This window comes from Mycobacterium sp. NPDC050041 (assembly GCF_049541695.1).
Taxonomy (GTDB): Bacteria; Actinomycetota; Actinomycetes; order Mycobacteriales; family Mycobacteriaceae; genus Mycobacterium.
This window is the reverse complement of the sequence record NZ_JBMVDG010000004.1, coordinates 342233-457575: the sequence shown is the minus strand read 5'-3', so window position 1 is coordinate 457575 and position 115343 is coordinate 342233. Positions and strand designations below refer to the sequence as shown.

General features: G+C 69.1%; 95 protein-coding genes, 5 tRNA genes and 2 pseudogenes (1 of these 102 cut by a window edge). 60 read left to right on the top strand and 42 right to left on the bottom strand.

Translation table 11 applies throughout. The annotated features are described in order from the left end of the window. Window positions 1-100: 100 nt before the first annotated feature. A complete protein-coding gene (locus ACPCHZ_RS16420; protein WP_423485687.1) occupies window positions 101-847 on the top strand; it encodes a MerR family transcriptional regulator in 747 nt (248 codons plus the stop codon). A 15-nt stretch (window positions 848-862) separates the two neighbouring features. On the opposite strand, the gene ACPCHZ_RS16415 is transcribed toward ACPCHZ_RS16420, so the two are convergent. Beyond that, window positions 863-2044, bottom strand: coding sequence for an ABC transporter substrate-binding protein (locus ACPCHZ_RS16415; RefSeq protein ID WP_423485686.1), 1182 nt, complete (start codon window positions 2042-2044; stop codon window positions 863-865). A 102-nt stretch (window positions 2045-2146) separates the two neighbouring features. Here ACPCHZ_RS16415 and ACPCHZ_RS16410 point away from each other — a divergent pair. The 5 genes and pseudogenes from ACPCHZ_RS16410 to ACPCHZ_RS16390 form a co-directional block, all read left to right on the top strand. Continuing rightward, window positions 2147-2333: pseudogene (locus ACPCHZ_RS16410) on the top strand (hypothetical protein); the annotation flags it as partial. Window positions 2334-2463: 130 nt separating this feature from the next. Then, window positions 2464-2577, top strand: a pseudogene (locus tag ACPCHZ_RS16405) (hypothetical protein); the annotation flags it as partial. Window positions 2578-3070: 493 nt separating this feature from the next. Further along, window positions 3071-12286 carry a fatty acid synthase subunit beta domain-containing protein gene (locus tag ACPCHZ_RS16400; RefSeq protein ID WP_423485685.1) on the top strand — a complete coding sequence of 3072 codons (9216 nt, stop codon included), beginning with the start codon at window positions 3071-3073 and terminating at the stop codon, window positions 12284-12286. Between the two features lie 60 nt (window positions 12287-12346). Then, window positions 12347-12742 (top strand): holo-ACP synthase, encoded by a 396-nt coding sequence (locus tag ACPCHZ_RS16395; RefSeq protein WP_264015503.1) that lies wholly within the window; start codon window positions 12347-12349, stop codon window positions 12740-12742. 35 nt (window positions 12743-12777) lie between these two features. Beyond that, complete coding sequence (locus ACPCHZ_RS16390; RefSeq protein ID WP_423485684.1) at window positions 12778-14124, top strand: dipeptidase; 1347 nt, start codon at window positions 12778-12780, stop codon at window positions 14122-14124. Here ACPCHZ_RS16390 and bcp read toward each other — a convergent pair. Further along, a complete protein-coding gene (gene bcp, locus ACPCHZ_RS16385; protein ID WP_423485683.1) occupies window positions 14121-14594 on the bottom strand; it encodes a thioredoxin-dependent thiol peroxidase in 474 nt (157 codons plus the stop codon). The two genes, ACPCHZ_RS16390 and bcp, sit on opposite strands and share 4 nt — an antisense overlap. 95 nt (window positions 14595-14689) lie before the next feature. Here bcp and ACPCHZ_RS16380 point away from each other — a divergent pair, with 95 nt between their 5' ends. Further along, entirely contained in the window at window positions 14690-14914 is a 225-nt protein-coding gene (locus tag ACPCHZ_RS16380) for a DUF3618 domain-containing protein (protein ID WP_423485682.1), read from the top strand. An 8-nt stretch (window positions 14915-14922) separates the two neighbouring features. Here the strand turns inward: ACPCHZ_RS16380 and ACPCHZ_RS16375 are convergent, their stop codons facing one another. Together ACPCHZ_RS16375 and ACPCHZ_RS16370 are read right to left on the bottom strand one after the other, a co-directional pair. After that, window positions 14923-15087, bottom strand: a complete 165-nt coding sequence (locus tag ACPCHZ_RS16375; protein ID WP_423485681.1) for a hypothetical protein — start codon at window positions 15085-15087, stop codon at window positions 14923-14925. Window positions 15088-15467: 380 nt separating this feature from the next. After that, window positions 15468-15540 (bottom strand) — tRNA-Lys (locus ACPCHZ_RS16370). Window positions 15541-15696: 156 nt separating this feature from the next. Between ACPCHZ_RS16370 and ACPCHZ_RS16365 the strand changes: the two genes are divergently transcribed. Both ACPCHZ_RS16365 and ACPCHZ_RS16360 read left to right on the top strand, forming a co-directional pair. Beyond that, window positions 15697-16917, top strand: coding sequence for a L,D-transpeptidase (locus ACPCHZ_RS16365; protein ID WP_423485680.1), 1221 nt, complete (start codon window positions 15697-15699; stop codon window positions 16915-16917). 111 nt (window positions 16918-17028) lie between these two features. Continuing rightward, window positions 17029-19278 carry a fused MFS/spermidine synthase gene (locus ACPCHZ_RS16360; RefSeq protein WP_423485679.1) on the top strand — a complete coding sequence of 750 codons (2250 nt, stop codon included), beginning with the start codon at window positions 17029-17031 and terminating at the stop codon, window positions 19276-19278. Window positions 19279-19298: 20 nt separating this feature from the next. On the opposite strand, the gene ACPCHZ_RS16355 is transcribed toward ACPCHZ_RS16360, so the two are convergent. Together ACPCHZ_RS16355 and orn are read right to left on the bottom strand one after the other, a co-directional pair. Further along, window positions 19299-19371, bottom strand: a tRNA-His gene (locus tag ACPCHZ_RS16355). Window positions 19372-19423: 52 nt separating this feature from the next. Further along, entirely contained in the window at window positions 19424-20071 is a 648-nt protein-coding gene (gene orn, locus ACPCHZ_RS16350; protein WP_423485678.1) for an oligoribonuclease, read from the bottom strand. An 82-nt stretch (window positions 20072-20153) separates the two neighbouring features. Here orn and ACPCHZ_RS16345 point away from each other — a divergent pair, with 82 nt between their 5' ends. Next, window positions 20154-21743, top strand: coding sequence for a helicase HerA-like domain-containing protein (locus ACPCHZ_RS16345; protein ID WP_423485677.1), 1590 nt, complete (start codon window positions 20154-20156; stop codon window positions 21741-21743). Between the two features lie 47 nt (window positions 21744-21790). Here ACPCHZ_RS16345 and cmrA read toward each other — a convergent pair whose 3' ends face one another. Beyond that, window positions 21791-22597, bottom strand: a complete 807-nt coding sequence (cmrA, locus tag ACPCHZ_RS16340) for a mycolate reductase (RefSeq protein ID WP_423485676.1) — start codon at window positions 22595-22597, stop codon at window positions 21791-21793. 86 nt (window positions 22598-22683) lie between these two features. On the opposite strand from cmrA, the gene ACPCHZ_RS16335 reads away from it, so the two are divergent. Next, window positions 22684-24003, top strand: coding sequence for an MFS transporter (locus ACPCHZ_RS16335; protein ID WP_423485675.1), 1320 nt, complete (start codon window positions 22684-22686; stop codon window positions 24001-24003). Here ACPCHZ_RS16335 and ACPCHZ_RS16330 read toward each other — a convergent pair. After that, window positions 24000-24737 (bottom strand): MmpS family transport accessory protein, encoded by a 738-nt coding sequence (locus ACPCHZ_RS16330; protein ID WP_423485674.1) that lies wholly within the window; start codon window positions 24735-24737, stop codon window positions 24000-24002. The two genes, ACPCHZ_RS16335 and ACPCHZ_RS16330, sit on opposite strands and share 4 nt — an antisense overlap. Before the next feature lie 87 nt (window positions 24738-24824). Between ACPCHZ_RS16330 and ACPCHZ_RS16325 the strand changes: the two genes are divergently transcribed. The 3 genes from ACPCHZ_RS16325 (at window position 24825) to ACPCHZ_RS16315 (ending at window position 27223) form a co-directional block, all read left to right on the top strand. Then, a complete protein-coding gene (locus tag ACPCHZ_RS16325; RefSeq protein WP_423485673.1) occupies window positions 24825-26717 on the top strand; it encodes an alpha/beta hydrolase family protein in 1893 nt (630 codons plus the stop codon). 90 nt (window positions 26718-26807) lie between these two features. Next, complete coding sequence (locus ACPCHZ_RS16320) at window positions 26808-27071, top strand: hypothetical protein (RefSeq protein ID WP_264015490.1); 264 nt, start codon at window positions 26808-26810, stop codon at window positions 27069-27071. Beyond that, window positions 27068-27223: a DUF6131 family protein gene (locus ACPCHZ_RS16315; RefSeq protein WP_364984667.1), complete on the top strand. Its 156-nt coding sequence runs from the start codon at window positions 27068-27070 to the stop codon at window positions 27221-27223. Before ACPCHZ_RS16320 ends, ACPCHZ_RS16315 begins: the two co-directional genes overlap by 4 nt. A 12-nt stretch (window positions 27224-27235) precedes the next feature. Here ACPCHZ_RS16315 and ACPCHZ_RS16310 read toward each other — a convergent pair whose 3' ends face one another. Then, complete coding sequence (locus tag ACPCHZ_RS16310; RefSeq protein WP_423485672.1) at window positions 27236-27853, bottom strand: TetR/AcrR family transcriptional regulator; 618 nt, start codon at window positions 27851-27853, stop codon at window positions 27236-27238. 95 nt (window positions 27854-27948) lie between these two features. On the opposite strand from ACPCHZ_RS16310, the gene ACPCHZ_RS16305 reads away from it, so the two are divergent. The 8 genes from ACPCHZ_RS16305 (at window position 27949) to ACPCHZ_RS16270 (ending at window position 37465) form a co-directional block, all read left to right on the top strand. Next, window positions 27949-29553, top strand: coding sequence for a carboxyl transferase domain-containing protein (locus tag ACPCHZ_RS16305; protein ID WP_423485671.1), 1605 nt, complete (start codon window positions 27949-27951; stop codon window positions 29551-29553). An 8-nt stretch (window positions 29554-29561) separates the two neighbouring features. After that, entirely contained in the window at window positions 29562-31544 is a 1983-nt protein-coding gene (locus tag ACPCHZ_RS16300) for a biotin carboxylase N-terminal domain-containing protein (RefSeq protein ID WP_423485670.1), read from the top strand. Between the two features lie 2 nt (window positions 31545-31546). Continuing rightward, window positions 31547-32710, top strand: a complete 1164-nt coding sequence (locus tag ACPCHZ_RS16295; RefSeq protein WP_423485669.1) for an acyl-CoA dehydrogenase family protein — start codon at window positions 31547-31549, stop codon at window positions 32708-32710. Beyond that, window positions 32707-33198: a MaoC family dehydratase gene (locus ACPCHZ_RS16290; protein ID WP_264015484.1), complete on the top strand. Its 492-nt coding sequence runs from the start codon at window positions 32707-32709 to the stop codon at window positions 33196-33198. The genes ACPCHZ_RS16295 and ACPCHZ_RS16290 overlap by 4 nt, the downstream gene beginning before the upstream one ends. Continuing rightward, on the top strand, window positions 33198-34007 hold the full coding sequence (locus ACPCHZ_RS16285; RefSeq protein ID WP_423485668.1) for an HpcH/HpaI aldolase/citrate lyase family protein: 810 nt from the start codon (window positions 33198-33200) through the stop codon (window positions 34005-34007). The genes ACPCHZ_RS16290 and ACPCHZ_RS16285 overlap by 1 nt, the downstream gene beginning before the upstream one ends. Window positions 34008-34186: 179 nt before the next feature. Continuing rightward, window positions 34187-35254, top strand: a complete 1068-nt coding sequence (pdhA, locus tag ACPCHZ_RS16280; protein ID WP_423485667.1) for a pyruvate dehydrogenase (acetyl-transferring) E1 component subunit alpha — start codon at window positions 34187-34189, stop codon at window positions 35252-35254. Between the two features lies 1 nt (window position 35255). Next, a complete protein-coding gene (locus ACPCHZ_RS16275) occupies window positions 35256-36314 on the top strand; it encodes an alpha-ketoacid dehydrogenase subunit beta (RefSeq protein WP_423485666.1) in 1059 nt (352 codons plus the stop codon). Continuing rightward, entirely contained in the window at window positions 36311-37465 is a 1155-nt protein-coding gene (locus ACPCHZ_RS16270; protein WP_423485665.1) for a dihydrolipoamide acetyltransferase family protein, read from the top strand. The genes ACPCHZ_RS16275 and ACPCHZ_RS16270 overlap by 4 nt, the downstream gene beginning before the upstream one ends. Before the next feature lie 11 nt (window positions 37466-37476). Here ACPCHZ_RS16270 and ACPCHZ_RS16265 read toward each other — a convergent pair whose 3' ends face one another. Continuing rightward, on the bottom strand, window positions 37477-38229 hold the full coding sequence (locus tag ACPCHZ_RS16265; RefSeq protein ID WP_423485664.1) for an enoyl-CoA hydratase: 753 nt from the start codon (window positions 38227-38229) through the stop codon (window positions 37477-37479). A gap of 81 nt (window positions 38230-38310) precedes the next feature. Here ACPCHZ_RS16265 and ACPCHZ_RS16260 point away from each other — a divergent pair, with 81 nt between their 5' ends. Together ACPCHZ_RS16260 and ACPCHZ_RS16255 are read left to right on the top strand one after the other, a co-directional pair. After that, window positions 38311-38718 (top strand): DUF732 domain-containing protein, encoded by a 408-nt coding sequence (locus tag ACPCHZ_RS16260; protein ID WP_264015479.1) that lies wholly within the window; start codon window positions 38311-38313, stop codon window positions 38716-38718. Between the two features lie 21 nt (window positions 38719-38739). Beyond that, window positions 38740-39198: a DUF5078 domain-containing protein gene (locus tag ACPCHZ_RS16255; RefSeq protein WP_423485663.1), complete on the top strand. Its 459-nt coding sequence runs from the start codon at window positions 38740-38742 to the stop codon at window positions 39196-39198. Window positions 39199-39360: 162 nt separating this feature from the next. Here the strand turns inward: ACPCHZ_RS16255 and ACPCHZ_RS16250 are convergent, their stop codons facing one another. From ACPCHZ_RS16250 to ACPCHZ_RS16235, 4 genes are all read right to left on the bottom strand, one after another. Beyond that, window positions 39361-42246 (bottom strand): RND family transporter, encoded by a 2886-nt coding sequence (locus tag ACPCHZ_RS16250; RefSeq protein ID WP_423485662.1) that lies wholly within the window; start codon window positions 42244-42246, stop codon window positions 39361-39363. Continuing rightward, window positions 42243-42662 (bottom strand): MmpS family protein, encoded by a 420-nt coding sequence (locus ACPCHZ_RS16245; protein WP_423485735.1) that lies wholly within the window; start codon window positions 42660-42662, stop codon window positions 42243-42245. Before ACPCHZ_RS16245 ends, ACPCHZ_RS16250 begins: the two co-directional genes overlap by 4 nt. 411 nt (window positions 42663-43073) lie before the next feature. Then, window positions 43074-45059 carry a molybdopterin-containing oxidoreductase family protein gene (locus tag ACPCHZ_RS16240; protein ID WP_423485661.1) on the bottom strand — a complete coding sequence of 662 codons (1986 nt, stop codon included), beginning with the start codon at window positions 45057-45059 and terminating at the stop codon, window positions 43074-43076. 106 nt (window positions 45060-45165) lie between these two features. After that, window positions 45166-45242 (bottom strand) — tRNA-Arg (locus ACPCHZ_RS16235). 125 nt (window positions 45243-45367) lie between these two features. On the opposite strand from ACPCHZ_RS16235, the gene ACPCHZ_RS16230 reads away from it, so the two are divergent. The 9 genes from ACPCHZ_RS16230 (at window position 45368) to ACPCHZ_RS16190 (ending at window position 61393) form a co-directional block, all read left to right on the top strand. Next, window positions 45368-46846, top strand: a complete 1479-nt coding sequence (locus ACPCHZ_RS16230) for a wax ester/triacylglycerol synthase family O-acyltransferase (RefSeq protein ID WP_423485660.1) — start codon at window positions 45368-45370, stop codon at window positions 46844-46846. Window positions 46847-46908: 62 nt separating this feature from the next. Continuing rightward, complete coding sequence (locus ACPCHZ_RS16225; protein ID WP_423485734.1) at window positions 46909-48561, top strand: HAD-IB family hydrolase; 1653 nt, start codon at window positions 46909-46911, stop codon at window positions 48559-48561. Next, a complete protein-coding gene (locus ACPCHZ_RS16220; protein WP_423485659.1) occupies window positions 48558-50891 on the top strand; it encodes a glycerol-3-phosphate 1-O-acyltransferase in 2334 nt (777 codons plus the stop codon). The genes ACPCHZ_RS16225 and ACPCHZ_RS16220 overlap by 4 nt, the downstream gene beginning before the upstream one ends. Window positions 50892-50937: 46 nt before the next feature. Beyond that, window positions 50938-52932 carry a cytochrome c oxidase assembly protein gene (locus ACPCHZ_RS16215; RefSeq protein ID WP_423485658.1) on the top strand — a complete coding sequence of 665 codons (1995 nt, stop codon included), beginning with the start codon at window positions 50938-50940 and terminating at the stop codon, window positions 52930-52932. Between the two features lie 158 nt (window positions 52933-53090). Then, the gene (gene ssb / locus ACPCHZ_RS16210) at window positions 53091-53591 is read left to right on the top strand and encodes a single-stranded DNA-binding protein (RefSeq protein ID WP_423485657.1); all 501 of its coding nucleotides are present in this window, start codon (window positions 53091-53093) and stop codon (window positions 53589-53591) included. A gap of 66 nt (window positions 53592-53657) precedes the next feature. After that, window positions 53658-55331: an energy-dependent translational throttle protein EttA gene (gene ettA, locus ACPCHZ_RS16205; RefSeq protein ID WP_423485656.1), complete on the top strand. Its 1674-nt coding sequence runs from the start codon at window positions 53658-53660 to the stop codon at window positions 55329-55331. A gap of 133 nt (window positions 55332-55464) precedes the next feature. Beyond that, window positions 55465-60324 (top strand): NAD-glutamate dehydrogenase, encoded by a 4860-nt coding sequence (locus tag ACPCHZ_RS16200; protein WP_423485655.1) that lies wholly within the window; start codon window positions 55465-55467, stop codon window positions 60322-60324. Further along, a complete protein-coding gene (locus tag ACPCHZ_RS16195; protein ID WP_364984707.1) occupies window positions 60321-60737 on the top strand; it encodes an acyl-CoA thioesterase in 417 nt (138 codons plus the stop codon). The genes ACPCHZ_RS16200 and ACPCHZ_RS16195 overlap by 4 nt, the downstream gene beginning before the upstream one ends. Beyond that, window positions 60734-61393 (top strand): hypothetical protein, encoded by a 660-nt coding sequence (locus tag ACPCHZ_RS16190; RefSeq protein ID WP_423485654.1) that lies wholly within the window; start codon window positions 60734-60736, stop codon window positions 61391-61393. Before ACPCHZ_RS16195 ends, ACPCHZ_RS16190 begins: the two co-directional genes overlap by 4 nt. Before the next feature lie 18 nt (window positions 61394-61411). Here the strand turns inward: ACPCHZ_RS16190 and ACPCHZ_RS16185 are convergent, their stop codons facing one another. Continuing rightward, window positions 61412-62995 carry a glycoside hydrolase family 13 protein gene (locus ACPCHZ_RS16185; protein ID WP_423485653.1) on the bottom strand — a complete coding sequence of 528 codons (1584 nt, stop codon included), beginning with the start codon at window positions 62993-62995 and terminating at the stop codon, window positions 61412-61414. A gap of 34 nt (window positions 62996-63029) precedes the next feature. Continuing rightward, entirely contained in the window at window positions 63030-63425 is a 396-nt protein-coding gene (locus tag ACPCHZ_RS16180; RefSeq protein ID WP_423485652.1) for a globin, read from the bottom strand. Between the two features lie 140 nt (window positions 63426-63565). Here ACPCHZ_RS16180 and ACPCHZ_RS16175 point away from each other — a divergent pair, with 140 nt between their 5' ends. From ACPCHZ_RS16175 to ACPCHZ_RS16160, 4 genes are all read left to right on the top strand, one after another. After that, the gene (locus tag ACPCHZ_RS16175; protein WP_423485651.1) at window positions 63566-64222 is read left to right on the top strand and encodes an HNH endonuclease; all 657 of its coding nucleotides are present in this window, start codon (window positions 63566-63568) and stop codon (window positions 64220-64222) included. A 40-nt stretch (window positions 64223-64262) separates the two neighbouring features. Next, entirely contained in the window at window positions 64263-64478 is a 216-nt protein-coding gene (locus tag ACPCHZ_RS16170) for a hypothetical protein (protein ID WP_364984836.1), read from the top strand. Continuing rightward, window positions 64465-64938, top strand: a complete 474-nt coding sequence (locus tag ACPCHZ_RS16165) for a DUF5130 domain-containing protein (protein WP_423485650.1) — start codon at window positions 64465-64467, stop codon at window positions 64936-64938. Before ACPCHZ_RS16170 ends, ACPCHZ_RS16165 begins: the two co-directional genes overlap by 14 nt. 151 nt (window positions 64939-65089) lie before the next feature. Next, the gene (locus ACPCHZ_RS16160) at window positions 65090-65899 is read left to right on the top strand and encodes a DUF1206 domain-containing protein (RefSeq protein WP_423485649.1); all 810 of its coding nucleotides are present in this window, start codon (window positions 65090-65092) and stop codon (window positions 65897-65899) included. A gap of 2 nt (window positions 65900-65901) precedes the next feature. Here ACPCHZ_RS16160 and pepN read toward each other — a convergent pair whose 3' ends face one another. Further along, the gene (gene pepN, locus ACPCHZ_RS16155) at window positions 65902-68487 is read right to left on the bottom strand and encodes an aminopeptidase N (protein ID WP_423485648.1); all 2586 of its coding nucleotides are present in this window, start codon (window positions 68485-68487) and stop codon (window positions 65902-65904) included. A 73-nt stretch (window positions 68488-68560) separates the two neighbouring features. After that, window positions 68561-68932, bottom strand: coding sequence for a DUF732 domain-containing protein (locus ACPCHZ_RS16150; protein ID WP_423485647.1), 372 nt, complete (start codon window positions 68930-68932; stop codon window positions 68561-68563). 235 nt (window positions 68933-69167) lie between these two features. Between ACPCHZ_RS16150 and ACPCHZ_RS16145 the strand changes: the two genes are divergently transcribed. Then, window positions 69168-69776 carry a DsbA family protein gene (locus ACPCHZ_RS16145; protein ID WP_423485646.1) on the top strand — a complete coding sequence of 203 codons (609 nt, stop codon included), beginning with the start codon at window positions 69168-69170 and terminating at the stop codon, window positions 69774-69776. 3 nt (window positions 69777-69779) lie between these two features. Here ACPCHZ_RS16145 and ACPCHZ_RS16140 read toward each other — a convergent pair whose 3' ends face one another. Continuing rightward, window positions 69780-70268, bottom strand: coding sequence for a glycine-rich domain-containing protein (locus tag ACPCHZ_RS16140; RefSeq protein ID WP_423485645.1), 489 nt, complete (start codon window positions 70266-70268; stop codon window positions 69780-69782). Between the two features lie 160 nt (window positions 70269-70428). Here ACPCHZ_RS16140 and ACPCHZ_RS16135 point away from each other — a divergent pair, with 160 nt between their 5' ends. Genes ACPCHZ_RS16135 through ACPCHZ_RS16110 form a run of 6 tightly spaced genes read left to right on the top strand, consistent with a single transcriptional unit; the run spans window position 70429 to window position 76291 of the window. Beyond that, window positions 70429-71841 (top strand): purine-cytosine permease family protein, encoded by a 1413-nt coding sequence (locus ACPCHZ_RS16135; protein WP_423485644.1) that lies wholly within the window; start codon window positions 70429-70431, stop codon window positions 71839-71841. Beyond that, window positions 71838-72287 carry a nucleoside deaminase gene (locus ACPCHZ_RS16130; protein ID WP_423485643.1) on the top strand — a complete coding sequence of 150 codons (450 nt, stop codon included), beginning with the start codon at window positions 71838-71840 and terminating at the stop codon, window positions 72285-72287. Before ACPCHZ_RS16135 ends, ACPCHZ_RS16130 begins: the two co-directional genes overlap by 4 nt. Further along, the gene (locus ACPCHZ_RS16125; protein ID WP_423485642.1) at window positions 72284-73243 is read left to right on the top strand and encodes an isopenicillin N synthase family dioxygenase; all 960 of its coding nucleotides are present in this window, start codon (window positions 72284-72286) and stop codon (window positions 73241-73243) included. Before ACPCHZ_RS16130 ends, ACPCHZ_RS16125 begins: the two co-directional genes overlap by 4 nt. Before the next feature lie 26 nt (window positions 73244-73269). Beyond that, entirely contained in the window at window positions 73270-73749 is a 480-nt protein-coding gene (locus ACPCHZ_RS16120) for a ribose-5-phosphate isomerase (RefSeq protein WP_423485641.1), read from the top strand. Window positions 73750-73751: 2 nt separating this feature from the next. Then, the gene (locus ACPCHZ_RS16115) at window positions 73752-74558 is read left to right on the top strand and encodes an Fpg/Nei family DNA glycosylase (protein WP_423485640.1); all 807 of its coding nucleotides are present in this window, start codon (window positions 73752-73754) and stop codon (window positions 74556-74558) included. Between the two features lie 44 nt (window positions 74559-74602). Then, complete coding sequence (locus ACPCHZ_RS16110; protein ID WP_423485639.1) at window positions 74603-76291, top strand: cation:proton antiporter; 1689 nt, start codon at window positions 74603-74605, stop codon at window positions 76289-76291. 10 nt (window positions 76292-76301) lie between these two features. Here the strand turns inward: ACPCHZ_RS16110 and ACPCHZ_RS16105 are convergent, their stop codons facing one another. Both ACPCHZ_RS16105 and ACPCHZ_RS16100 read right to left on the bottom strand, forming a co-directional pair. Then, a complete protein-coding gene (locus ACPCHZ_RS16105) occupies window positions 76302-77066 on the bottom strand; it encodes a DUF1542 domain-containing protein (protein ID WP_364984743.1) in 765 nt (254 codons plus the stop codon). Between the two features lie 46 nt (window positions 77067-77112). After that, window positions 77113-78297 carry a serine hydrolase domain-containing protein gene (locus ACPCHZ_RS16100; protein ID WP_423485638.1) on the bottom strand — a complete coding sequence of 395 codons (1185 nt, stop codon included), beginning with the start codon at window positions 78295-78297 and terminating at the stop codon, window positions 77113-77115. A 200-nt stretch (window positions 78298-78497) separates the two neighbouring features. Here ACPCHZ_RS16100 and ACPCHZ_RS16095 point away from each other — a divergent pair, with 200 nt between their 5' ends. Continuing rightward, window positions 78498-78845 carry a hypothetical protein gene (locus ACPCHZ_RS16095; protein ID WP_423485637.1) on the top strand — a complete coding sequence of 116 codons (348 nt, stop codon included), beginning with the start codon at window positions 78498-78500 and terminating at the stop codon, window positions 78843-78845. 112 nt (window positions 78846-78957) lie between these two features. Then, the gene (locus ACPCHZ_RS16090; RefSeq protein WP_423485636.1) at window positions 78958-79338 is read left to right on the top strand and encodes a hypothetical protein; all 381 of its coding nucleotides are present in this window, start codon (window positions 78958-78960) and stop codon (window positions 79336-79338) included. Window positions 79339-79401: 63 nt separating this feature from the next. Here the strand turns inward: ACPCHZ_RS16090 and ACPCHZ_RS16085 are convergent. Beyond that, a tRNA-Gly gene (locus ACPCHZ_RS16085) sits at window positions 79402-79475 on the bottom strand. Window positions 79476-79610: 135 nt separating this feature from the next. On the opposite strand from ACPCHZ_RS16085, the gene ACPCHZ_RS16080 reads away from it, so the two are divergent. The 6 genes from ACPCHZ_RS16080 (at window position 79611) to ACPCHZ_RS16055 (ending at window position 85119) form a co-directional block, all read left to right on the top strand. Next, a tRNA-Pro gene (locus tag ACPCHZ_RS16080) sits at window positions 79611-79684 on the top strand. 39 nt (window positions 79685-79723) lie between these two features. Beyond that, a complete protein-coding gene (gene tig, locus ACPCHZ_RS16075) occupies window positions 79724-81148 on the top strand; it encodes a trigger factor (protein ID WP_423485635.1) in 1425 nt (474 codons plus the stop codon). A 154-nt stretch (window positions 81149-81302) separates the two neighbouring features. Beyond that, window positions 81303-81899, top strand: a complete 597-nt coding sequence (locus tag ACPCHZ_RS16070) for an ATP-dependent Clp protease proteolytic subunit (RefSeq protein WP_264015442.1) — start codon at window positions 81303-81305, stop codon at window positions 81897-81899. Next, the gene (locus ACPCHZ_RS16065) at window positions 81899-82546 is read left to right on the top strand and encodes an ATP-dependent Clp protease proteolytic subunit (RefSeq protein ID WP_364984753.1); all 648 of its coding nucleotides are present in this window, start codon (window positions 81899-81901) and stop codon (window positions 82544-82546) included. The genes ACPCHZ_RS16070 and ACPCHZ_RS16065 overlap by 1 nt, the downstream gene beginning before the upstream one ends. Window positions 82547-82878: 332 nt before the next feature. Beyond that, a complete protein-coding gene (gene clpX / locus ACPCHZ_RS16060; RefSeq protein WP_364984756.1) occupies window positions 82879-84159 on the top strand; it encodes an ATP-dependent Clp protease ATP-binding subunit ClpX in 1281 nt (426 codons plus the stop codon). 54 nt (window positions 84160-84213) lie between these two features. Further along, a complete protein-coding gene (locus ACPCHZ_RS16055; RefSeq protein WP_423485634.1) occupies window positions 84214-85119 on the top strand; it encodes an SAM-dependent methyltransferase in 906 nt (301 codons plus the stop codon). Between the two features lie 53 nt (window positions 85120-85172). Here the strand turns inward: ACPCHZ_RS16055 and ACPCHZ_RS16050 are convergent, their stop codons facing one another. The 6 genes from ACPCHZ_RS16050 to ACPCHZ_RS16025 form a co-directional block, all read right to left on the bottom strand. After that, window positions 85173-85577 (bottom strand): hypothetical protein, encoded by a 405-nt coding sequence (locus ACPCHZ_RS16050; protein WP_423485633.1) that lies wholly within the window; start codon window positions 85575-85577, stop codon window positions 85173-85175. Between the two features lie 45 nt (window positions 85578-85622). Continuing rightward, complete coding sequence (locus ACPCHZ_RS16045) at window positions 85623-86939, bottom strand: glycosyltransferase (RefSeq protein ID WP_423485632.1); 1317 nt, start codon at window positions 86937-86939, stop codon at window positions 85623-85625. Window positions 86940-87004: 65 nt separating this feature from the next. Then, the gene (locus ACPCHZ_RS16040; RefSeq protein ID WP_423485631.1) at window positions 87005-87460 is read right to left on the bottom strand and encodes a DUF5994 family protein; all 456 of its coding nucleotides are present in this window, start codon (window positions 87458-87460) and stop codon (window positions 87005-87007) included. 98 nt (window positions 87461-87558) lie between these two features. Continuing rightward, the gene (locus tag ACPCHZ_RS16035) at window positions 87559-88791 is read right to left on the bottom strand and encodes a fatty acid desaturase family protein (RefSeq protein WP_364984766.1); all 1233 of its coding nucleotides are present in this window, start codon (window positions 88789-88791) and stop codon (window positions 87559-87561) included. Window positions 88792-89019: 228 nt separating this feature from the next. Continuing rightward, window positions 89020-89844: a formate dehydrogenase accessory sulfurtransferase FdhD gene (gene fdhD, locus ACPCHZ_RS16030; RefSeq protein WP_423485630.1), complete on the bottom strand. Its 825-nt coding sequence runs from the start codon at window positions 89842-89844 to the stop codon at window positions 89020-89022. Continuing rightward, entirely contained in the window at window positions 89832-92201 is a 2370-nt protein-coding gene (locus ACPCHZ_RS16025) for an FdhF/YdeP family oxidoreductase (RefSeq protein ID WP_423485629.1), read from the bottom strand. Before ACPCHZ_RS16025 ends, fdhD begins: the two co-directional genes overlap by 13 nt. Window positions 92202-92390: 189 nt before the next feature. Here ACPCHZ_RS16025 and ACPCHZ_RS16020 point away from each other — a divergent pair, with 189 nt between their 5' ends. Further along, window positions 92391-94565, top strand: coding sequence for a glutamine synthetase III (locus ACPCHZ_RS16020; RefSeq protein WP_423485628.1), 2175 nt, complete (start codon window positions 92391-92393; stop codon window positions 94563-94565). 94 nt (window positions 94566-94659) lie between these two features. On the opposite strand, the gene ACPCHZ_RS16015 is transcribed toward ACPCHZ_RS16020, so the two are convergent. Beyond that, window positions 94660-95748, bottom strand: coding sequence for a YncE family protein (locus ACPCHZ_RS16015; RefSeq protein WP_423485627.1), 1089 nt, complete (start codon window positions 95746-95748; stop codon window positions 94660-94662). A gap of 140 nt (window positions 95749-95888) precedes the next feature. Between ACPCHZ_RS16015 and ACPCHZ_RS16010 the strand changes: the two genes are divergently transcribed. Further along, complete coding sequence (locus ACPCHZ_RS16010) at window positions 95889-97448, top strand: Na+/H+ antiporter (protein ID WP_423485626.1); 1560 nt, start codon at window positions 95889-95891, stop codon at window positions 97446-97448. 63 nt (window positions 97449-97511) lie between these two features. Here ACPCHZ_RS16010 and ACPCHZ_RS16005 read toward each other — a convergent pair whose 3' ends face one another. The 8 genes from ACPCHZ_RS16005 to iolC are packed head-to-tail and all read right to left on the bottom strand — an operon-like array spanning window position 97512 to window position 106528. Continuing rightward, the gene (locus ACPCHZ_RS16005) at window positions 97512-99017 is read right to left on the bottom strand and encodes a CoA-acylating methylmalonate-semialdehyde dehydrogenase (RefSeq protein ID WP_423485625.1); all 1506 of its coding nucleotides are present in this window, start codon (window positions 99015-99017) and stop codon (window positions 97512-97514) included. Beyond that, a complete protein-coding gene (locus ACPCHZ_RS16000; RefSeq protein WP_423485624.1) occupies window positions 99014-99895 on the bottom strand; it encodes a sugar phosphate isomerase/epimerase family protein in 882 nt (293 codons plus the stop codon). Before ACPCHZ_RS16000 ends, ACPCHZ_RS16005 begins: the two co-directional genes overlap by 4 nt. A 1-nt stretch (window position 99896) precedes the next feature. Next, a complete protein-coding gene (locus ACPCHZ_RS15995) occupies window positions 99897-100928 on the bottom strand; it encodes a Gfo/Idh/MocA family protein (protein ID WP_423485623.1) in 1032 nt (343 codons plus the stop codon). A 12-nt stretch (window positions 100929-100940) separates the two neighbouring features. Further along, entirely contained in the window at window positions 100941-101852 is a 912-nt protein-coding gene (locus tag ACPCHZ_RS15990; protein ID WP_364984784.1) for a sugar phosphate isomerase/epimerase family protein, read from the bottom strand. A gap of 20 nt (window positions 101853-101872) precedes the next feature. Beyond that, the gene (gene iolD / locus ACPCHZ_RS15985) at window positions 101873-103816 is read right to left on the bottom strand and encodes a 3D-(3,5/4)-trihydroxycyclohexane-1,2-dione acylhydrolase (decyclizing) (protein ID WP_423485622.1); all 1944 of its coding nucleotides are present in this window, start codon (window positions 103814-103816) and stop codon (window positions 101873-101875) included. A gap of 3 nt (window positions 103817-103819) precedes the next feature. Then, window positions 103820-104689: a 5-deoxy-glucuronate isomerase gene (gene iolB, locus ACPCHZ_RS15980; protein ID WP_423485621.1), complete on the bottom strand. Its 870-nt coding sequence runs from the start codon at window positions 104687-104689 to the stop codon at window positions 103820-103822. Window positions 104690-104691: 2 nt separating this feature from the next. After that, a complete protein-coding gene (locus ACPCHZ_RS15975) occupies window positions 104692-105564 on the bottom strand; it encodes a Cgl0159 family (beta/alpha)8-fold protein (protein ID WP_423485620.1) in 873 nt (290 codons plus the stop codon). Continuing rightward, on the bottom strand, window positions 105557-106528 hold the full coding sequence (iolC, locus tag ACPCHZ_RS15970; protein WP_423485619.1) for a 5-dehydro-2-deoxygluconokinase: 972 nt from the start codon (window positions 106526-106528) through the stop codon (window positions 105557-105559). The genes ACPCHZ_RS15975 and iolC overlap by 8 nt, the downstream gene beginning before the upstream one ends. A gap of 154 nt (window positions 106529-106682) precedes the next feature. Between iolC and ACPCHZ_RS15965 the strand changes: the two genes are divergently transcribed. From ACPCHZ_RS15965 to ACPCHZ_RS15950, 4 genes are all read left to right on the top strand, one after another. Further along, window positions 106683-107414, top strand: a complete 732-nt coding sequence (locus ACPCHZ_RS15965; protein WP_423485618.1) for a GntR family transcriptional regulator — start codon at window positions 106683-106685, stop codon at window positions 107412-107414. 194 nt (window positions 107415-107608) lie between these two features. Beyond that, on the top strand, window positions 107609-108598 hold the full coding sequence (locus ACPCHZ_RS15960) for a substrate-binding domain-containing protein (protein WP_423485617.1): 990 nt from the start codon (window positions 107609-107611) through the stop codon (window positions 108596-108598). Between the two features lie 17 nt (window positions 108599-108615). Further along, window positions 108616-109674: an ABC transporter permease gene (locus ACPCHZ_RS15955; protein WP_364984800.1), complete on the top strand. Its 1059-nt coding sequence runs from the start codon at window positions 108616-108618 to the stop codon at window positions 109672-109674. A gap of 4 nt (window positions 109675-109678) precedes the next feature. Beyond that, window positions 109679-110500: an ATP-binding cassette domain-containing protein gene (locus tag ACPCHZ_RS15950; RefSeq protein WP_423485616.1), complete on the top strand. Its 822-nt coding sequence runs from the start codon at window positions 109679-109681 to the stop codon at window positions 110498-110500. Window positions 110501-110576: 76 nt separating this feature from the next. Here the strand turns inward: ACPCHZ_RS15950 and ACPCHZ_RS15945 are convergent, their stop codons facing one another. Next, on the bottom strand, window positions 110577-110948 hold the full coding sequence (locus ACPCHZ_RS15945; RefSeq protein WP_423485615.1) for a MerR family transcriptional regulator: 372 nt from the start codon (window positions 110946-110948) through the stop codon (window positions 110577-110579). A 40-nt stretch (window positions 110949-110988) separates the two neighbouring features. On the opposite strand from ACPCHZ_RS15945, the gene ACPCHZ_RS15940 reads away from it, so the two are divergent. Beyond that, window positions 110989-111873, top strand: a complete 885-nt coding sequence (locus ACPCHZ_RS15940; RefSeq protein WP_423485614.1) for a polysaccharide deacetylase family protein — start codon at window positions 110989-110991, stop codon at window positions 111871-111873. A 90-nt stretch (window positions 111874-111963) separates the two neighbouring features. Continuing rightward, window positions 111964-112149, top strand: coding sequence for a hypothetical protein (locus ACPCHZ_RS15935; RefSeq protein ID WP_423485613.1), 186 nt, complete (start codon window positions 111964-111966; stop codon window positions 112147-112149). Here the strand turns inward: ACPCHZ_RS15935 and ACPCHZ_RS15930 are convergent. The 4 genes in view from ACPCHZ_RS15930 to ACPCHZ_RS15915 are tightly spaced (each overlapping or abutting the next) and all read right to left on the bottom strand, a layout consistent with a single transcriptional unit that may run on beyond the window. Beyond that, window positions 112146-113108 carry a Gfo/Idh/MocA family protein gene (locus tag ACPCHZ_RS15930; protein ID WP_423485612.1) on the bottom strand — a complete coding sequence of 321 codons (963 nt, stop codon included), beginning with the start codon at window positions 113106-113108 and terminating at the stop codon, window positions 112146-112148. The two genes, ACPCHZ_RS15935 and ACPCHZ_RS15930, sit on opposite strands and share 4 nt — an antisense overlap. After that, the gene (locus ACPCHZ_RS15925) at window positions 113105-113992 is read right to left on the bottom strand and encodes a sugar phosphate isomerase/epimerase family protein (protein ID WP_423485611.1); all 888 of its coding nucleotides are present in this window, start codon (window positions 113990-113992) and stop codon (window positions 113105-113107) included. The genes ACPCHZ_RS15930 and ACPCHZ_RS15925 overlap by 4 nt, the downstream gene beginning before the upstream one ends. Beyond that, on the bottom strand, window positions 113989-114996 hold the full coding sequence (locus tag ACPCHZ_RS15920) for a Gfo/Idh/MocA family protein (protein ID WP_423485610.1): 1008 nt from the start codon (window positions 114994-114996) through the stop codon (window positions 113989-113991). Before ACPCHZ_RS15920 ends, ACPCHZ_RS15925 begins: the two co-directional genes overlap by 4 nt. Next, a protein-coding gene (locus ACPCHZ_RS15915; protein WP_423485609.1) for a phytanoyl-CoA dioxygenase family protein crosses the window boundary here: on the bottom strand, window positions 114993-115343 show its end. The gene runs 813 nt beyond the window's last position; 351 of the gene's 1164 nt are visible here — the last part of the coding sequence; its start codon lies beyond the right edge, outside the window; it ends in the stop codon at window positions 114993-114995. Before ACPCHZ_RS15915 ends, ACPCHZ_RS15920 begins: the two co-directional genes overlap by 4 nt.

The following is a 115343-nucleotide window of genomic DNA, read 5'->3' as shown; positions in this document are numbered from 1 at the left end:
CTGGGTTCGCTCAGATCGCACGTCCCGGGTACAGTGTCCGCATGACGAACCGCGACGCCGGCGCTCGCCTGCGGCATGGGTTGCAGGAGAGTGCGGCGCGTTGAGCGAGTACCGGCTCGAGGAGCTCGCTGACCTGTCGGGGGTGAGCGCCCGCAACATCCGCGCGTACCGGGAGCGGGGGTTGCTGGACCCGCCACGCCGGTCCGGCCGCTCGGCGTTGTACGGCGACTCCCATCTCGCGCAACTGGACACCATCAACCAGCTCCTGCGGCGGGGGTTCAACTCCGCTCACATCGCCGAGTTCTTCGCCGGCATGCGCGACGGCGCGGATCTCGCCGACATCCTCGGACTGCAGCGCGCCGTGCCTGCGGCGCGGAACACCGACGTCCCGGCGGCGCCTGCACCGCCCACCGCGCGGTCGGAGGGGCCGCTCGACATCAGCGTGGGATCCGACGAGGCGCGACGACTGGTCGAGCTGGGCCTGGCCCGCCGGGTCGACGGCGCCGTGGCGCTCACCGACCCCGTGCTCGGTGAGATCGTCGCCCGTGCGGCCGACCAGATGCTGTACATCCGCGCACTGCTACGGATCGTCGAGTCGACGCGACAGGACATCGATGCGCTGGCCGCCGCCGTCGTCACCGCGCTGGAGGAGTGCCTCACCGCGCGGTTCGGACCCGAGCACCTGCCCAGGCCGGACCAGCTCCCGGAATTCAGGCAGATCGTCCGCGACTACCGGGAGTTGGCCACCAGGCTGGTGGTCGGCCATCTCGACACGGTGCTGCACCGTCGGGTGGTGTCCTCGGCGCCGGGCGCCCTGCTCAACGGGCAGTGGCCGCCGCACGGCTGAGCGGCGCGCGCCGGATCAGCGTTTGATGCGCTGCCACCGCTGCACCCACTCGTCGTAGGTGGTGCAGTCGTCGCCGCTGCCGTCCACGCAGTCCTTCTGCGGAGTCGTCCAGTAGTGGATCTTCGCGGCGAACTGCTCGTCGGTGGCGCGATACAGATCGCAGAAGTCGTATGTGGTGGTGTGATCGCAAGCGAGGGTCTGCGCGGGCGCCTCTCCGAAGTGTTCGGCGGCCTCGGCGTTGACCTCCGGTGAGGCTATCCAGTTCATCCACTTGTACATGCAGTTCGGGTGCGCGGCCTTCGACGAGATCATCCAGGTGTCCGACCAGCCGGTCGAGCCCTCCTTGGGCAGCACGGTGTTGACCTGGACCCGGTTGTCGGCGCCGATGGTGTTGGCGATCACCTGCCAGGTGGTGCCGATCACGGCGGCGCCCGACTCGAAGGCCTGCACCTCGGCGGTGTAGTCCGACCAGTACAACCCGACGTTCTCGCTCTGCGTCTCGAGCAACTCGGTGGCGGCGTCGAGTTGGGCGACGGTCAGGGAGTACGGATCGCCGATACCCAGTTCGGGTCTCGCCTTGGACAGGTAGAGCGCCGCGTCGGCGATGTAGATGGGGGAGTCGTACACGGCCACCCGCCCCCGGTATTCCGCCGCGTCGTCGAACACCGCCGCCCACGAGTTCGGCGCGTCCCGCACGACGCCGATGTTGTACATCAGCAGGTTCGCGCCCCAGCCGTGCGGGATGCCGTACATCCGGCCGTCGACGGAGTTCCACGGCTGGTCCTTGAGGAACGGCGAAATGGTGTCGTAGTGGGGCACCAGCGCAGTGTTGACCGGTGCCACGTCCCCGGCGTAGATCAGCCGCAGTGTGGCGTCCCCCGACGCCGACAGGCCGTCGTAGCGGCCGGTTCGCATGAGGTCGACCATCTCGTCGGAGGTGTGTCCGATCGTGACGGTGGTGCGGCAGCCGGTCTGCTGCTCGAACGCGGTGACCCAGTCGACCGCGCTGTCGCTGGTGCCGTCCTCGGCGTAACCGGCCCAGGCAATGAGGTCGAGTTCGCCTTCACCCTCCCCGATGGCGGACAACGGTTCCAGATCGGGCACCCGCTGACCGTCGGCGGGGTCCGGGGATGAGCCCGAGCAGGCGATCAGCAGTGCCGCGCACGCCGTCAGGGCCAACCCGGCGCGCAGGAGCATGGGTTCATGGTAGGAAACCGGCGCGCGGTATCGCAGGCCACTCGCCGCACGGCCGAGCGGGGGTTTCCGGAGGTAGCGCCCGATTCGCCCAGCAACCCCACTCTGCTGGCGGCGGCCGGCGCGGCGCCGATGGGCGGCCTGCTCGACTTCGCGGCCGGAATGATCCGCGCGGCCGACATCCGCGCCGCCGGGGCACTCGGAGCCATCCGGTATGGGTCCGGCCGCAGGCCCGGCGGCGCGTTGATGCTTGGCAGGCCGATCCAGTTGCCAGAGGCTCGCGACCTGCACCGGAGCGAGGTGACGATGGACTCGTGCCACCGGTTCGGCAAGCAGGACACCCACCTTCGGGCCGGTACAAACAGCAGGTCGGACCGTTTCTGCGGGGCGGGGAGCGGTGCGCGACCGTCAGTGCGTCGGCGGCTGCGCGACTGCACCGGGTCGGAATGGACAGGCGTCAGGTCGGCGGCGTCGGAGTGGACGTCAACCGCACACGCGTGCCGCAATTGGGTCGGTGGGCCTGGAAACCTTACTGACTAGTAATATTTCCAGCAAACTTCGGCGAAGCCCTGCGATGCGCGGGTGGACACTCGGCGGGCGAGTGTCGACCCGTTCGCCGCGAGCGCGACGTCGCCGACAGCCCGAAATTCTTAGATAACGATTAGATAACAATGCTGCTTTGAACAGCGCAGTTGTAGCTACTCGACCGTAACCACCTGCATGCAGGACGTTTGTCCCGCTTGTCGTCGCACCGCGAAGCGCGCCGTGTTATCTGGCCGTGGGTTACTCGGGCGTAGAACTCGCCAGTAACCAATTCCGGGCCGGAATTACCCCCTCCTCTTATGCCACTCTTAGTGGGGTTGGACCGCCCGGACACGGGCGGCCGCCAACGCGGATTCGACGCCGAATCTTCCGCCGGCCCGACGCAGGGGAGCGCAGCCGGCGAGCCGACCACAGTCGGTCACGACCGCCAGTTCGACGAGCGAGACGACAAGCGCGCAGGCAGCGCGCCGAGGGAGATAACAAGACGTGACGATCCACGAGCACGACCGGATGCCCACCGACCGCAGCGGCGACGTCGAGGCCACCAGATCCGCGCATGCGCTCGTCGACCGCCTCAACGCCGGTGAGCCGTATGCAGTGGCCTTCGGCGGCCAGGGCAGCGCATGGCTCGACACCCTCGAGGAGCTGGTCTCCTCCGCGGGCATCGAAGGCGAACTCGCGACACTCGCGGGCGAGGCCGAACTGCTTCTCGAACCCGTCGCGAAGGAACTCGTCGTCGTCCGGCCGATCGGCTTCGAGCCGCTGGCCTGGGTGCGTGCGCTGGCCTCCGACGAGCCGCTGCCCACCCCCAAGCAACTGACGTCGGCCGCGGTCTCCGTGCCGGGCGTGCTGCTCACCCAGATCGCCGCTGTGCGCGCGCTGGCTCGCCAGGGCATGGATCTCTACGCCACCCCGCCGGTCGCCGTCGCAGGCCACTCGCAGGGCGTGCTCGCCGTGGAGGCGCTCGCCGCCCGCGGCGCCAAGGACGTCGAGCTGCTCGCGCTGGCCCAGCTGATCGGTGCGGCCGGCACGCTCGTCGCGCGGCGGCGTGGCATCACCGTCCTCGGTGACCGCCCGCCCATGGTGTCGGTCACCAACGCCGATCCCGAGCGCATCTACGAACTGATCGAGGAGTTCGCCCAGGACGTTCGCACCGTGCTGCCCCCGGTGCTGTCGATCCGCAACGGCCGCCGCTCCGTCGTCATCACCGGCACCCCCGAGCAGCTGTCCCGCTTCGAGCTGTACTGCGCCCAGATCTCGGAGAAGGAAGAGGCCGAGCGCAAGAACAAGATCCGCGGCGGCGCCGTGTTCGCGCCGTCATTCGACCCTGTGCAGGTCGAGGTGGGCTTCCACACGCCGCGGCTGTCCGACGGCGTCGACATCGTCGGCCGCTGGGCCGAGGCCGTCGGGATCGACGTCGAACTCGCCCGCGCCATGACCGAGGCCATCCTCGTCACCCAGGTCGACTGGGTCGACGAGATCACCGACCTGCACGAGGCCGGCGCCCGCTGGATCCTCGACCTCGGGCCCGGCGACATCCTGACCCGGCTGACGGCCCCGGTGATCCGCGGTCTCGGCATCGGCATCGTGCCCGCCGCCACCCGGGGCGGGCAGCGCAACCTGTTCACCGTCGGCGCGGTGCCCGAAGTGGCCCGCCCGTGGTCGAGCTACGCGCCGACGACCGTGCGCCTGCCGGACGGCTCGGTCAAGCTGTCGACGAAGTTCACCCGGCTGACCGGCCGCTCGCCGATCCTGCTCGCGGGCATGACGCCCACCACCGTCGACGCCAAGATCGTCGCCGCCGCCGCCAATGCCGGCCACTGGGCCGAGCTGGCCGGCGGTGGACAGGTCACCGAGCAGATCTTCAACGACCGCATCACCGAACTCACCGGGCTGCTCGAGCCGGGTCGCTCCGTGCAGTTCAACTCGCTGTTCCTCGACCCGTACCTGTGGAAGTTGCAGGTCGGTGGCAAGCGTCTGGTGCAGAAGGCGCGTCAGGCGGGTGCGCCGATCGACGGCCTCGTCGTCACCGCGGGCATCCCGGAGCTCGAAGAGGCCGTCGATCTGATCGACGAGCTCAACTCCATCGGGATCGGCCACGTCGTGTTCAAGCCCGGCACCGTCGAGCAGATCCGCTCGGTCATCCGCATCGCCGCCGAGGTGCCCACCAAGCCGGTGATCGTGCACATCGAGGGCGGCCGCGCCGGCGGCCACCACTCCTGGGAGGACCTCGACGACCTGCTGCTGGCGACCTACTCGGAGCTGCGGTCGCGGTCCAACATCACCATCTGCGTCGGCGGTGGCATCGGCACGCCCGAGCAGGCCGCCGAGTACCTGTCCGGGCGCTGGTCGGAGTCCTTCGGCTTCCCGGCCATGCCGGTCGACGGCATCCTGGTCGGCACCGCGGCGATGGCCACCCTCGAGGCCACCACCAGCCCCCAGGTCAAGCAGATGCTGGTCGAGACCCGCGGCACCGAGACATGGGTGGGCGCCGGAAAAGCCCAGGGCGGCATGGCCTCCGGGCGCAGCCAGCTCGGCGCCGACATCCACGAGATCGACAACGCCGCATCACGCTGCGGACGCCTGCTCGACGACGTCGCCGGCGACGCCGACGCCGTCGCCGAGCGGCGCGACGAGATCATCGCGGCGATGGCCGTCACCGCCAAGCCCTACTTCGGTGACGTCGGCGAGATGACCTACCTGCAGTGGCTGCAGCGCTATGTCGAGCTGGCCATCGGGGACGGCAGCAGCAACGCCGACTCGAAGAGTCCGGACTCGCCGTGGCTGGACATCACCTGGCGGGACCGCTTCGAGCAGATGCTGCAGCGCGCCGAGGCACGGCTGCACACCGTCGACTCCGGCGAGATCCCGACGCTGTTCCCCGAAGGCCGCCTGCTCGAGGAGCCCGAGGCGGCGATCGCCGCCCTCGTGCGGCGCTACCCGGATGCCGAGACGGTGCAGTTGCACCCGGCCGACGTGCCGTTCTTCGTCCAGCTGTGCAAGACGCTCGGCAAGCCGGTGAACTTCGTGCCGGTGATCGACAAGGACGTCCGCCGGTGGTGGCGCAGCGACTCGCTGTGGCAGGCCCACGACGCCCGCTACTCCGCCGACCAGGTGTGCATCATCCCCGGCACCGCCGCCGTCGCCGGCATCACCCGCGTCGACGAGCCCGTCGGCGATCTGCTCGACCGCTTCGAGCGGGCCGCCGTCGACCAGGCGGTCGCCCGCAACGGAGACCCGGCGCCGGCGCTGTCTCGCCGCCAGGGCCGTGCCGACGTCACCGGTCCGCTCGCCGCGCTGCTCGACGCGCCCGACGTGCTGTGGGCCGGCCGCACCGCGACCAACCCGGTGCACCGCATCGCCGAGCCGACGGACTGGCAGGTGCGCGACAACCAGACCATCGCCACCCACGCCTCCACCGGTGCGCGCATCACCGTCGCCGACGACGAGCACGTCGTCCTGAGTGTGCCGCTGTCGGGCACCTGGATCGAGATCCGTTTCACACTGACCGATGTCGTCCGCAGCGGGGGAGCGCCGCTGGTGTCCACCGACGACGCCGCCACCGCGATGCGTGCGGTGCTCGCCATCGCCGCGGGCGTCGACGGCCCCGATGCCCTGCCGCCGGTGTCCGGCGGTTCGGCGACGGTCACCGTGGGATGGGACCCCGAGAAGGTGGCCGACCACACCGGTGTGACCGCCACGTTCGGCGCACCGCTGGCGCCCACCCTGACGGTGGTCCCGGACGCACTCGTCGGCCGGTGCTGGCCCGCCGTGTTCGCCGCCATCGGCGACGCGGCCACCGACTCGGGTTTCCCGGTCGTCGAGGGTCTGCTGAGCCTGGTGCATCTCGACCACGCCGCCCGGCTCGAGGCGCCGCTGCCCACCGAGGTCGCCGAACTCACAGTCACCGCAACCGCTTCGGTGGCCACCGACACCGAGGTGGGCCGGGTCGTCCCGGTCGCCGTGACGGTGACGACCGCCGACGGCGCCGTAGTGGCCACGCTCGAGGAGCGATTCGCCATCCGCGGCCGCGTCGGCGCGGCCGAACTGACCGACCCGGTTCAGGCGGGCGGAGCCGTCTCCGGCAACGCCACCGACACCCCGCGCCGCCGCCGCCGCGACGTCAGCGTCGGCGCCCCGGTGGACATGCGGCCGTTCGCCGTCGTGTCCGGCGACCACAATCCCATCCACACCGACCGCGCCGCGGCCCTGCTGGCCGGCCTGGAATCGCCCATCGTGCACGGGATGTGGCTGTCCGCAGCCGCGCAGCACGTCGTCACCGCGACGGACGGCAAGGCCGTTCCGCCGGCCCGCCTCATCGGCTGGACCGCACGGTTCCTCGGCATGGTGCTGCCCGGTGACGAGATCGAGTTCCGGGTCGACCGCGTCGGGATCGACGTCGGCGCAGAGGTTCTCGAGGTCACCGCCAAGGTCGACAACAACCTGGTGATGTCGGCGACCGCACGGCTGGCCGCGCCGAAGACCGTCTACGCCTTCCCCGGCCAGGGCATCCAGCACAAGGGCATGGGCATGGAGGTCCGTGCCCGGTCCAAGGCGGCCCGCAAGGTGTGGGACTCCGCGGACAAGTTCACCCGCGAGACGCTCGGCTTCTCGGTGCTGCACGTGGTGCGCGACAACCCGACCAGTCTCGTCGCCTCCGGCGTGCACTACCAGCATCCCGAGGGCGTGCTCTACCTGACGCAGTTCACCCAGGTCGCGATGGCGACCGTGGCGGCCGCCCAGGTCGCCGAGATGCGCGAGCAGGGTGCGTTCGTCGAGGGCGCGATCGCCTGCGGGCATTCCGTCGGCGAGTACACCGCCCTGGCGTGCGTCTCCGGCGTCTACGAACTCGAGGCGCTGCTGGAGGTGGTGTTCCACCGCGGCAGCAAGATGCACGACATCGTGCCGCGTGACGACCTCGGCCGGTCCAACTACCGGCTGGCCGCGATCCGGCCGTCGCAGATCGACCTCGACGACGCCGACGTCACGGCGTTCGTCGACGGGATCGCCGAGCGCACCGGTGAATTCCTGCAGATCGTGAACTACAACCTGCGCGGATCGCAGTACGCCATCGCCGGCACCGTGCGTGGCCTCGAGGTGCTCGAGGAAGAGGTCGAGCGGCGTCGCGAGATCAGCGGCGGCAAGCGGTCCTTCATCCTCGTGCCGGGTATCGACGTGCCGTTCCACTCGTCGGTGCTGCGGGTCGGTGTCGCCGATTTCCGCCGCTCGCTGGAGCGCGTGATGCCGCGCGACGCCGATCCCGAGCTGCTGATCGGTAAGTACATCCCCAACCTGGTGCCCCGGCCGTTCACGCTGGACCGGGATTTCATCCAGGAGATCCGCGACCTGGTGCCCGCCGAGCCGCTCGACGAGATCCTCGCCGACTATGACACGTGGCTCAACGAGAAGCCGCGGGAACTGTGCCGCAAGATCGTGATCGAGCTGCTGGCGTGGCAGTTCGCCAGCCCGGTGCGGTGGATCGAGACGCAGGACCTGCTGTTCATCGAGGAGGCCGCGGGTGGACTCGGCGTCGAGCGGTTCGTCGAGCTCGGCGTGAAGTCCGCGCCGACCGTGGCGGGCCTGGCGACCAACACGCTGAAGCTGCCCGAGTACTCGCACAGCACGGTGGAGGTGCTCAACTCCGAGCGCGACGCCGCGGTGCTGTTCGCCAACGACACCGATCCGGAGCCTGAGCCCGAGCTCGACGATGCCCCGGCCGGACCCGCCGACGAGGCACCGGCGGCGGCAGCTGCGCCCGCGCAGGCCGCCCCGGCGGCGCCGTCGGGCGGTCCCCGTCCCGACGACCTGACGTTCGACGCCGCAGACGCGACGGTCGCGCTGATCGCGCTGTCGGCCAAGATGCGCCTCGACCAGATCGAGGGGCTGGACTCCATCGAGTCGATCACCGACGGTGCGTCGTCGCGGCGCAACCAGCTGCTGGTCGACCTCGGGTCGGAGCTCAACCTCGGCGCGATCGACGGTGCGGCCGAGGCCGACCTCGCCGCGCTGAAGGGTCAGGTCACCAAGCTGGCTCGCACCTACAAGCCGTTCGGCCCGGTGCTCTCGGATGCGATCAACGACCAGTTGCGCACCGTGCTCGGCCCGTCGGGCAAGCGCCCGGCCTACATCGCCGAGCGGGTGAAGAAGACCTGGGAACTCGGCGACGGCTGGGTCAAGCACGTGACCGTCGAGGTGGCGATGGGGACCCGTGAGGGCAGCAGCGTGCGCGGCGGCGGGCTGGGCAACCTGCACGAGGGTGCGCTCGCCGACGTCGCGTCGGTCGACAAGGTCGTCGACGGCGCCGTGACGGCGGTGGCCGCGCGCAAGGGTGTCTCCGTGACACTTCCGTCTGCCGGCGGAGCCGCAGGCGGCGTGGTGGATTCGGCCGCACTCGGCGAGTTCGCCGAACAGGTCACCGGTCGCGACGGCGTGCTGGCCTCGGCCGCCCGCCTGGTCCTCGACCAGCTGGGCCTCGACAGGCCGGTCACCGCACCCGAGACCACGAGCGACGCGGAACTGATCGACCTGGTCACCACCGAGCTCGGCTCCGACTGGCCGCGGCTGGTCGCACCGGTCTTCGACGGTCGCAAGGCTGTCGTGTTCGACGACCGCTGGGCCAGCGCCCGTGAGGATCTGGTGAAGATCTGGCTGGCCGAGGAGGACGACGTCGACGCCGACTGGCCGCGACTGGCCGAGCGGTTCGAGGGCGCCGGCCACGTGGTGGCCACCCAGGCCAACTGGTGGCAGGGCAAGGCGCTGGCCGCGGGCCGCAACGTGCACGCGTCGCTGTTCGGCCGGATCGCCGCCGGTGCGGAGAACCCGGGCCGCGGCCGCTACAGCGACGAGGTCGCGGTGGTGACGGGCGCGTCGAAGGGCTCGATCGCCGCATCGGTGGCCGCGCAGCTGCTCGAGGGCGGGGCGACGGTGATCGCCACCACCTCGCGTCTCGACGACGCCCGGCTGGAGTTCTACAAGACGCTCTACCGCGACAGTGCGCGCTTCGGCGCGACGCTGTGGGTGGTGCCGGCGAACATGGCCTCCTACAACGACATCGACGCACTGGTGTCGTGGGTCGGCTCGGAGCAGACCGAGAGCCTGGGGCCGCAGTCGATCCACCTCAAGGACGCCCAGACGCCGACGCTGCTGTTCCCGTTCGCCGCTCCGAAGGTGGCCGGCGACATGTCCGAGGCCGGTTCGCGCTCCGAGATGGAGATGAAGGTGCTGCTGTGGGCCGTGCAGCGGCTCATCGCAGGACTGTCGGGCATCGGCGCGGAACGTGACATCGCGTCGCGGCTGCACGTGGTGCTGCCCGGCTCACCGAACCGCGGCATGTTCGGCGGTGACGGCGCCTACGGTGAGGCCAAGTCCGCGCTCGATGCGCTGGTGACCCGCTGGAAGGCCGAATCATCCTGGGCGCAGCGGGTTTCGCTGGCGCACGCGCTGATCGGCTGGACCAAGGGCACCGGCCTGATGGGTCACAACGACGCGATCGTGGGTGCTGTCGAGGAAGCCGGTGTCACCACCTACACCACCGCCGAGATGGCCTCGATGCTGTTGGCGCTCTGCGACATCGACGCGAAGGTGTCCGCGGCCCGCGAGCCGATCGAGGTCGACCTCACCGGCGGCCTCGGCGACGTCGAGCTCGACATGGCGGCGCTGGCGGCCAAGGCGCGCGAGGAGATGACCACCGAGACGCTGCCGGAGGACGGGCCCACGCCGGGCACCATCGCCGCGCTGCCCGCCCCGCCGCGGCTGGACGGCCCGGCGCCGGCTCCCGAGTGGGCCGACCTCGACGTCGACCCCGCGGACCTCGTGGTGATCGTCGGCGGCGCCGAACTCGGGCCCTACGGTTCGTCGCGGACCCGCTTCGAGATGGAGGTCGACAACGAACTGTCGGCCGCAGGCGTTCTCGAGCTGGCGTGGACGACCGGCCTGATCACCTGGGAGGACGACCCGAAGCCGGGCTGGTACGACGCCGCATCCGGTGACCTGGTCCCCGAAGAGGAGCTCGTCGAGCGCTATCACGACGCCGTCGTGGAGCGTTGCGGCATCCGGGAATTCGTCGACGACGGCGCGATCGATCCCGATCACGCCTCGCCGCTGCTGGTGAGCGTGTTCCTGGACAAGGACTTCTCGTTCGTGGTGTCGTCGGAGGACGAGGCCCGCGCGTTCGTGGAGTTCGATCCCGAGCACACCGTCGTGCGCCCGGTTCCGGACTCGGCCGACTGGCAGGTGATCCGCAAGGCGGGTACCGAGATCCGGGTGCCGCGCAAGACCAAGCTGTCCCGCACGGTCGGCGCGCAGATCCCCACCGGCTTCGATCCCACGGTGTGGGGCGTCACGCCCGACATGGCCAACTCGATCGACCGGGTGGCGCTGTGGAACATCGTCGCCACCGTCGATGCGTTCCTGTCGGCGGGCTTCAGCCCGACCGAACTGATGCGCTGGGTGCACCCCAGCCTGGTCGCCAGCACGCAGGGCACCGGCATGGGCGGCATGACGTCGATGCAGACCATGTACCACGGCAACCTGCTCGGCCGGAACAAGCCGAACGACATCCTGCAGGAGGTGCTGCCCAACGTCGTGGCCGCGCACGTCGTGCAGTCCTACATCGGCTCCTACGGCGCGATGATCCACCCGGTCGGCGCCTGCGCCACCGCGGCGGTGTCGGTCGAGGAGGGCGTCGACAAGATCCGGCTCGGCAAGGCCGAACTGGTGGTCGCGGGCGGCTTCGACGACCTGACGCTCGAGGCGATCATCGGCTTCGGTGACATGGCGGCCACCGCCGACACCCAGATGATGCGCGCCAAGGGGATCAGCGATTCGAAGTTCTCGCGTGCCAACGACCGGCGCAGGCTCGGCTTCGTCGAGGCCCAGGGCGGCGGCACGATCCTGCTGGCCCGCGGTGACCTCGCGGTCAAGATGGGTCTGCCGGTGCTGGCGGTCGTCGGCTACGCGCAGAGCTTCGCCGACGGTGTGCACACCTCGATCCCGGCACCGGGACTGGGCGCGCTCGGCGCCGGTCGCGGCGGCAGGGACTCGGTGCTGGCACGCTCGCTGGCCAAGCTGGGCGTCGGCGCCGACGACATCGCGGTGATCTACAAGCACGACACCTCGACGCTGGCCAACGACCCCAACGAGACCGAACTGCATGAGCGGCTCGCGGACTCGATGGGCCGGTCGGCCGGGGCGCCGCTGTTCATCGTCAGTCAGAAGACGCTGACCGGTCACGCCAAGGGCGGTGCCGCGGTGTTCCAGATGATGGGCCTGTGCCAGGTCCTGCGCGACGGGGTCATCCCGCCGAACCGCAGCCTGGACTGTGTCGACGACGAGATGGCCACCTCCGGGCACTTCGTCTGGCCGCGCGAGACCCTGCGGCTGGGGGAGAGGTTCCCGCTCAAGGCCGGCCTGGTGACCAGCCTGGGCTTCGGACACGTGTCCGGGCTCATCGCGCTGGTCCACCCGCAGGCGTTCCTCGCCTCGCTCGATCCCGAGCAGCGCGAGGACTACCGCCGGCGCGCCGACCAGCGCACGCTCGCGGGTCGTCGCCGGCTGGCGTCGGCCATCGCCGGCGGTCGCCCGATGTACGAGCGACCGGCGGACCGGCGCTTCGGCCACGACGGGTCGGAGAAGCGGCAGGAGGCGGCGATGCTGCTCGACGCGGCGTCGAGGCTCGGCGACGGCGACGTGTACGGCCGATGAGCGCTTGCGCGGAGAGCAACCAGCACCGATGAGCGCATCGGCTTGGGCTAGGGTGCCTGCGTGGCGATAGTGGGTGTGGGCATCGACCTGGTCTCCATCCCGGAGTTCGCCGAACAGGTCGACCGCCCGGGCACGGTGTTCTCCGAGACGTTCACGCCGGGGGAGCGCCGGGACGCCGCGGACAAGAGTTCGTCGGCGGCCCGGCACCTCGCGGCCCGGTGGGCGGCCAAGGAGGCCGTGATCAAGGCGTGGTCGGGCTCGCGGTTCTCCAAGCGGCCCGCGCTGCCCGAGGGGATCCACCGCGACATCGAGGTGGTGACGGACATGTGGGGCCGGCCGAAGGTGCGGCTGTCCGGTGACATCGCCAAGCATCTGCAGGATGTGACGATCCACGTCTCGCTGACCCACGAGGCCGACACGGCCGCCGCGGTGGCGATCCTGGAATCCGCCGACTGACGCTTTCCCGCGAGGGTGCCACTAGCCTCGTCGCCATGAGTGATGTGGTCGAACGCGTCCGCGACGTGCTGCCCTCGGTCCGTGCGGATCTGGAGGATCTGGTGCGCATCGAGTCGGTGTGGGCCGACCCGGCGCGACGCGGCGAGGTGCAGCGCAGCGCGCAAGCGGTGGCGGACCTGCTCGGCGCGGCCGGCTTCGACGACATCCGCATCGTCGCCGAGGGCGGGGCGCCCGCGGTGATCGCCCGCCACCCGGCGCCGCCGGGAGCGCCGACGGTGCTGCTCTACGCCCATCACGACGTCCAACCCGAGGGCGACCACTCGCAGTGGGGCACAGCGCCATTCGAGCCCACCGAACGCGACGGGCGGCTGTACGGCCGCGGCACCGCCGACGACAAGGCCGGCATCGCGACACATCTGGCCGCCTTCCGGGCCCACGGCGGCACCCCGCCGGTCGGGGTGACGGTGTTCGTGGAGGGCGAGGAGGAGTCCGGGTCGCCGTCGCTGGGCGCACTTCTCGAGGCGCACAAGGATCTGCTGGCGGCCGACGTCATCGTGATCGCCGACTCGGACAACTGGAGCACCGAGATTCCTGCGCTGACGGTGTCACTGCGCGGGCTGGCCGACTGCGTGGTCGAGGTCGCCACCCTGGAACACGGCCTGCACTCGGGACTGTGGGGCGGCGTGGTGCCGGACGCGTTGTCGGTGCTGGTGCGCCTGCTGGCGAGCCTGCACGACGACGAGGGCAACGTGGCGGTCGACGGCCTGCACGTCGGCAGTGCCGCCGACGTGGACCGAGGCGCCGACTGGGTGCGCACCGAGACCGGCCTGCTCGACGGCGTCGCCGAGATCGGTTCCGGCTCAGTGGTGCAGCGGTTGTGGGCCAAGCCCGCGATCACGGTGATCGGCATCGACACCACGCCGATCGACAAGGCCTCGAACACCCTGATCCCGCGGGCGCGGGCCAAGGTCAGCATGCGGGTCGCCCCCGGCGGCGACGCCCGCGCCCACCTCGACGCGCTGACCCGCCACCTCGAGCAGCACGTCCCGTGGGGCGCGCGCGTCGCGGTCACGCCCGGCGACATCGGGCAGCCCTACGCCATCGACGCCACGGGTCCGGTCTACGAGGCGGCGCGGGCCGCATTCCGGCAGGCGTGGGGCACCGAACCGGTGGACATGGGAATGGGCGGCTCGATCCCATTCATCGCCGAGTTCGCCGCGGCGTTCCCGGCGGCGGCGATCCTGGTCACCGGCGTCGAGGATCCGGGGACCCAGGCGCACAGCGTCAACGAGAGCCTGCACCTCGGTGTGCTCGAACGGGCGGCCACCGCCGAGGCGCTGCTGCTGGCGAAACTGGGCGAGAGCGCCGCGACCGGCAGCTAGACCGACAGGTCGCGCCGCAGCTTGGCGACGTGCCCGGTGGCCCGGACGTTGTACTGGGCCTCGGCGATTTCGCCCTTCTCGTCGACGACGAAGGTCGAGCGGATGACGCCCTGAACGGTCTTGCCGTACATCGTCTTCTCCCCGAAGGCGCCCCACGCGGTGAGCACCTCTTTGTCGGGATCGGACAGCAGCGGGAACGTCAGGCCCTCCTGGTCCCGGAACTTCGCCAGCTTGGCCGGCTTGTCCGGCGAGATGCCCACCACGTCGAGGCCGGCGCCGTTGAGTTCAGTGAGGCTGTCGCGGAAGTCGCACGCCTGCTTGGTGCAACCCGGGGTCGACGCGGCCGGGTAGAAGTATACGATGACCTTGCGGCCCTTGTAGTCCGACAGCGCGACGGTGTTGCCGTCGGCGTCGGGCAGGCTGAACGACGGCGCCGCGTCGCCGACCTCGAGACGAGGAGTCTGTGGCATGCGTCTGGGTAACCCTTCTGTCGGCCGGTGCCCACCGATGGACACCGGCTGATCTAGGGTAGTGCGGCAGAGCAGCGACCGAGGTGGAGGCAGACGTGGCGGACCGAGATCCCGACACCATCAAGCAGGACATCGACCAGGCCCGCGATCAGTTGGCCGCCACGGTGGACTCGCTCGCCGAACGTGCGAATCCACAGCGCGTCGCCAACGACGTCAAGGCCGGTGTGATCCGTTTCGTGAAGAAGCCCGCGGTGGCGGCGTCGCTCGCGGGCGTGGGCGTGGTGGTCGTGCTGGTGATCGTGCGCAGGTCGAGGCGCTGACGCGCTGATCAGCGGCGTCGGCCGGACAGCAGCCAGTCGGCGATCGAGAAGCGCGGCGGGTTGGCGTGCCGGCCCAGTCTGCTGCAGCTGTGCACGTACAGCGGCGCAGCTACCTCGTCGTGCTGCGACGAGGCAGGTGTGCCCGTCGCTCGGGGTGCGCCTGCAGTGGACATCAGCTAAGCCTTTGGATTCGTCGGTTGCCGCTGACCGGACCGCGTCACGAAGTGGTCAGCTAACACGATGGTAGCAGCAGGTTCAGTGGCAAGGGTCGTTTGACTGCGAAAATGTGACTCGTCTGACGCTGCCCGCAACTGTTTACCCGCAGTGGACATACCGTCGGTATATACCTGCTGAGTGAACTGCAGCACATCCGAAGCCCTCGGAGCCGGGTAACCGTTGACAAATTATCGCAAACGTCAACCGCAAAGCGGCCAGGCGTGACCTGCGCAGAGCGGATTCGGCCGCGCTCGAGCGTGCGGACACAGGTGGCTGACGCAAGGGGAGGAAGGGCAGTGCGGGCTGGAACGCCCGCACCGCGCCGGAGGAGAAAGAGTGCGCCGTCAGGGTTTCGAACCCCGGACCCGCTGATTAAGAGTCAGCTGCTCTACCAACTGAGCTAACGGCGCGCGACAGCGAGAGTAACAGTTCGGGTGGCGGGGTACGAAATCCATTCGGGACCTGAGGGACGGCTCAGCGCGAATGGGCCGTTGTCCGACTTTGCCCTTAGACTATTGCCAATAAAGTCGTCGTTCCCGACCGTAGGTCGTGAGGTGGAGGAGAGAATGAGGCAGGTCCGCGCCGTAACCGGTCCGCGTAAGAACCGGGTCTGGTGGCTGGCGATCGCCCTGATCCCTGTGCTCGCGCTGGGCCTGAGCGGCTGCGGTGGCGACACAGCGCCGGAGCAGCCCCAGGTCATCTCCGAGAAGGGCACCCCGTTCGGCGATCTGCTGATGCCGAAGCTGACGGCGTCGGTCACCGACGGCGCGGTGGGCGTGGCCGTCGACAGCCCGGTGACGGTCAATGCCGAGGGTGGTGTGCTCGGGGCGGTCAACATGACCAACGAGGACGGCGAGCCGGTGGCCGGAAAGCTCAGTCCGGATGGGCTGTCGTGGGCGACCACCGAGCCGCTGGGCTACAACAAGCGTTACTCGCTCAGCGCGGAGTCGCTGGGTCTGGGCGGCGTCACCAGCAGGCAGATGAGCTTCGAGACGCACTCGCCGGAGAACCTCACCATGCCGTACGTGCTGCCCAACGACGGCGAGGTCGTCGGCGTCGGCCAGCCCATCGCGGTGCGGTTCGACGAGAACATCCCCAACCGGCTCGCGGCACAGCGCGCGATCAGCGTGCAGACCACGCCGCCGGTGGAGGGCGCGTTCTACTGGTTGAGCAACCGCGAAGTCCGTTGGCGCCCAGCGCAGTACTGGAAGCCCGGCACCACCGTGGACGTGTCCGTCAACACCTACGGGGTTGACCTGGGTGACGGGTTGTTCGGCCAGGAGAACGTCAAGACCAAGTTCACCATCGGCGACGAGGTCGTCGCGACCGCCGACGACAACAACAAGACGCTGACCGTCCGCCGCAACGGCGAGGTGATCAAGACCATGCCGATCTCGATGGGCAAGAACAGCACGCCGACCAACAACGGCACCTACATCATCGGCGACCGGTACTCCCACCTGGTGATGGATTCGTCGACCTACGGTGTGCCCGCCAACTCCCCGAACGGGTACCGCACCGAGGTCGACTGGGCCACGCAGATGTCCTACAGCGGCATCTACGTGCACGGGGCGCCGTGGTCGGTGGGCAGTCAGGGCTACAGCAACGTCAGCCACGGCTGCCTCAACGTCAGCACGTCCAACGCCCGGTGGTTCTACGACAACACCAAGCGCGGCGACATCGTCGAGGTGGTCAACACCGTCGGCTCCGTCCTGCCCGGCACGGACGGACTCGGCGACTGGAACATTCCGTGGAGCCAGTGGAAGGCCGGCAACGCCGCCATCTGACCCGTGACGCGACGACGAGGGCTGCTCTGCATGCCCGCGAGAAGCTGGGAGCGTTCGATGTCGGCAGGACCGTCACGAGCTGTGCGGCGTTGACCGCGCGCAGGGCCGCACATGGCTGAACAGTCGGTGGTGACCCCGCCGGCGAACCCCGCGGTGGCCGCCCCGCGGGCGAACCTGGCGGTGATCTGCGCCATCTTCTTCTGCTCGGGTGTCCCCGCGCTGATCTACCAACTCGTCTGGCAACGCTCGCTGTTCACCATCTACGGCATCAACGTCGAGAGCGTCACGGTGGTGGTCACGGCGTTCATGCTCGGGTTGGGCCTCGGCAGCTTCGCGGGCGGGCGGCTGTCTCGGCTGCGCCTGCCGCTGCTGGGGGTGTTCGCGACCATCGAGATCGGCATCGGCGCCTTCGGGTTCTTCTCGCTGGGCCTGTTCCACACCGTGGGCGAGTTGACCCTTCAGATGAGCGCGCCGCTGACCGCGCTGTTCACGTTCCTGCTCGTCCTGATCCCCACGCTGTTGATGGGTGCCACGCTGCCGCTGTTGACGGCGCACCTGGTGAAGCACTCGGGAAACGTCGGGCGCAGCGTCGGGCTGCTGTACTTCGTCAACACGCTCGGCAGCGCGTTCGCCTGCTTCATCGTCGCCGCCTTCCTGATGCGCCTGCTGGGGCAGCAGGGCGCTGTGACGCTTGCCTGCGGCATCAATGTCGTCGTCGGTGTCGGCGCCCTCATCGCGCAGGCGAGATCACCGAAGGTGGACGTCGAGCGCGGTCCGCGGCTCACACAGTTCAACACCCGCGGTTTCTGGTTCGCGCTGCTGCTGTCGGCGCTCTGCGGCTACATCGCGCTGAGCTACGAGATCCTGTGGTACCGCGTGTATTCGTTCGCCTCCGGCGGCGTCGCGCAGGCCTTCGCATTACTGCTGGGCAGCTATCTGCTGGGCATCGCGCTCGGCGCGCTGGTCAGCCGGCGCTTCTGCCGTGAGCCTGCCGCCGGTGAGCAGGTGGCCTCGCTCTCCGGGTTCGTGCTGTTCGCCAACCTCGCCAGCTTCCTGCTGGTGCCCGCGGCGGCGCTGATCACCAGCACGCTGCACTGGGGGGCGTCGCTGCCGCTGGTGGCCGTCGCGGCAGGCCTGCTGGGCGCGATCTTCCCGCTGATCTGCCACATCGCCATCGCGCCGGACGCCCGCGCGGGCGAGGGGCTGAGCTACCTGTACCTCGCCAACATCGGCGGGTCGGCGCTGGGCAGCCTGATCACCGGCTTCGTGCTGATGGACCACTGGACCCTCGGCGGCATCTCGCTCTTTCTCGCCCTGCTCGGTGTCGCGCTGTCGCTCGTGCTGCTGCTGGCCGCCAGACGCCGCACGCCCGAGCGGAAGGTGTTGATCACGCGCGCCGCGGCCATCGCCCTGACGGGCGTCGTCATCGTCTTCGTTCAGCCGTCGCTGTTCGGGGGTGTCTATGAGCGGCTCTACTTCAAGAAAGACTATGCGGGACAGCGCTTTGCGCACCTGGCGGAGAACAAGAGCGGCGTGGTCAGCGTCACGCAGGACGGCGAGATCCAGGGCGGCGGCGTCTACGACGGCGATTTCTCCACCGATCTGGTGGACGACCGCAACCTGATCGTCCGTGCCTACGCTCTGAGCCTGCTGCACGAAGCACCCCGCGACGTGCTGATGATCGGGCTCTCGTCCGGTTCCTGGGCGCAGGTGATCGCGAACAATCCACAGGTGGAGAGTCTGACCGTGGTCGAGATCAACCCGGCCTACCTGAACGTGATGTCGAACTACCCCGGCGAGGCCGGCGTGCTGAAGAACCCCAAGGTCACCACCGTCATCGACGACGGAAGGCGCTGGCTCGCCCGCAATCCCGACCGCAAGTTCGATTTCATCGTGCAGAACACCAGCTTCAATTGGCGCGCACACGCCACCGACCTGCTGTCGAAGGAGTACCTCGACCTCGTCCGCGGGCACCTCAATCCGGGCGGGGTGTCGTTCTACAACACCACCGGCTCGCCCGCGGCGCAGCGCACCGGAGCGCTCGAATATCCGAACGCATTGCGCTTCATCAACTTCATGGCCGTCAGCGATTCTCCGATCGCGATGGACCGCCGCCGCTGGGAGCGCATCCTGCGCGAGTACCGCATCGAAGGCAGGCCCGTGTTCGACCTCTCCGACGCGAAGCAGCAGGCGCGCCTGGAGGAGGTGCTGGCCCTGGCCGATTCGCTCTCGGCGGGCTACGGGGCGGACAAACCGACCGGCATGAATATGGAAACTCGAGACGGGGTCCTCGCTCGCACCGAGGGTGCGCCCACGATCACCGACGACAACATGGTCACCGAATGGGGCGGCTCGCGCTGAGCCGGCCGGCATCTCTTCGGGGTGGCTGACGGGACTCGAACCCGCGACATCCAGGATCACAACCTGGTGCTCTACCAACTGAACTACAGCCACCATCGCCGCTGTGCCCATCGGAAACCCGAGGGCATTCGCGGCGTCGTCGATACTAGCCGCTCGATGCCTCGTCGGCCGAATCGTTATCGGTCGCGTCGGTGGACGGCGGACCCAGCTCGGCGGCGATGCCGGCGATGTCGCTGGTCGACGGGCCCGGCGGCGCGACGAACGCCGTGCGGCGGTAGTAGCGCAGCTCGCGGATCGACTCGTGGATGTCGGCCAGCGCCCGGTGCGCCAGGCCCTTCTCCGGCTGGCCGAAGTAGATCCGCGGGTACCAGCGGCGGCACAGCTCCTTGATGGAGCTGACGTCGATCATCCGGTAGTGCAGGTATTCGTCGAGCTCGGGCATGTCGCGCGCGATGAAGCCGCGGTCGGTGGCGATGGAGTTGCCGCACAGCGGTGCGGTCTTGGCCTGCTTGACGTGTCCGCGGATGTAGTCGAGCACCATGCGCTCGGCGGTGGCCAGGTCGACGGTGGACGCCCGCACCTCCTCGGTGAGGCCCGACCGTTTGTGCATCTGGGCGACGACGTCGACCATCGAGTCGAGCGATTCGTCGGGGGCGTGGATCACCACGTCGAGCCCGCCGCCGAGGATGTTCAGATCTGCGTCGGTGACCAGCACCGCGATCTCGATGAGCCGGTCCGACCTCAGGTTCAGTCCGGTCATCTCGCAGTCGATCCACACCAGTTCTTCGCGCACAGCGCTCCACAGTATTCGCACCCCCGCCGGACCGGCGGCCATACCCGTCGGGACCGTGATCTTGGCAAGTACTGTGTGGCCCATGTCGACCGAGTCGGGCGCCACCCCAGCCCAGCAGATCGCCGCCGGTTATGCCGTCGAGGGTCAGGCGCTGGAGCTGGGCACCGTGGTCGTCGACGGCGTCGCCGACGCCACCGCCCAGGTGCGCATTCCGCTCGCCACGGTGAACCGGCACGGTCTGGTTGCGGGCGCCACCGGCACCGGCAAGACCAAGTCGCTGCAGGTGCTCGCCGAGCAACTCTCCGCCGCCGGGGTGCCGGTGCTGATGGCCGACGTCAAGGGCGATCTGTCCGGGATGTCGCGGCCGGGGGAGGCCGGCGAGAAGACCACGGAGCGGGCCCGCGACACCGGCGACGCGTGGACGCCGACCGCCTACCCGGTCGAATTCCTGTCCCTCGGCACGTCGGGCGTCGGGGTGCCGGTGCGGGCCACGATCTCGAGCTTCGGGCCCATCCTGTTGTCGAAGGTGCTCGGACTCAACCCGACTCAGGAATCAACGCTCGGACTGATCTTCCACTGGGCCGACCAGCAGGGCCTGCCGCTGCTGGATCTGAAGGATCTGCGCTCGGTGATCCAGTTCCTCACCAGCGACGAGGGCAAGCCGCAGCTCAAGGCGCTCGGCGCGGTGTCGACCACCACCGCCGGGGTGATCCTGCGCGCGCTGGTCAACCTGGAGGCCGAGGGCGCCGACACCTTCTTCGGTGAGCCGGAGCTGGAGCCGGCGGACCTGCTGCGCGTCGACGCGTCCGGGCGCGGCATCGTCACGTTGCTGGAGTTGGGCGCCCAGGCCGCCCGCCCGGTGATGTTCTCCACGTTCCTGATGTGGGTGCTCGCCGACCTGTTCACCTCGCTGCCCGAGGTCGGCGACATCGACAAGCCGAAGCTGGTGTTCTTCTTCGACGAGGCGCACCTGCTGTTCGACGACGCGTCCAAGGCGTTCCTGGGCCAGGTCGAGCAGACGGTGAAGCTGATCCGGTCCAAGGGCGTCGGGGTTTTCTTCTGCACCCAGCTGCCCACCGACGTCCCCAACGAGGTGCTGTCCCAGCTCGGGGCACGCATCCAGCACGCACTGCGCGCGTTCACGCCCGACGACGAGAAGGCGCTGAACAAGACCGTCCGCACCTACCCGAAAACCGATGTCTACGACCTGAAGTCGGCGCTGACTTCGCTCGGCATCGGTGAGGCGGTCGTCACCGTGCTCTCCGAGCGGGGCGTGCCTACGCCGGTGGCGTGGACACGCATGCGGGCGCCGCGATCACTGATGGACACCATCGGCACCGAGGCGATCAGCGCCGCCGCGAAGGCCAGCCCGCTGCAGGCGGAGTACGGCCAGACCATCGATCGCGATTCGGCCTACGAGCGGCTCGCCGCCAAGCTGGCGCCGCCGCCCGACGTGACCCCGCCCGCGCCGCGCGCAGATCTGCCGCCGGTGCCGACGCAGGTGGAGGTGCCGCCGATGCCCGCACCCGCCGCCCCGGAGGAACCCGGCTTCTTCGAGAAGATGTCCGACAGTCCGGCGTTCAAGAGCGCGATGCGTTCGGCGGGCACGGTGATCGGCCGCGAGATCACCCGCAGCATCTTCGGCACCGGCCGCCGCCGACGCCGCCGCTGAGGGATTTCGGCGTGATTCGCTCAGCGCGCGTTGTCACGCCGAAATCGCTACTCCCCGCCGAGCTTTTTGTAGACGGCGCCGACGATCGGCGTCACGATCGACCGCGGGGCGTAGCCGCTGGCCACCGACATCGCCTTGGACGTGACGCCGGGGACCACCCGCATCTTGTTGCGCTCCAGGCCGTCCAGCGACAGCTTGGCCGTGTACTCGGTGGAGATCCACAGGAAGTCCGGGATCAGCTTCTCCACCAGCGACTGCTCGTCGGTGTCCGGCAGCGTCTCGCGCACCGGTCCCGGCGCCAGCACCGTGACGTGCACGCCGTCGCGCTTGAGTTCACCGCGCAGCGACTCGCTGAACGTGTTGACGAATGCCTTGCTCGCCGCATAGGTGGCGTTGTTGGGGATCGGTGAGTTCCCTGCGGCCGAGCCGGAGATCAGGATGCCGCCTGCGCGTCGCGCCACCATGCCGGGCACCACGGCGAGCACCAGGTCGTGCACGCCGAGGATGTTCAGCTGCACCTGGGCCTTCTCGTCGGCCGGATCGAGCTTCGAGAGCGGACCGAAGGTCGCGGTGCCCGCGTTGGCGCACAGGATCGAGATGTCGCGCCCGGCGAGTTCGTCGCACAGCTCGGTGCGGGCGGTCGGGTCGGCCAGGTCGACGGCCCTGACCTCGACGGTGACGCCGTAGCGTGTGGTCAACCGGTCGGCCAGCGCCGCGAGCACCTCGCCGCGGCGGGCGGTGATGATCAGGTGGTGTCCGCGGGCGGCCAGTTCGGTGGCCAGGGCTTCGCCGATGTTCTGAGAGGCGCCGGTGACGACCGCGCGGGATTCGGGGCGGGGAGCGGGAATCGGCATGGGCGGGACTATATCGCGGGCCTGACCGCGGCTCTCCGGCCTGCTCTGGCGGCCGCCGACGACGGCTGCCACTAGGGTGGGCGGCGATGAGCGTGTCGTCGCGTCCGCCCGCATCACCCGAGCGGACCCCGCCGCGGTCGGGTGTCGTCGCATGGGCGCTGTGGGACTGCGGCGCCACCGGGATGAACGCCATCGTCATCACCTTCGTGTTCTCGGTGTACCTCACCGGACAGGTCGGCGAGGGCCTGGCCGGGCCGACCACGCCGGCGGGCTGGCTCGGCAACGCGTTGACCGTGTCCGGCCTGCTCGTCGCGTTGCTCGCACCGGCGACGGGGATCTGGGTCGACGCCGCGCACCGCAGGCGGCCGATGCTGATCGTGCTGACCGGCGTCGCGGTGACGTCGACTGCCTCGATGAGTCTGATCCGCGACGACCCCCGCTACCTGTGGCCGGGGTTGGTGTTGCTGGCCTTCACGGCGGCCTGCAGCGATCTGGCGACGGTGCCCTACAACGCGATGCTGCGGAACCTGTCGACACCGGAGAGTTCGGGGCGTATTTCCGGCTTCGGTGCTGCGGCAGGTTATTTCGGCAGTGTCGGACTGCTGCTCATCGTCTACCTCGGGCTGGTGCAGGGCGACGGCCCCACCCGTGGATTCTTCGGCATCACCGCCGCCGACGGCTGGCCGGTCCGCGCGGCCATGCTGCTCACCGCGGCCTGGTTCGTCCTGTTCGCGATACCGCTACTGCTCAAGCGTGGGGTCGAGGCCCCGGTCGACGCGCTGCCGCGGGTCGGCTTCCTCGGCGCCTACCGCAAGCTGTGGGCGGAGCTCAAGGACCAGTGGCGGCGCGACCACAACATCGTCTACTACCTGGTCGCCAGCGCGATCTTCCGGGACGGCCTGACCGGGGTCTTCCAGTTCGGCGCCGTGCTGGGCGGCGCGGTCTACGGCGTGTCCCAGGCCGACCTGCTGCTGTTCGGCGTGTGCGCCTGCGTGGTCGCCGCACTCGGCGCGGTGCTCGGCGGCCTGCTCGACGACCGGGTGGGCTCCAAACCCGTCATCGTCGGATCGCTGGCGTCGATGGTGGTGGTGTCGACCGTGCTGATCACCCTCGACGGCGCCACCGCGTTCTGGATCTGCGGGCTGCTGCTGTGCCTGTTCGTCGGGCCGACCCAGTCCTCGGCGCGCACCCAGATGCTGCGCATCACCGAGGAAGGCAAGGAAGGCGTGGCGTTCGGGCTCTACACGACCACAGGGCGGGCGGCGTCGCCGCTGGCGCCGTGGTTCTTCGCCTCGGCCATCGCGCTGTTCGGCACCGACCGCGCCGGGATGGGTGGGCTGGCCGCCGTGCTGGCTCTCGGCCTGATCGCGATGCTGTTCGTCCGTGTGCCGAAGCGCGCGCGCTAGCCCAGTCCCGCGCAGATGGTCAGGCCGGCGCCGGTGCGCTCCTCGGTGGTCGCCCCGTTGATCGAGACGGTGCAGGACACCTGGTTGCCCAGGTTGATGATGCTGATGCGGGCCGCGCTCTGCGCCGGTGCGGGCAGATCGACCTGCTTGCTCCACGGCAGCGCGACGTTGAACTCGGTCTGCGGGAGCCCGCCGCTGTCGGTGTAGGTGATGCTGATCGCCCGGCCTTCGCCGGAGACGTCGTAGGTGACGGTCTCGGTCTGCCCGGACGCCGTCGTCGTCGGTGTCGGCGCCGAGCTGGTGGGCAGCGGGAGGACCGGTGTGGGGCTCGGCGAGGTGGCCGTGGTGGTGCGGGGCGTGGTGGTGCGGGGCGTGCTGCTGGCGGTGGGCTCGGGCATCGCCGGCGCCGGTGCGACCACCGTCTGCTGGCGGGAACTGTTCGAGATGACCAGCGCGATCACCAGCCCGACGACCACCAGTACGGCGGCCGCGGCCACCCACCAGAGCCACTGCGGCGACTTCGGTCCACCGGGCGGCGCTTCGGCCGGTTCGTGCCCGCCGTACTGGCCGGCGGCGTACGGATCGGAGGGGTCGTACCCGTAGGCCGGGTACTGCGGCAGCCGTTGGGTGGGGGCGGGCCCGGTCGGTGGCGGGTAATTGCCGTACGGCGGCTGGTTGGCGTACGCGGGGTCGTGATAGCCCGGCTCCTCGCCGTCGCGACGCGATCCGGTCATGCCCACCTCATGGTCGCAGGGTACCCGCGTAAGCCGGTCTGGCGGCGGCTCGGTTCCGGGGGGAGGCCGACCCCGCAGCCGGACACGATGGACAATCGAGGCGTGAGACGGCAGGTGCGGGCGAACTACGGCGCGTCACTGTCGCCGGACGCGACGGCATTCGCCCACCTCGTCGACGACGGTGGCTTCCCACGGGCGGTGCAGCGGTTCCTCCGGGGCTGGCGCGCGAGTTCGTCGCGTGACGTGGAACTGCCGGTCGAGGGTCCGGTCACCCGGGTCATGCACTCAGCGGACGGACACTGGCTGGCGTGCCAGGTCGCACCGGACGGCAGTGACCGCTTCCAGATATGGGTGGTGACAAACGATCCCGACGACCGCGACGCCCGCCGGATCGACAGCTGGCCGCACGGTCATCCCGAGGGCAGTGCCGAGCTGATCGGCTGGGACGGCACGCAGGTCGCGGCGATCCTCACCGGCGAGGACGGGGTGGGCAGTTCGTGTCTGATCGACCCGGCCGACGGCAGCACGGTGGTGCTGGACCGGCGCACCGCGGGCCGGCTGGTCGACGCCTGGGCCGGGGCGGCGCTCGTGCGCGTCGGCCCGCGCGGCTACCGGGACCTGATCCTGCTGCGGGGACTCACCGAGTTCGCGCTGCTGCCCTACGATCCCGGCTCGACCACCGACCTCGGCTTCATCCTCGACGACCACACGCCGCGACGTTTGCGCGCCGGCGCCACGGGCGAGTCGTTCGAGCTGTACCACCCCGCGAAGACCTACGGACTGAACAGCACCGAGGGCTTCGTGCGGGCACTGATCCGCAGCGACAACGGGGCATCGCACGCCCGGCTCATCGAGGTCACCAGTACCGCCGACGGGATGTCGTACCACGTGGTCGCCGAGAAGCCGGGATTCGACCTCGACGAGTTCGTCGTCAGCGACGACCTGTCGACCGTCGCGCTGCTGTGGAACAAGTACGGTTGCAGCGAGTTACAGATCCTCGAGTACGCGGACAACACGCTCAGCCCGCCGATACCGCTGCCCGGTCTGGTGGCCACGGAGCTCACCATCAGCGCGGGCGGCTCGATGGTGGCGATGACGGTGGAGAGTCCGTCGCTGCCGCCGACCATCGAACTGGTGGACCCGCGCACCCGCGAATGGGAACGGGTGCACCGCGAGCCGAGCCGCGGACCCTTGACCGCGGATCCGACACTGGAATTCATCACCGCACGCGATGGGCTGGAGTTCAGCGGCTGGCTGTACCGGCCGCCTGCCCCGGTGGAACCGATCGGCGCGATGATCTTTTTGCACGGCGGACCCGAGGGCCAGTCGCGGCCGGGGTACAACGAGTTCTATCCGCCGCTGCTGGAGGCCGGCATCACCGTGTTCACCCCCAACGTCCGCGGTTCGGGTGGGGGCGGTCGGGCCTTCATGCACGCCGACGACAAGGAGCTGCGGTTCGCGGCCATCGACGACGTGGCCGACTGCGTGCACTTCCTCATCGACCGCGAGGCCGTGTCGGCCGACCGGATCGCCTGCTGCGGGTGGTCCTACGGCGGATACCTGACTCAGGCGGCGTTGGCATTCCACCCCGAGCTGTTCGCGGCGGGCATCAGCATCTGCGGGATGAGCGATCTCAACACCTGGTACCGCACCACGGAGCCGTGGATCGCCACCGCCGCCTATCCGAAGTACGGCCATCCGATCGGTGACCGCGAGCTGCTCGAACGGTTGTCGCCGCTGCTGAGAGTGCACGCGCTGACCGCTCCGCTACTGCTCGTACACGGTACGAACGACACCAACGTGCCACCGAGCGAATCGCAGCAAATGTTCGAGGCGTTGCGATCGCTGGATCGCACGGTCGAGCTGCTGGCGTTCGACGACGACGGCCACGAGATCGTCAAGCGGGAGAACCGTGCGGTGCTGGTCAACGCGATGCGCCAGTGGCTCATGAAGGCGTTCGCCGCCACCGCCATCGGATGAGCCCTGGTCGCTGCGGCGAGGTTTGGAGAATTTGTCGGTTGGGTAAAACCGTGCTGCGCCACTAGGGCGCGAAAGGGATGGAGGCACGGCATGAGGGGCCTACTCGGCTTGATTGTGCTCATCTGGTTGCTGATCGGCGTCTTCGCTGCCTATCAGCGCGATTATTTCAAGACAGGCGACGCGAACTGCGCAACCGCAGCCAACATCGCCCTCACGGTGGTGGCGGGACCGCTCAACTACTTCGGCGTGAATCCGAAGGCTGACTGCAACGTCAATGTTCCGGAACCAAGCGCAAGTGACCTGCCCGAACCCTCCGGGCAGACAATCGAATACAAGATTGGAGTGTTGGCATGATCGTCCTCGGAATCATCCTGGCCTTGCTGGGATACTTCATCAACATCTCGATACTGCTGTACATCGGCGTCGTGCTGATCGTCATCGGTGTCGTCCTGTGGATCCTGGGCGCCACCGGACGCGCGGTGGGTGGCCGAAAAGTCTGGTATTAGCTCCTAACCACCTCAGCGACCGGCCGAGGTCAGCGCAGCGACCGTCATCTTCTTCAAGACGGACCGCGAGCTGGCCTCGGCCGCTCTCGTCGTCGAGGGCTTAACGCTGTGCGGCGTCGAGTTCAGCAGCCCGAACGCGGCGTGCGCCATCAGCCGGGCGTCGGCCTCGCCCACCGTGTCGTCCAACCGGCGCAGCACCGACACCCAGATCTCCACGTACTGCCGTTGCGCCTTGCGCACCTGTCGCTTGGCGGGTTCGGGAAGATGGCCGAGGTCACGGTCCTGGATCCGGATCAGGTCGGACTCGCCGAGGGCGAAGTCCAGATGGAAGTCGATGAGCCCCTCGAGTGCGGTCGCCGCGTCGTCGGTGTCCGCGACCACCTCGGCCGCCCCGGCCAGCAGTCGGGTGCTGATGCCGACCAGCAGTTCGACCAGCATCGCCTCCTTGTTGGGGAAGTGCCGGTAGATGGCGGGCCCGCTCACTCCCACCGCCGCGCCGATGTCCTCCAACCGCACGGCGAGATAGCCCTTTTCGGCCACCAGTCGCTCGGCCGCGGCGATGAGCTGACTACGGCGGTCGGATTTCGCCCGACTGCGGCGGGTGCCGTCCTGCGGCGCCGGAGCGGTCACACTGCGGCTCCTCGATTTCGGCGGTGGACATCTCGGTTAATCGCCACTAACATACCATGAGTTAGTCCTCATTAACTCAAAAGACGGGTGCTGCGATGACGCCGCGGTCATCACACCGCGAGGATCACCTCGCCCTGGTGGCGCAGTTGCGCGACAAGCTGGCCACCGCCGCGCTCGGCGGTCCCGCCAAGGCCCGGGAGCGCCACGTCGGGCGGGGCAAGCTGTTGCCGCGAGACCGGGTGGACGGCCTGCTCGATCCGGGCAGCCCGTTCCTCGAAATGGCACCGCTGGCCGCCGACGGCATGTACGACGACGAGTGTCCCGGCGCCGGGATGATCGCCGGCATCGGCCGGATCTCCGGGCGCGAGTGCATGATCGTGGCCAACGACGCGACGGTCAAGGGCGGCACCTACTACCCGGTGACGGTGAAGAAGCACCTGCGCGCGCAGGAGATCGCCGGCCAGAACCGGCTGCCGTGCATCTACCTCGTCGACTCCGGCGGCGCCTTCCTGCCCCGCCAGGACGAGGTGTTCCCCGACCGGGACCACTTCGGTCGCATCTTCTACAACCAGGCCACCCTGTCCGCGCGCGGTATCGCGCAGATCGCGGCGGTGCTCGGATCCTGCACCGCGGGCGGGGCGTACGTGCCCGCGATGAGTGATGAAGCCGTCATCGTGCGCAACCAGGGCACCATCTTCCTCGGCGGCCCGCCGCTGGTGAAGGCGGCAACCGGGGAAGTGGTGACCGCCGAGGATCTCGGCGGCGGCGACCTGCACTCCAAGACCTCCGGCGTCACCGACCATCTCGCCCACGACGACCGCGACGCCCTGCGCATCGTGCGGCGCATCGTCGCGACCCTCGGCCCGCGGACCACGCCGCCCTGGGACGTGGCGCCGACGGTCGACGCGACAGCCGATCAGACCGAGCTCTACGACGTGGTCCCCGTCGACGCCCGGGTGCCCTACGACGTGCACGAGGTGATCACCCGGATCGTCGACGGGCCTTCCCCCGGCGCTTCGCTTGCCCAAGGTGGCGAATTCTCGGAATTCAAGGCCGAATACGGCACGACGCTGGTGACCGGCTTCGCCCGGATCCACGGCCATCCGGTGGGCATCGTCGCCAACAACGGGGTGCTGTTCGGCGAATCCGCGCTCAAGGGGGCGCATTTCATCGAGCTGTGCGACAAGCGCAGCACGCCGCTGCTGTTCCTGCAGAACATCGCCGGATTCATGGTCGGCCGTGACTACGAGGCGGGCGGCATCGCGAAGCACGGCGCGAAGATGGTGACGGCGGTGGCCTGTGCGCGGGTGCCGAAACTGACGGTGGTGATCGGCGGCTCCTACGGTGCGGGCAACTACTCGATGTGCGGCCGGGCGTACTCGCCGCGATTCCTCTGGATGTGGCCGAACGCCAGGATCTCGGTGATGGGCGGCGAGCAGGCCGCGTCGGTGCTCGCGACGGTGCGGGCCGATGCGCGCGAGGCGGCGGGGGATCCGTGGCCTGCCGAGGAGCAGGAGGCGTTCAAGGCGCCGATCCGCGACCAGTACGAACAGCAGGGCAATCCCTATTACTCGACGGCGCGGCTGTGGGACGACGGGGTCATCGATCCCGCCGACACCAGAACCGTGCTCGGACTGGCGCTCTCGGTGGTCGGACAGGCCCCGCTGGAGCCGGTCTCCTACGGCGTGTTCCGGATGTGACGGGCGATATGACGACTCTCTTCGACACCGTGCTGGTCGCGAACCGCGGTGAGATCGCCGTGCGCGTCATCGGCACGCTGCGTGCGCTCGGCATCCGGTCGGTCGCGGTCTACAGCACCGCCGACGCAGGCGCGCGCCATGTCGCCGCGGCGGACGTCGCCGTGCACATCGGCCCCGCGCCGGCGCGGCAGAGCTATCTCGACATTGCCGCGGTGGTCGATGCGGCGCGGCGCACCGGTGCCCAGGCCGTCCATCCCGGATACGGATTCCTCTCGGAGAACGCAGAATTCGCTGCCGCGCTGCACGAGGCGGGCATCGCGTTCATCGGTCCGCCCGTGGGTGCGATCCGCACCATGGGCGACAAGATCGCCGCGAAGGCCGCGGTGTCGGCCTTCGGTGTCCCGGTGGTGCCGGGGGTGTCGCGCCCGGGACTGACCGACGACGACCTGATCGCCGGCGCGGTCGACATGGGCTACCCGGTACTGGTGAAGCCGTCGGCCGGTGGTGGTGGCAAGGGCATGCGGGTGGTGCACGAGGCCGCCGGCCTGCCCGAAGCGCTCGTCTCGGCCCGTCGGGAGGCCGCTGCGGCGTTCGGCGACGACACCCTGTTCCTGGAGCGGTTCGTGCTCAACCCGCGCCACATCGAGGTACAGGTGCTGGCCGACGGGCACGGCGCCGTCGTCCACCTCGGGGAACGCGAGTGCAGCCTGCAGCGCCGCCACCAGAAGGTGATCGAGGAGGCGCCGTCGCCGCTGCTCGACGCCGCCACCCGGGACCGGATCGGCGCCGCCGCCTGCGACACCGCGCGCAGCGTCGACTACGCAGGCGCGGGCACCGTGGAGTTCATCGTGTCGGCGGACAAGCCCGACGAGTTCTTCTTCATGGAGATGAACACCCGTCTGCAGGTGGAGCATCCGGTCACCGAACTGGTCACCGGCATCGACCTGGTCGAGCAGCAGCTGCGGGTCGCCGCGGGGCACCCGCTCACGCTCGCGCAGTCCGACATCGTGCTGCGCGGCCACGCGATCGAGGCGCGGGTGTACGCGGAGGACCCGGTCAACGGCTTCCTGCCCACCGGCGGGACGGTTCTGGACGTCGCCGAGCCCAGCGGCCCCGGCATCCGGGTGGACTCCGGTATCCGCGCCGGATCGGTGGTCGGCAGCGATTACGACCCGATGCTGGCCAAGGTCATCGGACACGGTGACGACCGGGCGGCGGCCCTGCGCACCCTCGACCGTGCGCTCGCGGGCACCGCCGTTCTGGGCGTCACCACGAACATCGAGTTCCTGCGCTTCCTGCTGGCCGATCCCGACGTGGCGGCCGGCCGCCTCGACACCGGACTGCTCGACCGCCGGACACCGGATTTCGTGCCGGTGCCGATCGGCGACGACCAGCTGATCGCGGCCGCCGCCGTCGTGTGGCTGCGCGGGTGGCCGGCCCGCGGTGGCGACCTGTGGGCGGTACCCACCGGGTGGCGGCTGGGAGAGGCGGCGCCGACGACCGTGCGTCTGCACGCCGGCCACCGCACCGATCACGTCCACATCACCGGCGAACCCGGCAGTGCGGTGGTCGCGATCGAGGACGGTCCGGCGCGGTCGCTCACCGCGGCGCTCGACCGCGACCGGCTCGTCGTCACCGTCGACGGCCTGCGCGCCGAGTACGTGGTGTCCGCAGCCGACGGCCGCATCTGGCTGGCCGGCGCGGGGCGCATCGCCGTCGTCGACGAGGTGGCCGAGGCGCCCGTGCGGCCCGACGAGGCCCACAGCGGCGACGCCGAACTGACCAGTCCGATGCCGGGATCGGTGGTGGCGGTGGGGGTTTCCGATGGGTCGGCCGTGCAGGCCGGTGCCGTGGTGGTCACCGTCGAGGCGATGAAGATGGAACACGCGCTGACCTCCCCGGTCGACGGCGCGGTCGAACTGCTTGTCGCCGTGGGCGACCAGGTCAAGGTGGGTCAGCTGCTGGCCCGTATCACCGCGGAGGAGAACTGATCATGGGTGACTTCCTGTCGACGGGCACACTGCCCGACCACTACGAGCAACTGGCCAAGACGGTGCGCGACTTCGCGCAGGGGGTGGTCGCGCCCGTCGCCGCCAAACACGACGAGGAGCACTCGTTCCCGTACGAGGTCGTCGCCGGGATGGCCGACATGGGTCTGTTCGGCCTGCCGTTCCCCGAGGAGTACGGCGGCATGGGCGGTGACTACTTCGCGCTCTGCCTCGCACTGGAGGAGCTCGGCAAGATCGACCAGAGCGTGGCGATCACCCTGGAGGCCGGCGTGTCGCTCGGCGCGATGCCGGTGTACCGATTCGGCACCGAGGAGCAGAAGCAGGAGTGGTTGCCGCTGCTGGCCAGCGGAAAGGCGCTCGGCGCCTTCGGGCTGACCGAGGCGGGCGGCGGCTCCGACGCGGGCGCCACCAGGACCACCGCCAAGCTCGACGACGGGCACTGGGTCATCAACGGCTCCAAGCAGTTCATCACCAACTCCGGCACCGACATCACCAAGCTGGTGACCGTGACCGCCGTGACCGGTCAGCGCGAGGGTGGCAAGAAGGAGATCTCGGCGATCCTGGTGCCGGTGCCCACCGAGGGGTTCACCGCCGAACCGGCGTACAACAAGGTCGGCTGGAACGCCTCGGACACCCACCCGCTGAGCTTCGACGACGTCCGCGTCCCGCAGGAGAACCTGTTGGGCGAACAGGGCCGTGGATACGCCAACTTCCTGCGCATCCTCGACGAGGGCCGGATCGCGATCGCGGCGCTGTCGGTCGGCGCCGCCCAGGGCTGCGTCGACGAATGCGTCAGGTACGCCAAGGAGCGTCAGGCCTTCGGCGCGGCGATCGGGACCTATCAGGCGATCGCGTTCAAGATCGCCCGGATGGAGGCACGGGCGCACGCCGCCCGCGCGGCCTACTACGACGCGGCCGCGCTGATGTTGTCCGGCAAGCCGTTCAAGAAGGCCGCGGCCGTCGCCAAGCTCGTCTCCAGTGAGGCCGCGATGGACAACGCCCGCGACGCCACCCAGGTGTTCGGCGGGTACGGCTACATGAACGAATACCCGGTGGCGCGGCACTACCGCGACAGCAAGATCCTCGAGATCGGCGAGGGTACGACCGAAGTGCAGCTGATGCTGATCGCGCGGGAGGCGGGTCTGTGAGCGAGGCGAAGCGCGTGGTGGTCCAACGAGGACTGTGGTTCGAGGAATTCGAGACCGGCGTGCTCTACCAGCACCGTCCCGGCCGCACCATCACCGAGGCCGACAACGTGCTGTTCACCACGCTGACGATGAACACCCAGGCGTTGCACCTCGACGCCGCGTTCTCCGACGCACTCCCGCCGTTCAACCAGCGGCTGGTGAACTCGATGTTCACCCTCTCCACGCTCGTCGGTCTCTCGGTGGCCCAGCTGACGCAGGGCACCATCGTGGGCAACCTCGGATTCGGCGAGGTGGCGTTCCCGAAACCGCTGTTCCACGGTGACACGCTCTACGCCGAGACCGAGGTGACCGACAAGCGCGAGTCGAAGAGCCGCCCGGGGGAGGGCATCGTCACCTTCTCCCACGTCGCGCGCAACCAGCACGGCGACGTGGTGGCCACCGCCTCGCGCAAGACCATGGTGCGCAAGCGTCCCGAGGCAGACGCCTGATGGCGCTGGGAAGCAACGGCCCGGGCTGGCTGTTCTGCCCCGCCGACCGGCCCGAGCGCTTCGAGAAGGCCGCCGCCGCAGCCGATGTGGTGATCCTCGATCTGGAGGACGGTGTCGGCGCCCGGGATCGCGAGGCGGCGCGCACGGCGCTGCTCGAGACCCGCCTCGACCCGGACCGGACCGTGGTGCGGGTTAACCCGGTGGCCACACCGGACCATGCGCTCGACATGACGGCCTTGGCGCAGACGGACTATTCCACGATCATGCTCGCCAAGACCGAGTCCGCCGACCAGGTCCGCTCACTCGCGCCGTTCGACGTCATCGTGCTCGTCGAGACCCCGCTCGGCGCACTGGCCGTCACCGAGACCGCGCGCGTCGACAACGCCTACGCCGTCATGTGGGGTGCCGAGGACCTGTTCGCCGTGACCGGCGGGACGTCCAACCGGTGGCCCGACGGCAGCTACCGCGACGTGGCCCGGCATGTGCGGTCGCAGAGCTTGCTCGCCGCCAAGGCGTGGGGCCGGATCGCGTTGGACTCGGTGTACCTCGACATCAAGGACCTCGACGGGTTGCGGGCCGAGAGCGATGACGCCGTCGCGGTCGGGTTCGACGCCAAGGTCGCGATCCACCCGAGCCAGGTCGCGGTCATCCGGGCGGCCTACGCGCCCACCGAGGAGCAGGTCGACTGGGCGAGGCGCGTCCTGGACACTGCGCGCGGCGAACGGGGGGTGTTCCAGTTCGAGGGTCAGATGGTCGACATGCCCGTGCTGCGGCGCGCCGAACGCATCGTCGCGCAGGCCCCGCGGTGACGCGCGCATACTGGTAAGTGCCCCGATACGGAGCGAGCAGTGCGCATCGTCGCACCGGCGCCACACCCTGGCCGCCGGCCGACAGGCCTCACACCCGAGGCCCTGCGCTGACCGCCTTCGTACCGAGCACCTCAGTCGCCTGACGGCGCGACCCGCCGCCAGTGACCCCAGGAGGCGGTATGGCCGGGTTCGTCGAACCGATTCGACTGGTGGCGCCCGACGGCGCCCCCACCGACGAGGCCCGATACCGAAGAGACCTCCCGCCCGAAACTCTGGCCTGGCTCTACGAGTCGATGGTCGTCACCCGCGAGGTCGACACCGAACTCGTCAACCTGCAGCGCCAGGGGGAGCTCGCACTCTTCGCCTCCTGCCGCGGCCAGGAGGCGGCGCAGGTCGGCGCCGTGGCGTGTCTGCGCAAGACCGACTGGCTCTTCCCGCAGTACCGCGAACTCGGCGCCTTCCTCGTCCGCGGCATCCCGCCGGGCGACGTCGCGGCGGTGTGGCGCGGCCGCTGGCACGGCGGCCTGGGCTTCACCAGCAGGTGCTGCGCGCCGATCGCCATCCCCATCGGCACCCAGGGCCTGCACGCGGTCGGGGCGGCGATGGCCGCGCAGCGGCTCGGCGAGGACTCGGTGACGGTCGCGTTCCTCGGCGACGGCGCCACCTCCACCGGTGACGCGCACGAGGCGCTCAACCTCGCCGCGGTGTTCGGTGCGCCCGTCGTGTTCTTCGTCCAGAACAACCAGTGGGCGATCTCGGTGCCGGAGCGACGACAGCACGCCGCGCCGTCGCTCGCACACCGCGCCGAGGGCTACGGCATGCCCGCGGTGCGGGTGGACGGCAACGACGTGCTGGCCTGCTTTGCGGTGACGGCCGAAGCCGCGCGGAGGGCACGCGAGGGCGGCGGGCCGACGTTCGTCGAGGCGCTCACCTACCGGATGGGTCCGCACACCACCTCCGACGACCCGCGGCGCTACCGCACCGACGGCGAGGTCGACGCCTGGCGGGCACGCGACCCCGTCGACCGCTACCGGCGCCACCTGCAGCGCACCGGGGTGTGGAGCGACCGGCTGGACGAGCGGGTGGCGCACCGGTCGCAGCGCCTGCGGGCCGAACTCCGGAAGTCGGTGCTCGGCACACCGGACATGGACGTCGCCGAGGTTTTCGACACCGTCTATCACGACATCACGCCCGACCTGGTGCGCCAGCGCGACGCGTTGACCGCCGAACTGGCGAAGGAGGGATGAGATGACCCAGACCATCGAACGGCCCGCGGCGAACGGCGGTGACGACGTTTCGCGGCCGATGCTGAGCACCGTCCGCACCGACACCGAATCGACCATGGCCCGGGCGGTCAACCGCGCGCTGCACGACGCGCTGGCCGCCGACGACCGGGTGCTGGTGTTCGGCGAGGACGTCGCCACCCTCGGCGGCGTGTTCCGGGTGACCGAGGGGCTGGCAGAGACCTTCGGCGACCAGCGGTGTTTCGACACCCCGCTGGCCGAGTCGGCCATCATCGGCATCGCCGTCGGGCTGGCCATCCGCGGGTTCGTTCCGGTACCGGAGATCCAGTTCGACGGGTTCGCGGCGCCGGCGTTCGACCAGATCGTCAGCCATCTGGCCAAGTATCGCATGCGCACGCACGGCGAGGTGGACATGCCGGTCACCGTGCGGATCCCGTCCTTCGGCGGAATCGGTGCGGTGGAACACCATTCGGAGTCCACCGAGAGCTACTGGCTGCACACCGCGGGGCTGAAGGTGGTGGTGCCCGCCACCCCGTCCGACGCGTACTGGCTGCTGCGCCATGCCATCGCCAGCCCGGATCCGGTGATCTACCTCGAGCCCAAACGCCGCTACTGGGAACGCGGACCGGTGGACACCACGGTGCCGGGGCCACCGATCGGCAAGGCCGTGATCCGCAGGCCCGGAGCCGATGTGACCGTGGTGACCTACGGGTCCCTGGTGGCGACGGCCGTCCGCGCCGCCGACATCGCCGCGGACCGCTTCGGCTGGGACCTCGAGGTCGTCGACCTGCGGTCGCTCAACCCGCTCGACTTCGACACCGTGGCGGAGTCGGTGCGCCGGACCGGCCGTGCCGTCGTCATGCACGAGGGCCCCCGCACGCTGGGCTTCGGCGCCGAACTGGCGGCGCGCATCCAGGAGGACCTGTTCTACGACCTGGAGGCGCCGGTGCTGCGGGCCACCGGCTTCGACACCCCCTATCCACCCGCGCGGCTGGAGAAGTTGTGGCTGCCCGGGCCGGACCGGTTGCTCGACTGCGTCGAGAAGGCGATGACGCGGCCATGAGCGCCACCGTCCGCGAGTTCGCGGTGCCGGATCTGGGGGAGGGGCTCGCCGACGCCACTGTCACCGCGTGGCACGTCGCCGTCGGCGATGACGTCGAACTCAACCAGACGCTGTGCACGGTCGAGACCAACAAGGCCGAGGTCGAGATCCCGAGTCCGTACGCGGGCCGCATCGTAGAGCTCGGCGGCGCCGCGGGGGACACGCTCGACGTCGGGGCGCCGCTGGTGCGGATCGAGACCGCCGAGGCGCCTGCCCGCACCGCCGTGCTGGTGGGTTACGGCGCCGACGGCTCGATGGACGGCAGCAGGCGGCGGGCCCGCGCCAAACCGCCCGTGCGCAAACTGGCGGCCGACCTGGACGTCGATCTCACCGCCGTCGAACCGTCGGGGCCCAACCGGATCGTCACCCGCGCCGACGTTCTCGGGGCGGTCGGGACGCCGAGCGAGTCGGCAGGTGAGGCGGCGCAGCCGGAGGTCGACGCGGTGCGCGGGGTACAGCTGGAGATGGCGCGCCGGATGGCGGTGTCCCGCCGGGAGATCCCCGACGCCCATGCCTCGGTGCAGGTCGACGGCACCCGGCTGCTCGCGCTGCGCGACCGGCTGGGTGTGGAGTCGGTCACGCCGTTCGTGCTGACCCTGCGGCTGCTGGTCGTCGCGCTGCGTCACCACCCGTTGCTCAACGCCACCTGGATGGACACCGTCGACGGGCCCCGCATCCACCGGCATTCCGCCGTGCACCTCGGAGTGGGTGTCGCGGCGCCGCGCGGGCTGCTGGTTCCCGTGGTGGCCGATGCGCAGGCCAGGACCACCCGCGAACTCGCGGCGGAGGTCACCCGGCTGATCTATGGCGCGCGGGCCGGGACGCTGACACCGGCCGAACTGCAGGGCTCCACCTTCACGGTCTCGAACTTCGGCGCGCTCGGCCTCGACGAGGGCGTGCCCGTCATCAACCACCCGGAGGCGGCGATCCTCGGGATCGGCTCGCTGAAGCCGCGCGCCGTCGTGGTCGACGACGAGGTGGTGGCCCGCCCGACGATGACGCTCACGTGCGCGTTCGACCATCGGGTGGCCGACGGCGCCGAGGTGGCGGCGTTCCTGCGGGAACTGCGCGACCTCGTCGAGTCGCCGGACCTGGCGCTCGCGGACCTGTAGGACGGGTCCGGTCAGCGGCGCTTGGCCGCGGCCAGCCGGGCGGCGAACTCGGGTGACTCGATGGACGTGGCCTGCGGGCCGATCTCCACGTCGACGGCCAACCGGTGCTGGTCGCTGTCGACGGCGCCGGGGTTGGCGGTGGCCCGCATCGAGGCCTTCGTGGCGATGACGACGTCGCGGGGCGCCGATGCCGGACCCGCGGCGAGGGCCCTGGCCGCCGCGACCGGATCGTCGGCGACCTCCAGCGCCAGCCCGTGGCGCACCGCGGACTCGGCGTCGAAGCGCATACCGAACAGCAGCGCCGCCCGGGCGGCCTGCGGTCCGACGGCACGGTTGAGCATCCAGGTGGCGCCGCCGCCCGGGTGGATACCGAGTTTCTGGAACCGGGGGTCGAACAGCGCCGCAGGTCCGGCGATGCGGACGTCGGCGGCCAGCGCCAGGTTGAGCCCCGCGCCGACGGCCGCGCCGTTGACGGCGGCGATCGTGGGCAGAGTGCAGTCGGCGACGGCGAGGAAGCCGTCGTAGATGCGGCGCAACCCGTCCTCGGTGGCCTCGCCGAGCGCGGTAAGGTCGGCGCCCGCGCAGAACGCCTTGCCCGCGCCGGTGACGATCACGGCGTGGACGTCGTCGTCGGCCTCGGCCGCGTCGACGGCCCGGCGCAGGCCGGCGGACATCTCGAAGGTCACCGCATTGCGGCGATCTGGATCGTTGACGGTGATCAGGGCGATGTGGTCGGCGACGTCGACCAGGACCGGGTTGGACACGGCTGTGAGCCTAGTTCGCACCCGGTATTTGCCATTCTCGAGTGGCTGCGTCGACCGGCAGGAGCAATGTAGTATCCACCCATGAAGTTAGCGGGACTCACCAAGGGACTGACCACCGCGGTCGCAGGTGCGGCGATCGCCGTTGGCCTGGCTGCGCCCGCGATGGCGCAGCCCGAACCGGACACCGCATTCGCCAAGCGCCTTCAGGCCTACGGCATTTACGGTCAGAAGGACTACAACGCCTGGATCGCCAAGATCGCCTGCAAGCGGCTGAATCGCGGCGTCGACAAGGACGCCGTGCAGTCCGCGAAGTTCGTTTTCGACCAGTTGCAGAGGGGCAGCACGACCGAGCAGTCGTGGCAGTTCCTCGGCGAGGCCATTCCCGTGTACTGCCCGAACCAGATGGTGGCCCTGCAACGGGTCGCCAACCCGGCGGCTCCGGCACCGGCACCGGTGCCGGCAGGCCCCCCGCTGCCGGCCGAGCGCTGACGTCAGGAAGGTAAGACAGACATGCGTAAGAGCATTCGCTCCATGGTCCACTCCGGGATGGTGGCCGTGGCCGCCGCCGGCCTGCTGACGGTCGCACCCGGCGTCGCCTCCGCGGACGCCACCGACGACTACCCGATCCCGAACCGGATCCTGCGGACGCCGTGCACGGCCGAGCAGATCCTGGCCGCCGCCCGCGACGTCGAACCCGTGTACTACGAGCGCTACATGATCGATTACAACAACAAGTCGCCCGAGGTGCATCGCGCGGTCCAGGACCGCATCCACTGGTTCTTCTCGATGGACTACAAGGGCCGTCGCCAGTACTCCGAGGACACCGTGACCAACGCGTTCTACGAGCAGCTGCACTGGAACTGGCCGAACTGGGCGAAGATCTTCTTCAACAACAAGGGTGTCGCCGCGCACACCACGGACATCTGCATGAACTACCCGCCGAACGACATGTCCGTCTGGGTCTGGTAGCAACCAAGCCGCTCATCGAGATCCGCCCGGCCGTACGGCCGGGCGGATTCTTTTTGCGCTCAGTGCAGCCGGGCCCGCCGCGCCCCTTACGCCGCAGTCATATGCGCCACAACGAGAACCGCCCGGTCGGATCGACCGGGCGGATCTCGTTTCGGGTGTCGCTCAGACGGACGTGAAGTTCTGCGGCGACTGCGGCCACGCCGCCGGGACCGGCCGCTGCCGGACCCGCTGCGGCCACCAGAACCACGGACCGAGCAGGGCGGCGATCGACGGCATCATCAGCGACCGCACGATCAGCGTGTCGAACAGCAGACCCAGTCCGATCGTCGTGCCCACCTGACCGATCACCGTCAGCTCGCTGACCGCCATCGATATCATCGTGAACGCGAACACCAGGCCGGCCGAGGTCACCACCGAGCCGGTGCCGCCCATCGATCTGATGATGCCGGTGTGCAGTCCGGCGTGGATCTCCTCCTTGAACCGCGACACCAGCAGCAGGTTGTAGTCGGCGCCGACGGCGAGCAGGATGATCACCGCCATCGCCATCACCATCCAGTGCAGTTCGATGCCGAGCAGGTGCTGCCAGATGAGCACCGACAGGCCGAACGAGGCGCCGAGCGACAACACCACCGTGCCCACGATCACCGCGGAGGCCACCACGCTGCGGGTGATGATCAACATGATGATGAAGATCAGTGCCAGCGCGGCGATCCCGGCGATCAGCAGGTCGAAGTTGCTGCCGTCCTGCATGTCCTTGAACGTCGCCGCGGTGCCGCCGAGGTAGATCGTCGAGCCCTCGAGCGGGGTGCCCTTGACGGCTTCCTTGGCTGCCAGCTTGATGGCGTCGATGCGCTTGATGCCCTCCGGGGACATCGGATCGCCCTCGTGGGAGATGATGAAGCGCACCGATTTGCCGTCCGGCGAGATGAACTGCTCCATGCCGCGCTTGAAGTCCTCGTTGTCGAAGATCTCCGGCGGCAGGTAGAACGAGTCGTCGTTCATCGACGCGTCGAAGGCCTCGCCCATGGAGTTGGACTCGTCCTGCATCGCGGCCATCTGATCCTGCATGCCCTTCTGGGAGGCATACATGGTCAGCATCATCGTCTTCATCGTCTTCATGGTCTCGATCATCTCGGGCATCATCGTGACCAGTTGCGGCATAAGGGAATCCAGCCGTTCCATGTCCGGCATGAGCGCCTTGATGTCGTCGGTCATCACGTTGATGCCGTCAAGGGTGTCGAAGACCGAGCGCAGCGCCCAGCACACCGGGATGTTGAAGCACTTGGGTTCCCAGTAGAAGTAGTTGCGGATCGGCCGGAAGAAGTCGTCGAAATCGGCGATGTGATCGCGCAATTCCTCGATGTCGACGACCATGCCCTTCATCTTGGTGACCATGCTGTGCGTGGTGTCGGCCATCTGCGCGGTGAGGTTCTGCATCCGTGTCATCGTGTCGATGGTGGATTGCATCTCGTCGGCCTGCTTGAGCATGTCGGCCATCCGGTCCTGCAGATACTTCTGGTTCATCTGCTGGGTGGTGCCCTGCATGCTGATCTGGAACGGGATCGACGTGTGCTCGATCGGCTTGCCGTCCGGCCTGGTGATGGCCTGCACTCGCGCCACGCCGGGCACCCGGAAGATGGCCTTCGAGATCTTGTCGATCACCAGGAAGTCCGCCGAGTTACGCAGGTCGTGGTCGCTGGAGATCATCATCAGCTCGGGATTCATCCGGGCCTGGTCGAAGTGCCGGTCGGCGGCCGCGTACCCTTCGTTGGCCGGCAGGTCGGCGGGCAGGTAGTGCCGGTCGTTGTAGTTGGTCCGGTACCCGGGAAGTGTGAGCAGGCCGATCAGCGCGAGTGCGACGGTGCCGATCAGGATGGGACCCGGCCACCGCACCACTGCCGCACCGACCTTGCGCCAACCACGGGTCCGCAGTGCGCGTTTCGGCTCCAGCGCACCGAACTTGCTGGCCACCACGACGATCGCCGAACCCAGTGTGAGCGAGGCCAGCACCGCGACGACCATGCCGATCGCCAGCGGGACGCCCAGGGTCTGGAAGTAAGGCAGCCGGGTGAAGCTCAGGCAGAAGGTGGCGCCGGCGATCGTCAGACCGGAGCCGAGCACGACGTGCGCCGTGCCCTTGAACATCGTGTAGTACGCGGTCACCTTGTCCTCGCCGACACTTCGCGCCTCCTGATATCGGCCTATCAGGAAGATGGCGTAGTCGGTGGAGGCGGCGATCGCGAGTGTGACGAGGAGGTTCGTCGCGAACGTGGAGAGTCCGATGATCTCGTAGTAGCCGAGGAAGGCCACCACGCCGCGCGACGCCGCGAGCGAGAGCACGACCATCACCAGCACGAGGATCAGCGTCATGATCGAGCGGTAGACGAGCAGCAGCATGACGATGATGACCGTGAATGTGACGGCCTCGATCAACCGCATGCTGCGGTCGCCGGCGATGTGCTGGTCGGCCGCGAGCGCGGCCGGGCCGGTCATGTAGGCCTTGACGCCGTCCGGCGGCGGAATGCTGTTGACGATCGCCTGGACCGCGTCCACCGACTCGTTGGCCAGTGACTCGCCCTGGTTACCCGCCAGCTTCAGCTGGACGTAGGCGGCCTTGCCGTCGCTGCTCTGCGCGCCGGTGGCGGTGAGCGGGTCGCTCCAGAAGTCCTGCACGGACTGGACGTGGGCGGGATCGGCCTCGAGCTTGTCGATGAGCTGGTCGTAGTACGCGTGTGCGTCGTCGCCGAGTGGGTTCTCGCCCTCCAGGACGATCATCACCTGACTGTCGGAGTCGCCTTCCTCGAAGACCTTGCCCACCTGCTGCATCGAGATCATCGACGGGGCGTCGTCCGGGCTCATCGACACCGCGCGCAGCTGCCCGACCTCTTCGAGCTGCGGGACGACGACGTTGACGACGGCGATCACGGCGATCCAGCCGAGGATGATGGGCACCGCGAGGGCGCGGATCATCCGCGGGATGAACGGCTTCGAAGGGTGTCGGGCGGGCGGGAAAGCGTCGGTGGGCGCGTCGTAGGTGGGTGCGCTCATGCCGATTTCACGTAGCAGAAGGTCTGGGCGTTCACGCCGCTGGAAGTCCTCTCGTCTTTCACGACGTCATCGACGATGACTCGGCAGGAGATGAAGTCGCCGTCGCCCTGGGCGACGATGTTGGGAGCCGCCGACGGAGCGGTCGTCTCCAGGGTCAGGCTCCAGGGCAGCGCTGCCCCGTCCACCCGCTGGTGCTTGGCATCCAGGTCCAGGTAGTTGATGTCGGCGTAGCTGCCGTTGCCGGAAATCTCGTACCGGACGACCTTCGGGTCGAAGGGTTCCGGGTCGTCGGCGAACACCTTGGGTGTCACCGTCACGCCTTCGGCGCCGAAGAATCCCCGGATGCGGTGCACGGTGAATCCGGCCACCACCACGACGGTCAGGATGAGCAGCGGGATCCAGATCTTCTTGAAGATGTCGACGGCGGTCGGCCGCCGCTTGGTCGGCTTCTGGCGCGACGGCGGCGCAGGCACGTTCGCCGGCTTCCGCCCGACCGGCGGCTGGCTCACCTGTCCGGGACCGTCATAGGTGACGTTGTCCGTCCGAGACATGGTGACCCCTTACATTTCGACCCGATGAACGACGCCAGGCAAACAGTCGTCGAGACACAGATTAGCCTATTTAACTTGTCGTCCAGAAAACAGACGTGCCCGGCTACTGTGCGGTAGCTCACGAGACCCTGCGAGTGTGATGTGGCTCACACTTCGCACCCGGTCGATCGCCTGGTGACGTGTCCGATGAGCCTGTATCCGCACGCTGAACGGTGGGTGCAGATTACACCGGGACGGTGGCTGCGACCGGGCTACGTCCCGGGGGCGCTTTGCTGGTCAGGCGGGATGGAGGCTGACGGCAATGCCCGAATAACGCACCATTCCGGTGACCCGGTCGATGTCGTCTTTACTGGTCAGTCGATTGACGTTGCAGTCGTGGTGACCGTGCGGGATCGACACCACCCCGGACCGGACCGAGTCGTCGACCTTCGCAATGCCGGTGACCTCCCCGTTCGCGCTGCGCACGGTGACGCGTTCACCGCTCACCACGCCCGCGGCGGCTCCGTCGACGGGATGAAAGATGATCTCCGCGGGTTCGCCCAGGAAGTCGAGTTGCCCGTTGAGCTTCTTGCGCTGCCGGCGCGGGACCATCATCAGGGCGGGCGGCGGCTCGAGGGCCGCCAGCTGCGCGACGAGGATCGGCGGAGCCAGCCGCCAGCCGCCCATCCGGTCGATGTGCCGGTCCACCCACGCCGCGGGCAGCTCGCGCGGCGCCTCCGCCCAACCGTGCGCGACCACCTCGTCGAAGGGCGTCCGGCCGCCGGCCAGCAGGACGGCGAGGACATCGTCGTCGGTGCTGGTGTCCGGATCGGCCAGCGTGCCGACGTCGTAGCCCAGGCGTCGCGCAAGATCGGCGAACACCCACCACATCGAGCGCCGCTCGCCGACCGGGTCGACGACAGCGTGGGTGTGCTGGACGGACACCCGCGAGCTCAGGATGTCGTGCAGGGTGATGTCGGGCCGTTCGAGCGGGTCCTTGGTCGGCAGGACGTGCGTGGCCAACCGCGTCGTCTCGTTGTCGATGATCTCGGTGGTGGCGAACACCTCGAGACTCTGCAGTGCGGGGATGAGCTTCCCGGTCTCGGGGAAGCTGGTGACCAGGCTGCCGCCCACGTTGATCAGCGCACGGATGTTGCCCGCCTCGATCTCGTCGGGCAGCACCGCACAGGGCCATTCGTTGATGAACGCCTGCGCCTCGGGCCGGCTGCGCGGACCCGGTCCGAACGATCCCTCGATCGGGGTGATCGGCAGCAGATCACCGAAAGCCTCCAGCTGATAGGCGAACCCGGGGTGGAACCACGTCCCGCCCGGGCGGTTCATCGCGCCGGTCAGGATCATCAGCACCCACGCAAGCCACTGGGTGACGTTGGCGCGCTCGGCGGTCATCGTCACGCCGGTCCCGGTTTCGATCGCGACGCATCTGGCGCTGCGGACCGCCGCAGCGAGCCGGGTCAGATCGGCCTGCGCGACGTCGGCGTACATCGCCGTGTGCTCCAGGGTGAACGGTTCCACCGCGGCGGTGAGCTCGTCGAGCCCCTGCACGGGGACATCGGGTTTCACGCCGTCGCGCAGGATTTCGCGCACCAGGTGGGCCAGCACCGCATGGTCGGTGCTCGGGCGCGGCGCCAGGTGGCCGGTGGCCAGCCGGGCGGTCTCGGTGCGCCGTGGGTCGATCACCCACACCTGCCCGCGCGCGGCGATGTCGCGCACCGTGCCCGTCGGGTTGGGCATCGAGATGGCGTGGCCGTGGGACACCACCGGGTTGGCCCCGACGAGCAGCAGGAAGTCGGTGGTGTCGAGATCCGTCCGTCCGGACAGTCCCATGAAGCCGCCGACCAGGTCCGACACCAGCGGCTTGGCGGTGCCGTCGATCGTCAGCGGGCTGAATTTCGCCGGGGTGCCGATCGCCGCGTGCAGCGCTTCGGCCATCCGGAACCCGGCGCTCTCCATGGTGCTGAAGTAGAAGCTGACCGACTCGGGGCCGTGCTCGTCGATGATGGCGCGCAGCCGGGTGGCCAAGTCGTCGAGACAGCTGTCCCAGCTGGTGTCCTGCTGTTCGCCGTCGACCCGGGTGCGGGGCCGTTCGAGGCGGTCGGGATGGTGGTGCAGCAACGGCAGAGCGCGCCCCTTGGCGCAGGTGTAGCCGCGGGAGAACGGATGGTCCTTGTCGCCGCGGACGCGGAGTACCTCGTCACCGTCGACGTCGACCAGGATGCCGCAGACGGAGGTGCAGACCCGGCAGAAACTGCGGACCGTGTGCATGTCGGGAAACGTACTCTCGCCTGGCGGGAAGAGATGTGCGTTTCAAGAGAACGGCTACGCAAAAATGAGAACGCGGTTTCCGCGACGGCAACGACTCACATGCCTCTGGCGCCCCCGGCAGGAATCGAACCTGCGACCTAGGGATTAGAAGGCCCTTGCTCTATCCAACTGAGCTACGGAGGCAGCGTCGCTGAGTGTATCCCGGGCGGGCCTGCGCACCCCCTGTGACAGCTATTGAAACGCCGCCCCCCGCACGGGGACGCGGACTAGCGTGGTCGTGAGCAATCGGGCCATGAGGGGGACACAGCGTGCCAACGAGCGACGTGCCGGAGTCGGACGCGGCGGGGCTGCCGGAGGAACTCAGCCCGTTCGATCAGATCCTGCACCGCGGCGAGGCCAATCCCCGCACCCGCTCAGGGATCCTGACTGTGGAGATCCTGGACACCACCCCGGAGTGGGACCGGTTCCGCACCCGCTTCGAGTACGCCTCCCGGAAGGTGTTGAGGCTGCGCCAGAAGGTCGTCACCCCGACCCTGCCGACCGCGGCCCCGCGCTGGGTCGTCGACCCCGACTTCAACCTCGACTTCCACGTGCGCCGGGTGCGGATACCCGACCCGGGCACCATGCGCCAGCTGATCGACCTCGCCGAGATCGCCCTGCAGTCACCGTTGGACATCTCCCGACCGCTGTGGACGGCCACCCTGGTGGAGGGATTGGAGGGCGGTCGCGCCGCGACGATGCTGCACTTCAGTCACGCGGTGACCGACGGTGTCGGCGGGGTGGAGATGTTCGCCAGCGTCTACGACCTGGAACGCGATCCGCCGCCGCAGCAGGCGCCCCCGATCCCCATCCCGCAGGACCTGTCGCCCAACGACCTGATGCGCGAGGGCGTCAACCGGTTGCCGCTGTCGATCCTCGGCGGTGTCCGCGGCGCGCTGGGGGGTGCTGTCAGCGCCGTGGGCAAGGTGGTTCGCGACCCGGTGTCGACGGTCGCCGGGGTGGTCGATTACGCCCGGTCCGGCGCGCGGGTGGTGGGCTCGGTCGCGGAACCTTCACCGCTGCTGCGCAGGCGCAGCTTGTCGACACGCAGCGAGGCGATCGACATGGTGCTCAGCGATCTGCACAAGGCGGCGAAGGCGGCGGGCGGCTCCATCAACGACGCGTATCTGGCCGGTGTGTGCGGCGCCCTGCGGCTCTATCACGAGGCGTTCGGGGTGCCTGTCGCGACGCTTCCGATGGCGGTGCCTGTCAGCCTGCGGTCGGATGCCGACCCGGCCGGCGGCAACCGCTTCGTCGGGGTCAACCTGGCCGCGCCGATCGGCGTCACCGACCCGGTCGCCCGGATCGGCAGAGTCCGGGCGCAGATGACCCGCAAGCGTGAGGAGCGTGCGCTCGACATGGTCGGCGCCGTCGCGCCCGTGGCGAGCCTGATGCCCGATTCGGTGCTCGAAGCGATGGCCGGATCGGTCGTCAACTCCGACGTGCAGGCGAGCAATGTGCCGGTCTACGCCGGCGACACCTACATCGCGGGCGCGAAGATATTGCGGCAGTACGGGATCGGACCGTTGCCGGGGGTGGCGATGATGGTGGTGCTGGTGTCCCGGTCGGGGTACTGCACCGTCACCGCCCGCTACGATCGGGCGTCGATCAGAGACCCGGACCTGTTCGCCCGCTGCCTCATCGAGGGTTTCGACGAGGTGCTCGCACTGGGCGGCCCGGGCCGTGCCTCACCCGCATCGGTCGCCGACCGGTCGAAGGCCTCGTCGAATGGGAGCGCACAGCAGTGACGGCGGACGATCAGCAATCCGACCCGCGGACCATCCGGTTGCCGGGGTCGGTGGCCGAGATCATGGGCGGCCCCGGCGGCCCGGAGATCGGCGCCTTCTTCGACCTCGACGGCACACTGGTGGCCGGATTCACCGGCGTCATCATGACCCGTGACCGGTTGCGTCGCAGGCAGATGGGCGTGGGCGAGTTCATGGGCATGGTGCAGGCCGGGCTCAACCACCAACTGGGGCGCTCGGAGTTCGAGGACCTGATCGGCAAGGGCGCGCGGATGCTGCGTGGCAGTTCGCTGTCCGACATCGACGAACTGGCCGAGCGACTCTTCGACAAGCACGTCCGCAACCGCATCTACCCCGAGATGCGCGACCTGGTGCGGGCGCACATGGCGCGCGGGCACACCGTGGTGCTCAGTTCGTCGGCGCTGACGGTCCAGGTGGAGCCGGTCGCGGAGTACCTCGGCATCGAGAACGTGCTCAGCAACAAGTTCGAGACCGACGAGGACGGCTGCATCACCGGCGAGGTGACGCGGCCGATCATCTGGGGCCCGGGCAAGGCCAGGGCCGTTCAGGCGTTCGCCGCCCGCAACGGCGTCGACCTCGCCAAGAGCTACTTCTACGCCGACGGCGACGAGGACGTCGCGTTGATGTACCTGGTCGGCAATCCGCGTCCCACCAATCCCGCGGGCAAGCTGGCGGCCGTCGCCGCCAAGCGCGGGTGGCCGGTGCTGCGGTTCACCAGTCGCTCCGGCAGCAGCCCGGTCTCGCAGTTGCGCACGGTCGCGGGCATCGCTTCGCTGGTGCCGGTCGCCGCGGGCGCCGTCGGATGGGGGCTGCTCAACCGCAACCGGCGCAGCGGGGTGAACTTCTTCACGTCGGCGTGGAGCCGGCTGGTGCTGACGACGGCGGGCATCAGCCTCAACGTGCTCGGGCAGGAGAACCTGACCGCCCAGCGGCCCGCGGTGTTCATCTTCAACCACCGCAACCAGGCCGACCCGCTGATCGCCGGCAGGCTCGTCGAGACCGACTTCACCTCGGTGGGCAAGAAGGAGCTCGAGAACGATCCGATCATCGGCACCATCGGCAAGGTGATGGACGCGGCGTTCATTGACCGCGACGATCCGAAGAAAGCCGTCGAGGCGCTGCACAAAATCGAAGAGCTTGCCCGCAAGGGTATTTCGATCCTCATCGCACCCGAGGGCACCCGCCTCGACACCACCGAGGTCGGCGAGTTCAAGAAGGGGCCGTTCCGGATCGCGATGTCCGCGGGTATCCCGATCGTGCCGATCGTCATCCGCAACGCCGAGGTGGTCGCCGCCCGGGACTCCAGCACCTTCAACCCCGGCACCGTGGACATCGCTGTGTATCCGCCGATCTCGACCGACGGCTGGACGGTCGAGGATCTGCCTGAGCGCATCGACGAGATCCGCAAGATCTACCTGGACACGCTGAAAGCCTGGCCGTACCAGGAATTGCCGACCCCGGCGTTGTACAAGCGGCCGGCCGGGCAGTCTCCGGAGAAGCCCGAGAAGAAGGCCGCACCGAAGAAGGCCACGGCGACCAAGGCCGCCACAAAGAAGGCCGCACCGGCGAAGAAGGCCGCGAAGAAGACCACGGCTGCCAAGAAGGCCACGGCTGCGAAGAAGCCGGCGCCGGCGAAGAAGACTGCCGCACAGAAGAACCCGGGCACCAAGAATCCCGGTGCGAAAGGCCGCCCGTGAAACGCCCAGCCGATTACTTCGACAGCTTCACCACCACCGACGACGCGCTGGTGCTTGCCGCCGCCTCCTCTCCTGCGGAGGTGCAGCTGCTCGAGGACTGGCTGCAGGCACAGCGCCGCGATCATCCCGACGTCCGCGTCGAGGTGTTGCAGCTGCCGGTCGTCGACGACCCGCCGCCCGCCGTGCTCGCCCGGCTGGTCTCCGAACTCGAAGCCGATCAGGACCGCACCGTCGTGCCCGTGCGGGTGTTCTGGGTTCCCGGCGGACTGCCGACCCGCTCGAAGGTGGTCTCGCTGATCTCCGGGCGCGACACCTACCGTCCGCCGGAGATCCTGCAGCGACGCATCCTCAAGAAGGACCCGGCGCGGGCCCGCGTGGTGGCCGGCGAGCCCGCCAAGGTCTCCGAGCTCCGCCAGCAGTGGAGTGACACGACGGTCGCCGAGAACCCGCGCGATTTCGCGCATTTCGTGCTCCGTCGGGCGGCGCTGGCCATCGAACGGGTCGAGTACCGCCTGCTCGGTCCGGAATACAAGTCGCCGCGGCTGGTCAAGCCGGAGATGCTGGCCTCGGCCCGGTTCCGGTCGGGGCTGGACCAGATCGACGGCGCCGACCTCGAGAAGGCCGGCGCGATGCTCGACGAGATGGCCACGGGCTGGAGCAGGGTGTCCATCGACCTGATCCCCGCGCTGAGCCGCGCCATCTTCAGCCGCGGCTTCGATCCGCGCATCGACTACGACCGCGACCAGGTCGAGGCGATGCGGCGCAACCTCGAGGACCATCCGGCGGTGATGCTGTGGTCGCACCGGTCCAACCTCGACAATCCGGTGCTGACGGTCGCACTGTACGAGAACCGGTTGCCGCCGGTGAGCACGTTCGGCGGCATCAACATGGACTTCCCGCCGCTGGGTTCGTTGCTCCGCCGCTCCGGGGTGATCTTCATCCGGCGCAACATCGGCGACAACGCGCTGTACAAGTACGTGCTCAAGGAATACATCGGCTACGTCGTCGAGAAGCGGTTCAACCTGAGCTGGTCGATCGAGGGTACCCGGTCCCGGACGGGCAAAATGCTGCCGCCGAAACTGGGCCTGCTGTCCTACGTCGCGGACGCCTACCTCGCCGGACGCACCGACGACCTTCTGCTGCAACCTGTTTCGATCAGCTTCGACCAGCTGCACGAGACCGCCGAGTACGCCGAGTACGCCCGCGGCGGCGAGAAGGCCGCCGAGGGTGTCAGCTGGCTCTACAACTTCATCAAGGCCCAGGGGGAGCGCAACTTCGGCAAGATCTACGTCCGCTTCCCCGAGGCGGTGTCGATGAAGCAGTACCTCGGCCCGGCGCACGGTCCGGCCGCGGAGGACCAGGCGACCAAACGCCTTGCGCTGCAGAAGATGGCGTTCGAGGTGGCCTGGCGAATCCTGCAGGTCACCCCCGTCAACGCGACCGGGTTGGTGTCTGCGCTGCTGCTGGCCACCCGCGGCGTAGCCCTGACCCTCGACCAGCTGCACCACACACTGCAGGACTCGCTGGACTACCTACAGCGCAAGCAGACACCGATGACCAACAGCGCGCTGCGGCTGCGCACCCCCGAAGGGGTGCTCGCCGCGGTGGACGCACTGTCCAACGGGCACCCGGTCACCAGGGTGGACAGCGGTCGGGAACCGGTCTGGTCGATCGCACCGCAGAACGAGCACCAGGCCGCCTTCTACCGCAACACCCTGATCCACGCCTTCCTGGAGACGTCGATCGTCGAACTCGCGCTGGCCTATGCCAGGCGCAGCGACGGCGACCACCTCGCGGCGTTCTGGTCGCAGGCGATGCGGCTGCGCGACCTGTTGAAGTTCGACTTCTACTTCGCCGACTCGGCGGCGTTCCGCGAGCACGTCGCCGAGGAGATGTCGTGGCATGCCGACTGGGAGGCCCATGTCTCGGCGGGCGGTGAGGACGTCGACCGGCTGTTGCGGGCCAAGCGGCCGCTGATCGCCGCGGCGATGCTGCGGCCGTTCTTCGAGGCCTACGAGATCACCGCCGACGTGCTGCGGGACGCCCCCGCCGAGATCGGCGAGAAGGACCTCACCAAGCTGGCGCTCGGCCTTGGCAAGCAGTACGTGGCGCAGAACCGGGTGCGCAGCACCGAGTCGGTGTCGGCTCTGCTGTTCGCCACGGCCCGCCAGGTGGCCGCCGACCAGAATCTGCTGTCGCCCGCCGACGACCTCGATCAGCGCCGCGAGACGTTCCACGCCGAACTGTGCGGCATCCTCGCCGACATGGACCGCGTCGAGCAGCTGGCGCGCACGCAGTTCGCCGAGCGCGAGGCGCAGCGCCGCTCCTAGCAGGACGGCTGAGGCGACCGGCCGGGCACCTCATACGCTGGACGCCATGACAACCGTGGCGGCCAGGGTGCGCACCAGCGCGGCGTGGCCGGTGCTCGTCGGGGTGGGCCTGCTGGCCGGGGCGACGGCCGCGGGTATCGGCGGGCTGTCGCTGGCCGACGCGCTCAGCGCCACCGGGCTGCCCGACCCCGGGCCGGTCACCACTTACGGGCTGCCGTTCGTGCGGGCCGCGGGTGAGATCGCGGCGGTCGTCGCGGTCGGTGCCTTCCTCTTCGCGGCGTTCCTCACACCGCCGCAGGCCACCGGTGTGCTCGACGCCGCCGGCTACCGCGCGCTGCGGCTCGGCACCGCCGCGTCGGCGATCTGGACGGTGTGCGCGGCGCTACTCGTGCCGCTCACGGTCTCCGACGTGTCGGGGCAGCCGCTGCGCGACCATCTGGGCCCGGCCGAGATCTGGGCGGCCGCCGACCTCGTCGACGTCGCGGGCGCATGGCGCTGGACGGCGCTGCTGGCCGCCGCCGTCACCGTCGCGGCCCTGCCCGTGCTGCGCTGGTCGTGGACCCCGGCGCTGCTGGCCGGCGCACTGATCAGCCTGGTGCCGCTGGCGCTGACCGGTCACTCGTCGTCGGGCGGCGCGCATGATCTGGCCACCAACAGCCTGCTCATCCACCTGATCGCCGGCGCGCTGTGGGCCGGGGGACTGTTCGCACTGCTGGCACACGCCCTGCGCGGCGGCGATCATGCCGACCTGGCCGCCAGGCGCTTCTCGGCGCTCGCGCTGTGGTGCTTCGTCGCGATGGCGATCAGCGGAATCGTCAACGCGCTCGTGCGGGTGCCCCTCGACGAGCTGCTGCGCAGTCAGTACGGCGCACTGGTGCTGGCCAAGGTCAGCGCCCTGGCGGTGCTCGGCGTGCTGGGGTGGCGGCAGCGACGGCGTGGCGTGGCGGCGCTGCAGGCCGACCCGACCGTCCGCGGCCCGCTGCTGCGGCTCGCGCTAGCCGAGGCGGTGGTGTTCGGCCTGACATTCGGGATCGCCGTCGGGCTGGGGCGCACCCCGCCGCCGGCGCTGAGCAGTCAGCCGACTCCGGTGGAGGTGGAGATCGGTTACGACCTCGCGGGCCCGCCGACCGTGGCCCGCATCCTGTTCGACTGGCGCTTCGACCTGATCCTCGGCACCGCCGCGATCGTGCTCGCCGCGGTCTACCTGCTCGGTGTGCGACGGCTGCGCCGCCGCGGCGACGCCTGGCCGGTGGGCCGCACCGCGGCGTGGCTGTGCGGTTGCGCCGCGCTGCTGATCACGACGTCGTCGGGCATCGGGCGGTACATGCCCGCGATGTTCAGCGTGCACATGGTCGCCCACATGCTGCTCTCGATGCTGGTGCCGATCCTGTTGGCGCTGGGCGGCCCGACGACGCTGGCGCTGCGGGCGCTGCCGACCGCGGGCCGCGGCACGCCCGGTCCGCGCGAATGGCTGCTGGCCGCCCTGCATTCCCGGGTGTCGCGTTTCCTGACCAACCCGATCGTGGCGCTGGTGCTGTTCGTCGCCGGTTTCTACGGCCTCTACTTCGGCGGCATCTTCGACTCCGCCGTCACCAGCCACGCCGCCCACGTGCTGATGAACGTGCACTTCCTGGTGACCGGCTACCTCTTCTACTGGGTGGTGATCGGCGTCGACCCGACGCCGCGGCCCCTCCCACAACTGGGCAAATTGGCCATGGTGTTCGCCTCGCTGCCGCTGCACGCGTTCTTCGGAGTCGTGCTGATGGGCACCCAGAGCGTGCTGGCCGAGCCGTTCTACCGGTCTCTGCAGCTGAGCTGGCACACCGATCTGCTCGGTGACCAGAAGCTCGGCGGCGGCGTCGCGTGGGCCGCCGGCGAGATACCGCTGGTGCTGGTGATGATCGCCCTGCTGATCCAGTGGCGGCGCAGCGACCAGCGCACCGCTACGCGGCTCGACCGCGCAGCGGACCGTGACGACGACGCCGACCTGGCCGCATACAACGCGATGCTGGCCGAACTGGCCCGCCGCGAGAGCCGCTGACCGGCCGCCGGCCGACACGATCCACAGTCCCGGCTTCATCCACAGGGCGTCGCGCACCGGCGTCACCAGCGCCCGTCCCGTCGGTGCCGTCGCAGTCAATGGCTGCAGCGGCGACGCACAGGTGCCCGCCGCACCAGTGGAGCGAAAGGACACATCGAATGTTCGAGACACCGATCACCGTCGTCGGCAACATCGTCACCAACCCGGTCCGGCACCGGGCCGGTGAGCAGGAGGTCATCCGGTTCCGGGTGGCCAGCAACTCGCGCAGGCGTACCGCCGGGGGCGAGTGGGAGCCGGGCAACTCGCTGTTCGTCAGCGTCAGCTGCTGGGGCAAGCTGGTGACCGGCGTCGGCGCCGCCCTCGGGAAGGGAGACGCCGTCATCGTTGTTGGACAGGTGTACACCAGCGAGTACGAGGACAAAGAAGGTGTGCGCCGGACCTCGACCGAAGTGCGCGCCACCTCGGTGGGGCCCGATCTGTCCCGGTGCATCGCGCGGATCGAGAGCCGACGGCACCCCGACACCACGACCGACGACCAGCCGGCGCCCGCCGCTGACGGTGACATCGCCGACAACGACACCGCCGACAGCGACATCACCGACAGCGACCCGGCCGGCACCGCGGCAGACGACTCCGACCCGCTGCCACTGACCGCCTAGCGCCATCCGGCCACGCCTAGGATGGTCCGCGAGCATCACCCGCCAACCGAAAGGCACAACCCCGGCATGGCCGAATTCATCTACACGATGCGGAAGGTCCGCAAGGCGCACGGCGACAAGGTGATCCTTGACGACGTCAACCTGAACTTCCTCCCGGGAGCCAAGATCGGCGTCGTCGGCCCGAACGGGGCCGGCAAGTCGAGCGTCTTGCGGATCATGGCCGGCCTCGACCAGGCCAACAACGGCGACGCCTACCTGGCGCCCGGCGCGTCGGTCGGCATCCTGATGCAGGAGCCGCAGCTCGACGAGGACAAGACCGTCCGCGAGAACGTCGAGGCCGGCGTCGCGATCAAGGGCAAGCTCAACCGGTACAACGAGGTGGCCGAGCTGATGGCCACCGACTACACCGACGAGCTCATGGAGGAGATGGGCACGCTGCAGGAGGAGCTCGACGCGGCCGACGCGTGGGACATCGACTCGCAGCTCGAGCAGGCGATGGACGCACTGCGCTGCCCGCCGCCCGACGAGCCCGTCACGCACCTCTCCGGTGGCGAGCGCCGCCGCGTGGCCCTGTGCCGGCTGCTGCTGTCCAAGCCGGACCTGCTGCTGCTCGACGAGCCCACCAACCACCTGGACGCCGAGAGCGTGCTCTGGCTCGAACACCACCTCGCCGACTACAAGGGCGCCATCCTCGCGGTCACCCACGACCGGTACTTCCTCGACAACGTCGCCGAGTGGATCCTCGAGCTCGACCGCGGCCACGCGTACCCGTACGAGGGCAACTACTCGACCTACCTGGAGAAGAAGGCCGAGCGCATCGCCGTTTCGGGGCGCAAGGACGCCAAGCTGCACAAGCGGCTGCAGGAGGAGCTCGCCTGGGTGCGGTCGGGTGCCAAGGCCCGTCAGGCCAAGAACAAGGCCCGCCTGCAGCGCTACGAGGAGATGGCCGCCGAGGCGGAGAAGACGCGCAAGCTCGACTTCGAGGAGATCCAGATCCCGACCCCGCCCCGGCTGGGCAACGTGGTCGTGGAGGTCGAGCACCTCGACAAGGGCTTCGAGGGTCGCACGCTGATCAAGGACCTGTCCTTCTCGCTTCCACGCAACGGCATCGTCGGGGTCATCGGGCCCAACGGCGTCGGCAAGACGACCCTGTTCAAGACCATCGTCGGCCTCGAGCAACCCGACAGCGGCATTGTGAAGGTCGGGGAGACGGTCAAGCTGAGCTACGTCGACCAGAACCGATCGCAGATCGATCCCAAGAAGAACGTCTGGGAGGTGGTCTCCGACGGCCTCGACTACATCGAGGTCGGGCAGAACGAGGTGCCGTCGCGGGCCTACGTGTCGGCGTTCGGGTTCAAGGGACCCGACCAGCAGAAGCCGGCGGGCGTCTTGTCCGGCGGTGAACGCAACCGGCTGAACCTGGCGCTCACCCTCAAGGTCGGCGGCAATCTGATCCTGCTCGACGAGCCCACCAACGACCTCGACGTCGAGACCCTGAGCTCGCTGGAGAACGCGCTGCAGAACTTCCCGGGCTGCGCCGTGGTGATCTCTCACGATCGCTGGTTCCTCGACCGCACCTGCACGCACATCCTGGCGTGGGAGGGCGACGACGACAACGAGGCCAAGTGGTTCTGGTTCGAGGGCAACTTCGGCGGCTACGAGGAGAACAAGATCGAGCGGATGGGTGCGGAGGCGGCGCGGCCGCACCGGGTGACCCACCGCCGGCTGACACGCGACTGATCGCACCGTGCGGGGCCGCGGGCACCCGGGGGGGCGACTTCCCGGTGGGGCAGGAGCGCAGCGACCGGGGGCGGACTAAGGTCGCTCGTGCGTGCCAGTGCCGGCGCGCACGTGTGAGTCAGGAGTGATCCGCATGACGGGACGTGGCGCCGCGCAGGACGAGCAGCCCGCAACGGCGACACCCGATCCCGACACGGCGAAGCGGTTGGCCGGCGCGTTCGTCGCCGCCTTCCGCGGGATTCACGACGAGTCGTCCGAACCCGGCGCCGACGACCCGGCCTCCGCGGAACAGGCGGTGTCCCCGGAACTGGTGGACTCGCACTACCGGCTCGGCCTGCGCCGTTCACCGGGCGAGACGCTCGTGGCCACCCATCCCGTCGCCGACGACGCCGGCGTCGGCCCGGCTCTGCAGATCGTCACCGAAAACGCTCCGCTGCTGATGGATTCGGTGACCGTGCTGCTGCACCGCCTCGGCGTGGCCTACCGCGCGATCATGAATCCGGTGTTCCAGGTGCGCCGCGACGCGGACGGACAGCTCGAGGACATCGCGCCGGCCGACGAGGACGCCGGCGAGGACGCATCGGACACCGAAGGCCTCGAGGCGTGGGTGCACATCGCGCTCAGCGGGGATACCGACCGCGACGCGCTCGCCGAGGCTCAGCGGCTGCTGCCCGACATCCTGGCCGACGCCCGGCAGGTCGCTCTCGACGCGGACGCGATGGTGGCCGCGCTGAACGGCCTGGCCGACGAGGTGGAGGACGACTCCGGCGGCCGGTTCCCCGGCGCGGAGCGCAAGGACGTCGCCGCGCTGATGCGCTGGCTGGCCGACGGGCACTTCGTTCTGCTGGGGTGCCAGCGCTGCCCGGTGACCGACGGCCAGGCGTCCGTCGACCCCGACAGCAGGCTCGGCGTGCTGCGGCGGCGGACCGACGTGCTGCCGCAACTCGCCGCCGCCGACGACCTGTTGGTGTTGGCGCAGGCCACCATCCCCAGTTATCTGCGTTACGGCGCCTACCCCTACATCGTGGTCGTGCGCGAACGGGACGGCTCCGGCGGTGACACCCACACGGTCGAGCATCGATTCGTCGGCCTGTTCACCGTCGCCGCGCTCAACGCCAACGTGACCGAGATCCCGCTGGCGTGCCGGCGGGTGAACGAGGCGCTGGCGCTGGCCAAACGCGACCCCGGCCATCCGGGTCAGCTGCTGCTCGACGTCATCCAGACCGTGCCCCGCCCCGAACTCCTGACGCTGAGCGCCCAGGAACTGCTCGACATGGCGATGGCGGTGGTGGAACTGGGTTCGCGCCGTCGTGCGCTGCTGTTCCTGCGGGCCGACCACCTCGCCCATTTCGTGTCGTGCCTGGTGTACCTGCCACGTGACCGCTACACCACGGCGGTCCGGCTGGAGATGCAGGCCATCCTGGTTCGCGAACTGGGCGGTGAGAGCATCGACTACACCGCGAGGGTGAGCGAGTCACCGTGGGCGGTCGTGCACTTCAGCGTCCGGCTGCCGCATTCGGCGCAACCCGCCCGCGTCGACACCTCGCCCGAGAACGAGAGCCGGATCCAGGACCTGCTGACCGAGGCGGCGCGCACCTGGGCCGACCGGTTGACGGGCGCTGTACGCAGCGGGTCCATCGATCAGGGCACCGCCGAGCATTACGCGGCGGCGTTCACCGAGGACTACAAGCAGGCCGTCGACCCGCTGGACGCGATCGACGACATCGCGATCATCGAGGAACTCGACGACGATTCGGTCAAGCTGGTGTTCGCCGAGGGCGGCGAGGACCGGGTGGGACAGCTCACCTGGTATCTGGGCGGCCGGTCGGCGTCGTTGAGCCAGTTGCTGCCGATGCTCCAGTCGATGGGCGTGGTGGTGCTCGAGGAGCGGCCGTTCACGGTGAAACGTGCCGACGGCCTCGCCGTGTGGATCTACCAGTTCCGGGTGACGCCGCACCGCAGCATCCCCGATGCGCCCGGGGGCGCCGAGCAGGAAGCGATGGAGGCCCGTTTCGCCGACGCCGTCACCGCGATCTGGCACGGCCGCATGGAGGTCGACCGCTTCAACGAGCTGGTGCTGCGCGCCCCCCTGACCTGGCAGCAGGTGGTCATCCTGCGGGCGTACGCGAAATACCTGCGGCAGGCCGGATTCCCGTACAGCCAGTCCCACATCGAGTCGGTGATCAACGACAACGCCGGCACCGCACGCTCACTCGTCACGTTGTTCGAGGCGCTGTTCAATCCCGCCGAAGGGCAGGACGGCTCGAACAAGCGCCGCGACGCACAGAAGGCGGCGGCGGCCGTCACCGCCGACATCGACGCGCTGGTCAGCCTCGACACCGACCGCGTGCTGCGGGCGTTCGCGTCGATGATCGAAGCGACGCTGCGCACCAACTACTTCGTCACCGCGGCGGAGTCGGCGCGCGCGCAGAACGTGCTGGCGGTCAAGCTGAATCCACGCCTGATCGACGAATTGCCGCTGCCCAGACCGAAATTCGAGATCTTTGTGTACTCACCCCGGGTGGAGGGCGTGCACCTGCGGTTCGGGCACGTCGCGCGCGGCGGTCTGCGCTGGTCGGACCGGCGGGAGGACTTCCGCACCGAGATCCTCGGCCTGGTCAAGGCGCAGGCGGTGAAGAACGCCGTCATCGTCCCGGTCGGCGCCAAGGGCGGTTTCGTCGTCAAGCAGCCGCCGGACCTGACCGGTGACGCCGCCGCCGACCGGGACGCGCAGCGCAACGAGGGCATCGCCTGCTACCGGCTGTTCATCAGCGGACTGCTCGACGTCACCGACAACGTCGACAAGGCCAGCGGCCAGGTGGTCACCCCGCCCGAGGTCATCCGACGCGACGGAGACGACGCCTACCTGGTGGTGGCCGCCGACAAGGGCACCGCCACCTTCTCCGACATCGCCAACGAGGTCGCAGGCTCCTACGACTTCTGGCTGGGCGACGCCTTCGCCTCCGGCGGGTCGGTGGGCTACGACCACAAGGCGATGGGCATCACCGCCAAGGGCGCGTGGGAGTCGGTCAAACGGCACTTCCGCGAGATGGGGGTCGACACCCAGAGCGAGGACTTCACCGTCGTCGGTGTCGGCGACATGAGTGGAGACGTGTTCGGCAACGGCATGCTGCTGTCGAAGCACATCCGGCTGCTCGCGGCGTTCGACCACCGGCACGTGTTCCTCGATCCGGACCCGGACGCGGCGTCGTCGTTCGACGAACGCAAGCGGTTGTTCGACCTGCCGCGCTCGTCGTGGGAGGACTACGACACCTCACTGCTGAGCGAGGGCGGCGGTGTCTATCAGCGACAGCAGAAGTCGATACCGGTCAGCCCGCAGGTGCGGGCCGCTCTCGGCATCGAGGGTGACGCCGAGGAGATGTCGCCGCCCGAGCTGATCAAGGCGATCCTCAGGGCCCCGGTCGACCTGCTGTTCAACGGCGGCATCGGCACCTACGTCAAGGCCGAGACCGAGGCCGACTCCAACGTCGGCGACCGGGCCAACGACCCGGTGCGGGTCAACGGGAACCAGGTGCGCGCCAAGGTGATCGGCGAGGGCGGCAACCTCGGGGTGACCTCGCTGGGACGCATCGAATACGACCTCGCCGGCGGGCGGATCAACACCGATGCGCTGGACAACTCCGCCGGTGTCGACTGCTCGGACCACGAGGTCAACATCAAGATCCTGATCGACTCGCTGGTCACCGCGGGCAAGGTCGACCCCGCCGACCGCACCGATCTGCTGCTGTCGATGACCGACGAGGTCGGTCGGCTGGTGCTGGCGGACAACGAGGACCAGAACGATCTGATGGGCACCAGCCGCGCCAACGCCGCCAGCCTGCTGCCCGTGCACGCCCGGATGATCAAGGAGTTCGTCGCCGACAAGGGGCTCAACCGCGAACTGGAGGCGCTGCCGTCGGAGAAGGAGATCCGCAGGCGGCTGGAGGCCGGGATCGGCCTGACCTCACCGGAACTCGCCACCCTGATGGCACACGTCAAGCTGGCGCTCAAGGACGACCTGCTGGCCGGCGACCTGCCCGACCAGGAGGTCTTCGCGTCGAGGCTGCCGACGTACTTCCCGACGACGCTGCGGGAGCGCTACGGCGCCGACATCCGCAACCACGAACTGCGCCGCGAGATCGTCACCACGATGCTCGTCAACGATCTCGTCGACACCAGCGGCATCACCTACGCCTACCGCATCACCGAGGACGCCGGGGTCGGGCCGACCGACGCGGTGCGCAGTTTCGTCGCCACCAACCAGATCTTCCGGATCGGCGAGGTGTGGCGGCAGATCCGCGCCACCGACCTGCCGGTCTCGGTGTCCGACCGGATGACGCTCGATCTGCGCCGGCTCGTCGACCGCGCAGGCCGGTGGCTGCTCAACTACCGCCCGCAGCCGCTGGCGGTCGGCGCGGAGATCAACCGGTTCGCCAAGAAGGTCGAGTCGCTCACGCCGCGCATGCGGGAGTGGCTGCGCGGCGACGACGAGGCCATCGTCGACAAGGAGGCCGCCGACTTCTGCCGCAACGGCGCCTCGGAGGACCTGGCCTACATCGTGGCCAGCGGGCTGTACCAGTTCAGCCTGCTCGACATCATCGACATCGCCGACATCGCCGACCGTGAACCCGCCGAGGTCGCCGACACTTATTTCGCCCTGATGGACCACCTCAACACCGACGCACTGCTCACCGCCGTCTCGCAGCTGCCGCGCGGCGACCGCTGGCATTCGTTGGCGCGGTTGGCGATCCGGGACGACCTCTACGGTTCGCTGCGGGCGTTGTGCTTCGACGTGCTCGCCGTCGGCGAGGTCGAGGAGAACGGCGAGGAGAAGATCGCCGAGTGGGAGGCGACGAACAGTTCGCGGGTGGCGCGGGCGCGGCGCACGCTCACCGAGATCTACGAGGACGACGAGCGCGATCTGGCCACGCTGTCGGTGGCGGCCCGCCAGATCCGCAGCATGACTCGCACGAGCGGAACAGGAGCCGGATGACGGCCGTAGGGTTCACCGCACCGGTGCATGTGCGCTGGTCGGACATCGACATGTACCAGCACATCAACCATGCCACCATGGTCACCCTGCTGGAGGAGGCGCGGATCCCCTTCCTGCGCGAGCCTTTCGGCGACAACATCACGACGATCGGACTGCTGATCGCCGACGTGAACATCGCCTACAAGGCCCAGTTGCGGCTGATCGACTCGCCGCTGCAGGTGACGATGTGGTCGAAACGCGTTCGGGCGGTGGACTTCACCGTGGGCTACGAGGTCCGCTCCGTCGGCGCCGCGCCCGACTCCAAGCCGGCGGTGATCGCCGACACCCAGCTCGCTGCCGTGCACATCCAGGAGCAACGGCTCGAGCGCCTGACCGGCGCGCAGAGGGATTACCTGCAACGCTATCTGCGATGACTGTGCAGGAACGCGGCATCTGGCTCCATGACGCCCGGCACCGCGACGACCTCGCCATCTTCGTCGACCGTGCGCTGCGCCTCGACGAAGCCGCCGTCATCCGGTTGCGGGAACGCTCGCAGGATCACATCGTCGCCTGGGTGGCAACCGGTTTCGACGTGCTGGCCAGCCGGGTGGTCGCCGGCCGGACACGGCCCGCAGACCTCAGTGCGGGCGCCGACGCGCTCGCTCACGGGTTGAGTGCGGCGGGCGCCGACGGGTTCGTCGACACCGGGTTCCCGATGGACTCGGCGTGGCGGGGCGGGCTGCCGCCCGACAGCGGCTTCGTCCATCTCGACGACGTCCCCGCCCGCGCGGTGCTCGAGTTGGCGGCACGCGGAGCCGAACTCGCCAAGGAGCACAGCGGCGCCCACGGCCCGCCTGCCTCGCTGCTCGACCAGGAGGTGGTGGCGGTCAGTTCGGCCGACGACAGTGTCGGCATCCCGATGCGGTGCGTGTTCGCCCTGACGGCAATGGGATTCCTGCCACCGTCGGGGGAGGCGGTGGCCGCCGACGAGATCGTCCGGGTCCGCGCGCTGCCGACGTGGCTGCGCATCGACGCCCGGTACGGATCGGTCTACCGCCGCCGCGGCGATCCCGCCCTCGTCCTGCGCTGAGCGCTCGGCAGGAAGAACTCAGACCAGCCAGGCCGCCGCGTCGGGCGGCAGCGCACCGGCCACGAGCGGTGCGCTCGCGAACAGCAGCTCACCGTCGGGCAACGCCGTCGGCTCCGCGCCGGCGTTGAGGACGCAGCGCAGGCCGCCCGGCAACCGGAACGCCAGGGTGTCGGGCGCCGACTCCAGCCACTCGACCGACCAGCCGTCGAATTCGGTCCTCTCGTTCCGCAATCGGAGGGCCGCGGTGAAGAACGCCAACGTCGACTCGTCGTCGGCGGACTGCTTCTCCACCGTGAGCTCCGACCATTCCGGCGGGATGGGCAGCCATGTGTCGGCCGACTCGGAGAACCCGAACGGCGGCGCCTCACCCGACCACGGCATGGGCACGCGGCAGCCGTCACGGCCGCGTTCGGTGCCGCCGGAACGTAGCCACACGGGATCCTGCAGCACCTCGTCGGGCAGCTCGACGTTGGGCAGGCCCAGCTCCTCGCCGTTGTAGACGAACACCGCGCCGGGCAGCGCCAGCATCACCAGCGCCATGGCCTTCGCCCGCGCCAGCCCGACCGGGCCGCCGCCGTAGCGGGTGACCTCGCGGTCGACGTCGTGATTGGACAGCGTCCAGGTCGGCGTCGCGTTCTGCAGTGCCACCGCGGCCAGCGAGTTCTCGATCGCGTCGCGGATCTCGGCGGCGTCGAACTCCGCGCGCACCAGCCGGAAGTTGAAGCCCAGGTGCAGCTCGTCGGGCCGCAGGTAGGCGGCGAACTCGGCGTTGTCGTACACCCAGACCTCGCCGACGGCGACCGCGTCCCGGTACTCGTCGAGGACCGCCCGGATGCCGCGGTGGATGTCGTGCACACCGGAGTGGTTGAAGCGCGGATCGCGCTCGGTGTCGGAGAGCAGCTTGTTCTCGGCGCTCGTCATGTCGGGCAGGTCGGCCGGTTTGGACATGCCGTGTGCGACGTCGATGCGGAACCCGTCGACACCGCGTTCGAGCCAGAATCGCAGCGTCTTCTCCAGGTCGTCGAACACCTCGGGGTTGTCCCAGTTGAGGTCGGGCTGTTCGGCGTCGAACAAGTGCAGATACCACTGACCCGGATTGCCGTCGGCCTCGACCACCCGGGTCCACGCCGGACCGCCGAACACCGACACCCAGTTGTTGGGCGGGTGCAGGCCGTCCTGGCCGCTGCCGTCGCGGAACAGGTAGCGGGCCCGCTGCTCGCTGCCGGGACTCGACGCCAGCGCGGCCTGGAACCACGGGTGCGCCGAGCTGGTGTGGTTGGGCACCAGGTCCATGGTGACCTTGATGCCGCGGCTGTGCGCCGCCTCGACCAGCCGGTCCAGTGCGTCGATGCCGCCGAAGAGCGGGTCGACGTCGCGGGGGTCGGCGACGTCGTAGCCGTGGTCGGCCATGGGGGAGACGGTGACCGGGTTCAGCCAGATCGCATCGACGCCGAGGCGCTGCAGATGGTCGAGTCGAGCGGTGACCCCGTCCAGGTCGCCGATGCCGTCGCCGTCGCTGTCGGCGAACGACCGCGGATACACCTGATAGAACACCGCTCGGGACCACCAGGGCCGTTGCTCGGTCGCCGCACTCTCGGTCATTGCATCAATTGTGCCGACGTCGCGCCGGTGCCGCTCAGAACGACGAGTTGACCATGCTCTGCGCCGCCATCTCCAGGTAGGCCAGCAGCTCCCCGCGGTGGGTGTCGTCGAGGGTGTTCGAGTCGATCTCCGCGACGGCGGTGTGCATGCAGCGCAGCCAGGCGTCGCGTTCGATGAACCCGATCCGGAACGGCGCGTGCCGCATCCGCAGCCGCGGGTGGCCGCGCTGGTCGGAGTACGTCCGGGGGCCGCCCCAGTACTGCTCGAGGAACATCCGCAGCCGCACCTCGGCGGCGTCGAGCTCGTCCTCGGGGTAGAGCGGGCGCAGGATCTCGTCGTCGCGGACCAGCTCGTAGAACCGCCGCACCAGGGCGTGGAAGGTCTCGTGGCCACCGACTTCGTCGTAGAACGAGCGTTGTGGTTGCGTCACGCGTCCATTGTGGCCCCTGGCCTGTTTGAGCCGGTCAGCCGGTGATGTCACCCGGAATTCACCGGACTGACCTGCGAACACTCGCAGAATTGTCGTGCGATCGGCGACGATCCATGGTGGACTATCTCCTCGGAGGACGAATGGCGCAGCGCAAGAAAAGCCGCGGTCACCGGAGTCCCGGAACCGCGGCGGGTCCCACAGGGTCCGCGACCACGACTGCGCCGACGCGCGCCCTGCACAGTGTCGAGACCTCCGCTCCCGTCGTCCGCGAAGCCTCGGTGTGGGGCCGCCGCCGGGTACTGCTGCTGAACTCGACCTACGAGCCGCTGACCGCCCTGCCCATGCGCCGGGCGGTGATCATGCTGATGTGCGGCAAGGCCGACGTGGTCCACGACGACCCCTCCGGGCCGGTGATCCACTCGGCCACCCGCACCATCGTGGTGCCCTCGGTGATCCGGTTGCGCAGCTTCGTACGGGTGCCGTACCGCGCCCGCATCCCGATGACCCGGGCGGCGCTGATGCACCGTGACCGCTTCCGCTGCGCCTACTGCGGCGCGAAGGCCGACACCGTCGACCACGTGATCCCGCGCAGCCGCGGCGGCGACCACTCCTGGGAGAACTGCGTGGCGGCCTGTTCGGAGTGCAATCACCGCAAGGCCGACCATCTGCTCACCGAACTGGGCTGGAGCCTGAGGTCGACGCCGCTGCCGCCGAAGGGTCAGCACTGGCGTCTGCTGTCGTCGGTGAAGGAACTCGATCCGGCGTGGATGCGATACCTGGGTGAGGGCGCGGCCTGAAGCCGGTGTGGGATACGGTTTGCTCGTGAGCACACCGCTGATGCACTCTCTGTTCGTCCTGGTGCCGGTGGGACTGACCGCCGTGCTGGCCCTGCTGATCTGGCGCGGCAAGGGTCCTCACCCGGCGACATACAAGATGTCCGAGCCGTGGACGCATGCGCCGATCCTGTGGGCGGCCGAAGAACCTGCCGACCACGGACACGGTGGACACGGCGATCACCTGACGGTAGGAGGCGGCGCAAGTGGCAAGTGGTGAGATCGCGCCCGTCACGCGCGGTGAACTCGACCTTCCCCACGGCTGGGCGCTGACCTCGAGCGGACGCCTGTCCGGGGTGACCGAGCCCGGTGAGCTGTCGGTGCACTACCCGTTCCCGTTGAAGGACCTGGTGGTGCTCGACGACGCCCTGAAGTACGGCTCGCGGGCGGCCAAGGCGCGTTTCGCGGTCTACATCGGCGATCTCGGCGCGGACACCGCGGCGACGGCGCGCGAACTCCTGGCGAAGGTGCCGACGCCCGACAACGCCGTGCTGCTGGCCGTCTCGCCGGATCAGCACGCCATCGAGGTGGTGTACGGCTCGAAGGTCAAGGGCCGCGGCATCGAGGGCGCCGCGCCGCTCGGAGTGTCCGCCGCCGCGGCGTCGTTCAAGGACGGCAACCTGATTGACGGCCTGATCAGCGCGGTGCGCGTGCTGACGGCCGGCGTCTCGCCCCGCTGACCTGCCGCCGCCTCTCCCGCGAGCGTGCGTGTCTGAGTAGGACACGCCGTGGAGAAGCAGCAGAACGCGCACGCTCACCGGCTGTTTTCGCGCTGGCCGCAACGGGTATCGCTGGCCCGCGGGCGCGTGCGCTGCCGCGGAGAGGTGATCGATGCGGCGAGGTTCGGTGGTCCACAGGGCCACCCGCCATGACGGGCTGCAGACCGCGGCCCGGTCGGGGTATGTCGTCAGCGGACTGCTGCACCTGCTGATCGCCTACGTCATCGTGCGGATCGCCCTCGGCCACCGCGGCGACGCCGACCCCTCGGGCGCGCTGGCGACGGTCGCGGAGACCCGCGGCGGTGCGATCGCGCTGTGGGTCATCGTGGTGGCGCTGGTGCCGCTGATGATGTGGCGGCTCGCCGAGTCGCTGATCGGCCTGCACCCCGCCGAGAGTCACGACCCCGATCGTGACGACGCGGGAAAGCTGAACCGGCTGAAAGCTTTCGGGCTGCTGCTCGTCTACTGCGGCGTCATGGTCACCGCTGTCCGGTTCGCCGCAGGCGACCGCGAGTCGAGCCGCGACCAGAACACCGGCATCAGTTCCCGCCTGATGCACACCGTGCCGGGCCAGACCGCGCTGATCGTGACCGGCATCGTCGTCGCCGTCATCGGCGGCTACTACGCCTACAAGGGCGCATCGCGGCGCTTCCTCGCCGACCTGACCGGTCCCGTCAGCCCGCTGATCGTCGTCCTCGGCCTGTGCGGCTATGTCGCCGAGGGAATTGTCCTCGCCATCGCGGGGGTGCTGCTGGTGGTCGCCGCCGTCGACGCCGACCCCTCGAAGGCGGCCGGGCTCGATGCCGCGGTCAAGGCGCTGGGTGCGACGCAGGCCGGCACGATGCTGCTCATCGGCGCGGCCGTCGGCTTCGGCGCGTACGGGCTGTACAGCCTGACGCTCACCCGCTATTCACGGATGTAGCGTCAGCCGACGTCGAACCGCCTGGCCCGCAGGGCACGCTCGACACCGGCACGGCCTTCGATCACCAGCCGGCGCAGCGCGGGCGGCACGTCCCCGGCGAGGAACCGGTCGGCCGCGTCGATCGCCTCCTGACTGATGTCCGACGCCGGATACAGCCCGACGACCACGGTCTGGGCGACCTCGCTGGACCGCCGCTCCCACACCCCGGAGATCGCGTCGAAGTAGCGCTGCGTGAACGGCGCCAGCAGTTCCCGCTGGCCGGGCCGCACGAAGCCGCCGATGATGGCGCGGGCGGTGATGTTGGCCAGCGTGTCGTCCTCGACCACCTGTTGCCAAGCAGCGTCCTTCACGGCGGTCTGCGGACGGGCCGCAGCTGCCGCGGCGGCGTTGCGCCTGCCCGCGGCGGTCGGGTCGTTCTCGGCCTCGGCGTCGATGAACGGGGTCTCCACGCCGTCGGCGTCCAGATCGCCGCTGGCGGCCAGCGCGGTGACGATCCGCCAACGCAGATCGGTGTCGATGACCAGGCCCGGCAGGTTGACCGCTGCGGGCTCGTTGTCGAGCAGTGTGGCCAGCACGGCGACGTGGTTGCGCGACAGCACCGACGCGCACAGCGCGTTCACGAACGCCAGCTGGTGGTCCGACCCCGGAGCCGACTCACGCGCCAGGTCCAGCAGCCGGTCGCCGAAGGCGGGCCACCCGTCGGCGCTCGCCCACGCCGGGTCGGCGTAGGAGTTCAGCGCCGTCTGCGCCTGCAGCACCAGACGCTGGGCCACGCCCACCTCGGATTCGGCGTGCAGGCCGCTCATCACCAGGGCGACGAAGTCGCGGGCCTTCAGCTCGGCTTCGCGGGTCATCTCCCATGCGGCCGACCACGCCAGGGTGCGCGGCAGCGGTTCGCCGATGTCGGCGATGCGGGTGAGCACGGTCTGCAACGAATCCGGGTCGAGCCGCAGCGAGCAGTAGGTCAGGTCGTCGTCGTTGACGACGATCAGCTTGCCCCGCGAAACGCCCTGCAGCGCAGGTACGTCCGTCGTCGGACCCTCGATGTCGAGTTCCTCGCGGTGCACCCGCACCAGCTTGCCGGTGACCTCGTCATCGTCGTACACACCGACCGCGAGCCGGTGCACGCGGGTCTCGCCGGCGCCCGGAGCGGCGCCGCTCTGGTCGATGGCGAAGCGGGTGAAGCGTCCGTCGGCGTCGAGGTCGAAGTCGGCTCGTAGCGTGTTGAGCCCAGTGGTCTTGAGCCACTGCCTGCCCCAGCCGGACAGGTCACGGCCCGACGACTTCTCCAGCGCGCCCAGCAGATCGCCGAACGTGGCGTTGCCGAACGCGTGATCGCGGAAGTAGTCACGCAGGCCGGCGAGGAAGGATTCCAGCCCGACGTAGGCGACGAGCTGCTTGAGCACGCTGGCGCCCTTGGCGTAAGTGATGCCGTCGAAGTTGACCTCGACCGCGTGCAGATCGGGGATGTCGGCGGCGACCGGATGCGTCGAGGGCAACTGGTCCTGCCGGTAGGCCCAGGACTTCTCGACGTTGGCGAACGTCGTCCACGCCTCGGTGAATTCGGTGGCCTCGGCCTGGCACAGCACGGAGGCGAACGTCGCGAAGGACTCGTTGAGCCACAGGTCGTCCCACCACTGCATGGTCACCAGGTCGCCGAACCACATGTGCGCCATCTCGTGCAGCACCGTCTCGCAGCGCCGTTCGTAAGACGCGCGGGTGACCTTACTGCGGAACACGTAGTCCTCGAGGAACGTCACCGCGCCGGCGTTCTCCATCGCGCCCGCGTTGAACTCCGGCACGAAGAGCTGGTCGTACTTGCCGAAGGCATAGGGCACGCCGAAGTTGCGGTGGTAGAAGCCGAACCCCTGCTTGGTCTGGGTGAACAGCCGCTCGGCGTCCATGAACTCGCCGAGTGACCGCCGGCAGAACAGTCCGAGCGGGATCTCGCCGTGCTCGTCGCGGTAGAGGTCGTCCCAGCGGGCGTACGGCCCGGCGATCAACGCCACCAGGTAGGTGCTCATCCGCGGCGTCGTCACGTAGCTGTGCGTCTTCGACGCGCCGTCGTCGCGGGTGGCCTCCAGGGCGCCGTTCGACACCACCTCCCAGTGCGCCGGTGCGGTCACCGTGACGTCGAAGGTGGCCTTGAGGTCGGGCTGGTCGAAGCACGCGAACATCCGCTTCGCGTCGGCGGTCTCGAACTGCGAGTACAGGTACACCTCGCCGTCCACCGGATCGACGAAACGGTGCAGGCCCTCACCGGTGTTGGAGTAGCGGCAGTCGGCGTCGACCACCACGACGTTGTGCTCGGCCAGCCCCGTCAGCGCGATGCCGGTGGACTCGTCGTAGCCCGAGACGTCGAGGTCCCGGCCGTTGAGGGTGGCGCCGCGGACCGTGTCGGCGGCCAGGTCGAGGTAGGTGTCGGCGCCGGCCAGCGCGTCGAACTCGACGGTGGTCACCGAGCGGAAGGTGCGCTCGCCGGGTTTGCCGTCACCGTCGGTGAGGTCGAGGGCGATGCGGTAGGAGTTCACCGTGACGAGGGCGGCGCGCTCGGCGGCCTGATCGCGGGTCAGATTGGGGAGTGCCACGACCGCCAACCCTAGTGTGCGCGGCGACGGAGGGTCGGGGCAGAGCGCTTGGCAGGGTCAGCGCGCGGTGGCCTCACCGCAGACCGGTGTTCCCCAACCAGCCGAGGAAGCTGCCGGTGCCCACCTTCGACATCATCGACGGGCAGTACATCTGGATGGCGATGCCTGCGAAGAACGCGGCCATTTCCGGTGGGACGCCGTCGTTGCGGACGACCGAGACCACCTTCGCGAAATTCTTGCCGGGTTCCACCAGCATCGGGCACACCCGCTTGCCGAGTTCGACGGTGTCGGCGGGGTTGCCGTGGCCCACTCCGGCGCGGTTGAGCGCGGTGAGGAAGGCGTCGTCGACCGGGTCGGCCGCGGCCGGCGGTGCGAACACGGCGGCTCCTGCGACCAGCGCGGAGGCGCCGAGCAGCGCCCAACGTCGATTGACTGCTGCCGGCATCGCTGCTCCTCGTCCTGGGGTGAGGAGTCCGGTCGAGGCCGCTCCGTGTACTCGAGCAACACTGGTTTACTTCAGTCACAACAACAACACGCTTCGGTCAAGATTCACCCGCCAATGCGCGTCGCCGTGGCCGGCGGACCGCAATGCATGCTGATCGCCGCCGAGGGGAACACCGGCGAGACGAGCTCAGTTGTGTTGAGCGGAGTGCACCCGTGAAAAACCGAGAGGACTGTCAATGGCCGGGAAAGATGTCGCTGGATTCTGGTTCGACCCGCTCTGCCCGTGGTGCTGGATCACCTCCCGCTGGATCCTCGAGGTCGAGAAGGTGCGTGACATCCAGGTCGACTTCCGGGTGATGAGCCTCGCCGTGCTCAACGAAGGGCGCGACCTGCCCGAGGAATACCTCGAGATGATGAAGAAGGCCTGGGGACCGGTTCGGGTGGCCATCGCCGCCGAGCAGCTCAAGGGACGCGAGATCCTGCGCCCGCTGTACACCGCGATGGGCACGCTGATCCACAACGAGGGCAACAAGGACTTCGACGACGTGATCGCCAAGTCGCTCGAGCAGGTCGGACTCCCGGCCGAGCTCGCCGAGGCCGCGAACAGCGAGGAGTACGACGAGGCGCTGCGCACCAGCCATCACGAGGGGATGGACGCCGTGGGCGAGGACGTCGGCACCCCGACCATCCACATCAACGGTGTCGCGTTCTTCGGTCCGGTGCTCTCCCGCATCCCGCGCGGTGAAGAGGCAGGCAAGTTGTGGGACGCGTCGGTGATCTTCGCGTCCTACCCGCACTTCTGGGAGCTCAAGCGCACCCGCACCGGGGCGCCGGAGTTCGACTGACCGTCAACGTAGCCCGGCGACGGCGGCCTCGATCTCGGTGACCCGGCCGGGGTCGAGGCCCCAGGGTTCGGACACGCCGACGCGGCGGTCCAGGTCCCACAGCACGCACTGTTCGCCGGGGTCGGCGACCATCGACCATGCGACGACGGTGCGGCGCAACTGATCGCCGAGTGAGTCGTGACGCGCATCCGGTGGGCCGCCGCCCTCGGGGTGGTGATGGAGGAAGCGGCCGTATGCCTCCTCGCAGAACGCCGAATACCTTGCGGTGCAGAGGATGAAGCCGTGCCACGCCTCGTCGGCAGCATGCGATGGCATACCGATCACCTGGTCGTCGCGCAACGCGGCGGCGCAACAGCGCAACCACTGCCGCAAACCCGTCTCGACCAATTCGCGGGGTTGCCACGGACAGGTCTTGAACACCGCCGGAGGCAGCTCGAGCCGGGCCACCGCACTGCGCGCCCGGGCCGTCGGGTCCACCCGTCGCCGCCGCATCTTCTCACTGTATGCGCAGGGCTTGTCGCGGCGTGATCGATATGGAGCCGGTTCGGCGGCGGCGGTGGCTGCGGGGGCTGCTGACCCCGCACCGATCTCAATTGTTTCGATTGCGTTTACTCCGGTTGCGGTCCAACGCATCCGACCCCACCGTTGACCGATGACAGTCGCCGAACCCGCCGACACCCTCGAACAGTCCGACGGCACCTACCGTGACCGGGTGGTGGCCGTCGAACCCGGCGGCAACGAGGCCATCGCCGATGCCGATCGGCACGGCAAGCCCAGCCAGTTGTTCTGGACCTGGGCGTCGCCGAATCTCGAGTTCGCGACGGTGTTCGTCGGCGTGCTCGCCGTCGCCGCATACGGCATGACGTTCTGGCAGGCGGTCGCCGGTCTCGCCCTCGGCACCGGCCTCGGCGCCGTCGCGCACTACTTCCTGTCCGCCCGCGGGCCGCTGCACGGGGTGCCGCAGATGGTGCTGGGCCGGTTGGCCTTCGGCTTCCGCGGCAACGCCATACCCGCGGTGCTGATGTCGATCACCGCAGGGGTGGGCTGGTTCGCCACCAACAGCGTCAGCGGCGCCTACGCGTTGTCCACCCTGTTCGGCTTCGGGCCCTTGGTGGGACTGGTCATCATCGTTCTGCTGCAGACCGGGCTGGCATTCTTCGGCCACAACCTGGTGCAGGCATTCGAACGCTGGACGTTCCCGCTGCTCGCGGTGATCTTCGCGGTCACCTCGGTGGTCATCTTCTGGCAGGCCGACCTCGGCGCACCCGCGGCCGCGGGCGGTGTCGGCGGCACGGGCGGCTTCCTGCTCACCGTCGGAACGGCTTTCGGCTATGCGGCGGGATGGACGCCGTACGCGGCCGATTACACGCGGTATCTGCCGGCGAGCGTATCGACCCGACGGACCGGGTCCTTCGCCTCCGCCGGGCTGTTCCTCGGGTGCATCGGGCTGATGAGCGTCGGCGCCGCCTCGGTCACCATCGGCGCCGGTGACGCACTGGGGGACCCCACCGCCTCCTTCACGGCCCCGCTCGCAGGATGGCTGGCCGGTGCCACGCTGCTGGCCATCGCGACCGGCGCGATCGCGGCGAACTCGATCAACGTCTATTCGGGCGCAATGGCTTTCGTGACCATCGGGATCAAGCTGCCGCCGCACATCGCCCGCGCGCTGGTGACGGTGTTCTTCGGCGTGGCCGGGTTCCTCGTCGCGTGGTGGGCACTGCCCGACGCGGCGCACAGCTACGAGGCGTTCCTGCTGATCATCGCCTACTGGATCGGCCCGTGGCTGGGAGTGGTGTTCGCCGACCAGTACCTGCGCCGCGGCCAGCGGGTGGCCGGATTCCTCTACGACCGTTCGTACACCAATTGGCCCGGCCTGCTGTCGTTCGGCATCGGACTCGTCGTGTCGGTGCTGCTGTTCTGCAACCAGCAGAAGTTCGTCGGCTTCGCCGCACGCGAGCTGCCCGCGCTCGGCGACGTCACGTTCTATGTCGGTTTCCTGCTGGCCGGCGGCTGCTATCTGCTGATGTGCCGCGCCCGTATCGCCGCGGAGCGTATCGCGGTATGACAGCACCGCAGGACATGCTGGAGGTCGCCTACCGTGAAGCGCGGCAGGGGCTTGCCGAGGGCGGGATCCCGATCGGTGCGGCGCTGTTCGGGGTGGACGGCACACTGCTGGGCAGCGGACACAACCGAAGGGTGCAGGAGGACGATCCCTCCATCCACGCCGAGACCGACGCCTTCCGGGCCGCGGGCCGACAGCGTGACTACCGGTCCACGGTGATGGTGACCACGCTGTCGCCGTGCTGGTACTGCAGCGGACTGGTACGGCAGTTCAACATAGGCGCGGTGCTGATCGGTGAAGCCCGCACGTTCTCCGGCGGCCACGGGTGGCTGGCCGAGTACGGTGTGTCGGTCACCGTCCTCGACGACGACCGCTGTGCGGACATGATGCGCGACTTCATCGCCGCCCAACCCGGTCTCTGGAATGAAGACATCGGAGTTGCGCAGTGAGTTCGATTGCCACCGTTGACCTCTCCCGCTGGCGCGCGGGCGGTTCGGGTGCCCGACGGGTGGCCGCCGACGTCGACGACAGCCTGCAGCGCGCCGGTTTCATCCTGGTCACCGGTCACGGCGTGGACGCCGCACTGGCGGCCCGCGTCCGTGCCGCCGCCCGCGCCTTCTTCGCCCAGCCGGTGACGGTCAAGCAGCGCTATGCGGTGCCGGTGGGCGGGCACGGCTGGATCGGCCCCGGCGCCGAGGCCAACGGCTACGCCGAGGGCACCGAGACGCCGCCGGACCTCAAGGAGAGCTTCAGCCTCGGCGCGGAGACGCGGACCGGCGATCCCGACGTCGATCGGATCTGGTTCGCGCCCAACGTCTGGCCGGCCGAGGTGGCCGCGCTGCGCGCCCTGGTGACCGCCTACACCGACGCGGTGCGGCGGGTGGCCGACGAGTTGCTCGCGTTGTTCGCCCACGCACTGAAGTTGCCGGACAACCCGTTCGCGATGCTGGCCGACCGGCCGACGTGGACGATGAACATCAACCACTACCCGCCGGTGAGCGTGGTCGGCGAGCCCGAGCCGGGCCAGTTCCGGATCGGTCCGCACACCGACTTCGGCACTGTCACCATCCTCGATCGCGAACCCGGTGCAGGCGGCCTGCAGATCTACTCGGAGGCCGACGGCTGGACCGACGCGCCCTACGACCCGGACGCGCTGACCGTCAACATCGGCGACCTGCTCGAGTACTGGAGCGGGCGGCGCTGGCCGTCGGGCCGGCACCGCGTCCTGCCGCCTCAACCGCACGCCCCCGAAGAGGACCTCGTCTCGCTGATCTACTTCTACGAGGCCAACCACGACGCCCGCGTGACGCCGCTCGCGCCACCGGTCGGGCGGGTGGCCGGGCTGGCACCGGTCACCTGCTCGGATTTCATCAAGGAGCGGCTGGACGCCATCACCGTGTCTTGACACCGGCGTCTGCCACAATGGCCGCCATGCGTGTCTACCTCGGTGCCGACCATGCCGGTTTCGAACTCAAGCAGGCGATCATCGAGCATTTGCAGGCCGGCGGTCACGAGCCCATCGACTGCGGCGCGCACAGCTACGACGCCGAGGACGACTACCCGGCGTTCTGCATCGCCGCCGCGCTGAAGACGCTGGCCGACCCGGAGAGCCTGGGCATCGTGCTCGGCGGCTCGGGCAACGGTGAGCAGATCGCGGCCAACAAGGTGCCCGGCATCCGTTGCGCCCTGGCGTGGAGCACCGAGACCGCATCGCTGGCCCGCCAGCACAACAACGCTCAGGTGATCGGCATCGGCGGTCGGATGCACACCCGCGAGGAGGCGCTCGCGATCGTCGACGCCTTCGTCACCACGCCGTGGTCGGAGGCCGATCGGCACCAGCGCCGCATCGACATCCTCTCCCGGTACGAGCAGACGCACGTCCCCCCGCCGGTGCCGGGGGCGCCGGAGTAGCGATGCCTGAGGGGCACACGCTGCACCGGCTGGCCCGGTTGCACCAGAAGCGCTACAAGGGCCGCCGCATGCGGGTGAGCAGCCCGCAGAGCAGGTTCGCCGACGGTGCCGCGATGGTGGACGGTCGCACTTTCACCGGTGCCACCGCCTGGGGCAAGCACCTGTTCCACCACTACGACGGCGGCCGCATCGTGCATGTCCACCTGGGGCTGTACGGCCGGTTCGACGACTTCACCCTCACCCCGGGCGACCCGCCGCCCGATCCGGTCGGCCAGGTGCGCATGCGCATCTTCAGCAGCGAGTACGGCGCCGATCTGCGCGGTCCGACGGCCTGCGAGGTGGTCGACGAGGCCCAGGTGTCCGACATCCTGGCGAGATTGGGGCCCGACCCGCTGCGCCGGGATGCCGATCCGAGCACCGCATGGGCACGGATCGCCAAGTCCCGTCGCCCCATCGGCGCGCTGCTGATGGATCAGACGGTGCTCGCCGGCGTCGGCAACGTCTACCGCAACGAGCTGCTGTACCGCCACCGCATCGATCCCTACCGCACCGGAATCGCCGTCGCCGCAGGTGAATTCGATGCGATGTGGGCCGATCTGGTGGACCTGATGAAGGTCGGTGTGCGGCGCGGCAGGATCATCACGCTGCGACCGGATGACGATCACGGTGCACCGTCTTACCGCAAGGGCAGACCGCGCACCTACGTCTACCGCCGGGCGCTCGAGCCGTGCCGGGTCTGCGACACCCCGATCCGCACTGCGGTGCTGGAGGGCCGCAATCTGTTCTGGTGCCCGCACTGCCAGCGCTGAGGGGTGAGCGGGCGCGGCGCCGCGTTTGACGAGAGAATCGGCGCGTGGAACTGATCCTGGTAGTCGTCGGCGCCATCGTGGTCACCGCCATAGCCCACCGACGCGGCCTGGAACCCGCGTTGATCATCGTCGTCATCGGCGGCGCGGTGTCCTTCCTGCCGGAGTTCGAGCCGCCCGAACTGGATTCGCACATCCTGCTCACAGTGGTACTGCCGCCGCTGCTCTACTCGGCGGCGCTGAACTTCTCCTTCCCGACGTTCCTGCGCAACATCCGCCCGATCCTCGGCCTGGGCGTCGGCCTGGTGGTGGTGTCCGCATTCGCGGTGGCGATGGTGTCCTCCTGGCTGGTGGTGGTACCGCTGACGTTCGCCACCGCGTTGGTGCTCGGCGCGATCGTCGCGCCGCCCGACGCCGTCACCGCCGTGGCGGTGGGACGCAAGCTCGGCCTGCCCAAGCGGGTGATGGCGATCCTGACCGGTGAGAGCCTGATCAACGACGCCGCGGCGCTGACGCTGTTCTCGATCGCGGTGGCGCAGGTCGCCGGCAGCCACACCTTCATCGAGAACCCGTTCCTGCTGTTCGGTTACAGCGCCCTGGTCGGACCGGTCGTCGGCGGCGTGCTCGGCTACGTCACGCTGTGGATCCGCCGCAGGCTGGCCAACCCGGGTCTGGAGACCGTGCAGGGTCTGGTGGTGCCGTTCGCGGCGTTCATCGCCGCCGAGGAACTGCACGCCTCGGGGGTGCTGGCCGTCGTCGTCGCCGGCTTCGTGGTCGGCAACGGCACCCTGGACGCGGGCTACCAGACGCGGCTGCAGGAGCGCTACGTGTGGAACTCGGTGGACGTGCTGCTGGAGGCGTTCGTGTTCGCCTACATCGGTCTGCATCTGCGGTTCGTGCTCGAGGATCTGCGCGAGGCGCACGAGTCGCTGGTCGAGGTGGCCGTCGCGTCGGTCATCGTGCTGCTGATCGTGCTGGTGATCCGGCCGCTGTCGGTGTTCGCGATCTTCGGCCGCAACAAGCTGTCGAGCCACGTCGGGAACCGGCTCAGCGTGCCCGCCCCGGTCGGTGGCCGCGGCGCACTCGGCACGCGGCAGCGCAAGAGGCCGCAGGCGGGTTGGCGTACCCGCATCGACCGCCGGTCGCTGACATGGCAGGAGAACGTCGTGGTGTCGTGGACCGGGATGCGCGGCGTCGTCACGCTGGCCGCCGCGGCCGCCATCCCGGCGACGACGGCGGCGGGCGACCCGTTCCCCGAGCGCGCCACCATCCAGGCGATCGCCTTCGTGGTCAGCGTCGGCACCCTGCTCATCCAGGGCTGGACGCTGCCGGTGCTCATCCGCAAGCTGGAGATCTCCCGGTTCTCCGACGACCACGCCGCCGACCGCGAAGAGGAGCTCAAGGCCGAACGCGTGGTCCACGATGCGCTGGACGCCGTGCTGGCCGAGTTCCGGGCCAACCCGCCGGAGAACATGGACCCGCGGGTGCTCGCCGAGATCCGCGCGGCCATCACGCGGCAGTCCGAGGAGATCGACGAGATGCCCGATCCCGAGGCGCCGACCAAGCGGGCGAAGGTCTACTCGGCGCTGTACCGTGACGTGCTCGCCGCGCAGCGGGCCGCGCTGATCACTGAACGTGATGAGGGGCGCATCGAGGACGAGGCCGTGCGCGCGATGCTCGAGCGGCTCGACTTACAGGAGGCCGGGGTCTCGGCGCGACTGGAGAGCCGCCTCTAGCGTTCGGCGGTCAGAACCCGCCGAAGTCGCCGCCGCCGAAGTCGCCGCCGCCGAAGTCGCCCCAGCCGCCGCCGTCACCGCCGCCGCCGTCGAAGCCCCCCGCGTCGCCGCCCTGATCCATTCCCTGGTCATAGCCCTGCGCGAAGCCCTGCTCGTAACCCGTTCCGGCCATTCCGGAGAACAACGTGCTGAACAGGAGCACCGAGCCGACGCCCCAGGCGCCGGCGACCAGCGCGGGCTTCCACCACGGCTCGGAGTACCAGCCCGCAGGCACCGGCCGACCGGCGACGGTGCCACCCGGGTAGTAGTTCGGGGTGCGTTGCGACGGGCTCGGCGACGCCTCGATCTCACGGCCCTCGAACTCGACGCTGCGGGCCTCGGTGACGGTGCCCGCGGTCCGCTGACCGGCCAGCGACTCGAGCTCCGGCCCCGGGTCCATGCCCATCGCAACTCGCGCAGCCCGCACGTAGTACAGGCCCTCGATCGCGCTCTCCTTGGCCAGCAGCGCCTGCTTGGCCGAGGTCGCCTGATCGATCTGCGACGACGCGGCGGTGTAGCGCTCCGACGCATCGGCCATCGCCTGCTTGGAGGCGTCGTCGTTGCCGCTGAGGTTGAGCACCTGACCGCCGAGGCGTTCGATCACCCTGCGGGCGTCGGCCTTGGCGTCGGCCAGCGACTCCGCCGACCGCTTGCCCGCGGACTTCGAGGCGGCGTACACCGCGACGGCGATCGCCGCGACGACCAGGACGATGAGCACGAGCAGTACGCCGTTCATGAACTCAGCGTACCGACAGGAAGCTCCAAGATCGGGGCCGCGCGAGTCAGTCCTGAGTGACTCTCAGGGCCGCGTAGACCTCGTCGGACAGCGCCAGGCTGCGCGGGTCGGCGTTGCATTTCGTGGCATCGAACCGGTTCATCACGTAGGCGTAGCCGATGCCGTGTTCGAGGTCGGCGAACGCGAAGGAGCCCCCCGAGCCGCCGTGTCCGAACGACCGCGGATTCGGCCCGGCGACGCGGCGTTGGTTGAGCATGTAGCCCAGGCCCCAACCGTGGTCGGCGACGCGTGATCCGAGCACCAGGTCGGTGTCGTTGCCGCCTCGGCAGATTCGCACCCGCTCGAGATGGTCGGGGGAGAGCAGCTTGCCCTGAACCAGGGCGTTGTAGAAGGTGGCCATGCCGAGCGCGGACACGTGGGCGTTGGTCGCGGGGAACTCGCTGCGGCGCCACCGCGTCAGCGCGTGGGAGCCCAGCTCGTCATCGGGGATGAAGCCCATGGCGACCGACAGGCCGGCCTTCGGGTGCTCGGTCAGCGAGACGGGTCGAGCGGGTGCGCCGGCGTCGGCCAGCACGTCGCGGATGTGCGGCTTGCCGATCATGTCGGCGCACCGGTGGTGTTCGGCGTCGGGCAGGCCGATGTGCACGTCGACGCCCAGCGGCTCGGCGATCTCGGTGCGCAGGTACTGGCCCAGGGTGCGGCCGGTGACCCTGCGGACCAGTTCGCCGAGGATGAAGCCAAAGCTCACCATGTGGTAGCCCTGCGCGGCGTCTGGCCGCCACCAGGGTTCGGCCGCGGCCAGCCGTGCGCACACCGCATCCCAGTCCGTGGTGTCGGACCAGTGCAGCGGGGTGCGCGGACCGATCACCCCCGAACGGTGCGACAGCACCATGGCGACGGTGATGTCCTGCTTGCCGGCCTGCCCGAATTCGGGCCAGTAGGCGGCCACCGGCGCATCCAGGTCGAGTTCGCCGCGGTCGGCCAGCAGGTGGACACAGGTGCTCGTCAGACCCTTCGACCCGGAGAAGACGCTGGCCAGGGTGTCGCGCCGCCACGGTCGCCGGCCGGCGGCGTCGGCGTACCCGCCCCACAGGTCGACGACCAGGTCGCCCTCCACCCAGACGGCCACCGCGGCGCCCACGTCGTCGCGCTCGGTGAAGTTCGCCTCGAACGCGTCACGCAGCTTGGTGAAGAGGGGATCGCAGCGGCCGTGCACAGGTTGGTCTGTCACGGTTCCCCTGTCCGAGGCCCGTCGGCTCCATCATTCCCGACATGAAAAGCCAACGCGCGCAATCTGACTGACGATGCTATCCGGGAAGGCGCCGTCGACGGCCGAGGCGATCGGATCGTTACCCGGTCGGTACCGATCGGTGTCATGGCGTCCCCGAATTGCCGCGCCACACCCTCACCGCAGGGTGTGACACTCGATGGATGCTCGTGGACACGCTGGCCGCCGCGGGACCGGACGGTGAGAGCGGATCGTTCGGCCTGCTGCTGGTCATACTCGCCATCGCGGTGATCGGCCTGCTGCCGATCATCGCCGTCGTGGTCGGCAGCGCTCTGCTGATCGCCGGATTCATCCGACGCTCCGCCTACGATCGCCGACTCGCCCATCCGTGGGGCGACGCATTGCCGATGCCGCCGCACCACCCGGCCGGTCCTGTCCCGTTCGCCGGTGTCCCGCCGCCGCGTGGGGGAGACGGCACCGTGCTGCTCGTCATCGGCGGACTCATGGCGGCGCTGGGATTGCTGGGGCTGGCGGCCTTCGCGCTGATCTGACGGATCGGGGTGGGGCGGAGGAATCCCGACATCATTCCGCCTACCTCATCTAAGGTCGGGCGAAGCAGACCGAAGGGATGACCTCGTGTTGAAGCGTTGCACCGCTGGCGCAATGTTCGCTGCGGTGGGCGCATGCGCTGTCGTCGCTTTCGCTCCGATCGCCGGTGCGCAGGATCCGCCGTGTGAACAGCGGCCGCCAGACCAACAGCAGCAGTGCCAGCAGGACCAGGCCGCCGGCATCGCCAACCAGGTCGAGGGTGCCCTGGAACAGGGGCAAGACGCCCTGCAACAGGGGCAAGACGCCGTGCGACAGGGTCCAGTCAAGCCTTTGATCGACCCGGCGACGGGCAAGGTCAACCCCGGCCCGACTGGCCTGCGCGTGCTGATCAATGGCGTTGACACCTGTTTGCCGGTCGGGGTACCTGCTCCTTTGGGAGCGGATGTGCGCATCGTTCCGGGCGATATGACCGGCAGCTGCATCTTGGGGTCGTAAGGGATTCGAGGCCGGCGCGGAAACCGCCGACCAACTGCAACGACGCCCCTTCCGGGCGCTTCGTGGAGCGGGCGACGGGAATCGAACCCGCGTAGCTAGTTTGGAAGACTAGGGCTCTACCATTGAGCTACGCCCGCATGTTGTGCATCGCAGATCGTACCGGCGCGCCGTCGATCAAGGCCAATTGGCCGCCGCGCGCGCATGCGCGTCGCCGGCAACACGTAGTATCTCGCGTGGTCAGTGACGCGCGTGCGGGCGACGAAGACCACCTTCGGGGTGTAGCGCAGCTTGGTAGCGCATCCGCTTTGGGAGCGGAAGGCCGCAGGTTCAAATCCTGTCACCCCGACAGCACCACCCGTATTCAGACATCGAGGAGTCAAAGAGCGTGAAGAGCACCGTCGAGAAGTTGAGCCCCACCCGGGTGCGCATCAACGTGGAGGTGCCCTTCACGGAACTGGAGCCCGATTTCGACCGCGCTTTCAAGCAGCTGGCCCAGCAGGTCCGGCTGCCCGGCTTCCGGCCCGGCAAGGCGCCCCGCAAGTTGCTCGAGGCGCGCGTCGGCCGTGAGGCGATGCTCGACCAGGTCGTCGGCGAGGCGGTTCCGGGCAAGTACTCCGAGGCGATCACCACGTCCGAGGTGCAGCCGCTGGGCCAGCCGGAGATCGAGATCACCAACAAGGAGTACGGCGAGGACCTGGTGTTCACCGCCGAGGTCGACGTCCGGCCCGAGATCGAACTGCCCGACCTGGAATCCCTGACGATCACCGTCGACCCGATCGAGGTCGGGGACGACGAGGTGGACGCGGAGTTGCAGAACCTGCGCGCCCGGTTCGGCACCCTCACCGGTGTCGACCGGCCGGCCGCCGAGGGCGACTTCGTGTCCATCGACCTGTCGGCCACCGTGGACGGCGAGCCGGTGCCCGAGGCCGCCACCGAGGGCCTGTCCCACGAGGTCGGCTCCGGTCAGCTCATCGACGGCCTCGACGACGCGATCACCGGCCTCTCCGAAGGCGAGAGCAAGGAGTTCACCACCACGCTCGCCGCCGGTGAGTACGCCGGCCGTGAGGCAGTGGTGACCGTCACCGTGAAGTCGGTCAAGGAGCGCGAGCTGCCCGAGCCCGACGACGAGTTCGCCCAGTTGGCAAGCGAATTCGACACCTTCGACGAGCTGCGCGAGAGCCTGGTCGAGCAGGTCCGCCGGGTCAAGCGCGTCACCCAGGCCGAGCAGATCCGGGACCGCGCGCTGGAGGCGCTGCTGGAGCAGACCGAGATCCCGCTGCCCGAGAAGGTGGTGCAGGCCCAGGTCGACGACACCGTGCACAACGCGATCCACGGCCTCGATCACGACGAGGAGCGCTTCGCCGAGCAGCTCGCCGAGCAGGGCACCACCCGCGAGGAGTTCGACGCCGAGACCCGCAGCGATGCCGAGAAGGCCGTCAAGACCCAGCTGCTGATGGACGCGGTGGCTGACAAGCTCGACGTCCAGGTCGGCCAGAACGACCTGACCGAGCGCCTGGTGCTGATGTCGCGTCAGTACGGCATCGAGCCGCAGCAGCTGCTTCAGGTGCTGCAGCAGAACAACCAGCTGCCGGCGATGTTCGCCGACGTGCGGCGCGGGCTGACCATCGCCGCGGTGGTGCATGCCGCGACGGTCACCGACACCGAGGGTGCGGTCATCGACACGACGGAGTTCTTCGGGCCCGCCGGTGAGGCCGACGGCGCCGCAGAGGACGTCACCGGCGAGGCCGACGCCGCCGCTGAGGACGAGGCCGACGACGACGCAGCCGAGGACGCCGCCGACACGAAGTGACGCGTCCGGCGGTCGCGCGCGAAGCGACCGGGGACACGCTGTGAGCGAACGCGGCCCCGCCAGGGAGTGCGGCGCGGCGCAGTTTGGTTAGTGTCGGTGACAGCCGACGAAGTTCGAGAGCGACGAAGACGTACGAGAAAGAGGTACTCAGCCGATGACGGAAATGCGTGGCGGGTCGCCAGGGCTCACACTGCAGGACTCGGTCTACGAGCGGTTGCTCGCCGAGCGCATCATCTTCCTTGGATCGCAGGTCGACGACGACATCGCCAACCGGATCTGCGCGCAGATCCTGCTGCTGTCGGCCGAGGACCCCGTCAAGGACATCCACCTTTACATCAACTCGCCGGGCGGCTCGATCAGCGCAGGCATGGCGATCTACGACACCATGGTGCTCGCGCCGTGCGACGTGGCGACCTACGGCATGGGCATGGCCGCATCGATGGGTGAGTTCCTGCTCGCGGCGGGCACCAAGGGCAAGCGCTACGCCCTGCCGCACGCCCGCATCCTGATGCACCAGCCGTTGGGCGGGATCACCGGTGGCGCGGCCGACATCGCGATCCAGGCCGAGCAGTTCTCCTCGATCAAGAAGGAGATGTTCCGGCTGAACGCCGAGTTCACCGGGCAGACCATCGAGCGCATCGAAGCCGACTCCGATCGCGACCGCTGGTTCACCGCGCAGGAAGCACTCGAGTACGGCTTCGTCGACCACATCATCACCAGCGCCAGCATCAACGACGGAGTGGCACCCTGATGACCAATCAAACTGATCCCCGGCTGCAGCCGCAGGCCCGCTACATCCTGCCGTCGTTCATCGAGCACTCGAGCTTCGGCGTCAAGGAGTCCAACCCGTACAACAAGCTGTTCGAGGAACGCATCATCTTCCTCGGCGTGCAGGTCGACGACGCGTCGGCGAACGACATCATGGCCCAGCTGCTGGTCCTGGAGTCGCTGGACCCCGACCGCGACATCACCATGTACATCAACTCGCCCGGTGGCTCGTTCACCTCGCTGATGGCGATCTACGACACCATGCAGTACGTGCGTGCCGACATCCAGACCGTGTGCCTGGGCCAGGCGGCCTCGGCCGCGGCGGTGCTGCTGGCGGCAGGAACGCCGGGTAAGCGGCTCGCGCTGCCCAACGCCCGCATCCTGATTCATCAGCCGGCACTGTCCGGTGTGATCCAGGGGCAGTTCTCCGACCTGGAGATCCAGGCCAAGGAGATCGAGCGGATGCGCACCCTCATGGAGGTGACGCTGGCGAACCACACCGGCAAGTCCCCTGAGCAGATCCGCAAGGACACCGACCGCGACAAGATCCTCACCGCGGCCGAGGCCAAGGATTACGGCGTCATCGACACGGTGCTCGAATACCGCAAGCTGTCGGCCCAGAAGGGCTGACCGGCCGCCGATCGGCCGCGCACCGCGGCCGGTCGGGGACGGTATCGTGGGCGCAGGCCACCACATCGCAACCCGGTGGACACCTTCTGTTGCGGCTCACGCTTCGGTCACGACGGCGACACGCCAGGAACACGGGCCGCGTGGCGGCGGGTCACCGGGTGCGTCAGGCGATATGTTGGCGCGACAGCTGAATACCACCGACGCGATTCGTCTCTAAGGTCGCACCGCGCCGGAACAAGCGGGTAGCGTCGGGTTCAATGCCTCGGCGACGCCCGAAGTGAACCACCAGTCCGATTCACCGACTTGTGAACAGGAAGTAGGCCTCCACCACCATGGCGCGTATCGGAGACGGCGGTGACCTGCTGAAGTGCTCGTTCTGTGGCAAGAGTCAGAAGCAGGTGAAGAAGCTCATCGCGGGTCCCGGTGTGTACATCTGCGACGAGTGCATCGACCTGTGCAACGAGATCATCGAAGAGGAGTTGGCCGACGCCGACGACGTCAAACTCGATGAACTCCCGAAGCCGGCGGAGATCCGCGACTTCCTCGAGGGCTATGTCATCGGGCAGGACACCGCCAAGCGCACGCTCGCGGTCGCCGTCTACAACCACTACAAGCGCATCCAGGCGGGGGAGAAGTCGCGTGATTCGCGCGCCGAGACCGTCGAGCTGACGAAGTCCAACATCCTGATGCTCGGCCCGACCGGGTGCGGCAAGACCTACCTGGCCCAGACGCTGGCCAAGATGCTCAACGTCCCGTTCGCGATCGCCGACGCGACCGCGCTCACCGAGGCCGGCTACGTCGGCGAGGACGTCGAGAACATTCTGCTCAAGCTGATCCAGGCCGCCGACTACGACGTCAAGCGCGCCGAGACCGGCATCATCTACATCGACGAGGTCGACAAGATCGCCCGCAAGAGCGAGAACCCGTCGATCACACGCGACGTCTCCGGTGAGGGCGTGCAGCAGGCGCTGCTGAAGATCCTCGAGGGCACGCAGGCGTCGGTGCCCCCGCAGGGCGGCCGCAAGCACCCGCACCAGGAATTCATCCAGATCGACACCACGAATGTGCTGTTCATCGTGGCCGGCGCGTTCGCCGGGCTCGAGCGGATCGTGCAGGACCGGGTCGGCAAGCGCGGGCTGGGCTTCGGCGCCGAGGTGCACTCGAAGGCCGAGATCGACACCCAGGACCACTTCGCAGAGGTCATGCCCGAAGACCTGATCAAGTTCGGTCTGATCCCCGAGTTCATCGGTCGCCTGCCGGTCGTCGCGTCGGTGACCAACCTGGACAAGGAATCGCTGGTGCAGATCCTGTCCACTCCGAAGAACGCATTGGTGAAGCAGTACACCCGGCTGTTCGAGATGGACGGCGTCGAGCTCGAGTTCGACGAGGATGCCCTCGACGCGATCGCCGACCAGGCGATTCACCGCGGCACGGGTGCCCGTGGTCTGCGCGCCATCATGGAAGAGGTCCTGCTGCCGGTGATGTACGACATCCCCAGCCGCGACGACGTCGCCAAGGTGGTCGTCACCAAGGAGACCGTCCAGGACAACGTGCTGCCGACGATCGTCCCGCGTAAGCCGACGCGCGCCGAACGCCGCGACAAGAGCGCCTGATCTGACACGCTGACCGCCGCGCGGGGGCATGATGTCCCCGAACGGGGGTCGGGCATGGGCAGAACCGAAGGCGACAGCTGGGACATCAGCGAGAACGTCGGTACCACCGCACTGGCCACCGCGATGGTCCGGGCGGCAGAGACAACCCGTGATGATCGACTGACGGCCGACCCGTTCGCTCAGCACTTCCTCGACGCGGCGGTTGCGCAGGGTTGGAAGAATCCGTACGCCACTGAGGCCTGGAACCGCAATGAATACGACGATCCGGCCGTGGCACGCTTTCGGCAGGCGTCGACGGACTGGGCCGCGTGCCGCACCCGGTTCATCGACGATTTCCTGACCGCGGGTGGCGAACGCCAGATCGTCATCCTCGCGGCCGGTCTAGATGCCCGGGCCTGGCGGCTGACGTGGTCCGACGGCACCGTCGTCTACGAGCTCGACCAGCCCGGAGTGCTCGAGTTCAAGGACACCACCATGCGGTCGCAGGATGCCGAACCCGCCACCGCCCGTCGGGCAGTCCCGATAGACCTCCGCCATGATTGGCCGGCGGCGTTGACCCCCGCGGGGTTCGATCCGGGTATGCCGACGGCATGGGTGGCGGAGGGGTTACTGCCATACCTCCCACCCGCCGCCCAGGATCTACTGTTCGAACGCATTCACCAATTCAGCGCTGCAGGAAGCCGACTCGTTGTGGACGCCTACACGCCCGAGTTCTACGCGAACACCGCAGAGACGTTCCGACGGATGAACGAGACCACCCGCGAAGAGGTCTACTCCGGCGAGCAGCTCTTCTTCGCCGGGGAACGCGCCGACGTCGTCGAGTGGCTGGCCGACCGGGGCTGGTCGACCCGTGCAGCGGTCGCGGTCGACGTGATGGCGAAGTTCGGCAGGCCCGCACCGGACGGCGTCCCGGCCGGCTCGTTGAGCAGCACTTTCGTCACGGCGCACCGGAGGCAGTAGCGGGACGGCAGCGTCGTCCCCTCCTCGACGCTGCCGTCCCTTCTGCTGGTGGCTCATGCCGTGCCGACGGCTGCCACCTCTTCCCCCTGGCGTGTCGCGACCTGCTCGGAGATGTAGACGACGTCCGGTGTGGTGTGGATCCGCTCGGGTGGCCGACGCACGACGGCGAACTGGACGGCGTCGCCGTCGGGCCGGCGGGTCTGCTGTAGCACGGCCCCGACGAGGCCGGCCCGGTCCGACTCGGTCAGCTCCCTGACGTGTGCCTGCTCGAGCACCCGCCGGTTCGCATTCGTCAGCCCGAAATGCACCTCGCGCCATCGGTCCCAGCCATCGGGCCCGTGTTCACGCCAGACCAGCACGACCTCGGTGGCCGACGGTGTGAGCAGGCCGCACACCGAGCTGACGAGCCCCCAGATGAGGAACACGGTGATCGCGGCGAACTGCAGCTCGGTCAGCATGGTTCGAGCCTGCGCGCCGCGGCCGGTGAGCGCATGAGTAGTCCACTACGCGACTTCACGCGGGACCGCGCTGCCACGCTCGGCGATCACGTCGTGCACGAGCGCGGCGATCTCGGCAACGCCGTCGCGCCGGGCGTACGCGGCCGCCAGCGTCCGGGCCCTGCGCCCATAGCGGTCGTCGTCGAGCACCGCGCGAACCGCGGTGCGTACCTCATCGGCCGACGGTGTGCCGGTGCGCAGGTCGATGCCCGCGTCAGCCCAGGCCACCCGGGCCGCCACCTCGGGCTTGTCCTCGGTGTTGCCGGCCACCACCAGCGGCACCCCGGCACAGAGCGCGCGCTGCACGGCGCCGTATCCGCCGTTGGTCACCATGACGTCGACCCTGGGCAGCAGCAGGTCGTGCGGAATGTATTCGGCGACATGAACATTGCGGGGGAGTGAAATCCTCAGGTCGGTCACCGGGCGGCCGCCGGTGGTGGCGATGACCGTAACGTCCTCACCGCCCAGCGCAGCGATCGTCGGTGCGAGCAGTCGGCTCAGGTCGGCGTTGTCGATGGTGCCCTGGGTGACGTGCACGACCGGGCGCGCGGTGTCGAGCTGTCCCCACCAGGACGGCAGCGTCACACCGGAAGACGGTGCCGGGTGGACGGCGCCGACGTATCGCACGGTGGCGGGGAGATCGCTGCGGGGATAGTCGAATTCGGGAATGGTCGGCGCGATGTAGTGGTCGGCCAGCAACCCCGCGTCGAGGACGAAGGTCCGCAGTGGGCCTGCGCCGAGGCGGGTCAGCACCTCCTCTGCTGCCCGCTGCGGCTCCCGCAGCAACACCCTGTGGGCGAGGACGGTGAGCGCCCGGTTGCGCAGCCGTCCCGGCCACGACGACGACGGCGCCATGCCGAGGCCGCCGGGTGCGGTGTCGCGGCTGGTGATCATCAGCGGGGTGGTGGTGTACGCGAGCACCGGCGGCCGGCCGGCCCGGTCACCGAGCAGCAGTGGTAGCACACCCAGGAATGCGGCGTCGACGATGAGGGCGTCGAACCTGTTGTGCGCCAGCAACTCGGCGAGTGCGCGGGCCTGGTGCGGCATCGGTGCGACGAACAGCCGCGTGATGTCGAAGTTGACCCGTGCGACGCCCGACGTCTCGGTGCGCCCGGGGAAGTCGATGTCGAGGCGCGACAGATCGAAGTCGGCCTCGGCGGGTAGGGCGGCCGGCGTGGCGCCGACGGCACGGATCCGTTCGGCATGAGACGCCGATGTCAGCACAGTGACGCGGTCGCCGCGGTCGATCAGTCCGCCGGCGACGCTGAGCAGGGGGCTCACGTGGCCGATCGGGGGCATCGCGACGATCAAGATCTCCGCCATGGGAGGGCTCCTTCGAGTGGTCGATTGTGTTCCGACCACTCCGACGAGCCAGCGTCGTCAAAGGTTCACTGACCGCCCATGCTGAGCAACTGGGCGATGGGCAATCTGCTGTCCGGCGCGGCGGCGGCCATCATGGCCCGGTGCGCCTGTTCCGCGTCGGTGGCCGGCGGAATCACCAGCAGCAGGCACTGGGTCCGGTTCAGTCCGCGCACGGCCAGCGTGTCGACGGGCTGACTGACGTACCCGTCGAGACGCACCACCCGGTCACCGACGGTGGCTTTGGCGGGCGCGACGGCCCACTCGCCGAGGTGGTACATCACGCGCTCGATGCGGCCGAGGCGGACCGACAGCACCGCCAGCAGATCCGGCAGTTCCGCCTGCAGGTCGTCACTGTGAGGCCACCACGCTCCGTCGACATAGCCGGTTGGCGCCGCCTTGGGCTTCAGTCGCAGCCGGGGTGTGTAGTCCGGCGGGCTCGGGTGGCGGCTGGCTGTCGATGCCATTGAATCTCTTTGCGTCATGGCGACGCTCCTGTCCGGGCCGTGACACGACCCGATTCCGTCGACAGCGACACGACCTCTGAACGGTCACATGCGAACGGCCGTCGACATCCTTCACGCTACCCGGCGGACCGCCAGGGCATCCGCGAACGCCGGGCCTGCCGCCGGCGCTCCAGCGCGCTGCGCAGCCCGTATCTGACGTGGGGGTCCGCCGGCCATGCGGGGTCGCCGTCGAATCGCCGCTCGGATGCCGTCTCCGGCGCGTCGTCCACCGTGGCGGTCAGGAACCGGTCCGGCAGCGCGAGCTTGTGGATGGTGCGCAGCGTCAGCAGGTACTGCCGCGCCAGCGGGCCGGTGGTGTACGGCAGGTCGTACTTCTCGCACAGCTGCCGCACCGACACCGCGATCTCCGGAAGGCGATTGCTGGGCAGGTCGGGAAACAGGTGGTGTTCGATCTGATAGCAGAGGTGGCCGCTGAGGAACCCCATCAACGGTCCGGCGGAGAAGTTGGCACTGCCGAGCATCTGGCGCAGATACCAGTGCGGCTTGGTCTCGTCGGTCAGCACCGCCGGATCGAACTTCTCCGCGCCGTCGGGGAAGTGGCCGCAGAAGATCACTAAGTAGGCCCACAGATTCCGCAGCACGTTGGCCGCGGCGTTGGCACCCAGGGTCCTCCGCCATCGCCGCACGCTCAGCGCGGGGAAGACCACGTAGTCCTTGGTGACCTGACGGGAGATCTTGCGCAGCAGCGCTTTGCGTCCTGCTGTCAGCTCCTCGGCGGTGTCCACGCGGTCCCGGTTGGAGTGCACGCCGTGCAGCGCGATGCCCCATTCGAAGATGACGGCGAGCAACACGTTGCGCAGAGGCTGGATGAGGTGCTCCGGTTTCCAGGTCTGATCCCGGGTCATCCGGATCACCCCGAACCCGATGTCGTCGTCCATGCCGAGGATGTTGGTGAAGACGTGGTGGGTGTAGTTGTGCGAGTAGCGCCACTGGGAGGACAGTCCCGCCATGTCCCACTCCCAGGTGTTGGAGTGGATCTCCGGGTCGTTCATCCAGTCCCACTGACCGTGGCCGACGTTGTGCCCGATCTCCATGTTCTCGATGCTCTTGGCTGTCGCCAGCGCCACCGTCCCCAGCAGCCAGCCGGTCCGGCTGCGGCTGCACTGGATCGTCAGCCGCGCCGCGACGTCCAGCGTGCGCTGCAGCAGGATGGTCCGTCGGATGTACGCGGCGTCACGGGCACCGAGATCGTCTTCGATACGGGTGCGGAGGGAGTCGAGTTCGCTGCCGAATGCCTCGAGGTCTGCGTCGGTCAGATGCGCGTAGGCGCGGACCTGGCTGATCACCATTGGTCAATCCTTGTTCGATGGGACGAAGCGCGCGCGTCCCCGGGACGCGCGAATGGGGTTCCTTCCCATCCGTGACTGCGCTCGCGTGGTGAACGCATCCACGAGTCAGAAGCGGTGTCCGCCGAGCCAGGTCTCACCCGGGCGGAGTGACCGACGTTCAGTTGCCGTGCCCTTCACACTCTACGGGTGCCGACGCCGTGCCGCATGTGCCCGCCAGGAGATGCGGACTCATCGCGTGACGCGGTCGCGCCGGGTGTAGATGTTCATCGACTCACCCCGCAGGAACGCCACCAGCGTGAGTCCGGACTGGCTGGCCAGATCGACGGCGAGCGACGAGGGCGCGGACACCGCGGCGAGTACCGGGATGCCGGCCATCACCGCTTTCTGGGTGAGCTCGAACGACGCGCGACCGCTGACCAGCAGCACGGTGCCCGTCAGCGGGATGCGGTCCTGTTCGGTCGCCCAGCCGATCACCTTATCGACCGCGTTGTGCCTGCCGATGTCCTCACGGACCACGAGCAGCGTGCCGTCGGTGGTGAACAGGGCGGCGCCGTGCAGGCCGCCGGTGCTGGCGAACACCTTCTGCGCTCGACGCAACTGGTCCGGCATCGCCGACAACGTCGCGGCCGGCACGGACGACGGGTCGTCACCCGGGCAGTGCCGGCTCGACAGCTGCACCGCCTCCAGCGACGCCTTGCCGCACACCCCGCAAGACGACGTGGTGTAGAAATTGCGGCGCACGTCGATGTTCGGCATGGGCACCGTTGGCGCCAGGGTGACGTCCAGGACGTTGTAGGTGTTGACGCCGTCCTCGTCCGCGCCGCGGCAGTAGCGGACGGTCAGCACGTCGTCACGGTGCCCGATCACCCCCTCGGTGAGCAGGAACCCCTGCGCCAGTTCGACATCGGATCCCGGTGTCCGCATCGTCACGGTGATCGGGGTGCCGTTCAGCCGGATCTCCAGCGGCTCCTCGACCACCAGTGTCTCGGGCCGGGCGACGGCGTCCTCACCGGTGACGTGGTGCGCCCGCCGGCGGGTGGTCACTCGTCCCATGTCGAACCGCTCACCAGATCGCTGGGCGCGCTGGCCCTTTCGAGACGAATGACGACGGCCTTGGACACCGGGGTGTTGGACCTGGCGGCGACGTGGTCGAGGGCCACCAGCGAGTTGGTCTCCGGGTAGTAGGCGGCCGCATTGCCTGCCGGTGTCGAGTACGGCACCACCATGAAGTCCTTGGCGCGGCGTTCCTGCGTGTCGCCGTCGACCGCGAACTCCGACACCAGATCCACCCGGTCGCCCTCGGTGAGTCCGAACGCGGTGAGGTCGGCAGGGTTGACGAAGACGACGCGCCGGCCGCCCTCGACACCGCGGTAGCGGTCGCTGAGCCCGTAGATGGTGGTGTTGTACTGGTCGTGGCTGCGCAGGGTCTGCAGCACCAACCGGCCTGGCGGCACCGCCACCCACTCGAGCTCGTTGACCGCGAAGTTGGCCTTCCCTGTGCTGGTGGGGAATTCGCGTGCATCGCGGGGACCGTTGGGTAGCTGGAAGCCGTCGGGTGCGCGCACCCGGCTGTTGTAGTCGTCGCATCCCGGCACCACGGCGGCGATGGCGTCGCGGATGGCGTCGTAGTCGGCGTTGAAACGCTCCCACGGCACCGGGTGGCTGGGGCCGAGCAGTTCGCGGGCCAGCTGGCAGATGATCGCCACCTCGCTGCGCACCTCCTCGCCCGGCGGGTGCAGGCTGCCCCGCGACAGGTGCACCATCGACATCGAATCCTCAACCGAGACCTGCTGCTTCACCCCGTTCTGCAGGTCGCGGTCGGTGCGGCCGAGCGACGGCAGGATGAGCGCGGTGCGGCCGTGCACGATGTGGCTGCGGTTGAGCTTCGTCGACACCTGCACGGTGAGCGAGCAACTGCGCAGCGCGGCCTCGGTGACCGCGGTGTCCGGTGTCGCGAGCGCGAAGTTGCCGCCCATGCCCATGAACACCTTGGCCCGGCCGTCGCGCATCGCGCGGATCGCGTCGACGGTGTCCACCCCGTGGTCGCGCGGGCTGACGATCCCGAAGTGGGCGTCCAGCGCGGCCAGGAACGTCTCCGGCATCTGCTCCCAGATGCCCATGGTGCGGTCGCCCTGCACGTTCGAATGCCCCCGCACCGGGCACAATCCGGCTCCGGGCTTGCCGATCATGCCGCGCATCAGCAGCACGTTGGCGATCTCGGAGATCATCGCGACCGCATGCCGGTGCTGGGTGAGCCCCATCGCCCAGCACGCCACCGTGCGCTGCGAACCGGCGATCATCGCCGCCACCCGCTCCAGCTGGGCGCGGTCGATGCCGGTGGCCTCGAGCACGGTGTCGAGGTCAACGGCCCGGGCGTGCGCCTCGTACTCGGCGAATCCCGCGCAGTGGTCCTCGATGAAGTCGCGGTCGACGACGGTGCCGGGCTGCCGGTCGTCGGCCTCCAGCAGCAGCCGCGCCACCCCCGCGAACAGTGCCATGTCGCCGCCGAGGCGGATCTGTACGAACTCGTCGGCGATCGGTACCCCGTGCCCGACCACGCCGTGCACCTTCTGCGGGTCCTTGAAGCGGACCAGGCCGGCCTCCGGCAGCGGGTTGACGGCGATGATCTTGGCGCCGCCGGCCTTCGCCTTCTCCAGCACCGACAGCATCCGGGGATGGTTGGTGCCCGGATTCTGGCCGGCGATGATGATCAGGTCCGCGGTGGCGACATCCTCGACGCTGACCGATCCCTTGCCGATGCCGATCGCGTCTCCCAGTGCCGCGCCCGAGGACTCGTGGCACATGTTCGAACAGTCCGGCAGGTTGTTGGTGCCGAAGCTGCGGACCAGCAGCTGGTACAGGAAGGCGGCCTCGTTGCTGGTGCGGCCTGAGGTGTAGAACACCGCCTCGTTCGGGTCGGCGAGCGCCCGCAGCTCGGCGGCGATCAGCCGGTACGCCTCGGCCCAGTCGATCTCGCGGTAGTGGTCGTCACCGGGACGCAGCACCACCGGGTGGGTCAGCCTGCCCTGCTGGCTCAGCCAGTACTCGGGGCGGGCCTCCAGGTCGGCGATCGAGTGCCGGGCGAAGAACTCCGGTGTCACCACCCGCTTGGTGGCCTCCTCGGCGACAGCCTTCGCGCCGTTCTCGCAGAACTCGGCGAACTTGCGGCCGCCGGGTTCCTCCGGCCAGGCGCAACCGGGGCAGTCGAACCCGTGCCGCTGGTTGAGCCGGACCAGCGATACGGCGGTGCGCAGCGGGCCCATCGACTTGAGGCCGCGTTGCAGCGAGACCAGCACGGCCCTGACGCCCGCCGCCTCGCCTTCCGGTCCGGTGGCGACCGCGGCGTGCTCGTCGTAGTCCGCCTCGATGTCGCGGGTGACACCGCGTCCTCGGCGTAGTCGAAGCCCCATGAAGCCAGCGTAGGCGTCGCTGCGAGGCGGCGACCGCGGGTCGGGGTGGCGAAGTGGTGACGCCGCGGGATGGCAAACGAATTCTGTCGGTGACGGGCGCGTAACAAGTCTGCCATCGACCGTTCCTAGTGTTGGCCGGTCAACCGTCGGCGTGAGACACGCGCGGACCATGCAGTGATAGGAACTTCATTGAGCGGAAATGCCGTGCGTCTGCAGGCCATCAACAACGTCGAGGCGTACGTGCCGCCGGCGATCAGTTTCGATCCCGCCGAGGCGCCCGGCGAGATCTTCGGATCGAACGTGTTCACCAAGGCCGAGATGCAGTTGCGGCTGCCCAAGTCGGTGTACAAGTCCGTGGTCGCCACCATCGAGAAGGGCGCGAAGCTCGACCCGGCCGTCGCCGACTCCGTCGCCTCGGTGATGAAGGACTGGGCGCTGTCCAAGGGCGCCACCCACTACGCCCACGTGTTCTACCCCATGACCGGGTTCACCGCCGAGAAGCACGACAGCTTCCTCGAGCCGGTCTCCGACGGCCAGACGCTGGCCGAGTTCGCCGGCAAGACCCTGATCCAGGGCGAGCCCGACGCGTCGAGTTTCCCGTCCGGCGGCCTGCGCAGCACCTTCGAGGCGCGCGGCTACACCGGCTGGGACGTCACCAGCCCGGCGTACATCCTGGAGAACCCGAACGGCAACACGCTGTGCATCCCGACGGTGTTCGTCTCGATGACCGGTGAGGCGCTGGACTTCAAGACGCCACTGCTGCGCAGCCAGCAGGCGATGGGCGCGCAGGCCGAGCGCATCCTGAAGCTGTTCGGTCACAAGGACTTCGATCACATCGTGTCGTTCTGCGGTCCTGAGCAGGAGTACTTTCTGATCGACCGGCACTTCTTCCTCGCCCGCCCGGACCTGATCAACGCGGGCCGCACCCTGTTCGGCACCAAGCCGCCCAAGGGGCAGGAATTCGACGACCACTACTTCGGCGCCATTCCCGAGCGCGTGCTCGGCTTCATGATGGACACCGAACGCGAGCTGTTCAAGCTGGGCATCCCCGCCAAGACCCGCCACAACGAGGTCGCGCCCGGCCAGTTCGAGATCGCGCCGATGTTCGAGCGGGCCAACATCGCCGCCGACCATCAGCAGTTGCTGATGACCACGTTCAAGACCATCGCCAAGAAGCACGGCATGGAGTGCCTCTTCCATGAGAAGCCGTTCGCCGGGGTCAACGGTTCGGGCAAGCACGTGAACTTCTCGATGGGCAACGCGCAGTTCGGCAGCCTGCTGGTGCCCGGCGACACCCCGCACGAGAACGCCCAGTTCCTGGTGTTCTGCGCCGCGGTGATCCGCGCGGTGCACAAGTACGCCGGCCTGCTGCGGGTGTCGGTCGCCTCGGCCACCAACGACCACCGTCTCGGCGCGAACGAGGCGCCGCCGGCGATCATCTCGATCTTCCTGGGCGATCAGCTCGCCGACGTGTTCGACCAGATCGCCAAGGGCGCGGCGACGTCGTCGAAGGGCAAGGGCACCATGATCATCGGTGTCGACACATTGCCGATTCTGCCCACCGATCCGGGCGACCGTAACCGCACCAGCCCGTTCGCGTTCACCGGCAACCGCTTCGAGTTCCGCGCGCCCGGTTCGGGCCAGACGATCAACGTACCGATGATCATCCTCAACACGATCATGGCCGACTCGCTGGACTACATGGCCACGGTGCTGGAGAAGGCCGTGTCCGACGGCGAGGAGTTCGACACCGCCGTGCAGACGCTGCTGACCGAGATCATCACCGAGCACGGTGCGGTGGTGTTCAACGGCGACGGCTACTCGGAGAACTGGCACATCGAGGCGGCCGAGCGGGGTCTGCCCAACCTCAAGACCACCCTCGACGCGGTTCCCGAGCTGATCAAGCCCGAGGCCGTCGAGGTGTTCGAGCGGTACGGCGTGTTCAGCGAGCGTGAACTGCACAGCCGCTACGAGGTCCGCCTCGAGCAGTACGCGCTGACCGTCGCGGTCGAGGCGAAGCTGGCGCTGGAGCTGGGGTCGACGGTCATCCTGCCCGCGGCGGTCCGCTACCAGACCGAGCTCGCACAGAACGTGGCGACGCTCAAGGCGGCAGGCATCGAGCCCGACATGACGCTGCTGCAGAGTGTCTCGGAGCCGATCGGCGAGCTGACCGCGGCGGTGACGGCGCTGAAGGCCGCGCTGGCGCATCATGCCGACGGCGCACTGGAGGAGGCGACGCACGCCCGCGACGGCCTGCTTCCCGCGATGGACGCGGTGCGTGCCGCCGCGGACGCCCTCGAGGGGATCGTCGCCGACGACCTGTGGCCGCTGCCGACCTACCAGGAGATGCTCTACATCCTCTGATCTGCGCGCCGCGTACCCGTACCGCCGCCGGGTGTGAGGGTTCCCGTCCTGCACGGGCCCTGGTAACCGCAGCCCTCACACTCGGCGGCCACGCTCACGCGGGGTCGATGATCTGCACCACCCCGCCGGTCACCCCGGCGACGAACAGCCGGCCCGTCGTCGCGTCGACACCGACGGTGTACGGGTTCTGCACGGTCGGCAGCCGCTGGATCTCGCGCGGTTGCGCCGCGGACATGTCGTAGCCGACCACCTCGTTGGTGCCCGACGACGCGACCCACAGCCGGTCGCGTGTCGGGTCGTAGGCGATGCCGTAGGGCCCGCCGGCCTGGGGCACCGAGGCGACCTCGCGAGGCGTCGGCCGCGGCTCGAACACGCGTACCGCGTCGCCGCGGGTGTCGGTGGCGATCATCCGGCCGTGCCGGTCGGCGACCAGGTGCGTCGGACCCTCGCCTGCCGGTGTGGACCCGACGATGGCCAGCCGATCGCTGTCGTAGACGGTCAGGTCGTTCTTGCGCACATCGAGCAGGCCCATCGAGGCGCCGACCGGCGCGAGTCCGGCCGGCTGGACGCTGTCGGTGAAGACCTTGACGATGTCGTCGCCACGCACGGCGGCGACGGTCCCGCCCAGTTCGTTGGCGACGAACACCGTGCCGTTGGGTGCCTGCGCGGCGTCGTGCGGAACCGTCCCGGTGATCACCTGTGATTCGGCCCGGCCACCGGGCAGCACGACCCGGATCAACGCGTCGGCACTCTCGACGGGCACCAGGACCGGCCCGCCGGGCTTGGCGAGCTGCAGGTGACGCACGAAACCAGGCAGTGGTGTGCGCGCGACGACGTCGCCGCTGTCGGCGTCGAGCAACACCAACGCGTCGGGTCTGCGGGTGGCGACCGCGACGATGCGGGTCTGGGCGTCGACGACGACACCTTCGGGTGCTGTGCCGACCGCCACCGTGCGGCCGGGCACCGGTGCGGTCTGCGGCGGCGCCTGCTGTGGCTCGGCGGGCGGGGGCAGGTCGCCGGCCTGCGGGCGGCTGCCCTCGGTCGGCACGCCGGAGGGCAGCAGGCCCGTTGTCGTCGTCGCCGCGCTCGTCGACGGCTCGCCGGTGGGGGACTGCTCCGCGGCCTCACCGCCGCAGCCGGCGAGGATCAGCACCGCGGTGAGCAGGAGCGGGCGCAGCGTCATGACGGTCGGATAACCCGGGCGGCCCGCGCCGAGACGGCCCGCCCCAGATCGTAAGAATTCCGCCACCAGGGGTTCCCGGGACGGGGAATGGGGAATGTGCAGGTCGACATGACACCGACACTCCACCGAGGCCGGCACCGATGGCCGGCCTGACGCTGCTGCTCGGGCTCGCGGCAGCCACCGTGCTGCTGGCTCCGCTCGCCGAGCGCATCAACCTGCCCTACCCCGTGGTTCTGCTGATCTTCGGCCTCGCCCTGGCCTACGTGCCGGGACTGCCGCCGCCGACGGTGAACCCGGAGCTGATCCTGCCGCTGGTGCTGCCGCCGCTGCTGTTCGCCGCGGCCCGCCGCACCTCGTGGCGGCAGTTCCTGGACAACCGTCGCGCCATCGGTCTGCTGGCGATCGCGCTGGTCGGGATCACCGCGTGCGCGGTCGGCGTGGTGCTGCAGGCGGTGGTGCCCGGGCTGCCTTTGATCGCCGCGCTCGCGCTGGGCGCCGCGGTCGCGCCGCCCGACCCCGTCGCCGCGACCGCGGTGGCGCACAAGCTGAAGCTGCCCCGCCGGTTGCGCACCATCCTGGAGGGCGAAGGGCTGTCCAACGACGCGACGTCGCTGGTCCTCTACGAGGTGGCCGTCGCATCGACGGTGACGGGGGCGTTCGTGCCGTGGCATGCCGGTGCCACGCTCGGCGCCGCGGTGGCCATCGGGATCGCCGTGGGGCTCGCGATCGCCGTCGCGACGCGCTGGCTGCTCAAGAAGTTGCCCGCCCATCCCGCGGGCAGCGCACTGGTGCTGGTGATGCCGTTCGCGGCGTACGTGGCCGCCGACGCGGCGCACGGCAGCGGGGTGCTCGCCGTGGTCACCATCGCGCTGGCGCTGAGCCGATATGCCGACCAGGAATCCGCGCAGACCCGCCTGGTGTCCGGGACGACGTGGGAGATCATCGAATTGCTGGTCACGGGCGCGGCATTCGCGTTCGTCGGCCTGGAACTGCGGGCCGTCGCCGAGCAGGTGTCCGGGTCGCTCTCCACGCTGATCGGTCAGGCGCTGCTGATCACCGCGGTGGTCGTGGTGGTGCGGTTCCTATGGATCTTTTCCGTCGCCTCGATCGACGAGAAGATCATGCGGCGACGCCGCGACAGACCAGAACCCGTCGGCTGGCGGGAGATGACGGTGGCGTCGTGGGCGGGCATGCGCGGCGTGGTCACCCTGGCGGCGGTGCTGGCACTGCCGCCCGGCTTCCCGGAGCGCGAGCGGCTGATCTTCATCGCATTCGTGGTGATCATCGGCACCATGCTGGCCCAGGGCCTCACCCTGCCGTTGCTGGTCCGCGTCCTCGGTGTCACCGTGTCGGGCGACGAACAGGACGCCGAGGAACAGGAGCTGCTGCAGCGGGCCCGAGACGCCGGATTCCGCCGTCTCGACGAAGTCCGCGACCGGGGCGACGTCGACTCGGAGGTGATCGACGAGGCGAGCGAGAACGCCACCCGGATGTGGCATTCACTCGGGTTGACCAGAGACGAAGCCGACCGGCAGGACACGGTGCACGTCCATGACGCGTGCACGGTGAACGCGCTCAAGGAGGAGGTGCTCGAAGCCGCCCGCGACGCGGTGGTGGGCGCCCGCGCGAAGTCGGGCACCGACCCCACGATCGTCGATCGAGTGTTGCGCCGCCTCGACGCCCGCGGCACCTCCAACTGAGCGCCGGGGACCTTGCGATTTGTGGATTCCCAGCCGCGGTGAGCGCGGGTAGGAATCCACAAATCACTGATTCTGCGGGAAGCCCAGTTCGATGCCGCCGTGGCTGGGGTCGAGCCAGCGGCTGGTGATGGCCTTCTGGCGGGTGAAGAACTGCACGCCGTCCATGCCGTGGGCGTGGGAGTCGCCGAACAGCGAGGCCTTCCAGCCGCCGAAGCTGTAGTAGGCCATCGGCACCGGGATCGGCACGTTGATGCCGACCATGCCGACCTCGACCTCGTTCTGGAAGCGCCGCGCGGCGCCGCCGTCGTTGGTGAAGATCGCGGTGCCGTTGCCGTAGGGGTTGGTGTTGATGAGATCCAGGGCCTCGTCGTAGGACTCGACCCGCAGCACCGACAGCACGGGGCCGAAGATCTCGTCGGTGTAGACGCTCATCTCCGGGGTGACGTGATCGATCAGGGTGGGTCCGAGCCAGAATCCCGCTGAATCCCGCTCAGCGCCTGTCTCGCTCAGCACGGTGCGGCCGTCGACCACGATCTTGGCCCCATCGGCTTCGCCGGCGTCGATGTAGGACGCCACCTTGTCGCGGTGGACCTTGGTGACCAGCGGCCCCATGTCCGAATCCTTGGTGCCGTCGCCGATCTTCAACGGCGTGGTGCGCTCGGCGATCTTGGCGACGAGGTCGTCGGCGATGGGGCCGACGGCCACGCACGCGCTGATGGCCATGCACCGCTCACCTGCGGAGCCGAAGCCGGCGTTGACCATCGCGTCCGCGGCCAGGTCGAGATCGGCGTCGGGCAGGATCACGGCGTGGTTCTTGGCGCCGCCGAGGGCCTGCACCCGCTTGCCCGCGGCGGTGCCCGTCGAGTACACGTACTGCGCGATCGGGGTCGACCCGACGAAGGACACCGATTTCACCTTCGGGTTGGTGAGCAGTTCGTCGACGGCGGTCTTGTCGCCCTGCAGCACGTTGAACACCCCGTCGGGCAGACCGGCCTCGGCCCACAGGGCGGCGATCCACAGCGCCGCGGACGGGTCCTTCTCCGAGGGCTTGAGCACGACGGTGTTGCCCGTGGCGATGGCGATCGGGAAGAACCACATCGGCACCATGGCCGGGAAGTTGAACGGGCTGATGACGCCGACGACGCCGAGCGGCTGGCGGACAGAGTAGACGTCGACCTTGGTCGACGCGTTCTCGGTGAACCCACCCTTGAGCAGGTGCGGTATGCCGCAGGCGAATTCGACGACCTCCTGGCCGCGGCTGACCTCGCCGAGCGCGTCGGAGACCACCTTGCCGTGTTCGGCGGTGATGATCTCGGCGAGCTCACCCTTGCGGGTGTTGAGCAGCTCGCGGAAATTGAACAGGATCGCGGTGCGCTTGGCCAGGGAGGTGTCCCGCCACGCCGGGAACGCCGCTGCGGCGGCGTCGATCACGGCGCGGGCATCCTCGACGCCGGCCAGGGCGACCTCGCCGGTGACCTGACCGGTGGCCGGGTTGGTCACCGGTGCCGTCCCGGTGCCGGTGCCGGTGAACGGCGCGTTGTTCATCCAGTGGGTGATGGTGCTGCTCATGGTCGGGCTCCGTATTTCGAGACGTACTCGGTCATGGTCTTCAGTTGGTAGCGGGACACGTCGTGAGCGGTCTCGTCCTCGGCGAACACCGACGACACCATCACGGTGTCATCGCGATCGTAGAAGCCGAGTTCGGCGAGGCCGCCGAAGAATTCGTCCCAGTCGACGTCGCCGTCGCCGATCTTGAGGTGCTGGTGCACCCGGGCCGGGTTGCCCGGCGGGTTGGTGATGTAGCGCAAGCCGTGGCTGCGGTGGTGGTCCATGGTGTCAGCGACATGCACCAGGCGCAGCTTGTCACCGGCGGCCCGCATGATGGCGGACATGTCGCCGCCCATGTGGAAGGTGTGGCACGCGACGTAGACCATGCCGATGTTCGGCGAGTTCACGCCGCGGATGATGCGCACCGCCTCGAGGCCGTCCTCGACGAAATCGTCGGGGTGCGGGTCGATCCGGACGTCGATGCCCTCGCGCTCGAAGATCGGCACCAGTTCCTCCATCGACCGGAAGAACGCCCGCTCCGATTCCTCGGCTTTCTCGGGGCGCCCGGAGAACTCGGTGTTGATGACGTTCACCCCGAGGTCGACGGTGATCTGGACGACCCGCTTCCAGTTGCGTACCGCCGCTTCACGGGCATCCTCGTCGGGGCCCGACCACCGCAGCACCGGAAGCACCGATGCGATGCCGACGCCCGCGTCGGCGCACGCCTTGCGGAACTTGGCCACCAGGTCGTCGTCGGCGCGGGGGTGATTGAAGAACGGGATGAAGTCGCGGTGCGGGGTGAGTTGCAGGTGTTCGTAGCCGAGTTCGGCAACCAGAGCCGGGAACTCGAGCAGGTCGTGGTCGTGGTGGAACGGCGTGGGGTCGAGGGCGATCTTCACGTCAGGCTCCCCGTACCGACGCGCGGTCGACCATCGACACCTCGACGGGCAGACCGCTGTTCAGTGACTCCACGCCGGCCTCGCACACCGCGGCGGCGGCGTAACCGTCCCACGCGGTGGGGCCGTCGGTGAAGTCACCGGTGGTGGCCCCGGCCGCCACCGCGTCCACCCAGCGCTGGAACTCGGTGTCGTAGGCCTGGCCGAACCGCTCCCGGAATCCCGGTGTGATCTGCCCGCCCCATGTGCCGTCGCCGCGCTTGCGGACCAGTCCGACGTCCAGACCGATCATCGCGCTGCCCTTCTCGGCCACCACCTCGGTGCGCACCTCGTAGGCGACGCCGGTGGTGACGAACAGTTCGACGTCGACGTGCCTGCCCGACGCCGTCCGCATGATCGCGATCTGCGGATCGGCGAGTCCCTGTGGTGCACCGGGATTGGCGGCAGGTTTGATGATCTGGATCGAGGTGATCTCCTCGTCGAAGAGGAAACGGGTGACGTCGACCTCGTGCACCAGCGAGTCCCTGACCACCATCGCGCTGTCGAACGTGGGTGGCACGGCGGGGTTGCGGTGCGCGCAGTGCAGCACCAGCGCGCGGCCCAGCTCGCCCCCGTCCAGCAGCGCCTTCAGTTGGGCGTACTCGTGGTCGAATCGGCGCATGAAGCCGACCTGTATGAGCCGGCGACCGAGTTCGGCTTCGCGTTTGACGACACCGAGGGCGGTCTCCACGTCGGTGGTCAGCGGCTTCTCGCAGAGCACGGGCTTGCCGTGCTCGAGGCAGGCCAACAGCTGCTTCTCGTGGGTCGGGCCCGGGGTGGCGAGCACGACGGCGTCGACGTCGGGATCGGCGATGGCGTCGAGTGGGTCCACGACCGCGCGGCATCCGGGGATGGCCGCGGCGATCTGTTCGGCCTTCTCGGTGACGTAGTCGTTGACCACTGCCACCCGGGCTCCGGAGATCCGGGTGCTGAGGCGGGCGACGTGGTCGGCGCCCATGATGCCCACACCGAGAACGGCTACACGCAAGTCAGACATGGCTTTTACTTCCTACTTGAAGCGGATGGACGGGACGCCACACGAGCCCAGATACGACCGGGTGCGCTGGGCGATGGGCAGCGGGGCGTCGACCTCGCACGGGTACATGTCCTGCTCGACGATGGCGAAGACGTCGATGCCGAGCCGTTCGATCTCCGCGAGCAGCGGTGGCATCTCCGGGACGCCCAGCGGCGGTTCGATCATCGCGCCGAGCCTGACCGCCTCACCGAACGGGAGGTCCTCGGCTTCGACCTTCGCGACAACCGCGGGATCGACCTGTTTGAGGTGCAGGTAGCCGATCCGCTCGGGGGCCCGGCGGATGATGGCGATGTTGTCGCCACCGCAGTAGCTGATGTGTCCGGTGTCCAGGCACAGGTTCACGAACTCGCCGTCGGTGCCGTCGAGGAACCGGTAGACGTTCTCCTCGGTGTCGACGTGGCTGTCGGCATGCGGGTGGTATTGCGCACGCACACCGTACTTCTCGAACATCGCCCGGCCGAGTTCGTTCATGCCCCCGGTCTTCTTGCGCCACTGCTCGGCGGTGAGATTGCGGTCCTCCAGCACCTCACCGGTGGCGGGGTCGCGCCACATCTCGGGGATGACCACCACGTGCTTTCCGCCGACCGCGGCGGTCAGCTTGGCGACGTCCTCGACCTGTGACCACACCGCGGACCACGAATCCTCGCCATCTTGGTGCAGATGCTCGAACACCGTGCCTGCCGACAGCTTGAGATTGCGCTTGGCGAGTTCGTCGGCGAGCAGGGCGGGTTCGGTGGGCAGGTATCCGAACGGACCGAGTTCGATCCACTCGTAGCCCGACGCCGCGACCTCGTCGAGGAAGCGGGTGTAGGGCGTCTGCTGCGGGTCGGCGGGGAACCAGACTCCCCAGGAGTCGGGGGCGCTGCCGACGAGAATGGTGCTCACGGTGCTTTGTCCTTCGGTGCTCAGGAGGGGCGGAGGTGGGGCCGCTGAATCGTCTTCCAGTCGGCGTAGGTGCGGTAGGCGGCTTGCGTCGACTCGAGTGAGGAGACCTCACTCACCGGTACGTCCCACCAGGATTCGCTGTCCGGTGCGGGGATCATCGGGTCGGTCTCGACGTGGATGACCGTGGTGCGGTCGCCGGCCTTGGCCACCTTGACGGCGTCACCGAACTCGGCCGCGGTGCTGACCTTGATCACCTCGGCGCCGAGGCTGGCGGCGTTGGCGGCGAGGTCGACCGGCAACTTGTCGCCGTCGAGCCGGCCGTCGCGGCCACGGAAGCGGTAGGCGGTGCCGAACCGCTGGGAGCCGAGCGCCTCCGAGAGCGACCCGATGGAGGCGAAGCCGTGGTTCTGGACGAGCACGACGATCACCTTGATGCCCTCCTGCACGGCGGTCACCAGCTCGGTGGCCATCATCAGGTAGGAGCCGTCGCCGACCATGACGAACACGTCGCGGGTCTCGTCGGCCATCCGCACGCCCAGGCCGCCCGCGACCTCGTAGCCCATGCAGGAGTAGCCGTACTCGACGTGATAGCCCTTGGGATCCCGGACCCGCCACAGCTTGTGCAGATCGCCGGGCATCGACCCGGCGGCGCACACCACGACGTCGCGGGGGTCGCTGAGGGTATTGGCCAGCCCGATCACCTGGTTCTGGTTCAGGGCCACACCGTCTTCCACCGCGTACGCAACCGACACGGTGTCGTCCCATTCAGCGGCCAGGGCGGCGGCGCGGTCACGGTACTCGCCGCTCACCGTGTGGCCGTCGAGCACCGCGGCGAGCGCCTCGAGCGCCTCGCGGGCGTCGGCGACGACGCTGATGCCGCCCTGCTTGACCGAGTCGAGCGACGCCACGTTGATGTTGACGAACCGCACGTCGGGGTTGTTGAACGCAGTCCGTGACGCGGAGGTGAAATCGCTGTAGCGGGTACCGATCCCGATGACGACGTCGGCCTCGGTGGCCAGGGCGTTGGCCGCCGTGGTGCCGGTCGACCCGATCGCGCCCATGCACTGCGGGTGGTCGTAGGGCAGCGCACCCTTGCCGGCCTGGCTCATCCCGACCGGGATGTCGGTCTGCGCGCAGAACTGCGCGAGCGCTTCGGTGGCACCCGAGTAGACGACGCCGCCGCCGGCGACGATCAGCGGCGTGTGTGCAGAGCGGATGACCTCGGCGGCTCGCTCGATCACCGAGCGTTCGGGCAGCGGCCGCGCCACGTGCCAGGTGCGTTCGGCGAACAGTGATTCCGGCCAGTCGAACGCCTCGGCCTGCACGTCCTGCGGAATGGCGACGGTCGCCGCGCCGGTCTCGACGGGGTCGGTGAGCACCCGCATCGCGCCCAGCAGCGCGGCGGGTAACTGCTCGGGCCGCCACACCCGGTCGAAGTACCGCGACAGCGGTTTGAAGGCGTCGTTGACGGTGACGTCGCCGCTGGAGGGCAGTTCGAGTTCCTGCAGCACCGGAGCGCTGGCGCGGGTCGCGAACGTGTCGGCCGGCAGCAGCAGCACGGGCAGCCGGTTGATGGTGGCCAGCGCCGCACCGGTCAGCATGTTCGTGGCACCGGGGCCGACGCTCGCGGTGACCGCCCAGGTCTGCAGCCGGTCCTTCTGCCGCGCGTAGGCGACCGCGCTGTGCACCATGGCCTGCTCGTTGCGGCCGAGCACGTAGGGCAGCCGCGGCGCGGTACCGGCCTCGTGCGCGGTCACCTCGTCCTCGAGCAGCGCCTGGCCCAGCCCCGCGACATTGCCGTGGCCGAAGATGCCGAAGCAGCCGGCGAAGAACTTCGTGCGTTCGCCGTCACGCTCGACGTACTGGTTGCCCAGGAACCGGACGGTGGCCTGCGCCACCGTCAGTCGGACGGTCTGCTCGGTGTCGGGCGTCTTCTCGGCCCGCTTCGGTGCGGTGGAGACCACGGGTCACTGTCCTCTCGGGTCGTGCAGGGGAAGTCGGGGGTCGACGGCCTGGTCGTCCCAGGTGCCGCGCAGCCACGTGTGTTCGGGGTCGTCGACGATCTTCCAGGCGCGTTCCTGGCCCGGTCCGGCCATCACGTTCAGGTAGTACATGTGGTAGCCCGGCGCGGCGACCGACGGGCCGTGGTACCCGTGCGGCACCAGCACGATATCGCCGGCGCGGACCTCCTCGAGCACCTCGATCGGGCGATCCGGCGTGCCGTACACCCGGTGGTAGCCGAATCCGCGCGAACCGTCGGGCCCGGGGGCGATCTCGAAGTAGTAGATCTCCTCGAGTTCACTTTGGGTCGGCGTGTTCTCGTCATGCTTGTGGGCGGGATAGCTCGACCAGTTGCCGCCGGGGGTGATGACCTCGCAGGCGATCAGCGAGTCGGCCTCGAACACGTCCGCGGTGCCGAAATTGTGCACCTGTCGGCTGCAGTTGCCCGCACCGCGCAGTTCCACCGATACGTCCGCCGCTGCCACCCGCCTGTTCGGGAACGACCGGGTGGCCCGCGCTCCGCAGATCGCGAACCGGCCCGTGCCGGAGAGCACGTATGTCTGGTCGACGCCGAGATAGACCATGTCGGACGGACCGTCGAACACCGATGCGCGCGGCGCGAGTTCGAAGCTCTGGCCGCCGCATTCGACGGTGCCACCGCCTGCGAGGGGCAGGACCATCACCTCGGTGTCGCCGGTGCCGAGTTCAAGGTGCGCGACGTCGCCGAGTTCGACGATCTGCAGCGAGGACTCGGTCCAGCCCGCCGACTCCGGGGTCACGTCGACCGTGTAGGGCGGCGTCGCGCTGCGGGCCGGGATGTAGAGCTTGCTGTGCATCGTCACCTCACCATCGACACGGCGGTGGCGACGGCCGTACGGACGTCGTCGTCGGGGGGATACAGCAGGGTGCGGCCGACGATGAGGCCGCGCACCGCGGGCAAAGCGAGCGCCTTCTCCCAACTGGCGAACGCCTCGTCGGGATCGGTCGGATCGCCGCCGAGCAGCAGCGTCGGCATCGTCGTGGCCTCCATGACGCGGTCCATCTCGTCGACGACGGGGAGCTTCATCCAGGTGTAGGCCGAGGTGGAGCCGAGGCCCTGCGCGATGTGGATCGACTTGATCACCGCGTCGGGGGACAGGTCGTTGCGGACCTTGCCTGCGACCCGGGCCGACATGAACGGTTCCACCATGGCGATGAGCCCGTGCGCGGCCAGTTCGTCGACCGCCTGCGCGCAGGCCACCATGGTGGACACGGTGCCGGGGTCGTCGAGGTCGATGCGGCACAGCATCTTTCCGCCGTTCATCCGCGCCGCGGCGGTGGAGGCGGCGGTGGCGCCGGTCATGCGGTCGTCGAGCTCGAACACGGCGCCGGCCAGCCCGCCGCGGTTGAAGGACGAGAACACCACCTTGTCCTCCAGCGCGCCGAGCAGTACCAGATCATCGAGGATGTCGGCGGTGGCGAGCACGCCGTCGACACCGGGATCGGAGAGTGCGGCCCGCAGCCGGTCGAGCAGGTCGACGCGGCTGTTCATCGCCGTGACGCGCGATCCGACGGCGAGCGCGCCGCGCGCCGGGTGGTCGGCGGCCACGATCATCAGGCGGCCGTCGCCGCGGACGGTGGGGCGGGTGGCGCGGGCCGCCCATGCCCTGGCGACCGCGCCGGGATCGGCGGCCCGGATCTCGGTGACGTCGGCGTAGGTGAGGCTAGACATTGACGGCCTCCACGGCGGTCTGCTCTGCCAGCGCCGCCACCTCGGCCGTGGTGGGCATGGCGGTCGAGCACTCGAGGCGGGTCGCCACGATGGCACCTGCGGCATTGGCGTAGCGCAGCGTCTTCTCCAGCGGCCAGCCGTGCAGCAGGCCGTGAATGAGGCTGCCGCCGAACGCGTCTCCAGCGCCGAGGCCGTTCACGACGTCGACATCGTTGGGGGGCACGGTGACCGAGCTGTGGCGGGTCTTACCGAGCACACCGCGCGGGCCCTGCTTGACGATGGCGAGCTCGACGCCCAGGTCGAGCAGCGCATCGGCGGCCTTGCGCGGATTCGACTCACCGACCGCGATCTCGCACTCTTCGCGGTTCCCCACGGCGACCGTGACATGCGGCAGGGCGCGCTGCACCTGTTCGGTTGCGGCGGCGGGCGACTCCCAGAACATCGGCCGGTAGTCGAGGTCCAGGACAGTCAACGGGCTCCTGCCGCGAGCCGCCCAGGCCGCGAAATGCGCACCACGACTGGGCTCTTCGGACAGGCCGGTCACCGTCGACCAGTACAGCCGGGCGGCCCTGATCGCGTCGGCATCGAGCTCGTCGGCGCGGATCTGCAGGTCGGGAGCCGACGGCTTGCGGTAGAAGTACAGCGGGAAGTGGTCGGGCGGGAAGATCTCGCAGAACGTCACCGGCGTCGGGTATTCGTCGTGCACGGAGACGAACCGGTTGTCGACGCCCAGGCGCTCGAGCTCGGCCCGAACGAACCGGCCGAACGGATCCGCACCCGCCCCGGAGATCAGCGCGGTGCGGTTCCCGAGCCGGGCGGCAGCAACGGCGACGTTGGCTGCGCTGCCCCCGAGGAACTTGCCGAAGGTCTCGACGTCCTCCAGGCCGACGCCCGTCTGGAGGGGGTAGACGTCGACGCCGCTGCGCCCGATCGCGACGACGTCGAACGGTTCGGTGCTGGTCAATTCGGCTCCCAGGGATCGGGGGGCGGTCGGTTTCTACGACTGTGCCTCGCGTCACTCGGCTCTGTCAATAGTTTGTCCTGACATTCTAACTTTATGTCATGCCGATGTTAGGATTCAGCTACTCTTTTCTGGCAGGCCCGAGATCGGAGTGGACGTGCCCCTAGCCATCGAGCTCGACAGGTCCAGCCCTGTGCCGCTCTATTACCAACTCGCCCAGGCGATCGAGGCCGCCATCCGCGACGGCGAACTCGCGCCGGGGGACCGGTTCGAGAACGAACTCGCCCTTGCGAGTCGTCTCACGCTGTCCCGCCCGACGACCCGGCGGGCCATCCAGGAACTCGTCGACAAGGGCCTGCTGGTGCGCAAACGGGGCGTCGGCACCCAGGTGGTGCAGAACCCCGTTCATCGCCGGGTGGAGCTCACCAGCTTGTTCGACGACCTGGTCCGGGCCGGTCAGGAACCCACCACCGAACTGCTCGAGTACCACGCCGGCGTCGTCGACGAACAGATCGCCGCTGAGCTGAACCTCGCCAAGGATCACGAGGTCGTCACCATCCAACGGCTGCGGTGCGCCAACGGCGAACCGCTGGCGGTGATGACCAACTACCTGCCCGTCGAACTCGCGCCCGAGGCGGACCAGCTGGAGGCCAACGGGCTCTACCAGTCCCTGCGCGCTCGCGGCGTGCACATCCGGCTGGCCCGTCAGCGCATCGGCGCCAAGCCCGCCACCAGGGCCGAGGCCCGGCTGCTCGACGAGAAGGCCGGTGCCCCGCTGTTGACGATGTCCCGCACCGCCTTCGACGACTCGGGCAAGGCCGTCGAGTTCGGAGACCACTGCTACCGGGCCTCCCGCTACTACTTCGAGACGACGCTCGTCGACCGCTGACGCCGCGCTTCGGGCGACGACGTCGCTTCACGCTGGGCGCATGGAGCAGGTAGGCGCTCGCCGCCGTTTGACCTGCAGTCCTAATGTCAGGACAAACTATTGACATTCCGCTGTGAGCCGTATTACATCAACGGCGAGGCGTGTCGCCCGCCACTCGGGGGCGCCTCGGCGAACTGACAGCGAGGAGACAGACAATGGCGTTCAAGCGGCTCGCGGCGATCACGGGGGCGGGTGTGCTCGCGCTGGCCCTCGCGTCGTGTTCCTCCACTGGCGGACGACCCGATTCGGCCGGCGGCGGGGACGGCGGCGGCACCGTCGACACCCCGCGCAAGACCATCGCGATGATCACCCACGAGGTGCCCGGCGACTCGTTCTGGGACCTGATCCGCAAGGGCGCAGAGACCGCCGCCAAGAAGGACAACATCGAGCTGCGCTATTCAAACGACCCGGAGGCGCCGAACCAGGCGAACCTGGTGCAGAGCGCGATCGATAGTGGCGTCGACGGCATCGCCGTCACACTCGCCAAGCCGGACGCCATGGCGCCCGCCATCAAGGCCGCGATCGACAAGGGCATCCCGGTGGTGGCGTTCAACTCCGGCTTCGACAACTTCAAGCAGATGGGCATCCAGGAGTACTTCGGCCAGGACGAGAAGCTGGCCGGGATCGCCGCCGGCGAACGCCTGACCAAGGACGGCGCCAAGAAGGTCGTCTGCATCATCCAGGAGCAGGGCCAGGTCGCACTCGAGTCCCGTTGTGCGGGTGTGAAACAGGGCTTCAAGGGCCCGAGCGAGATCCTGAACGTCAACAGCAAGGACATGCCGTCCGTCGACGCCACGATCACCGCGAAGATGCAGCAGGATCCGTCGGTCGACACCTTCGTCGCACTCGGTGCGCCGATCGCTCTGACGGCAGTGCAGTCGAAAGCCAACGCGGGCAGCAACGCCAACATCGTCACCTTCGACACCAACGCCGCGCTGGTGGACTCGATCAGCCAGGGCGACGTGCAGTGGGCGGTGGACCAGCAGCCCTATCTGCAGGGCTATCTCGCCATCGACGGGCTGTGGCTCTTCCTGAACAACAAGAACCTCGTCGGCGGCGGTGAGCCGACGCTGACCGGCCCGTCCTTCATCGACAAGTCCAACATCGACGCCGTGGCCGAGCTGGCCAAGGCCGGCACTCGGTAGCGGCAGGAGCAGAAGACATGACCACGCAGGCAGATCTGGACATCGCCGACCACAAGGTCGTTCGCGACGAACGTGTCAAGGAGCGGAATCGGCTGCAGCGGTTGTTGATCCGTCCGGAGATGGGCGCCGGCATCGGCGCGATCGGCATCTTCGTGTTCTTTCTGGTCGTCGCGCCACCGTTCCGTGAGGCGGGATCGCTGGCGACGGTGCTCTACGCCAGCTCCACGATCGGCATCATGGCGTGTGGCGTCGCGGTGCTGATGATCGGCGGCGAGTTCGACCTGTCGGCAGGCGTGGCGGTGACCTTCAGTTCGCTCGCGGCGTCGATGCTGGCCTACAACCTGCACCTCAACCTGTGGGTCGGCGCGCTCCTCGCGCTGGTGCTCGCGCTGGTCGTCGGATTCTTCAACGGGTATCTGGTGATGAAGACGAAGATCCCCAGCTTCCTGATCACGTTGAGCACGTTCTTCATGCTCGCCGGCATCAACCTCGCGGTGACCAAACTGGTCGCCGGACAGGTGGCCACGCAGAGCGTCAGCGACATGCAGGGCTGGGACTCCGCGCAGAAGGTCTTCGCCTCGTCGTTCACCGTGTTCGGCGTCGGCATCCGGATCACCGTGGTCTGGTGGCTGGTGTTCACCGCGGTGGCCACCTACGTGCTGTTCAAGACGAAGATCGGCAACTGGATCTTCGCGGTGGGTGGTGACGCCGACAGTGCACGCGCCGTGGGTGTCCCGGTCACCAAGGTCAAGATCGGGCTGTTCATGTTCGTCGGGTTCTGCGCCTGGTTCGTGGGCATGCACCTGCTGTTCGCTTTCAACACCGTGCAGTCCGGTCAGGGCATCGGCAACGAGTTCTTCTACATCATCGCCGCGGTGATTGGCGGCTGCCTGCTCACCGGTGGCTACGGCACCGCGATCGGGGCTGCGATCGGTGCGTTCATCTTCGGCATGACGAACCAGGGCATCGTCTACGCGGGCTGGGACCCCGACTGGTTCAAGTTCTTCCTCGGCGCGATGCTGCTGTTCGCGGTGATCGCCAACAATGCCTTCCGCAACTACGCAGCGAAGAAGTGATCCGATGACCATCTCAGTCGAAAAGCCCGCTCACGACGTCCCTTCCGGTGGCCGGGTGCCGCTGGTCGAACTGCGCGACGTCGGAAAGTCCTACGGCAACATCACCGCGCTCAAGGGCATCTGCCTGAGGGTGCACGCCGGTGAGGTCACCGGCATCCTCGGTGACAACGGCGCGGGCAAGTCCACGCTGATCAAGATCATCGCCGGGCTGCACCAGCAGACCGACGGCGAACTCCTCGTCGACGGCGAGCCCACCCGCTTCGGGTCGCCCGCCGATGCGCTCGGCAAGGGCATCGCGACGGTCTACCAGAATCTCGCCGTCGTGCCGCTGATGCCGGTCTGGCGGAACTTCTTCCTGGGACAGGAGATTCGTAAATCGTCGTTCCCGTACTCGTTGGACGCCAACGCGATGCGGGCCACCACGCTCATCGAGCTGTCCAAGATGGGCATCGACCTGCCCGACGTCGATGTGCCGATCGGTTCACTGTCGGGCGGACAGAAGCAGTGTGTGGCGATCGCGCGCGCGGTGTTCTTCGGCGCCCGGGTGCTGATCCTGGACGAACCGACCGCGGCGCTGGGCGTCAAGCAGTCCGGAGTGGTGCTGAAGTACATTACCGCGGCCAAGGAGGCCGGCTTCGGCGTCGTGTTCATCACGCACAACCCGCATCACGCGCACATGGTCGGCGACCACTTCGTGCTCCTCAACAGGGGACGCCAGAAACTCGACTGCACCTACGACGACATCACCCTCGAGCACCTCACCCAGGAGATGGCAGGCGGCGACGAACTCGAGGCGCTGTCCCACGAGTTGCGCGGCGGCAAGTAGCGATTCGGGCGCGGGGGGGGGGGGGGGGGGGCGCCCCCCCCCCCCCCCCCCCCCCCCCCCCCCCGCCGAAATCACTTCATGCGGGCCGTGCGCAGCGGCGGAGTTCGGTGAGGTAGGCCGAGATCGCGTCGCGGTTACGGGTCAGGTGGTCGATCCGGTCGCCCATCCGGTCGCACTCGCGCTGCAGGACCGCGATGATCTCCGGAGACGCGTCGGCGAAATGGATGTCGCGCGGTGTCTTCAGGCAGGGCAGCACCTGTCTGATCACCCGGGTCGGCAGGCCGCCGTCGAGCAGGCTGCGGATCTGGGCGATCTGGTCGACGAACTCCTCGCTGTAGTCCCGGTAGCCGTTGGCCGCGCGCTGCGGGACCATCAGGCCCTGTTCCTCGTAGTAGCGCAGCAGCCTGGTGGAGACCCCGGTGCGTTGCGCCAGCTCACCGATCCGCATGTGACACACCTCACTACGTCGCCGATTGACCTTCACATCGATGTCAGGGTTCGACGATACCGCCGTGGACACCCAACTCATCACCTACACACCGATCACCGAACGCCCGGCCATCCGGTGGCCGGGCGGCGCCCGGGTGGCGTTCTACGTCGGGCTGAACGTCGAACACTTCGAGGTCGACCGTCCGTCGACCAGCATCCATCCCGACACCGCGGCGCTGACCCCCGATCCGCTGAACTACGGCTGGCGCGACTACGGATTGCGGGTCGGGATCTGGCGCCTGATCGACATCTTCGACCGGCATGGAATCCGGCCGAGCGTCCTGTTGAACTCCGATGTGGCGCAACGCTACCCGCAGGTGATCCGGGCCGGCCTCGACCGGGGGTGGGCGTGGCTGGCGCACGGCAGGAACAACTCCACGCTGCAGACCGACCTCGGCGACGACGAGCGGGACTACCTGCTCGACGTCCTCGACACCATCGAGAAGGCCACCGGCCGGCGCCCTTCCGGCTGGCTCGGACCCGCCCTCACCGAGACCTTCCGCACGCCGGAGCTGCTCGCCGAACTGGGCGTGCGCTACACGTTGGACTGGACGAACGACGACCAGCCTTACCCGTTGCGGATCCCCGGCCTGCACAGCGTGCCGTATTCGGTGGAACTGAACGACATCCCGCTGTTCGTCGGGAAGAGCCTCCCCGGTGCCCAGTTCGTCCAGATCGTGAGGGATCAGCTCGAACAACTCCACGCCGACGCCGAACACAGCGGCAGGGTGATGGCGCTGGCGCTGCACCCGTTCGTGACGGGCCAGCCGTTCCGGGCCAGATATCTCGACGAGGCACTGCGTCACGTCGTCAACCATCCCGACGTGTGGGTCACCACATCCGATGAGATCTCCGCCCACTACCTTGCGGGCCAGGGTGACTGACGTCTCGATTCGGCGACAATTCACCAGGTCGACACCCTGCGCTGGGGTGCGTCGGCGTGCCGAATCGCCGGAGATGGGCACAATGGAGACATGGAGCCTCATCCCACACGGAGCCGCGCCTCGGCGTGGCGTGATCCGTTGTCGGTCGGCTGGTCCGCGCACCGTCAACTGCTGATGCTGCGGTTGCGGTGGCACGAACGCCGGTACGCCGACGCCGACCGCAGGCGGCCGCTGGGACACCTGAGCCAGCGGCTGCACACCAACCGACGCCCCTAGCGCGGCGCCATCCCGGCGGCGCGGTAGGCGTCGTCCACGTAGGACATGTTCTCGACCGCGTCGGCGGGACCGATCGGAAGCGGCGCACCGGTTTCCACGTGGGCGGCGAAGGCCGCCAGCTGGTAGGTGTAAGACGGCCGGGTGCCCAGCCGTTCGACCGACACGCCCGCCGCGGTGCGCACCGTCACCCGGTCGTCGTCGTGCGGCTTGATGAAGTCGTGCACCATGACCTCGCCCGCGGTGCCCACGATCCGCAGGGTGAACGAATAGTCCTCGGCGAACATCGAATTCGTCGACAGGCCGGTGGCCCCGCCGGGGTAGACGACCTCGACGTCGCAGCGGGCGTCCACACCCGCAACGCGCTGCTCGGCCCGGGCGCTCACGATCGACGGGCGGCCGAGCCTGCGCAGGAGGTGCATGCCGTAGCAACCCAGGTCCATCAGCGCGCCGCCCGCCATCGCCAGCGACCACCGCGGATCGTCGTCGGCGGGTGCGGGCATCGCCATCCGCACCTCGGCGCGGGTCAGTTCGCCGAGCGTCCCGTCGCCGGCCAGCTGCAGCGCCCGCTGGGTGACCGGGTGGAAGAGATAGTGGAAGCCCTCCATCACCGTGATCCCGGCGGCGCGTGCGGCATCGGCCACGTGACACGCCTCGGTGTGGTTGCGGGCGAACGGCTTCTCGGTCAGCACCGGCTTCCCGGCTTCGACGGCCGCCAGATTCCACGGCGCGTGCAGTGCATTTGCCAGCGGGTTGTAGACGACGTCCACCTCGGGATCGGCGATCACGTCGGCATACGTGCCTGCCACCCGCTCGATGCCGTGCTTGTCGGCGAACGCCCGCGCGCGATGCGGGTCGCGCGCGGCCACGGCCACCAGCCGGTGGCCCAACTCACGCGCCGGGTCGACGATGGCGAGCTCGGCGATGCGGGAGGCGCCGAGGACACCGATGCGCAGCGTCACACCGTGACCGCGCGACAGACGTCCTGCAGGAAGGCCACGCTGGCGCGGACGTCGGCAACCGGACCGGGGCCCGTCGGCTCGCCGTCGAGAATGGTGTCCTGCTCCATCACGAACCAGCCGTCGAAGCCGTTGGCGCGCAGGGTCGTCACGATTCCGGCGATGTCGACGTCGCCGGCGCCCAGCGGGGTGTACATGCCCAACCGCACGGCCTCGGTGTAGGTGAGCTCGCCCGACTGCACCCGCGCCGCGAGCGCGGCGTCGACGTCCTTGAGGTGGGTGTGCGCGATCCGACCGGGGTGTTCGCGGGCCAGCTGCAGGGGGTCGGTGCCGCCGATCAGCAGGTGCCCGGTGTCCAGGCACAGCGGGATCGCCGAACCCGACAGCACCCGCTCGACATCGGCGCGGGTCTCGACCATCGTGCCGACGTGCGGATGCAGGACGGCGAGCAGCCCGCGCGCAGCCACCACGGCGGCCAGCCGGTCGAGATTGGTCAGCAGCGTGCGCCACTGGTCGTCGTCGAGGACGGGCCGCGAGTCGTAGCCGTCGGCACCCGTGGCCGCGGCGAGCACCACGACACCGGCGTGCGCGTCCACCAGTGCCTCGAGCGGACCGGCGAGGTCGTGGATCGGGTCCTGATCGACATCGTGGGCCACCACCGGGACGAAGCCGCCGACGCACTCCAGCGCGTGGGCGCGCAGGGTGGCCTGCAGCGCGGCGGGGTCAGTGGGCAGGAAGCCCTCCGGGCCGAGTTCCGTGGCCGTCAGCCCGACGTCCTGCATTTCGGCCAGCACCCGGTCGGGGTCCAGTTGATGACCCCAGCCGGGCACCTCACAGACCCCCCACGAGATCGGGGCCCCGGCGATCTTGATCGGATTCGAGTTCATCGGTTGCGGACCTCCTCGATGCGCACCGGCGCGTTCTTGTGCAGGGACTCGGTGGCGGCCTCGGCGAGCCACGCCACCTCGACGGCATCGGCGACGGTCGCGCCCCGGATGGGACCGCCCCTGGTGACGTCGACGAAGGACGCCAGCTCGATGCGGAAGGCCGCGGTGAACCGGTCCATGAAGAAGTGGTGGGGGCTACCGGTGGGAAATTCGGTGTGCGGGTCGAGGTTTCGGACGGGCGCTCCGGGGTCCCAGCCGGCGACCACAGTGTCGTCGAAGCCGTGCACCTCCAAGCGGCAGTCGTAGCCGCGGGCGTTGTACCGCGCCGCCGAGACCAGACCCATGGCGCCGCCGTCGAAGGTCACCACCACCGCAGCGGTGTCGACGTCGCCGTACTCGGCGAACAGCGGGTCGCCCTGCCGGGTTCCGGTCGCGTAGACCTCGACTGCTTCCTGACCGGTGACCCAGCGCAGCACGTCGAAGTCGTGCACGGCGCAGTCGCGGAAGATGCCGCCCGAGCCCCTGATGTAGTCCATCGGCGGGGGAGCGGGGTCCATCGTCGTGCTGCGCACGGTGTGCAGGGTCCCTACCGAGCCGTCGTCGACCGCCCGCTTCACGGCGGCGAACGCGGCGTCGAACCGGCGCTGGTAGCCGACCTGCACCGGCACGCCGGAGCGGGCGATCAGCTCGGCGACCCGAGCGCTCTCCGCGGCGGTCGAAGCGATCGGCTTCTCGCAGAACGTGGGGATGCCCCGCTCGACCGCGGCGAGGGTGAGCTCGGCATGGGCCGGCGTGGCGGCAGCGACCACCACGCCGTCGACGCCGGAGGCGAGCAGTTCGGCGACGCTGTCCACGGCCTTGACGCCGTGCTCGGCCGCGACGGCCGCGGCCACGTCGGTGCGCTCGTCGGTGATCACCAGGGCGTCGATTCCCTCCAGCGCGCAGAGCGTTTCGGTGTGGAAGGCGCCGATCCGGCCGAGGCCGATCACTCCGATGGTGGTCATGGGGTTCTCCGTTCGTTGCGGGCGTCGAGCACGGTGTCGAGTGCGGTGGCGGGCAGTCCGTCGGCCAGCGCGGCCAGCACGGCGTCGACCTGGCTGGGCGGCGCGAGGCTGCCGAGGGGTTGGTCCCGGTCGAGGTTGGTGGGGAAGGCGTAGCCCTCGGCGGTGGCGTTGACGACGTTGGACAGCTCCCGGTCGGAGCGGCCCGCGGCCTTCATGGCGAGCAGCGCCGGGTAGACGGCGCGCACCATCGCGGTGCGGTCCAGTGACTCCATCGCACGACCGAACGGCGAGGAGATCTGGAGCAGGTTGGCCATCCTGCGGATGTCGGCCGACGTGTTGGATCCCGC

What these genes read in the sequence shown, in the direction of transcription:
- ACPCHZ_RS16130 (WP_423485643.1), top strand. Translation starts at nt 71,838, where the DNA reads ATGACAGCACCGCAGGACATGCTGGAGGTCGCCTACCGTGAAGCGCGG.
- ACPCHZ_RS16105 (WP_364984743.1), bottom strand. Translation starts at nt 77,066, where the DNA reads ATGAACGGCGTACTGCTCGTGCTCATCGTCCTGGTCGTCGCGGCGATC.
- ACPCHZ_RS16035 (WP_364984766.1), bottom strand. Translation starts at nt 88,791, where the DNA reads ATGGTGATCAGCCAGGTCCGCGCCTACGCGCATCTGACCGACGCAGAC.
- ACPCHZ_RS16375 (WP_423485681.1), bottom strand. Translation starts at nt 15,087, where the DNA reads ATGTCCACTGCAGGCGCACCCCGAGCGACGGGCACACCTGCCTCGTCG.
- ettA (WP_423485656.1), top strand. Translation starts at nt 53,658, where the DNA reads ATGGCCGAATTCATCTACACGATGCGGAAGGTCCGCAAGGCGCACGGC.
- ACPCHZ_RS15920 (WP_423485610.1), bottom strand. Translation starts at nt 114,996, where the DNA reads ATGACCACCATCGGAGTGATCGGCCTCGGCCGGATCGGCGCCTTCCAC.
- ACPCHZ_RS16415 (WP_423485686.1), bottom strand. Translation starts at nt 2,044, where the DNA reads ATGCTCCTGCGCGCCGGGTTGGCCCTGACGGCGTGCGCGGCACTGCTG.
- ACPCHZ_RS16135 (WP_423485644.1), top strand. Translation starts at nt 70,429, where the DNA reads ATGACAGTCGCCGAACCCGCCGACACCCTCGAACAGTCCGACGGCACC.
- clpX (WP_364984756.1), top strand. Translation starts at nt 82,879, where the DNA reads ATGGCGCGTATCGGAGACGGCGGTGACCTGCTGAAGTGCTCGTTCTGT.
- ACPCHZ_RS16320 (WP_264015490.1), top strand. Translation starts at nt 26,808, where the DNA reads ATGAGGGGCCTACTCGGCTTGATTGTGCTCATCTGGTTGCTGATCGGC.
- ACPCHZ_RS16190 (WP_423485654.1), top strand. Translation starts at nt 60,734, where the DNA reads ATGACTGTGCAGGAACGCGGCATCTGGCTCCATGACGCCCGGCACCGC.
- iolB (WP_423485621.1), bottom strand. Translation starts at nt 104,689, where the DNA reads ATGCACAGCAAGCTCTACATCCCGGCCCGCAGCGCGACGCCGCCCTAC.
- ACPCHZ_RS16390 (WP_423485684.1), top strand. Translation starts at nt 12,778, where the DNA reads ATGAGTGATGTGGTCGAACGCGTCCGCGACGTGCTGCCCTCGGTCCGT.
- ACPCHZ_RS15940 (WP_423485614.1), top strand. Translation starts at nt 110,989, where the DNA reads ATGTCAGGGTTCGACGATACCGCCGTGGACACCCAACTCATCACCTAC.
- ACPCHZ_RS16170 (WP_364984836.1), top strand. Translation starts at nt 64,263, where the DNA reads ATGCACTCTCTGTTCGTCCTGGTGCCGGTGGGACTGACCGCCGTGCTG.
- ACPCHZ_RS16120 (WP_423485641.1), top strand. Translation starts at nt 73,270, where the DNA reads ATGCGTGTCTACCTCGGTGCCGACCATGCCGGTTTCGAACTCAAGCAG.
- ACPCHZ_RS16010 (WP_423485626.1), top strand. Translation starts at nt 95,889, where the DNA reads ATGGCCGGCCTGACGCTGCTGCTCGGGCTCGCGGCAGCCACCGTGCTG.
- ACPCHZ_RS16335 (WP_423485675.1), top strand. Translation starts at nt 22,684, where the DNA reads ATGAGCGTGTCGTCGCGTCCGCCCGCATCACCCGAGCGGACCCCGCCG.
- ACPCHZ_RS16345 (WP_423485677.1), top strand. Translation starts at nt 20,154, where the DNA reads ATGTCGACCGAGTCGGGCGCCACCCCAGCCCAGCAGATCGCCGCCGGT.
- ACPCHZ_RS16055 (WP_423485634.1), top strand. Translation starts at nt 84,214, where the DNA reads ATGGGCAGAACCGAAGGCGACAGCTGGGACATCAGCGAGAACGTCGGT.
- ACPCHZ_RS15925 (WP_423485611.1), bottom strand. Translation starts at nt 113,992, where the DNA reads ATGAACTCGAATCCGATCAAGATCGCCGGGGCCCCGATCTCGTGGGGG.
- ACPCHZ_RS16005 (WP_423485625.1), bottom strand. Translation starts at nt 99,017, where the DNA reads ATGAGCAGCACCATCACCCACTGGATGAACAACGCGCCGTTCACCGGC.
- ACPCHZ_RS15935 (WP_423485613.1), top strand. Translation starts at nt 111,964, where the DNA reads ATGGAGCCTCATCCCACACGGAGCCGCGCCTCGGCGTGGCGTGATCCG.
- ACPCHZ_RS16065 (WP_364984753.1), top strand. Translation starts at nt 81,899, where the DNA reads ATGACCAATCAAACTGATCCCCGGCTGCAGCCGCAGGCCCGCTACATC.
- ACPCHZ_RS15955 (WP_364984800.1), top strand. Translation starts at nt 108,616, where the DNA reads ATGACCACGCAGGCAGATCTGGACATCGCCGACCACAAGGTCGTTCGC.
- ACPCHZ_RS15995 (WP_423485623.1), bottom strand. Translation starts at nt 100,928, where the DNA reads ATGTCTGACTTGCGTGTAGCCGTTCTCGGTGTGGGCATCATGGGCGCC.
- ACPCHZ_RS15975 (WP_423485620.1), bottom strand. Translation starts at nt 105,564, where the DNA reads ATGTCTAGCCTCACCTACGCCGACGTCACCGAGATCCGGGCCGCCGAT.
- ACPCHZ_RS16275 (WP_423485666.1), top strand. Translation starts at nt 35,256, where the DNA reads ATGACCCAGACCATCGAACGGCCCGCGGCGAACGGCGGTGACGACGTT.
- ACPCHZ_RS16185 (WP_423485653.1), bottom strand. Translation starts at nt 62,995, where the DNA reads ATGACCGAGAGTGCGGCGACCGAGCAACGGCCCTGGTGGTCCCGAGCG.
- ACPCHZ_RS16050 (WP_423485633.1), bottom strand. Translation starts at nt 85,577, where the DNA reads ATGCTGACCGAGCTGCAGTTCGCCGCGATCACCGTGTTCCTCATCTGG.
- ACPCHZ_RS16295 (WP_423485669.1), top strand. Translation starts at nt 31,547, where the DNA reads ATGGGTGACTTCCTGTCGACGGGCACACTGCCCGACCACTACGAGCAA.
- ACPCHZ_RS15950 (WP_423485616.1), top strand. Translation starts at nt 109,679, where the DNA reads ATGACCATCTCAGTCGAAAAGCCCGCTCACGACGTCCCTTCCGGTGGC.
- cmrA (WP_423485676.1), bottom strand. Translation starts at nt 22,597, where the DNA reads ATGCCGATTCCCGCTCCCCGCCCCGAATCCCGCGCGGTCGTCACCGGC.
- ACPCHZ_RS16015 (WP_423485627.1), bottom strand. Translation starts at nt 95,748, where the DNA reads ATGACGCTGCGCCCGCTCCTGCTCACCGCGGTGCTGATCCTCGCCGGC.
- ACPCHZ_RS16040 (WP_423485631.1), bottom strand. Translation starts at nt 87,460, where the DNA reads ATGACGCAAAGAGATTCAATGGCATCGACAGCCAGCCGCCACCCGAGC.
- fdhD (WP_423485630.1), bottom strand. Translation starts at nt 89,844, where the DNA reads ATGGGACGAGTGACCACCCGCCGGCGGGCGCACCACGTCACCGGTGAG.
- ACPCHZ_RS16070 (WP_264015442.1), top strand. Translation starts at nt 81,303, where the DNA reads ATGACGGAAATGCGTGGCGGGTCGCCAGGGCTCACACTGCAGGACTCG.
- ACPCHZ_RS16160 (WP_423485649.1), top strand. Translation starts at nt 65,090, where the DNA reads ATGCGGCGAGGTTCGGTGGTCCACAGGGCCACCCGCCATGACGGGCTG.
- ACPCHZ_RS16225 (WP_423485734.1), top strand. Translation starts at nt 46,909, where the DNA reads ATGGGCGGCCCCGGCGGCCCGGAGATCGGCGCCTTCTTCGACCTCGAC.
- ACPCHZ_RS16115 (WP_423485640.1), top strand. Translation starts at nt 73,752, where the DNA reads ATGCCTGAGGGGCACACGCTGCACCGGCTGGCCCGGTTGCACCAGAAG.
- ACPCHZ_RS16260 (WP_264015479.1), top strand. Translation starts at nt 38,311, where the DNA reads ATGAAGTTAGCGGGACTCACCAAGGGACTGACCACCGCGGTCGCAGGT.
- ACPCHZ_RS16240 (WP_423485661.1), bottom strand. Translation starts at nt 45,059, where the DNA reads ATGCACACGGTCCGCAGTTTCTGCCGGGTCTGCACCTCCGTCTGCGGC.
- ACPCHZ_RS16315 (WP_364984667.1), top strand. Translation starts at nt 27,068, where the DNA reads ATGATCGTCCTCGGAATCATCCTGGCCTTGCTGGGATACTTCATCAAC.
- ACPCHZ_RS16330 (WP_423485674.1), bottom strand. Translation starts at nt 24,737, where the DNA reads ATGACCGGATCGCGTCGCGACGGCGAGGAGCCGGGCTATCACGACCCC.
- ACPCHZ_RS15960 (WP_423485617.1), top strand. Translation starts at nt 107,609, where the DNA reads ATGGCGTTCAAGCGGCTCGCGGCGATCACGGGGGCGGGTGTGCTCGCG.
- ACPCHZ_RS16150 (WP_423485647.1), bottom strand. Translation starts at nt 68,932, where the DNA reads ATGCCGGCAGCAGTCAATCGACGTTGGGCGCTGCTCGGCGCCTCCGCG.
- ACPCHZ_RS16250 (WP_423485662.1), bottom strand. Translation starts at nt 42,246, where the DNA reads ATGAGCGCACCCACCTACGACGCGCCCACCGACGCTTTCCCGCCCGCC.
- ACPCHZ_RS16095 (WP_423485637.1), top strand. Translation starts at nt 78,498, where the DNA reads ATGCTCGTGGACACGCTGGCCGCCGCGGGACCGGACGGTGAGAGCGGA.
- ACPCHZ_RS16360 (WP_423485679.1), top strand. Translation starts at nt 17,029, where the DNA reads ATGGCTGAACAGTCGGTGGTGACCCCGCCGGCGAACCCCGCGGTGGCC.
- ACPCHZ_RS16200 (WP_423485655.1), top strand. Translation starts at nt 55,465, where the DNA reads ATGACGGGACGTGGCGCCGCGCAGGACGAGCAGCCCGCAACGGCGACA.
- ACPCHZ_RS16305 (WP_423485671.1), top strand. Translation starts at nt 27,949, where the DNA reads ATGACGCCGCGGTCATCACACCGCGAGGATCACCTCGCCCTGGTGGCG.
- ACPCHZ_RS16300 (WP_423485670.1), top strand. Translation starts at nt 29,562, where the DNA reads ATGACGACTCTCTTCGACACCGTGCTGGTCGCGAACCGCGGTGAGATC.
- ACPCHZ_RS16045 (WP_423485632.1), bottom strand. Translation starts at nt 86,939, where the DNA reads ATGGCGGAGATCTTGATCGTCGCGATGCCCCCGATCGGCCACGTGAGC.
- ACPCHZ_RS16285 (WP_423485668.1), top strand. Translation starts at nt 33,198, where the DNA reads ATGGCGCTGGGAAGCAACGGCCCGGGCTGGCTGTTCTGCCCCGCCGAC.
- ACPCHZ_RS16145 (WP_423485646.1), top strand. Translation starts at nt 69,168, where the DNA reads ATGGCCGGGAAAGATGTCGCTGGATTCTGGTTCGACCCGCTCTGCCCG.
- ACPCHZ_RS16255 (WP_423485663.1), top strand. Translation starts at nt 38,740, where the DNA reads ATGCGTAAGAGCATTCGCTCCATGGTCCACTCCGGGATGGTGGCCGTG.
- ACPCHZ_RS16215 (WP_423485658.1), top strand. Translation starts at nt 50,938, where the DNA reads ATGACAACCGTGGCGGCCAGGGTGCGCACCAGCGCGGCGTGGCCGGTG.
- ACPCHZ_RS16365 (WP_423485680.1), top strand. Translation starts at nt 15,697, where the DNA reads ATGAGGCAGGTCCGCGCCGTAACCGGTCCGCGTAAGAACCGGGTCTGG.
- ACPCHZ_RS16325 (WP_423485673.1), top strand. Translation starts at nt 24,825, where the DNA reads ATGGACAATCGAGGCGTGAGACGGCAGGTGCGGGCGAACTACGGCGCG.
- pdhA (WP_423485667.1), top strand. Translation starts at nt 34,187, where the DNA reads ATGGCCGGGTTCGTCGAACCGATTCGACTGGTGGCGCCCGACGGCGCC.
- ACPCHZ_RS16090 (WP_423485636.1), top strand. Translation starts at nt 78,958, where the DNA reads ATGTTCGCTGCGGTGGGCGCATGCGCTGTCGTCGCTTTCGCTCCGATC.
- bcp (WP_423485683.1), bottom strand. Translation starts at nt 14,594, where the DNA reads ATGCCACAGACTCCTCGTCTCGAGGTCGGCGACGCGGCGCCGTCGTTC.
- ACPCHZ_RS15945 (WP_423485615.1), bottom strand. Translation starts at nt 110,948, where the DNA reads ATGCGGATCGGTGAGCTGGCGCAACGCACCGGGGTCTCCACCAGGCTG.
- ACPCHZ_RS16270 (WP_423485665.1), top strand. Translation starts at nt 36,311, where the DNA reads ATGAGCGCCACCGTCCGCGAGTTCGCGGTGCCGGATCTGGGGGAGGGG.
- ACPCHZ_RS16025 (WP_423485629.1), bottom strand. Translation starts at nt 92,201, where the DNA reads ATGGGGCTTCGACTACGCCGAGGACGCGGTGTCACCCGCGACATCGAG.
- ACPCHZ_RS16175 (WP_423485651.1), top strand. Translation starts at nt 63,566, where the DNA reads ATGGCGCAGCGCAAGAAAAGCCGCGGTCACCGGAGTCCCGGAACCGCG.
- ssb (WP_423485657.1), top strand. Translation starts at nt 53,091, where the DNA reads ATGTTCGAGACACCGATCACCGTCGTCGGCAACATCGTCACCAACCCG.
- ACPCHZ_RS16195 (WP_364984707.1), top strand. Translation starts at nt 60,321, where the DNA reads ATGACGGCCGTAGGGTTCACCGCACCGGTGCATGTGCGCTGGTCGGAC.
- ACPCHZ_RS16140 (WP_423485645.1), bottom strand. Translation starts at nt 70,268, where the DNA reads ATGCGGCGGCGACGGGTGGACCCGACGGCCCGGGCGCGCAGTGCGGTG.